This window comes from Cellulosimicrobium sp. MI9406, from assembly GCF_040595865.1.
GTDB classification, from domain to species: Bacteria; Actinomycetota; Actinomycetes; order Actinomycetales; family Cellulomonadaceae; genus Cellulosimicrobium; species Cellulosimicrobium funkei.
In genome coordinates, this window is record NZ_JALIZI010000001.1 from 1 (window position 1) to 112,521 (window position 112,521).

At 75.3% G+C, this 112,521-nt stretch carries 107 protein-coding genes, 1 pseudogene and 1 riboswitch (1 of these 109 only partly in view); of the genes and pseudogenes, 53 read left to right on the forward strand and 55 right to left on the reverse strand.

From position 1 onward, the window contains the following. Positions 1–1,114 (reverse strand): sigma-70 family RNA polymerase sigma factor (locus MT994_RS00005; RefSeq protein WP_354804543.1); only part of this gene is annotated, 1,114 nt, incomplete at its 3' end. Between the two features lie 193 nt (positions 1,115–1,307). On the opposite strand from MT994_RS00005, the gene MT994_RS00010 reads away from it, so the two are divergent. Then, positions 1,308–2,105, forward strand: coding sequence for a hypothetical protein (locus tag MT994_RS00010; protein ID WP_240949665.1), 798 nt, complete (start codon positions 1,308–1,310; stop codon positions 2,103–2,105). 107 nt (positions 2,106–2,212) lie between these two features. Here the strand turns inward: MT994_RS00010 and MT994_RS00015 are convergent, their stop codons facing one another. From MT994_RS00015 to MT994_RS00055, 9 genes are all read right to left on the reverse strand, one after another. Further along, a complete protein-coding gene (locus tag MT994_RS00015; protein WP_021482763.1) occupies positions 2,213–2,521 on the reverse strand; it encodes a DUF1540 domain-containing protein in 309 nt (102 codons plus the stop codon). Positions 2,522–2,679: 158 nt separating this feature from the next. Next, complete coding sequence (locus MT994_RS00020; RefSeq protein WP_083711619.1) at positions 2,680–3,213, reverse strand: helix-turn-helix transcriptional regulator; 534 nt, start codon at positions 3,211–3,213, stop codon at positions 2,680–2,682. An 11-nt stretch (positions 3,214–3,224) separates the two neighbouring features. Beyond that, positions 3,225–4,214, reverse strand: coding sequence for a DnaJ C-terminal domain-containing protein (locus MT994_RS00025; RefSeq protein ID WP_354804545.1), 990 nt, complete (start codon positions 4,212–4,214; stop codon positions 3,225–3,227). A gap of 153 nt (positions 4,215–4,367) precedes the next feature. After that, a complete protein-coding gene (grpE, locus tag MT994_RS00030; protein WP_051028412.1) occupies positions 4,368–5,030 on the reverse strand; it encodes a nucleotide exchange factor GrpE in 663 nt (220 codons plus the stop codon). Next, positions 5,027–6,910, reverse strand: a complete 1,884-nt coding sequence (gene dnaK, locus MT994_RS00035) for a molecular chaperone DnaK (RefSeq protein WP_021479837.1) — start codon at positions 6,908–6,910, stop codon at positions 5,027–5,029. Before dnaK ends, grpE begins: the two co-directional genes overlap by 4 nt. 157 nt (positions 6,911–7,067) lie before the next feature. Beyond that, on the reverse strand, positions 7,068–8,462 hold the full coding sequence (locus tag MT994_RS00040; RefSeq protein ID WP_354804546.1) for an alanine--tRNA ligase-related protein: 1,395 nt from the start codon (positions 8,460–8,462) through the stop codon (positions 7,068–7,070). Between the two features lie 178 nt (positions 8,463–8,640). Then, the gene (locus MT994_RS00045) at positions 8,641–9,594 is read right to left on the reverse strand and encodes a cold shock domain-containing protein (RefSeq protein WP_061269305.1); all 954 of its coding nucleotides are present in this window, start codon (positions 9,592–9,594) and stop codon (positions 8,641–8,643) included. A gap of 87 nt (positions 9,595–9,681) precedes the next feature. Continuing rightward, on the reverse strand, positions 9,682–9,936 hold the full coding sequence (locus MT994_RS00050) for a hypothetical protein (RefSeq protein WP_163188950.1): 255 nt from the start codon (positions 9,934–9,936) through the stop codon (positions 9,682–9,684). 98 nt (positions 9,937–10,034) lie between these two features. Next, complete coding sequence (locus tag MT994_RS00055) at positions 10,035–12,146, reverse strand: hypothetical protein (RefSeq protein WP_354804547.1); 2,112 nt, start codon at positions 12,144–12,146, stop codon at positions 10,035–10,037. Positions 12,147–12,339: 193 nt separating this feature from the next. Here MT994_RS00055 and MT994_RS00060 point away from each other — a divergent pair, with 193 nt between their 5' ends. Continuing rightward, positions 12,340–13,596: an APC family permease gene (locus tag MT994_RS00060; protein WP_354804548.1), complete on the forward strand. Its 1,257-nt coding sequence runs from the start codon at positions 12,340–12,342 to the stop codon at positions 13,594–13,596. Between the two features lie 136 nt (positions 13,597–13,732). Here the strand turns inward: MT994_RS00060 and aspA are convergent. The 6 genes and pseudogenes from aspA to MT994_RS00090 form a co-directional block, all read right to left on the reverse strand. Further along, a pseudogene (gene aspA, locus MT994_RS00065) lies at positions 13,733–15,136 on the reverse strand (aspartate ammonia-lyase); the annotation flags it as partial. Between the two features lie 48 nt (positions 15,137–15,184). After that, on the reverse strand, positions 15,185–16,765 hold the full coding sequence (locus MT994_RS00070) for a family 43 glycosylhydrolase (protein WP_354804550.1): 1,581 nt from the start codon (positions 16,763–16,765) through the stop codon (positions 15,185–15,187). Continuing rightward, positions 16,762–19,212 (reverse strand): glycoside hydrolase family 3 N-terminal domain-containing protein, encoded by a 2,451-nt coding sequence (locus MT994_RS00075; RefSeq protein ID WP_354805082.1) that lies wholly within the window; start codon positions 19,210–19,212, stop codon positions 16,762–16,764. The genes MT994_RS00070 and MT994_RS00075 overlap by 4 nt, the downstream gene beginning before the upstream one ends. 169 nt (positions 19,213–19,381) lie before the next feature. Then, positions 19,382–20,275 (reverse strand): carbohydrate ABC transporter permease, encoded by an 894-nt coding sequence (locus MT994_RS00080; RefSeq protein ID WP_354804551.1) that lies wholly within the window; start codon positions 20,273–20,275, stop codon positions 19,382–19,384. Continuing rightward, positions 20,275–21,303: a sugar ABC transporter permease gene (locus MT994_RS00085; protein WP_074803268.1), complete on the reverse strand. Its 1,029-nt coding sequence runs from the start codon at positions 21,301–21,303 to the stop codon at positions 20,275–20,277. Before MT994_RS00085 ends, MT994_RS00080 begins: the two co-directional genes overlap by 1 nt. 8 nt (positions 21,304–21,311) lie before the next feature. Further along, entirely contained in the window at positions 21,312–22,601 is a 1,290-nt protein-coding gene (locus tag MT994_RS00090; protein WP_061269356.1) for an extracellular solute-binding protein, read from the reverse strand. Positions 22,602–22,792: 191 nt separating this feature from the next. On the opposite strand from MT994_RS00090, the gene MT994_RS00095 reads away from it, so the two are divergent. The 3 genes from MT994_RS00095 to MT994_RS00105 all read left to right on the forward strand — a co-directional run bounded on the left by MT994_RS00095 (position 22,793) and on the right by MT994_RS00105 (position 26,250). Continuing rightward, the gene (locus MT994_RS00095) at positions 22,793–23,794 is read left to right on the forward strand and encodes a LacI family DNA-binding transcriptional regulator (protein ID WP_061269357.1); all 1,002 of its coding nucleotides are present in this window, start codon (positions 22,793–22,795) and stop codon (positions 23,792–23,794) included. A 656-nt stretch (positions 23,795–24,450) separates the two neighbouring features. After that, the gene (locus tag MT994_RS00100) at positions 24,451–24,870 is read left to right on the forward strand and encodes a hypothetical protein (RefSeq protein ID WP_034652356.1); all 420 of its coding nucleotides are present in this window, start codon (positions 24,451–24,453) and stop codon (positions 24,868–24,870) included. A gap of 96 nt (positions 24,871–24,966) precedes the next feature. Continuing rightward, entirely contained in the window at positions 24,967–26,250 is a 1,284-nt protein-coding gene (locus MT994_RS00105) for a PrsW family intramembrane metalloprotease (protein ID WP_228485085.1), read from the forward strand. Here MT994_RS00105 and MT994_RS00110 read toward each other — a convergent pair. Next, a complete protein-coding gene (locus tag MT994_RS00110; protein WP_354804554.1) occupies positions 26,210–26,923 on the reverse strand; it encodes a helix-turn-helix transcriptional regulator in 714 nt (237 codons plus the stop codon). The genes MT994_RS00105 and MT994_RS00110 overlap by 41 nt on opposite strands. A gap of 83 nt (positions 26,924–27,006) precedes the next feature. Here MT994_RS00110 and MT994_RS00115 point away from each other — a divergent pair, with 83 nt between their 5' ends. Next, entirely contained in the window at positions 27,007–28,191 is a 1,185-nt protein-coding gene (locus tag MT994_RS00115) for a benzoate/H(+) symporter BenE family transporter (RefSeq protein ID WP_354804555.1), read from the forward strand. 86 nt (positions 28,192–28,277) lie between these two features. Here MT994_RS00115 and MT994_RS00120 read toward each other — a convergent pair whose 3' ends face one another. Both MT994_RS00120 and MT994_RS00125 read right to left on the reverse strand, forming a co-directional pair. Beyond that, positions 28,278–30,617 carry an LLM class flavin-dependent oxidoreductase gene (locus MT994_RS00120; RefSeq protein ID WP_354804556.1) on the reverse strand — a complete coding sequence of 780 codons (2,340 nt, stop codon included), beginning with the start codon at positions 30,615–30,617 and terminating at the stop codon, positions 28,278–28,280. Next, on the reverse strand, positions 30,614–31,561 hold the full coding sequence (locus MT994_RS00125) for an LLM class flavin-dependent oxidoreductase (protein ID WP_354804557.1): 948 nt from the start codon (positions 31,559–31,561) through the stop codon (positions 30,614–30,616). Before MT994_RS00125 ends, MT994_RS00120 begins: the two co-directional genes overlap by 4 nt. 90 nt (positions 31,562–31,651) lie before the next feature. Here MT994_RS00125 and MT994_RS00130 point away from each other — a divergent pair, with 90 nt between their 5' ends. Beyond that, the gene (locus tag MT994_RS00130; protein ID WP_354804558.1) at positions 31,652–32,188 is read left to right on the forward strand and encodes a MarR family winged helix-turn-helix transcriptional regulator; all 537 of its coding nucleotides are present in this window, start codon (positions 31,652–31,654) and stop codon (positions 32,186–32,188) included. Positions 32,189–32,410: 222 nt separating this feature from the next. Here the strand turns inward: MT994_RS00130 and MT994_RS00135 are convergent, their stop codons facing one another. Genes MT994_RS00135 through MT994_RS00145 form a run of 3 tightly spaced genes read right to left on the reverse strand, consistent with a single transcriptional unit; the run spans position 32,411 to position 35,999 of the window. After that, a complete protein-coding gene (locus MT994_RS00135) occupies positions 32,411–33,853 on the reverse strand; it encodes an MFS transporter (protein WP_354804559.1) in 1,443 nt (480 codons plus the stop codon). Further along, positions 33,850–34,788, reverse strand: a complete 939-nt coding sequence (locus tag MT994_RS00140) for a ChbG/HpnK family deacetylase (RefSeq protein WP_051027910.1) — start codon at positions 34,786–34,788, stop codon at positions 33,850–33,852. Before MT994_RS00140 ends, MT994_RS00135 begins: the two co-directional genes overlap by 4 nt. Beyond that, positions 34,785–35,999, reverse strand: a complete 1,215-nt coding sequence (locus MT994_RS00145) for an ROK family transcriptional regulator (RefSeq protein ID WP_354804560.1) — start codon at positions 35,997–35,999, stop codon at positions 34,785–34,787. Before MT994_RS00145 ends, MT994_RS00140 begins: the two co-directional genes overlap by 4 nt. A 142-nt stretch (positions 36,000–36,141) precedes the next feature. On the opposite strand from MT994_RS00145, the gene MT994_RS00150 reads away from it, so the two are divergent. From MT994_RS00150 to MT994_RS00160, 3 genes are all read left to right on the forward strand, one after another. Beyond that, complete coding sequence (locus MT994_RS00150; RefSeq protein ID WP_354804562.1) at positions 36,142–36,723, forward strand: 1-acyl-sn-glycerol-3-phosphate acyltransferase; 582 nt, start codon at positions 36,142–36,144, stop codon at positions 36,721–36,723. Between the two features lie 377 nt (positions 36,724–37,100). Beyond that, complete coding sequence (locus tag MT994_RS00155; RefSeq protein WP_043653453.1) at positions 37,101–37,850, forward strand: lytic polysaccharide monooxygenase; 750 nt, start codon at positions 37,101–37,103, stop codon at positions 37,848–37,850. Positions 37,851–38,091: 241 nt separating this feature from the next. Continuing rightward, the gene (locus MT994_RS00160; protein ID WP_021483737.1) at positions 38,092–38,829 is read left to right on the forward strand and encodes a lytic polysaccharide monooxygenase; all 738 of its coding nucleotides are present in this window, start codon (positions 38,092–38,094) and stop codon (positions 38,827–38,829) included. Positions 38,830–38,969: 140 nt separating this feature from the next. Here the strand turns inward: MT994_RS00160 and MT994_RS00165 are convergent, their stop codons facing one another. Continuing rightward, positions 38,970–39,347 (reverse strand): S4 domain-containing protein, encoded by a 378-nt coding sequence (locus MT994_RS00165; RefSeq protein ID WP_034651673.1) that lies wholly within the window; start codon positions 39,345–39,347, stop codon positions 38,970–38,972. A gap of 171 nt (positions 39,348–39,518) precedes the next feature. Between MT994_RS00165 and MT994_RS00170 the strand changes: the two genes are divergently transcribed. The 3 genes from MT994_RS00170 (at position 39,519) to MT994_RS00180 (ending at position 42,257) form a co-directional block, all read left to right on the forward strand. Next, a complete protein-coding gene (locus MT994_RS00170; protein WP_009865881.1) occupies positions 39,519–39,785 on the forward strand; it encodes a GlsB/YeaQ/YmgE family stress response membrane protein in 267 nt (88 codons plus the stop codon). A 127-nt stretch (positions 39,786–39,912) separates the two neighbouring features. Continuing rightward, on the forward strand, positions 39,913–41,097 hold the full coding sequence (locus MT994_RS00175) for a GNAT family N-acetyltransferase (RefSeq protein ID WP_354804564.1): 1,185 nt from the start codon (positions 39,913–39,915) through the stop codon (positions 41,095–41,097). Then, positions 41,094–42,257 carry a GNAT family N-acetyltransferase gene (locus MT994_RS00180; protein ID WP_354804565.1) on the forward strand — a complete coding sequence of 388 codons (1,164 nt, stop codon included), beginning with the start codon at positions 41,094–41,096 and terminating at the stop codon, positions 42,255–42,257. The genes MT994_RS00175 and MT994_RS00180 overlap by 4 nt, the downstream gene beginning before the upstream one ends. A 27-nt stretch (positions 42,258–42,284) precedes the next feature. On the opposite strand, the gene MT994_RS00185 is transcribed toward MT994_RS00180, so the two are convergent. Then, a complete protein-coding gene (locus tag MT994_RS00185; RefSeq protein ID WP_354804566.1) occupies positions 42,285–42,863 on the reverse strand; it encodes a dienelactone hydrolase family protein in 579 nt (192 codons plus the stop codon). A 210-nt stretch (positions 42,864–43,073) separates the two neighbouring features. Between MT994_RS00185 and pgi the strand changes: the two genes are divergently transcribed. The 7 genes from pgi to MT994_RS00220 all read left to right on the forward strand — a co-directional run bounded on the left by pgi (position 43,074) and on the right by MT994_RS00220 (position 51,107). Beyond that, positions 43,074–44,801 (forward strand): glucose-6-phosphate isomerase, encoded by a 1,728-nt coding sequence (pgi, locus tag MT994_RS00190; protein ID WP_043653468.1) that lies wholly within the window; start codon positions 43,074–43,076, stop codon positions 44,799–44,801. Positions 44,802–45,070: 269 nt separating this feature from the next. Further along, positions 45,071–45,910, forward strand: coding sequence for an STAS domain-containing protein (locus tag MT994_RS00195; RefSeq protein WP_043653447.1), 840 nt, complete (start codon positions 45,071–45,073; stop codon positions 45,908–45,910). Beyond that, complete coding sequence (locus MT994_RS00200; protein ID WP_021483159.1) at positions 45,907–46,311, forward strand: STAS domain-containing protein; 405 nt, start codon at positions 45,907–45,909, stop codon at positions 46,309–46,311. The genes MT994_RS00195 and MT994_RS00200 overlap by 4 nt, the downstream gene beginning before the upstream one ends. Continuing rightward, on the forward strand, positions 46,308–46,730 hold the full coding sequence (locus MT994_RS00205; protein ID WP_206158430.1) for an anti-sigma regulatory factor: 423 nt from the start codon (positions 46,308–46,310) through the stop codon (positions 46,728–46,730). Before MT994_RS00200 ends, MT994_RS00205 begins: the two co-directional genes overlap by 4 nt. Next, the gene (locus tag MT994_RS00210; RefSeq protein ID WP_354804569.1) at positions 46,727–47,767 is read left to right on the forward strand and encodes an ATP-binding SpoIIE family protein phosphatase; all 1,041 of its coding nucleotides are present in this window, start codon (positions 46,727–46,729) and stop codon (positions 47,765–47,767) included. The genes MT994_RS00205 and MT994_RS00210 overlap by 4 nt, the downstream gene beginning before the upstream one ends. After that, positions 47,764–49,500: an ATP-binding protein gene (locus tag MT994_RS00215; RefSeq protein WP_354804571.1), complete on the forward strand. Its 1,737-nt coding sequence runs from the start codon at positions 47,764–47,766 to the stop codon at positions 49,498–49,500. The genes MT994_RS00210 and MT994_RS00215 overlap by 4 nt, the downstream gene beginning before the upstream one ends. Further along, entirely contained in the window at positions 49,497–51,107 is a 1,611-nt protein-coding gene (locus MT994_RS00220; RefSeq protein ID WP_354804573.1) for a SpoIIE family protein phosphatase, read from the forward strand. Before MT994_RS00215 ends, MT994_RS00220 begins: the two co-directional genes overlap by 4 nt. Here the strand turns inward: MT994_RS00220 and MT994_RS00225 are convergent. Together MT994_RS00225 and MT994_RS00230 are read right to left on the reverse strand one after the other, a co-directional pair. Then, a complete protein-coding gene (locus MT994_RS00225; protein WP_354804574.1) occupies positions 51,065–51,685 on the reverse strand; it encodes a dihydrofolate reductase family protein in 621 nt (206 codons plus the stop codon). The genes MT994_RS00220 and MT994_RS00225 overlap by 43 nt on opposite strands. Positions 51,686–51,867: 182 nt before the next feature. Continuing rightward, positions 51,868–52,335, reverse strand: a complete 468-nt coding sequence (locus tag MT994_RS00230; protein WP_354804575.1) for a DUF6069 family protein — start codon at positions 52,333–52,335, stop codon at positions 51,868–51,870. A 222-nt stretch (positions 52,336–52,557) separates the two neighbouring features. Between MT994_RS00230 and MT994_RS00235 the strand changes: the two genes are divergently transcribed. After that, on the forward strand, positions 52,558–53,826 hold the full coding sequence (locus MT994_RS00235; protein WP_354804577.1) for a histidine kinase: 1,269 nt from the start codon (positions 52,558–52,560) through the stop codon (positions 53,824–53,826). Between the two features lie 89 nt (positions 53,827–53,915). Next, positions 53,916–54,548 (forward strand): response regulator transcription factor, encoded by a 633-nt coding sequence (locus tag MT994_RS00240; protein WP_354805083.1) that lies wholly within the window; start codon positions 53,916–53,918, stop codon positions 54,546–54,548. 3 nt (positions 54,549–54,551) lie between these two features. Here the strand turns inward: MT994_RS00240 and MT994_RS00245 are convergent, their stop codons facing one another. The 4 genes from MT994_RS00245 to MT994_RS00260 all read right to left on the reverse strand — a co-directional run bounded on the left by MT994_RS00245 (position 54,552) and on the right by MT994_RS00260 (position 58,916). Next, complete coding sequence (locus MT994_RS00245; protein ID WP_034654055.1) at positions 54,552–54,872, reverse strand: DUF4235 domain-containing protein; 321 nt, start codon at positions 54,870–54,872, stop codon at positions 54,552–54,554. Between the two features lie 69 nt (positions 54,873–54,941). Then, on the reverse strand, positions 54,942–56,045 hold the full coding sequence (locus tag MT994_RS00250; RefSeq protein ID WP_354805085.1) for an ABC transporter ATP-binding protein: 1,104 nt from the start codon (positions 56,043–56,045) through the stop codon (positions 54,942–54,944). Next, the gene (locus MT994_RS00255; RefSeq protein ID WP_354804579.1) at positions 56,042–57,754 is read right to left on the reverse strand and encodes an iron ABC transporter permease; all 1,713 of its coding nucleotides are present in this window, start codon (positions 57,752–57,754) and stop codon (positions 56,042–56,044) included. Before MT994_RS00255 ends, MT994_RS00250 begins: the two co-directional genes overlap by 4 nt. Before the next feature lie 70 nt (positions 57,755–57,824). Further along, complete coding sequence (locus MT994_RS00260; RefSeq protein WP_354804580.1) at positions 57,825–58,916, reverse strand: thiamine ABC transporter substrate-binding protein; 1,092 nt, start codon at positions 58,914–58,916, stop codon at positions 57,825–57,827. 82 nt (positions 58,917–58,998) lie between these two features. Continuing rightward, positions 58,999–59,103, reverse strand: a riboswitch (TPP riboswitch). Positions 59,104–59,412: 309 nt separating this feature from the next. Here MT994_RS00260 and MT994_RS00265 point away from each other — a divergent pair. The 4 genes from MT994_RS00265 (at position 59,413) to MT994_RS00280 (ending at position 64,566) form a co-directional block, all read left to right on the forward strand. Beyond that, entirely contained in the window at positions 59,413–60,183 is a 771-nt protein-coding gene (locus tag MT994_RS00265; protein ID WP_354805086.1) for an ABC transporter ATP-binding protein, read from the forward strand. Continuing rightward, positions 60,180–62,717, forward strand: a complete 2,538-nt coding sequence (locus tag MT994_RS00270) for an ABC transporter permease (protein WP_354804582.1) — start codon at positions 60,180–60,182, stop codon at positions 62,715–62,717. The genes MT994_RS00265 and MT994_RS00270 overlap by 4 nt, the downstream gene beginning before the upstream one ends. A gap of 106 nt (positions 62,718–62,823) precedes the next feature. Then, positions 62,824–63,099: a DUF4235 domain-containing protein gene (locus MT994_RS00275; protein WP_009861813.1), complete on the forward strand. Its 276-nt coding sequence runs from the start codon at positions 62,824–62,826 to the stop codon at positions 63,097–63,099. Positions 63,100–63,156: 57 nt separating this feature from the next. Beyond that, positions 63,157–64,566, forward strand: a complete 1,410-nt coding sequence (locus tag MT994_RS00280) for a hypothetical protein (RefSeq protein WP_354804584.1) — start codon at positions 63,157–63,159, stop codon at positions 64,564–64,566. Positions 64,567–64,591: 25 nt separating this feature from the next. Here the strand turns inward: MT994_RS00280 and MT994_RS00285 are convergent, their stop codons facing one another. From MT994_RS00285 to MT994_RS00300, 4 genes are all read right to left on the reverse strand, one after another. Next, the gene (locus MT994_RS00285; RefSeq protein ID WP_354804585.1) at positions 64,592–65,149 is read right to left on the reverse strand and encodes a hypothetical protein; all 558 of its coding nucleotides are present in this window, start codon (positions 65,147–65,149) and stop codon (positions 64,592–64,594) included. Further along, a complete protein-coding gene (locus MT994_RS00290; protein WP_354804587.1) occupies positions 65,146–65,805 on the reverse strand; it encodes a hypothetical protein in 660 nt (219 codons plus the stop codon). Before MT994_RS00290 ends, MT994_RS00285 begins: the two co-directional genes overlap by 4 nt. Next, entirely contained in the window at positions 65,802–66,500 is a 699-nt protein-coding gene (locus MT994_RS00295) for a hypothetical protein (RefSeq protein WP_354804589.1), read from the reverse strand. Before MT994_RS00295 ends, MT994_RS00290 begins: the two co-directional genes overlap by 4 nt. A 62-nt stretch (positions 66,501–66,562) precedes the next feature. Beyond that, the gene (locus tag MT994_RS00300) at positions 66,563–67,267 is read right to left on the reverse strand and encodes a DUF1361 domain-containing protein (RefSeq protein ID WP_194521334.1); all 705 of its coding nucleotides are present in this window, start codon (positions 67,265–67,267) and stop codon (positions 66,563–66,565) included. 118 nt (positions 67,268–67,385) lie between these two features. Between MT994_RS00300 and MT994_RS00305 the strand changes: the two genes are divergently transcribed. Next, positions 67,386–68,630, forward strand: a complete 1,245-nt coding sequence (locus tag MT994_RS00305; protein WP_354804591.1) for an MFS transporter — start codon at positions 67,386–67,388, stop codon at positions 68,628–68,630. Positions 68,631–69,219: 589 nt separating this feature from the next. On the opposite strand, the gene MT994_RS00310 is transcribed toward MT994_RS00305, so the two are convergent. Then, positions 69,220–69,705, reverse strand: a complete 486-nt coding sequence (locus MT994_RS00310) for a DUF6328 family protein (protein ID WP_354804592.1) — start codon at positions 69,703–69,705, stop codon at positions 69,220–69,222. 93 nt (positions 69,706–69,798) lie between these two features. Between MT994_RS00310 and MT994_RS00315 the strand changes: the two genes are divergently transcribed. Then, entirely contained in the window at positions 69,799–70,530 is a 732-nt protein-coding gene (locus MT994_RS00315) for a PAS and ANTAR domain-containing protein (RefSeq protein WP_354804593.1), read from the forward strand. Positions 70,531–70,540: 10 nt separating this feature from the next. Here MT994_RS00315 and MT994_RS00320 read toward each other — a convergent pair whose 3' ends face one another. The 3 genes from MT994_RS00320 to MT994_RS00330 form a co-directional block, all read right to left on the reverse strand. Next, on the reverse strand, positions 70,541–71,332 hold the full coding sequence (locus tag MT994_RS00320; protein ID WP_354804594.1) for a GAF and ANTAR domain-containing protein: 792 nt from the start codon (positions 71,330–71,332) through the stop codon (positions 70,541–70,543). Between the two features lie 273 nt (positions 71,333–71,605). Next, complete coding sequence (locus MT994_RS00325; protein ID WP_340698201.1) at positions 71,606–72,466, reverse strand: SDR family oxidoreductase; 861 nt, start codon at positions 72,464–72,466, stop codon at positions 71,606–71,608. A 51-nt stretch (positions 72,467–72,517) separates the two neighbouring features. Then, entirely contained in the window at positions 72,518–73,267 is a 750-nt protein-coding gene (locus MT994_RS00330) for a PAS and ANTAR domain-containing protein (RefSeq protein WP_061267802.1), read from the reverse strand. Positions 73,268–73,372: 105 nt separating this feature from the next. On the opposite strand from MT994_RS00330, the gene glp reads away from it, so the two are divergent. Then, entirely contained in the window at positions 73,373–74,701 is a 1,329-nt protein-coding gene (glp, locus tag MT994_RS00335; protein ID WP_354804596.1) for a gephyrin-like molybdotransferase Glp, read from the forward strand. Positions 74,702–74,719: 18 nt separating this feature from the next. Here the strand turns inward: glp and MT994_RS00340 are convergent, their stop codons facing one another. Then, positions 74,720–75,391, reverse strand: coding sequence for an AIM24 family protein (locus MT994_RS00340; RefSeq protein WP_021483456.1), 672 nt, complete (start codon positions 75,389–75,391; stop codon positions 74,720–74,722). A gap of 97 nt (positions 75,392–75,488) precedes the next feature. On the opposite strand from MT994_RS00340, the gene moaC reads away from it, so the two are divergent. The 4 genes from moaC to MT994_RS00360 are packed head-to-tail and all read left to right on the forward strand — an operon-like array spanning position 75,489 to position 77,217. Beyond that, positions 75,489–75,959, forward strand: coding sequence for a cyclic pyranopterin monophosphate synthase MoaC (moaC, locus tag MT994_RS00345; RefSeq protein WP_021483455.1), 471 nt, complete (start codon positions 75,489–75,491; stop codon positions 75,957–75,959). Beyond that, positions 75,956–76,687 (forward strand): NTP transferase domain-containing protein, encoded by a 732-nt coding sequence (locus MT994_RS00350; protein ID WP_354804597.1) that lies wholly within the window; start codon positions 75,956–75,958, stop codon positions 76,685–76,687. The genes moaC and MT994_RS00350 overlap by 4 nt, the downstream gene beginning before the upstream one ends. Then, positions 76,684–76,977 (forward strand): DUF6457 domain-containing protein, encoded by a 294-nt coding sequence (locus MT994_RS00355; RefSeq protein ID WP_194521339.1) that lies wholly within the window; start codon positions 76,684–76,686, stop codon positions 76,975–76,977. The genes MT994_RS00350 and MT994_RS00355 overlap by 4 nt, the downstream gene beginning before the upstream one ends. A gap of 3 nt (positions 76,978–76,980) precedes the next feature. After that, complete coding sequence (locus tag MT994_RS00360; protein WP_085387228.1) at positions 76,981–77,217, forward strand: MoaD/ThiS family protein; 237 nt, start codon at positions 76,981–76,983, stop codon at positions 77,215–77,217. A 107-nt stretch (positions 77,218–77,324) separates the two neighbouring features. On the opposite strand, the gene MT994_RS00365 is transcribed toward MT994_RS00360, so the two are convergent. Continuing rightward, positions 77,325–77,834: a MogA/MoaB family molybdenum cofactor biosynthesis protein gene (locus MT994_RS00365; protein WP_354804598.1), complete on the reverse strand. Its 510-nt coding sequence runs from the start codon at positions 77,832–77,834 to the stop codon at positions 77,325–77,327. A gap of 225 nt (positions 77,835–78,059) precedes the next feature. On the opposite strand from MT994_RS00365, the gene MT994_RS00370 reads away from it, so the two are divergent. From MT994_RS00370 to MT994_RS00390, 5 genes are all read left to right on the forward strand, one after another. Then, positions 78,060–81,989 carry a nitrate reductase subunit alpha gene (locus tag MT994_RS00370; protein WP_354804599.1) on the forward strand — a complete coding sequence of 1,310 codons (3,930 nt, stop codon included), beginning with the start codon at positions 78,060–78,062 and terminating at the stop codon, positions 81,987–81,989. A gap of 55 nt (positions 81,990–82,044) precedes the next feature. Next, the gene (gene narH, locus MT994_RS00375) at positions 82,045–83,913 is read left to right on the forward strand and encodes a nitrate reductase subunit beta (protein WP_228485092.1); all 1,869 of its coding nucleotides are present in this window, start codon (positions 82,045–82,047) and stop codon (positions 83,911–83,913) included. Next, complete coding sequence (gene narJ, locus MT994_RS00380) at positions 83,910–84,665, forward strand: nitrate reductase molybdenum cofactor assembly chaperone (RefSeq protein ID WP_354804600.1); 756 nt, start codon at positions 83,910–83,912, stop codon at positions 84,663–84,665. Before narH ends, narJ begins: the two co-directional genes overlap by 4 nt. Positions 84,666–84,670: 5 nt before the next feature. Beyond that, positions 84,671–85,420, forward strand: a complete 750-nt coding sequence (narI, locus tag MT994_RS00385) for a respiratory nitrate reductase subunit gamma (protein ID WP_076404640.1) — start codon at positions 84,671–84,673, stop codon at positions 85,418–85,420. A gap of 153 nt (positions 85,421–85,573) precedes the next feature. After that, positions 85,574–86,149, forward strand: a complete 576-nt coding sequence (locus tag MT994_RS00390; protein ID WP_211932770.1) for a DoxX family membrane protein — start codon at positions 85,574–85,576, stop codon at positions 86,147–86,149. Positions 86,150–86,265: 116 nt separating this feature from the next. Here MT994_RS00390 and MT994_RS00395 read toward each other — a convergent pair whose 3' ends face one another. Continuing rightward, positions 86,266–86,754 carry a GNAT family N-acetyltransferase gene (locus tag MT994_RS00395; RefSeq protein ID WP_043652481.1) on the reverse strand — a complete coding sequence of 163 codons (489 nt, stop codon included), beginning with the start codon at positions 86,752–86,754 and terminating at the stop codon, positions 86,266–86,268. Positions 86,755–87,108: 354 nt separating this feature from the next. Between MT994_RS00395 and MT994_RS00400 the strand changes: the two genes are divergently transcribed. Then, positions 87,109–87,441, forward strand: coding sequence for an STAS domain-containing protein (locus MT994_RS00400; RefSeq protein ID WP_114553882.1), 333 nt, complete (start codon positions 87,109–87,111; stop codon positions 87,439–87,441). A 167-nt stretch (positions 87,442–87,608) separates the two neighbouring features. Here the strand turns inward: MT994_RS00400 and MT994_RS00405 are convergent, their stop codons facing one another. The 4 genes from MT994_RS00405 to MT994_RS00420 form a co-directional block, all read right to left on the reverse strand. Further along, positions 87,609–87,782 carry a hypothetical protein gene (locus MT994_RS00405; RefSeq protein WP_354804603.1) on the reverse strand — a complete coding sequence of 58 codons (174 nt, stop codon included), beginning with the start codon at positions 87,780–87,782 and terminating at the stop codon, positions 87,609–87,611. A 15-nt stretch (positions 87,783–87,797) separates the two neighbouring features. After that, positions 87,798–88,151, reverse strand: a complete 354-nt coding sequence (locus MT994_RS00410; RefSeq protein WP_082774471.1) for a lipopolysaccharide assembly protein LapA domain-containing protein — start codon at positions 88,149–88,151, stop codon at positions 87,798–87,800. Between the two features lie 125 nt (positions 88,152–88,276). Then, the gene (locus MT994_RS00415; RefSeq protein WP_206158434.1) at positions 88,277–89,374 is read right to left on the reverse strand and encodes an acyl-CoA desaturase; all 1,098 of its coding nucleotides are present in this window, start codon (positions 89,372–89,374) and stop codon (positions 88,277–88,279) included. After that, positions 89,358–89,810, reverse strand: coding sequence for a hypothetical protein (locus MT994_RS00420; protein WP_051027704.1), 453 nt, complete (start codon positions 89,808–89,810; stop codon positions 89,358–89,360). The genes MT994_RS00415 and MT994_RS00420 overlap by 17 nt, the downstream gene beginning before the upstream one ends. Positions 89,811–90,123: 313 nt before the next feature. Between MT994_RS00420 and MT994_RS00425 the strand changes: the two genes are divergently transcribed. From MT994_RS00425 to MT994_RS00440, 4 genes are all read left to right on the forward strand, one after another. Then, on the forward strand, positions 90,124–90,429 hold the full coding sequence (locus MT994_RS00425) for a DUF6221 family protein (RefSeq protein ID WP_043652489.1): 306 nt from the start codon (positions 90,124–90,126) through the stop codon (positions 90,427–90,429). Positions 90,430–90,942: 513 nt separating this feature from the next. Next, the gene (locus tag MT994_RS00430; RefSeq protein ID WP_074803402.1) at positions 90,943–91,347 is read left to right on the forward strand and encodes a helix-turn-helix transcriptional regulator; all 405 of its coding nucleotides are present in this window, start codon (positions 90,943–90,945) and stop codon (positions 91,345–91,347) included. Beyond that, positions 91,344–92,195 (forward strand): molybdate ABC transporter substrate-binding protein, encoded by an 852-nt coding sequence (gene modA / locus MT994_RS00435; RefSeq protein ID WP_354804606.1) that lies wholly within the window; start codon positions 91,344–91,346, stop codon positions 92,193–92,195. The genes MT994_RS00430 and modA overlap by 4 nt, the downstream gene beginning before the upstream one ends. A gap of 25 nt (positions 92,196–92,220) precedes the next feature. Continuing rightward, positions 92,221–94,401, forward strand: coding sequence for an ABC transporter permease (locus tag MT994_RS00440; protein ID WP_354804608.1), 2,181 nt, complete (start codon positions 92,221–92,223; stop codon positions 94,399–94,401). Positions 94,402–94,468: 67 nt separating this feature from the next. On the opposite strand, the gene MT994_RS00445 is transcribed toward MT994_RS00440, so the two are convergent. Next, positions 94,469–95,173, reverse strand: a complete 705-nt coding sequence (locus tag MT994_RS00445) for an FCD domain-containing protein (RefSeq protein WP_128957716.1) — start codon at positions 95,171–95,173, stop codon at positions 94,469–94,471. 167 nt (positions 95,174–95,340) lie between these two features. Here MT994_RS00445 and MT994_RS00450 point away from each other — a divergent pair, with 167 nt between their 5' ends. Both MT994_RS00450 and MT994_RS00455 read left to right on the forward strand, forming a co-directional pair. Next, positions 95,341–95,931: a gluconokinase gene (locus MT994_RS00450; RefSeq protein WP_021482091.1), complete on the forward strand. Its 591-nt coding sequence runs from the start codon at positions 95,341–95,343 to the stop codon at positions 95,929–95,931. After that, positions 95,928–97,343: a gluconate:H+ symporter gene (locus tag MT994_RS00455; protein WP_228485100.1), complete on the forward strand. Its 1,416-nt coding sequence runs from the start codon at positions 95,928–95,930 to the stop codon at positions 97,341–97,343. Before MT994_RS00450 ends, MT994_RS00455 begins: the two co-directional genes overlap by 4 nt. 72 nt (positions 97,344–97,415) lie before the next feature. On the opposite strand, the gene MT994_RS00460 is transcribed toward MT994_RS00455, so the two are convergent. The 3 genes from MT994_RS00460 to MT994_RS00470 all read right to left on the reverse strand — a co-directional run bounded on the left by MT994_RS00460 (position 97,416) and on the right by MT994_RS00470 (position 101,616). Next, entirely contained in the window at positions 97,416–99,092 is a 1,677-nt protein-coding gene (locus MT994_RS00460) for a hypothetical protein (RefSeq protein ID WP_354804609.1), read from the reverse strand. A gap of 87 nt (positions 99,093–99,179) precedes the next feature. Continuing rightward, positions 99,180–100,343 (reverse strand): hypothetical protein, encoded by a 1,164-nt coding sequence (locus MT994_RS00465; RefSeq protein ID WP_354804610.1) that lies wholly within the window; start codon positions 100,341–100,343, stop codon positions 99,180–99,182. Between the two features lie 106 nt (positions 100,344–100,449). Then, positions 100,450–101,616 carry a VIT1/CCC1 family protein gene (locus MT994_RS00470; RefSeq protein WP_354804611.1) on the reverse strand — a complete coding sequence of 389 codons (1,167 nt, stop codon included), beginning with the start codon at positions 101,614–101,616 and terminating at the stop codon, positions 100,450–100,452. Positions 101,617–101,783: 167 nt separating this feature from the next. On the opposite strand from MT994_RS00470, the gene MT994_RS00475 reads away from it, so the two are divergent. After that, complete coding sequence (locus tag MT994_RS00475) at positions 101,784–102,164, forward strand: FKBP-type peptidyl-prolyl cis-trans isomerase (RefSeq protein ID WP_043659735.1); 381 nt, start codon at positions 101,784–101,786, stop codon at positions 102,162–102,164. A gap of 171 nt (positions 102,165–102,335) precedes the next feature. Here the strand turns inward: MT994_RS00475 and MT994_RS00480 are convergent, their stop codons facing one another. Continuing rightward, a complete protein-coding gene (locus MT994_RS00480; RefSeq protein ID WP_144679781.1) occupies positions 102,336–103,082 on the reverse strand; it encodes a DedA family protein in 747 nt (248 codons plus the stop codon). Positions 103,083–103,366: 284 nt separating this feature from the next. Between MT994_RS00480 and MT994_RS00485 the strand changes: the two genes are divergently transcribed. Next, positions 103,367–103,954: a ribonuclease H gene (locus MT994_RS00485; protein WP_076404413.1), complete on the forward strand. Its 588-nt coding sequence runs from the start codon at positions 103,367–103,369 to the stop codon at positions 103,952–103,954. A 156-nt stretch (positions 103,955–104,110) separates the two neighbouring features. Then, positions 104,111–105,121 (forward strand): DNA-3-methyladenine glycosylase 2 family protein, encoded by a 1,011-nt coding sequence (locus tag MT994_RS00490; RefSeq protein WP_354804613.1) that lies wholly within the window; start codon positions 104,111–104,113, stop codon positions 105,119–105,121. Positions 105,122–105,199: 78 nt separating this feature from the next. On the opposite strand, the gene MT994_RS00495 is transcribed toward MT994_RS00490, so the two are convergent. The 3 genes from MT994_RS00495 to MT994_RS00505 form a co-directional block, all read right to left on the reverse strand. Next, the gene (locus MT994_RS00495; protein ID WP_021483013.1) at positions 105,200–105,379 is read right to left on the reverse strand and encodes a hypothetical protein; all 180 of its coding nucleotides are present in this window, start codon (positions 105,377–105,379) and stop codon (positions 105,200–105,202) included. 162 nt (positions 105,380–105,541) lie between these two features. Then, positions 105,542–106,240, reverse strand: a complete 699-nt coding sequence (locus MT994_RS00500) for a DsbA family oxidoreductase (RefSeq protein ID WP_021483014.1) — start codon at positions 106,238–106,240, stop codon at positions 105,542–105,544. A 48-nt stretch (positions 106,241–106,288) separates the two neighbouring features. Beyond that, a complete protein-coding gene (locus MT994_RS00505; protein WP_354804615.1) occupies positions 106,289–106,915 on the reverse strand; it encodes a DinB family protein in 627 nt (208 codons plus the stop codon). Positions 106,916–107,350: 435 nt separating this feature from the next. On the opposite strand from MT994_RS00505, the gene MT994_RS00510 reads away from it, so the two are divergent. Both MT994_RS00510 and MT994_RS00515 read left to right on the forward strand, forming a co-directional pair. Beyond that, positions 107,351–107,998 (forward strand): histidine phosphatase family protein, encoded by a 648-nt coding sequence (locus MT994_RS00510; protein WP_354804617.1) that lies wholly within the window; start codon positions 107,351–107,353, stop codon positions 107,996–107,998. A 22-nt stretch (positions 107,999–108,020) separates the two neighbouring features. Beyond that, positions 108,021–108,578 carry a PH domain-containing protein gene (locus tag MT994_RS00515; protein ID WP_043659328.1) on the forward strand — a complete coding sequence of 186 codons (558 nt, stop codon included), beginning with the start codon at positions 108,021–108,023 and terminating at the stop codon, positions 108,576–108,578. 3 nt (positions 108,579–108,581) lie between these two features. Here MT994_RS00515 and MT994_RS00520 read toward each other — a convergent pair whose 3' ends face one another. Both MT994_RS00520 and MT994_RS00525 read right to left on the reverse strand, forming a co-directional pair. Beyond that, positions 108,582–109,322, reverse strand: coding sequence for an MOSC domain-containing protein (locus tag MT994_RS00520; protein WP_194227338.1), 741 nt, complete (start codon positions 109,320–109,322; stop codon positions 108,582–108,584). 33 nt (positions 109,323–109,355) lie between these two features. Continuing rightward, on the reverse strand, positions 109,356–110,897 hold the full coding sequence (locus tag MT994_RS00525; protein WP_354804618.1) for an FGGY family carbohydrate kinase: 1,542 nt from the start codon (positions 110,895–110,897) through the stop codon (positions 109,356–109,358). Between the two features lie 37 nt (positions 110,898–110,934). Here MT994_RS00525 and MT994_RS00530 point away from each other — a divergent pair, with 37 nt between their 5' ends. The 3 genes from MT994_RS00530 to MT994_RS00540 all read left to right on the forward strand — a co-directional run. Then, positions 110,935–111,567, forward strand: coding sequence for a class I SAM-dependent methyltransferase (locus tag MT994_RS00530; RefSeq protein WP_354804619.1), 633 nt, complete (start codon positions 110,935–110,937; stop codon positions 111,565–111,567). Positions 111,568–111,570: 3 nt separating this feature from the next. Next, positions 111,571–111,858 (forward strand): hypothetical protein, encoded by a 288-nt coding sequence (locus MT994_RS00535; protein WP_086149870.1) that lies wholly within the window; start codon positions 111,571–111,573, stop codon positions 111,856–111,858. 129 nt (positions 111,859–111,987) lie between these two features. Continuing rightward, on the forward strand, positions 111,988–112,521 hold the beginning of the coding sequence (locus MT994_RS00540; protein ID WP_354804621.1) for an amino acid permease. It continues 963 nt past the right edge of the window; the window shows 534 of its 1,497 coding nt (coding positions 1–534); it begins with the start codon at positions 111,988–111,990; the stop codon falls past the right edge of the window.

Here is a 112,521-nt window from a genome sequence, read left to right on the forward strand (position 1 = left end):
GTCGGGCCGAGCCGGAGCTCGGCGACCCGGCGCCCCCCCCCCGGCCGGCGCGCGCGCCCGCGCCGGCGCCACCGCCGACGCCCGCACCAGCCCCGGCCCCGGTCGCCGCACCGGACCCACCCGCCGCGCCGGACCCGCCGGCAGCACTTGAACCGCCCGCCGCGCCGGACCCACCGGCGCTCGACCCTCCGGCGCTCGACCCGCCAGCGCTCGACCCGCCAGCGCCGCCCGACCCACCGGCGCCCGAGCCGCTCGCCGTCCCGCTGCCCGACGCGCCCTGGAGCGCGGCCGCGAGCCCGCCGGCGACCGCCGCGCCGCCCGTGGTGGGCAGCGCCGTCCCGACGAGACCGAGCGCGCCCACGCCGAGCACGAGCGGGGCGATGACGGCGCGCATGCCGTGGGAGACGTCGCCCAGCTCGAGCACGAGCCCGCGGCAGTCGTCGCAGCCCTCGAGGTGCGACTCGACGCGCGCCGTCTCGCGCTTGGCGAGCCCCCCGCGCACGTACGACCCGAGGAGCGCGTTGACCGTGCGGCACTCCTCGGCGGGCACGGACGTGAGGTGCTGCTGGAGGTACGCCTGGCGCAGCCCCTCGCGGGCGCGGTACGCGAGCGCGGAGACGCCGTTCGCGGTGAGGCCCAGCAGCGGGGCGATCTCGGCCGGGGACAGGTTCTCGACCTCGGTGTACCAGAGCACGGCACGCCACCGCTCCGGCAGGTCCTGGTAGGCGCGCGTGACCGTCGAGCGCTCGAAGCCCTCGAGGGTCGGGTCCTCCGTCGAGGCCATCGGGCCGAACGCGGACTCGAACGTGCGCTCGTCGTCGGTCGGCTGCGTGCGTCGGGCCCCGCTGACGAGGTCGTACGACAGACGGCGCACGACCGTGAAGAGGTAGGCGCGGAACGTGACGTCCGGGCCGCCGCCGTTCTGCAGCACGGAGAGCGTGCGGGCGAACGCGTCGGACACGACGTCGTCGGCGTCGGCGCTCGACCGGACGTACTGGCGCGCGACCGTGCGCGCGGCGCTGGCGTGCCGCTCGTAGAGCACGCCGTAGGCGCTCGTGTCCCCTGCACGTACGGCGGTGATGAGCTCGGCGTCGCTGAACGCCTCGCTGTCCACCCGTTGTGCCTGCGTCATCGTCACCCGCCCCGGAGACCGCCCCGAACCGAGGCTACGGTGGCCATAGTAGACGCCCGTCCATCTCACGGGCAGAGGGTTCCCGCCACCGGAACGGGAACGACGACGCTTTCAGGCTTTCGTCCCCTTTCACCCGGGACGTGAGGTCCTGGAAACTCCTCGCGGTTCCCGCGTCATGGACGGCTCGCCCGCACGTCTCATCTACATGGACCACCTCCAGGGGTACGCCGTGCCCGCGACCGACGCCGTGCGCGAGCGGTGGCGGCGCGCGAGCGCCGACAGCGTCTGGCTACGGCCGGGCGACTGGTACCACCCTGCCGTCGACGCGCTCGTCGAGGCGTTGTGCGAGGAGCGGGACGCGACGCCCGCCGCCGAGCGGCTCGGCCGCGTCCGCGCGGAGGCCGGAGTCGGGATCGGCGAGGCCATCGACGACGTCGTCTGCCTGTACCGCGCCCACGACCGCGAGCCGGTCGTCGACCTGGTCCGCGGCGTGGCGGTCGGCTGGTCCGAGGGGTACGAGGCCAGCCCCGTGGCACCGGAGGTCCTCGACCCGGAGTCCGGTCTCGCGACGACCCAGTACCTGGTGCACCGGCTCCGCGAGACGTACGGCGCGGCCGAGCGCGCGGGTCTGGACGCGACCCAGACCCACGGGCTGCTCGTCGTCGACGTCGCGCTCGACGACCTCACGGGGTGGCAGCGGTTCGCGCGCTCGGCGGCGATGGGCCGCGCGCTCACCCACACGTTCGGCGAGGGCCACCCCATGGCCTCGATCGGCAACGGGCTCTTCGTCGTGCTCGGCGAGCGGGACGCGGACGACGCCATGGTGCGCACCGTGCTCCGCCACAACATCGAGCGCACCGGTCTCGCGCTGGGCGTCACGGCGATCCTGCGCCGGCCGCCGCGCGTCTGGCTCGAACCCCTCCCCCGCACCCACACGGCGGCCGTCCAGCTCCTCGACACGCTCCAGCGCTGACACGACGACGCCCCGTCCCACGCGGGCGAGCGCGTGGTCCGGGGCGTCCGGGGGCGTCTGCGGCCGGCAGGTGACCGACCGCCCGCGAGCGAGGCGGCGACCGCGCGTCAGCGCGGCGTGAAGGTGAGGCAGTCGGCGCGGTCCTCGCCGGACGCGCCCGCCCCGACGCGGATCGACGGCGCGGAGCACTCGAGCGAGGCGTTGTGGACGCACTCCGTGCGCTGGCAGGCCCCGACGTGCGCGAGCACCTTCTCCAGCCCGCCCTTCGTACCCAGCGGGATGAACGTGGCGCACTCGGCGTCGCCCGTGTGACCGGCGATCGTCACGGCGCCCGCGTGGCACCCGTGGTCGTGGTTGTAGCCGCAGCCGTCGATGGAACACTCGACGACCTGGGGCATCTCCGTGAGGCTGCTCATCGCGATCTCCTGTCTCCGAGGACCCGCCGTGGGTCGGTCTCCGCGTTCCACGGTATTCCCGGAATTCCTCGGTGTATAGCAAGGAAGGCCTTGCTAAGAAATGCAGGAATGCGCAGCAATTAGCGCACGGCATTCTTGCGGAATTGCCGCGTCGCAGGTCAGTTGTCGGTGCCGTCGGCCCGGGGCCGCCAGATGACGAGCGCGCGCGCCTCGCCGTGCTCCACGAGCGTCTCGCGCAGCGCCTCCTCGACCCCGCGCCGCACGCTGCGCCCACGCGGCACGACGACGACGTCGCCGCTCGCCGCGGCGGCGAACACGCGGCCGCCCGGCTCGACGCGCGCCGAGAGCGCCTCGATGCGCCGCTCGAGCCGCTCGACCTGGGACTCGAGGGCGAGGATCCGCTGGATGCCCGCGAGGTTGATGCCCTCGTCGTGGCTGAGGCGCTGCACCTCGAGCAGCTTCGCGACGTCGCGCAGCGAGTACCGCCGCCCCCGGCCCGCGGTGCGGCGGGGCACCACGAGGCCGAGGCGGTCGTACTGGCGCAGCGTCTGCGGGTGCATGCCCGCGAGCGCGGCGGCCTGCGAGATGACGAGGACGGGCGCGTCCTGGTCGACGTCGCTCGCGGGAGCGCGCCCGACGCCGCCCGCGTCCCCACCGATCGAGAGATGATGAGTTTCCTGCTGGGGCATCATGGTCGCCCCCCTCACTCCGCGGCCTGGCGGACCAGGTCGGCGCGCACGTCCTGGCCGGCGGTCTCGGCGGCGAACGTCTCGACGGCCTCGCGCGCGGCCTTCGAGAGCTTCTGCGGCACGGCGACCTGGACCGTGACGAGCAGGTCGCCGGTCGACTTCGCGGTCTTCACGCCGCGGCCGCGGACGCGCAGCGTGCGCCCCGAGGGCGTGCCGGCCGGCACCTTGACCTTGACGGTCGAGCCGTCGAGCGTCGGCACGGCGATGGTGGCGCCGAGCGCGGCCTCGGGGAACGTCACCGGGACCGTGATCCGCAGGTTGTTCCCGTCGAGCGAGAACACCGGGTGCGGGGTGACGTGCACGGTGACGACGAGGTCGCCGTCGGGCCCGCCGGCCGTGCCGGGGCGGCCCTTGCCGCGCAGCCGGATCTTCTGGCCGTCGCGGACGCCCGGCGGGATGCGCGTCGTGACCGTGCGGCCGTCGACGGTGAACGTCACGGTGGACCCCTCGACCGCCTGCCGGAACGGCAGGGTCGTGGCCGCCGCGAGGTCGGCGCCCGCGCGGGGCCGGGGGCCGCCGAACTGCTGGGCCGCCCCGCCGCCGAACATCGAGCCGAGGATGTCCTCGAACCCGCCCGCGCCCTGGCCGCCGGTCGAGTAGCGGACCCGTGTCCCGCCCGGGCCCCCGCCGCCGAACATGCCGCCGAAGACGTCCTCGAAGCCCGCTCCCCCGGCACCGCCGGGGCCCGCGGAGAAGCGCGCGCCCCCGCCCGCCATCGCCCGGATCGCGTCGTACTGCTCGCGCTCCTTGGGGTCCGACAGCACGGCGTACGCCTCGCCGATCTCCTTGAACTTGGCCTCGGCGCTCGCGTCACCCTGGTTCTGGTCGGGGTGGTACTTGCGGGCGAGCTTGCGGTAGGCCTTCTTGATCGCGGCGTCGTCGGCGTCCTTGGGGACGCCGAGCGCGGCGTAGAAGTCCTTCTCCATCCAGTCCTGTCCGGTCACGGCGCCTCCCTCCTGTCGGTGGTCGTGGTCCTGGTCCTTCGTTCCGTGGCTGCTGCCGGTGGGTCTGCTGGTGGTGATCCTCGCGTGCCCGACGGCGGAGCGCACCTCCGCGCGGGAGGTGCACCCGCGCCGTCGGGCACGAGGAAGGGGTGGCTACTGCGGGCCGACGACCGAGACGCGCGCGGCGCGCACGACCCGCTCCCCGATCCGGTAGCCCGGCTCGATGACGAGGTTCACCGTGGTGGCGGTGGCCTCGGGGTCGGGCTGGTGCATGAGCGCCTCGTGGACGGTGGGGTCGAACTCGTCCCCGACCGCGCCGTAGCGCTCGATCCCGAACTTCTCGAGCGACGCGTCGAGCTTGTCGGCGATGGCCGCGAACGGCCCCGTCAGCTCGCCGTGCTGCCGCGCGCGGTCGATGTCGTCGAGGACCGGCAGGAGCGCGGTGAGCACGTCCTCGATCCCCTTCGTGCGCGCGGCCTCCTGGTCGCGCAGCGACCGGTTGCGGTAGTTCGTGAAGCTGGCCCGCTCGCGCTGGAGCGCGTCGAGGTGCTCCGCGGCCTCGGCCTTCGCCGCGAGGACCGCGGCGTCGACCCCGGCCTCGTCGGACGGCTCGAAGTCGAGGCCCGCGAGCGGGTCCGTCTCCGCGTCATCGCCCGCGGAGCCGCCGGCCTCGCCCTCGGGGCGGGGCCGACCGCTCTCCGGGTCGACCTTGCGCTTGTCCGTGAACTGGAAGGGCTTGTCGTCGGAGCCCTGGCCGGGCTCGCGCCCGGCCTGCTCCTCGGGGCCCTGCGGGTCGGTCGGTCCGTCGGCCGTCACTTGCGCTCGTCCTCCTCGTCCACGATCTCGGCGTCGACGACGTCCTCGTCCGGGGCGGACGTCGCGCCCGCCGCGGCGGTGGCGTCGTCCTGCGCGGCGCCGGGGTTGCCGGCGGCCTGCTCCTGCTCGGCCGAGGCGTAGAGCGCCTGGCCGATCTTCTGCGAGGACGCGACGAGCTTCTCGTGCGCGGTCTTCACGGCGTCGGCGTCCTCGCCCTCGAGCGCGGACTTGACCGACGCGATGTCGGCCTCGACCTCGGTGACGACGTCGGCCGGGAGCTTCTCCTTGTTCTCGGAGACGAGCTTCTCGGTCGAGTAGACGAACGCCTCGGCCTGGTTGCGGGTCTCCGCGTCCTCGCGACGCTTCTTGTCCTCGGCCGCGTGCTCCTCGGCCTCCTTGACCATGCGGTCGATGTCCTCCTTGGGCAGCGCCGAGCCACCCGTGATGGTCATCTTCTGCTCCTTGCCGGTGCCGCGGTCCTTGGCGCCGACGTGGACGATGCCGTTCGCGTCGATGTCGAAGGTGACCTCGATCTGCGGCACGCCGCGCGGGGCCGGCGCGATGCCGGTCAGCTCGAACGTGCCGAGCGGCTTGTTGTCGCGCGCGAACTCGCGCTCGCCCTGGAACACCTGGATGAGCACCGACGGCTGGTTGTCCTCGGCCGTCGAGAAGATCTCGCTGCGCTTGGTCGGGATGGCCGTGTTCCGCTCGATGAGCTTGGTCATCACACCGCCCTTGGTCTCGATGCCGAGGGACAGCGGGGTCACGTCGATGAGCAGGACGTCCTTGCGGTCACCGGAGATGACGCCGGCCTGCAGGGCCGCGCCGACGGCGACGACCTCGTCCGGGTTGACGCCCTTGTTCGGCTCCTTGCCGCCCGTGAGCTCCTTGACGACGTCGGTCACGGCCGGCATGCGGGTGGAGCCACCCACGAGCACGACGTGGTCGATGTCGGAGACGGAGACGCCCGCGTCGGAGATGACCTTGTGGAACGGGGCCTTCGTCCGGTCGAGGAGGTCCTGCGTCATCTGCTGGAACTGGGCGCGCGTGAGCTTCTCGTCCAGGTGGATCGGGCCGTTCTCGCTCATCGAGAGGTACTGCATCGAGATGGTGGTGCTCGTCGCGGACGAGAGCTCCTTCTTCGCCTGCTCGGCGGCCTCGCGCAGACGCTGGAGCGCGATCTTGTCCTTCGACAGGTCGACGCCCGAGCTGTTCTTCACCTGCTTGATGAGGTGCTCGACGATGCGATTGTCCCAGTCGTCGCCACCGAGGCGGTTGTCGCCCGAGGTCGCGCGGACCTGGATCGTGGAGAAGTCGTCCTCGTCCTTGCCGACCTCGAGGAGCGAGACGTCGAACGTGCCGCCGCCCAGGTCGAAGACGAGGATGAGCTCGTCCTCCTTGCCCTTCTCCAGGCCGTAGGCGAGCGCGGCCGCGGTGGGCTCGTTGACGATGCGGGTCACGTTGAGGCCCGCGATCTGCCCGGCGTCCTTGGTCGCCTGGCGCTCGGCGTCGTTGAAGTACGCCGGGACGGTGACGACCGCGTCCGTGACGGGCTCGCCCAGGTACTCCTCGGCGTCGCGCTTGAGCTTGCCCAGGATGCGCGCGGAGATCTCCTGCGCGGTGTACTTCTTGTCGTCGATCTCCACCGACCAGTCGGTGCCCATGTGGCGCTTCACCGAGCTGATGGTGCGGTCGACGTTCGTGACCGCCTGGCGCTTGGCGACCTCGCCGACGAGGACCTCGCCGGTCTTGGAGAAGGCGACCACCGACGGCGTCGTGCGCGACCCCTCGGCGTTCGCGATGACCGTGGGCTCTCCGCCCTCGAGGACGGCGACCACCGAGTTGGTGGTGCCGAGGTCGATCCCGACTGCTCGTGCCATGTGTGTGCCTCCGTCGTTCTGGGTGCCCGACGGCGCTGCTGCGCCTCGGCACACCGGGTTGAGTCTGCTTCACTCAAGGTAGATCCGTGGTCGGTGCTCGCGCAACCTCACCTGGGTCAACTTGAGTCCATCAGGCTCAACCTTCACGCGACCCGCACTATTCCCCGCTCGCGGCCGCCCGGGACCGCGCCTGCTGGCGCGCGCGCTGCTCCGCGTAGCCCTCCTGCCAGTCGGCGGCGAGAGCCATGTCGCGGCGGCGGACCTCGTCGACCGCCAGCTCGACGGGGAAGCCCCAGGTGTCGGCGAGCACGAACAGGTGGTCGCCCGTGACGGTCGTGCCCCGGAGCCTGTCGAGCTCTCGGAGCCCCCGGTGCACCGTGCGTCGGAAGCGCGACTCCTCGTCCCGCAGCACGCCGCTCAGCTCCTCGTGCTGCTCGACCAGGTTCGGGTAGGCGTCGCGGTAGGACTCGGCCACGACGGCGACGAGGGCGTCGACGAACCGGTCCTCCAGCCCGAGACGGAGCGCGTGCACCACGGCCCGGCGCACGAGCCGCCGCAGCACGTACCCGTGCGCCTTGTTGCTCGGCCGCACGCCGTCGGCGGCGAGGAACGTCGCGGCGCGCACGTGATCCGCGATCACACGGAACGGGCGCGGGTCGTCCTCGTAGGTGCGACCGCTCAGGTCCTCGAGCCGGTCGACCAGGGGGCGCAGCAGGCTCACGTCGAACACGTCGGGGGTCGCCGTCGCGGCGGCGGCGATGCGCTCCAGCCCGCCCCCGAAGTCGATGCTCGGCTCGTCGAGGAGGACGAAGCCCTCGCTCGTGCGGCGGTAGCGCATGAACACCTGGTTGCCGATCTCGACGAACCGTCCTCCCTTGCTCGCCGGGTGGGGTTCCCCGGTCGACGGGTCGTGGAGCTCCGGTCCGAGGTCGTAGAAGACCTCCGAGTCCGGCCCGCAGGGGTCGCCCACGGGCGTTCCCTCCAGGCCGCCGCCCCGGCTCCACCAGTTCTCCTCGGCGTCGTAGAGGAAGACCCGGCCGCCGCGCATGCCGTCGCGGTCCCCGTCCGCGCGGGACCCCACGTCCACGACCGACGCCTCGATGCCGTGCTCGGCGAACACCGTGACCCAGGCCTGGGCCGCCGCGTCGTCCCGGGGGATCCCGTGCTCCGCCGACCCGCGGAAGCACGTGACGTAGAGGCGCGCGAGGTCGACGCCGACGAGCGCGAGGAAGTCGGCGAACCACCGGACCTGCCGCTCGACGTCGGCCGACCGCAGGCTCCAGTTGCCCAGCATCTCGAAGAAGGTCGTGTGCCGTCGGTCGCCGACCTCGTCGATGTCCTGCGACCGCAGGCACGGCTGCGAGTCGGCCAGGAGGCGCCCGGCGGTGTGCGGGCGCACGCCGAGCAGGTAGGGCATCAGCGGCTGCATGCCCGCGCCCGTGAACAGGGTCGTCGGGTCCTCGCGCAGGACCAGGGGCGCTCGCTCGATCACGGCGTGCCCCCGGGCGGCGAAGAAGGCGAGGTAGGCCGAGCGGATCTCCTGGGCGTCCATCCGTCGACCCTAGGGACCGACGCCACCGACTTCCAGGGCAATCCCCGCAGCCCCCGGCGAGGACGACCGCGCCCCGCCGCGGTGGGGGGCACCGGGGCGGGGCGGGCAGGGTGGCGCGGGGCGGCGGGTGGGGCACACCGGGGCGGGGCGGCTCGACGGGAGCCGCGCCGCCCCTCGCTCAGATGAGCTCGACGCCGTCGGCCTGCGGCCCGCGGTCGCTCTGCCGGATCTTGAACCGGACCCGGTCCCCCTCCTCGAGTTCCTCCCCGCCGCGCACGACCGACACGTGCACGAACAGGTCCTCGCCGCCGGCGTCGGGCGTGATGAAGCCGAAGCCGCGGTCCGCGTCGTAGCGCGCGACCGTGCCCTCGCCGCCGCGCACGCGACCGCCGGACGCCGGACGACCGCGGTCCGAGCCCGGACGGCCTCGGTCCGAGCCCGGTCGGCCGCGGTCCGGACCCGGGCGCCCGGAGCCGCCCACGAGCTGCACGTTCCGGGCGTTCGGCCCCTTGTCGCCCTCGACGACGTCGTACGTCACGCGCGCACCCTCGGCGAGCTCGGTGAGCCCGCGGCCCAGGGCGCTGACGTGCACGAAGACGTCGTCTCCGCCGCCGTCGGGAGCGACGAAGCCGAAGCCCTTGACGTCGTCGTACCAGGACACGGTGCCGTCGGCGCCGTCCGCCGCGGGCTGCGCGGCCTGCGCGCCGAGCGGCAGCAGGTGGTCCGCCTGCGGGCCCTTCTCGCCCTCGACGACGAGGAACGCCACGCGCTGCCCCTCCGTGACGACGCCGCCCCCGACGATGGCCGAGCTGTGCAGGAAGATCTCGTCGCTGCGCCCGTCGGGCGTGACGAAGCCGTAGCCCTTGGCCGGCTCGTACCAGACGACGGTGCCGAGCACGCCCACGGGCGCGTCGGCGGCGCGGTCGCCCGTCACGCGGACGCGCCGCGCCTGCGGGCCGCGGTCGCCGGTGCCCATCTCGAACTCGACGACCTGCCCCTCGCGGAGCTGCTTCGGGCCGTCGTCACCGACGATCTCGGACGCGTGCACGAACAGGTCCTCGGCCTCGTTCCCGAGGTCGATGAAGCCGAACCCTCGGTCGGCGTCGAACCATCGGACTGTTCCCTGGGGCACCTAGGACTCCTTGCATCGACAGACAGTGCTGCTCCTAGTGTCCCCGACGACGCCGCGCCCCGGCGCCGCGGGACCGCTCGGCAGACGTCAGCGGCCGGTGCCCGACGCGCCGGCGCCCGGCTCCGTGCCCGGGTCGTCGACGTCGTCGCCGCTCCAGCTCCGCTCGTCGCCGGGGTCGACGTCGGTGGGGACCTCGGGGTCCTTCGGCAGCGAGTCGTTGGCGAGCGCGGGGAACGCGCCCGCGGTGCCGATGTCCGGCTCGCCGCGGACCGGTTCCTGCTCGTCCCGCCGGTCCTGCTCGTCGCCGGTGCCCCGGCGGTCCTGCGGCTGCGACGCGGTCATGAGCGGGCCCTCCTGGTCTCCGGCCCGGCCGCCTGGTCGACCGGGCGCACTCCCTCGACCGTACGTCGCCCCGCCGGGCTCACCACCCGGGCCGCGGGCTACGGCGCCGCGGCGGGGACGGCGGGCTTCCCCTCGTCCGCCGGGTCGTCCGTCCCGTCGACCACCGAGTCCTGCCCGACCACCGAGTCCTGCTCGACCGCCGAGTCCTGCTCGACCGCCGGGTCCGCGTCCGGCGCGGCGGGCGCGGCGGCGGCCGCCGCACGACGGCGGCGCACCACGAGCACGACCGCACCCGCGAGCGCCGCGACGACGAGCAGCACGGCACCGATCCCGACCCACGGCGCGACGGCGGCGCGCGACGACGCGTCGTCGGCCGCGGCGTCGGCCTCGTCGAGGCGGCCGGCGTCGAGCGCGGCGCGTGCCTCGGCGGTCGAGCCGTCGACGTCCAGCAGGAGGCGGCCGAGGTCGGCGAACGGCCCGCCGCCGGTGCTCGCGGCGACGGCGTCGCCGACCGTCCCGACGACCTCGACCGTGCGCGGCAGCACGGTCGCGAGCGCGGCGTACTCCTCGGCGGTGCGGGCGCTCTCGTACTGCGTGCGCACGGCGGCCGGGTCGGGCAGGCCTGCGTCGTCGGCGGCCTGCTGGACCTGGCCGGCGGCCGCGGCGGCGTCGGGCCCGATCGCCTCCCGGGCCGCGTCGGCGTCCGCGAACGCCCAGTCCGTCATCGCGGTGCGCAGCCCCGCGGGCGGCAGCCACGCGCCGTCGGCCGCGTCGAGGGCGACGTAGGCCTCCCTGGCCGGGCCCCGCGCGTCGAGCAGGGCGGTCTCGTCGGCGTCGGCGACCCACGTGCGGTAGGCCGCCTGGGCGTCGGCGACCTCGCCGCGCACCTCGACGAGGTCGAGGAAGCGACGCCCGTCGGTCAGGCCCGGACGGCCCGGCTCGCCGGGGGCGTCGTAGGCGCTCTCCCCCGCGTACGCGGCGGCGACGAGCGACCCGAGCGTCTCGTCGTCGAGCCCGCCGACGAGCGCGGAGACGGCCGTCCACGCGGCGGCGTACGCGTACTCCTCGGTGGCGTCGGCGCCGTCCTGCACGTCGACGTCCGCCCAGGCGACGAGCGGGAGCGCCTCGGCCGCGTCGCGCGCGGGGGCCGGGAACGTCTCGGTCGGGCCGCCCGTCTGCGCCGCGACGCGCTCCCCCACGACCTCGGCCAGGCCCTCGGACACCCACCGGTCCGCGAACCGGTCCCCGGCGAGCCACGCGTGCGAGAGCTCGTGGAAGAGCAGCCCGGCGTCGAGGTCCTCGGGGATGACGATCTCGCCGGACCCGCGGTCGAACCACGCGTACCCCAGCACCTCGGGCGACACGTCCTCGCGGATGCGCTCGAGGTTCCCCGGCCACGGCATCCCGACGACGCGCTCGAGCGCGGGCAGCCCGGCGGCGACCTGCTCCGCGACGAAGGCGCTCCACTCGGCGTCGCCCGGGAAGCTCTCGAGCACGAGCTCCGTCCCCGCGGCGTCGACCGTCGTCGTGTCGACCTGCGCCGGGTCCCGGAGGGAGACGAACGACCACGTGCCGAGGTCGTCGGTGCTCTCCGTCGCGCGGTGCGTCCGGGTCGTGCCCTCGAGGACCGGGGTGAACCCGTCCCACGTGCTGTCGAAGTCCATCGACGTCGGGGTGACGATCTCGACGGTCACCTGGCCCGGATCCCCGGCGGCGCTGACGGCGAACGTCGCGTACCCGGGCCCGACGCGCGTGTACCCCTCCGAGCGGATCGGCTCGCCCGGGATCGTGTAGGCCCACTCCACGGTCCGCTCGCGCCCGTAGTTGAGGGGCGAGAACGAGACCCGCGCGGCGCTCGTGGCCGGGTCCTCCGTCGGCTCCAGCGTGACGGGGAGGGTGGCGCCGCCGCTCGTCGCGGTGACGTCCGTCGCGCCCGCCGGCACGGGGATGCCGTAGGCGTCCCAGTAGTAGAAGTACTGGCCGCTGTCGGGCTGCTCGTTGCGCAGCGTCGTCGTCACCCGGACCCGGACCGGGCCGGTGCCGTCCACCTCGTAGCGGACGTGCGACGTCTCCGACAGCCCGTCGTCCGGGTCCGCGCTCGCGACCCCCGGCGCCCCCACCACGACCGCGCCCGCGAGCACCCCCACGAGCACCGCGCGCGACGCCGTCCGCCCCGCGCGCCGCCCGTCGCCGGACCCTCCTGAGACCACCCCTGCACCGCCGTCCTCGCCGAAGCGCACAGCCCGTCGCCCCCCGCTCGTCGGGACCGGTCGACGACGACCGGAACGGGACACCGGCGGGAACTGTACCGGCTCCCGGGGACGCTCCGGACCACGCCCCGGGGCGGGTGGCGGGGCCGCCGTCGGACACCTCGTGGACACCTGGTCCTGGCACGCTGTGCGGGTGACCACCGCACCCGGCCAGCCGTCGCTCGCCCGCCGCCTCGGCACGACGGACGCCGTCGTCGTCGGGCTCGCGTCCATGGTCGGCGCGGGCGTGTTCTCGGCGTTCGCCCCGGCGGCGGCCGCGGCGGGGACGGGCCTGCTCGTCGGCCTCGCGCTGGCCGCCGTCGTGGCGTACGCGAACGCGACGTCGTCGGCCCAGCTCGCCGCGCAGCACCCGACGTCCGGCGGCACGTACGTGTACGGGCGCGAGCACCTGGGCCCGTGGTGGGGCTACGTCGCGGGGTGGGGCTTCGTCGTCGGGAAGACGGCGAGCTGCGCCGCCATGGCGCTCGTCCTCGCCGCGTACGCCGCACCGCCCGGGTGGGAGCGTCCCGTCGCCGCCGCGGCGGTCGTCGTGCTCACCGCGGTCGGCTACCGCGGCGTGACGCGCACGGCCCGCCTCGCGCGCGGGATCGTCGCGGTCGCGCTGCTCGCGATCGCGACGGCGGTCGTCGCGAGCCTCGCGGGGACGACGCCGCGGTGGTTCGCCGTCCTCGACGCCGACGGCGCGCACGGCGGCTGGTACGGCGTCCTCCAGGCCGCCGGGCTGCTGTTCTTCGCGTTCGCCGGGTACGCGCGCGTCGCGACGCTCGGGGAGGAGGTACGCGACCCGCGCCGCACCGTCCCGCGCGCGGTCCTCGTGTCGCTCGGGACGGTCGTCGTGCTCTACGCCGTCGTGGCGGTCACGCTCCTCGCCGTGCTCGGGCCCGCGCGGCTCGCCGCGTCCGCCGCGCCGCTCGCCGACGCCGTCGCGGCCGGGTCGTGGGCGTGGGCTGCACCGGTCGTGAGCGTCGGCGCGGTCGCCGCGAGCGCCGGCGCGCTCCTCGCCCTCCTGGCCGGGGTGAGCCGCACGGGGCTCGCGATGGCCCGCACCGGCGACCTGCCGGGCTGGTTCGCCGCGGTGCACCCCGTGCACCGGGTGCCGCACCGCGCAGAGCTCGCGGTCGGGGCGGCGGTCGTGCTGCTCGTGCTCACGACGGACCTGCGCGGCGCGATCGGGTTCTCGTCGTTCGGGGTGCTCGTCTACTACCTCGTCGCGAACCTCTCGGCGCTGCGCCAGACCGCGCCGCACCGCCTCTACCCGCGCGTCCTCCCCGTGCTCGGCGCGCTCGGGTGCGTCGCGCTCGTCGTCACGCTGCCCGTCCCGAGCGTGGTCGCGGGGGTCGTCGTGCTCGCGGTCGGCGTCGCGCTCCGGGCCGTGCGCGTCCGGTCGTAGCCGCGGGTCAGGACGCCTCGGGCTCGGGCTCCGGGGGCGCGCCCGTGGCGTCGTCGGACTCGACGACGCGTGACGACTCGCCCTCCTCACCCGCGGGCGGCAGGCCGCGCTCGTCGGGCGCGTAGTAGCGGCCGGTGTAGCGGGGGCGCAGGAAGTTCTCGGTCGTGAGCACGGCGTCGACCTCGTCGGCCGTGAGCAGGCCGCGCGCGACCACGACGTCGCGCACGGAGGCCCCGGTCCGGGCGGCCTCCGCGCCCACGAGGTCGCCGTTGCGGTGGCCGATGATCTCGTTGAGGTACGTGACGATGCCGATGGAGTCGAGCACGTGGCGGCGGCAGACCTCGACGTTCGCCGTGATGCCCGTGACGCACTTGGTGCGCAGCGCGACGCACGCGTTGGTCAGCAGGTGCAGCGACTCGAACATCGACTGCGCGAGCCCGGGCTCCATGACGTTGAGCTGGAGCTGTCCGGCCTCGGCGGCGTGCGTGATCGTCACGTCGTTGCCCATGACCTTGAAGCAGACCTGGTTGACGACCTCGGGGATGACGGGGTTCACCTTGGCGGGCATGATCGACGACCCGGCCTGGAGCTCGGGCAGGTTGATCTCGCCGAGGCCCGCGCGCGGCCCCGACGACAGCAGGCGCAGGTCGTTGCAGATCTTCGACAGCTTGGCTGCGAGCCGCTTGAGAGCGGAGTGGACGGCGAGGTAGGCGCCGTTGTCGTAGGTCGCCTCGACGAGGTTCTCGGCCGGGACGGTGTGCAGTCCGCTCACCTCGGCGAGGCGTCGCGTCGCGACCTTCGGGTAGCCGGGCGGGGTGTTGAGCCCGGTGCCGATCGCGGTCGCGCCGAGGTTGACCTCGAGCAGCAGCTCGCCCGCGACCTCGAGCCGGCGGATCTCCTCCCCGACGTTCACGGCGAACCCGGCGAACTCCTGGCCGAGGCTCATGGGGACCGCGTCCTGGAGCTGGGTGCGCCCCATCTTCAGGACGTCCGCGAACTCGGACGCCTTCTCGTCGAACGCGCGCTCGAGCCGCCGCACCTCGTCCTGGAGCCGCGCGACGAGCTCGTGGACCGCGAGGCGGAAACCCGTGGGGTAGGCGTCGTTCGTGGACTGCGAGCGGTTGACGTGGTCGTTGGGGTTGATGACGTCGTAGCGGCCCTTCTCGAACCCGGCGAGCTCGAGCGCGAGGTTCGCGACGACCTCGTTGGTGTTCATGTTGACGCTCGTCCCGGCCCCGCCCTGGAACACGTCGACCGGGAACTGGTCGAGGCACCGCCCGTGGCGCAGGATCTCGTCGCACGCGGCGACGATCGCGTCGGCGACGTCGCGCTGGATGGTGCGCAGCTCACGGTTCGCGAGCGCCGACGCCTTCTTGACCATCACCATGCCGCGCACCATCTCGGGGACGTCGCTCACCGTCGTCCCCGAGATGCGGAAGTTCTCCATGGCGCGGACCGTGTGGACGCCGTAGTAGGCGTCCGCCGGGACCTCCTTCGGTCCCAGCAGGTCCACCTCGGTGCGTGTCCGTTCGCTCGACATGCCCCGACCGTAGCCCGGCCGCACGCTCCCGCACGCCCGGGCGACGCGTCAGGCCACCGGCTCGTACACGAAGCGCTCGACGCGCACGACGGACGCGCTCGGGCGGCCCTCGCTCGTCGCGTGCACGCCGAGCCAGAGCCCGAGGAACCCGCCCGCGGCGGCGCTGTCGAGCGTGCGCCCGTCGACCGTCGCGACGTCCACGACCGGCCCGTCGGCGGGCCCGGCGACGAGCCCGTAGTCCTGCCCGCGCACGCGCAGCCCGACGACGACCGGCTCCCCGGGGGCGGCGGTCACCGTCGTCTCCCCGACCACCGCGTCCGTGCCGCCGCGCCGGTGCACGGCGACGACGCGTCGCTCGTCGCCCGGGCCGCCGTCGACGAGGAGCCGCACGTGGTCGTCCTCGGACTGGCGCACGACGACGCCCGCGCGCTCCCCCGCCGCGGCCGGGACCTGCACGGTGACCGTCACGTCGACGTCGCGGTGCTGCTGGCGCACGCCGAGGAACGCGGGCGTGCCCGGCTCGGCGAGCGTCGTCGGGCGCACCGGGAGGTCCCAGCCCTCGCCCGCCGGGGTCGCGACGTCGCGCGGCAGGGCGCGCACCGCCGTCCAGCGCGGGTCGTCGGGGCGGACGACGCCGCTCGCCCCGCCCTGGACCGCCGTCCGGGGCGCCGGGCTCGCGAACGGGACCTCGACGGCGTCGGGCACGCGGCCCTCGCCGGGCGCGAGGACGGGCCAGCCGTCCTCCCACACGACGGGGACGAGGAACGTCTCGCGGCCGAGCGGGTAGTGGTAGCCGCCGTAGACGCGCATCGCGAGCAGGACGGCCCACCACGAGCCGTCGGGCGCCTCGACGAGGTCGGCGTGGCCCACGCCGACGACGTCCACCCCGCGCCCGAGGTGCCGGTGCGTCAGGACGGGGTTGGCCTTGTTGCCCTCGTACGGCCCCGTGACCGACGACGCGCGCGCGACGGACACCGCGTGGTGGAAGTCCGTCCCGCCCTCGGCCGCGAGCAGGTAGTACGTGCCGTCGACCTTGTACAGGTGCGGCCCCTCGGCCCAGACGGCGCCGCGCACGGCCCCCGTCCACACGACGTGCTCGGGGCCCACGAGCGTGCACGTCGCGGGGTCGAGCTCGCGCACCCACACCTCGGTCTGGTGGAACCACTCCGGCTCGGGCGCGAGACGCGTGCCGTGCAGCCAGACGCGGCCGTCGTCGTCGAAGAAGATCGACGGGTCGATCCCCGCGACCCGCTCGCCGTCCTCGTCGCGCAGCCACACCGGGTCGGACCACGGCCCGGCCGGGTCGGTCGCCGTCATGACGAAGTTGCCGCCGCGGGTGTCGTCGTCCGGGTCCACGAGCGTGCACACGAGCCAGAACGTGCCGTCGTGGTGGCGCAGCGTCGGGGCGAACAGGCCGCCAGACGACCGGATGCCGTCGTAGTCGAGCTGCCCCGACCGGTCGACGACGTCCCCCACGTGCTCCCACGTCGCGAGGTCGCGGCTGCGCAGCACCGGCAGGCCGGGCAGGTACTCGAACGTCGAGGTGACGAGGTAGAAGTCGTCGCCGACGCGGCACACCGACGGGTCGGGGTTGCACCCGGGCAGCACCGGGTTCTGGACGCGCGTCATGCGCGCTCCCCCGCCTCGACGCGCGCGGACACCTCGACGGCGACGAGCCGCTCGTCCGCGGCCGTGACCTCGTGCAGGGGACCCGTGACGGCGATCGTCGCGCGCGCGGTCGCCGCGCCCGGCACCACGTGCCTCGCGGTCGGCGCGGACTCGTTGACGATCGCGCCGCCGGTCGTCGACCCGAGGTCGCCCGCTCCGGGGGCGGAGTCGACGGCCGCCGCGTGCGCGCCGACCCAGACCTCGACGTCGCCCGGCTCGACCACGCGCACGAGGCGGCGGTCGGAGAACGCGAGGCGCGTCGTCGGGACGCGGAACGTCACGCGGCGCGACTCGCCCGGAGCGAGGTCGACGCGCGCGTACCCGAGGAGCTGCGCGACGGGCCGCGGCACGGAGCCCACGACGTCGCGCGCGTACAGCTGCACGACGTCCGCCCCGGCCACCGCGCCCGTGTTGGTCACGGTGACCGCGGCGCGGAACGTCCCGCCCGCCGCCACGGCCGCGTCGACCTCGAGGTCCGCGTACGCGAACCGCGTGTACGACAGCCCGAACCCGAACGGCCGCACCGGCGTCGGGTCGGTGGACGTCACGTCGGACGGCCCGCCGAGCACCGGGTGGAGGTAGGAGTAGGGCTGCGCGCCGCCCGCGCGGGGCAGCGACACGGGCAGGCGGCCCGAGGGGTTCACCGCGCCGACGAGCACGTCCGCGACGGCGCGCCCGCCCTCCTCCCCGGGGAAGAAGCCCTGCACGACGGCGGCCGGGACGCCGCCGCGCGACGACCCCGCGTCGAGGGCCCAGCCGATCGCGTAGGGGCGGCCGGTGAGCAGCACGAGCACGACCGGCGTGCCCGTCGCGACGACCTCCTCGACGAGCCGTCGCTGCACCCCCGGCAGCTCGAGCGACTCGACGTCGTTGCCCTCGCCGACGGTGCCGCGCCCGAACAGCCCGGCCTCGTCGCCCACGACGACGACCGCGACGTCCGCGTCCCGCGCGGCGTCGACCGCGGCCGGGATCTCCGTGACGTCGTCGCCCTCGACCGCGCACCCGCGCACGTACGTGACGTCGGTGCCCGCCCCGGCGAGCGCGTCGCGCAGCGACTCGAGCACCGTCGGCAGCTCGATGCCCGCCGGGGTGCCCGGGTGGTGCGCGAGCACGTGGTTGACGAACGAGTAGCAGCCCATGAGCGCCTCGGCCGAGTCGGCGTCCGGCCCGACCACGGCGACGCGCCGCGGGGCGGCCGGCGCGCCGTCGGCCCCGGGCCGCACGAGCGGGAGCACGCCGTCGTTCGCGAGCAGCACGAGCGACTCCTGCGCGAGGCGGCGCGCGGTCGCGCGCTGGCGCGGGGTGTCGAGGTCGACGGCGGTCGGCGGCTCGTCGGCGTAGGCGCCGGGGTCGAGCAGGCCGAGCTCCTCCTTCTGGGTGAGCAGGCGCAGCACGGCGCGGTCGACCCACGCCTCGTCGAGCGCCCCAGACCGCACTCGCTCGGCGAGCGGCGCGAGGTAGGCGTCGCCCGTCGGCAGCTCGACGTCCAGGCCGGCCCGGAGCGCCTGCGCCGCCGCCTCCCCGCGGTCGGCCGCCACGCGGTGCATCACCTCGAGGAACGCGACGCCGAAGTAGTCGGCGACGACGACGCCGTCGAACCCCCAGCGCTCGCGCAGCACCTCGGTGAGGTGCTCGGTGCTGGCGTGCAGCGGCACGCCGTCGACGTCGACGTACGACGCCATGACGGACCGGGCACCGCCGTCGCGCACCGCCATCTCGAACGGCGGGAGGTAGACGTCGGCGAGCTCGCGCGGCCCCGCGCTGACGGGCGCGTGGTTGCGCCCCGCGTGGGAGCCCGAGTACCCGACGAAGTGCTTGAGCGTCGCGTGCACGCCCGCGTCCTGGAGGCCGCGCACGTACGCCGTGCCGACCGTGCCCACGAGGTACGGGTCCTCGCCGACGCACTCGTCGACGCGGCCCCAGCGCGGGTCGCGCACGACGTCGAGCACGGGCGCGAGGCCCTGGTGGACGCCGAGCGTGCGCATCGACTCCCCCACCTCGCGCGCCATCTCCTCGACGAGGTCCGGGTCGAACGACGCGCCCCACGCGAGCGGCGTCGGGTACGTCGCGGCCTGCCACGCGGCGAGACCCGTGAGGCACTCCTCGTGCACGATCGCCGGGATCCCCAGCCGGGTCCCGGTCCGCAGCCGCCGCTGCTCCGCCCACAGCCACGCCGCCCGCTCCGCCGGGTCGACGGGGCGCGTGCCGTACACGCGCGTGTAGTGCCCGATCCCGTGCTGCGTGATCTCCGCGAGCCGGCCGCCGTCGGCCTGGCCGGCCGTCATCTCCGACTGCATCGGGGCGACGGTGCCGTTCTGGTCGAGCCAGTAGCCGACGAGCTGCGCGAGCTTCTCGTCGAGGGTCATGCGCGCGTGGAGCGCGCGCACGCGCTCGGAGACCGTGGGCATCTGCGGGGGTGCGGGGCGCGGGGTCGGCGCGGGGTCGGCGCCCGGGTTCGGGCTGCCGAGGGGTGCCGTCGGGACGGCAGGGACGACGTCGGTCACGGGACCGTTCTCCTTCGGTGGTGGCCCCGTCCCGCGCGCGGCGCGGGACGGGGCAGGGTGCGGACGGGCGTGGTCAGCCCTTCACGGCGCCGGTGAGGCCCCCGACGATGCGCCGCTCGAACAGCGAGAAGAAGACGAGCGCGGGGATCATCGACAGGGAGGTGAAGGCGAGCACGCGGGCGGTGTCCACGGAGTACTGCGACGCGAACGCCTGCACGCCCAGCGGGAGCGTGTACGACGTCTCGTCGTTGAGGATGAAGAGCGGGAGCATGTAGCTGTTCCAGCTCGCGACGAACGCGAGGATCCCCACGGTGATGACGCCCGGCAGGGACAGCGGCACGACCATCCGGAAGAAGAAGCCGAGGCGGCTCGCGCCGTCGATCGACGCGGCCTCCTCGATCTCGCGCGGGATGGCGCGCAGGAACGGCACGAGGATGATGACGGTCGTCGGGAGGGCGAACGCGATCTGCGGGAGCACGAGGCCGCCCACGGAGTTCATCAGCCCGAGCGAGCGGATCATGATGTACAGCGGCGTGATCGCGACCGTCATGGGGAACATCAGGCCCGCCGCGAACAGCGCGTAGAGCGCCCCGCGCCCCACGAACGAGTAGCGGGCGATGACGTAGCTCGCCATGAGGCCGAGCACCACGACGCCGAGCGTCGTGAGGAGCGCCGCGACGAGCGAGTTCCCGAGCTGCTGCCAGAACAGCGAGCTCGACAGGACCTCGACGTAGTTGACGACCTGCCACGGGTCGGGCAGGCCCGACGGGTCGGCCGTGATCTGCGCGTTGGTGCGGAACCCGCCGACGACGATGTACGCGATCGGCGCGAGGCACACGCCCACGAGCAGCCACGCGACCACGTAGGTCAGCGGACCGCCCCGGCCGATGCCGGAGCTGCGGGGCTCCTTCGGGGTCTTGACGCCGGCGGGACGCTCGGGCGCGGGTACGGCGGTGACGGTGGCCATCACTTCTTCCCTTCCGTGATCGCGCCCTCGGTGTCACGGCGCAGGACGTACCGCTGGTACACGAGCGCCACCGCGAGGGAGATGAGGAACAGCACGACCGCGACCGCGCTGCCGTACCCGTAGTTCCCCGCGTTGCGGCCGTTCGCGACCATGTACGTCGCCATGGTCGACGTGCCGGCCGTCGAGGCCACGTACTGGCCCCAGATGATGTAGACGAGGTCGAACAGCTGGAGCGAGCCGATGATCGACAGGAACGCCCAGATGCGGACCGTCGGGCCCAGCAGCGGGAGCGTGACGTAGCGCTGCGCCTTCCAGTACGACGCGCCGTCGATCGCGGCGGCCTCGCCCAGCTCGTCGGGGATGCCCTGGAGGCCCGCGAGGAAGAGGATCACGGCGAAGCCGATGTACTTCCACGTGATGATGAGCAGCAGGGTCCAGATCGCGACGTCGGGGTCGGCGAGCCAGTCGACCGCGAGGAACCCGAGGCCGATCTTCTCCAGCAGGTCGTTCACGGCGCCGGTCGTCGAGAGCATGAGGCTGAACCCCGTGCCGACGATCACCTCGGACACCACGTACGGCACGAACACCAGCACGCGGACCACCGAGCGGCCGCGCATGCGCCGGTTGAGCATGAGCGCGACGACCACCGCGACCGGGCCCTGGAGCACGAGCGACATGAGCACGATGAACCCGTTGTGCCGCAGCGCCGCGAGGAACTCGGGGTCCCGGAAGATCGTGAGGTAGTTCTCGAACCCCACGAAGTCCGTCGGCGGGCCGAAGCCCTTCCACTTGAAGAACCCGTAGTACGCCGCCATCAGCACGGGCACGATGACGAACGTGAGGAAGACGACGAGCGCCGGCCCGGCGAGCACCGCGATCTCGGCTCGCTGGCCCCAGCGGCCGCGGCGCGGGCGGCGGGCCCGCGCCGCGGCGGCCGGGGGCGGCCCCGCCACGGCGCCGGCGCCGCCCCCGGCCCGGTCCTCGGGCGTCGTCGTGCTCGGCGAGGTCTCGCCCTGGGACACGGTCATGGCTCCGGTTACTCCTTGGCCGCTGCGGCGTTCGTCGTGTCGACGATGTCCTGCGGCGTGCCCTTGCCGGCGAGCAGGTTGACCACGGAGGTGTTGAGCGCGTTGCCGACGTTCTGCCCGAACAGCGTGTCCAGCCACACGGTGACGTACGGCGCCTCGTTGTAGGCCTCGAGGATCGAGACGAGCGCGGGCTCCGTCACGACGCCCTGCGCCTCCTTGCTCGCGGGCAGGGTGTGGAACGCGGTGGCGTACGCCTCCTGCGACTCCTTCGACATGATGAAGTTGAGGAACTCCGCGCACTCGGCGGGAGCCTGGGCCGAGCAGGAGAACCCGTCGACGCCGCCCATCATGGCGCCGGGCTCGCCGTCACCGCCCTCGACGGCCGGGAACGGGAACCACTGCAGGTCCGCGAGCGGCTTCTCGTCCGGCGTGAGCGACGCGATGACGCCGGGGTTCCACGCGCCCATGAGCTCCATCGCGGCCTGGTGGTTGGCGATCAGGCCCGCGGACGAGCCCGCGCCCTGCTGCGCGGAGGTCGTGAGGTAGCCCTGGTTGAAGGGCTCCGTCTCGGCGAACGCCTGGAGGTCCTCGCCGGCCTTGAGCCAGCACGGGTCGTCGAAGCTGCGCTCGCTCGCCGCCGTGTTGATGGTGTCCTGCGAGCACTCGCGCAGCGCGAAGAAGTAGTACCAGTGCGCGGCCGGCCACGCGTCCTTCGCGCCGAGCGCGATCGGCGCGACGCCCGCGGTCTTGAGCTGGTCGACGACGCCCTCGAGCTCGCTGATCGTCGTCGGGTTCGCCGTCACGCCGGCCTGCGAGAACAGGTCCTCGCTGTAGTAGACGCCGCCCGGGAGGATCGAGACCGGCATCCCGTAGACCTTGCCGTCGACCGTGAAGGCGCTGAGCGCCGCGTCGCCCACGGCCTCGCGCGTGGTGTCGTCGATCGCGTCGGTGAGGTCCATCGCCTGGCCTGCCTCCACGACGTCGGCCAGCTTGCCGCCGCCGCGGGCCATGAAGATGTCGGGCGCGTCGCCCGAGTTGAGGGCCGTCTGGAGCTTGCCGTCCATGTCCTCGTTCTGGATGGCCTGGATCTCGATCGTGACGCCGGGGTTCGCCTCCTCGAACGCCGCGACCGTCTCCTCCCAGTAGGCCTTGCCCTCACCGGTCGTGGAGTTGTGCCAGAAGGTCATCGAGACCGAGCCGTCGTCCGAGCCGGAGTCGCCTCCGCCTCCGCAGGCCGTGAGCACGAGCGTGCCCGCCAGGGCGACGGCGGTCGCCGTCAGGAGCTTCCGAGACTTCATCGTTCCGTCCTCTTCGTCGAGTCGCACCGGGGCGCACGCTGCCTCGAGCGCGCCGGGCCGCCACCGCTGTGGGGCCGCCGGTAGCGACTCTGGCAGGCGCGACCGGGTCGTGTCAATCGATATCGATAACGTTTTACACACGACGTGGCGCGGGCCTCCGGACGCCCTCGCCAGGGGCTACTGTCATCCCCATGCGCTCCACGGGAAGAGTCACGATCGGCGACGTCGCGCGCACCGCCGGCGTCTCCGTCGCGACCGTCTCCAAGGTGATCAACGGTCGCTACGGCGTCGCGCCCGAGACCTCCCGCCACGTCCAGCAGGTCATCGACGACCTCGGGTACGAGTCGTCGATCGTCGCGAGGAGCCTGCGGAGCAGCAAGACCAACGTCATCGGGATCCTCGTCGCCGAGTTCGAGCCGTTCTCGACCGAGCTGCTCAAGGGCATCTCCGAGGCCGTCGACGGGACCGGGTACGAGCTCCTCGCCTACTCCGGCGGCCTGCGCCGCGACGACCGCGTCGGCTGGGAGCAGCGCTCCCTGTCCCGCCTCGGTGGCACCCTCATCGACGGCGCCATCCTCGTCACGCCCACCGTCGTCGCGCGCGGCAGCTCGATCCCCGTCGTCGCCGTCGACCCGCACCGCGGCCCGTCCGACCCCCCGACCGTCGACTCCGACAACCTCGCCGGCGGCCGCACCGCGACGCAGCACCTCCTCGACCTCGGCCACCGCCGCATCGGCTTCCTCGCGGGCCGCCCCGACCTCGAGTCCGCGCGCCTGCGCGAGCAGGGGTACCGCGAGGCGCTCGCCGACGCGGGCATCGCCTTCGACCCCGACCTCGTGCGCGTCGGCGGCTACCGCCCCGACCTCGCGGACTCCCCCGCGCACGAGCTCCTCTCGCTCCCCGAGCGACCCACCGCGATCTTCGCCGCCAACGACCTCTCCGCGATCCGCACCATGGAGGTCGCCGCCGAGCTCGGCCTGCGCGTGCCCGACGACGTCTCCGTCATCGGCTTCGACAACGTGCCCGAGTCCGCGCTCACCACCCCGCCCCTGACGACCGTCGACCAGCCCATCCACCGCATGGGCACCGAGGCTCTGCGCCTCATCGTCGACCTCGTCGAGGGCCGGACGCGCGAGCCCCACGTCCGCCTCCCCACGACCCTCGTCGTCCGCGGCACCACCCGCGCCGTCTGACCCATCGGCCCGCAGGACGGCGCCGCCGTCGCGGGCCAGAGCCGTGGCCCCGCGAGGTAGAGCCGAGGTCGCGCGAGGTAGAGCCCTGGTCGGCCGAGGTAGAGCCGAGGTCCCGCCGAGGTAGATCCGTGGTCCCACGGGGTAGAGCCCTGGTCGGCCGAGGTAGAGCCGCGGTGCCTCGGCGTAGAGCCGAGGTCACGCCCGACGCCGCGGGCTCGCCGCGGGCGTCCAGGCTGACCGTGCCCGACGTCGGGGGCACCCGGGGCGGGCCAGGTCGCCCGTCGGGACCGGGGGCGGGCCGACCAGGCCATCCCGGCAGCCCGAGCAGGCGGTTCCGGCGCGTCCGTCGGCCAGGACGCGCCCGATCCACCTGCTCGGCACGACGGCGGTCGGTCCGCACCCGGCGACCGTGGCGCCGCCGCGGGAGGTCGCCCGCGCGGTTCCCGCCTGCGAGAACACGAAAGGCGGGGCGACCCCCGCCGTCGGCCCGGCGACCAGGGCTCTACCTCGCGGGACCACGGCTCTACCTCGCGGGACGACGGCCCTGCCCCGCGAAGCCAAGGCCCTACCTCGGCGGGGCGGCGGTGTTGGAATCCTGGGGGCCTCGGCGCCGTTATGTCACCAGTACCACTGTCGACAGACCTTGAGGAGGTCAGGTGGCCCGCCTCGCACGCCGCGTCCAGGTCGAGAACGACTTCGGCGAGATCATGCACTACGACCGTCACACCGGCGGCGGCTTCGTGTCGCCCCACGCCCGCGTCCCCGAGTCCGTGCCCGTCGGGTGGGGCACCTACGTCGAGAAGGGCGCCGTGGTGGGCCACGGCTGCCGGCTCGGCGACGGCACCTGGATCGACCGGGACGTCGTCCTCGGCCGCGACGTCCGCGTCGGCGACAACGTCCGCATCGCCCCCGAGGCGCGCGTCGGCGACCGTGCCCGGGTGGGCAGCGGCGCGCGCGTCGGACGCCGGGTGCTCGTGGAGGCCGGCGCCGTCGTCCCGCCGGACGAGATCGTGCCCGACGACGCGACCGTCCGCCGCCGGGGCGGCCTGCGCTCCGGGTACGACGTCGCGGCGTAGCCCACCCCCGTCCGCCGCGCGGCGCGACCGCCCCCGCGCGGCGCGCCGGGCGGACGCCTTCCCGCGTCGCCCGCCGGGTGCGTAGCCTTACCGCCCGTGACCTTCCCGCCGCACGGCCCGGCCGTCCCCCCGCCCCAGCAGCCGCCGCACCCGCTGGGTCCGGCGGGAGCCGCCGTCCCGCTCGACCCGCGCGCCGTGCTCGAGGGCCGACCGCCGGGCCGCGCGCGCGTCGGCGTCATCGTGACGATCGCCGTCGCGAGCCTGTGCCTGCTCGTGGGCCTCGTGCTCGCGGCGCTGTCCGGGGTGGGCACGTTCACGGTCGGGCTGCTGCTCGCGCTCGTGCCGCTGGGCATCTGGGTGCCGGTCGTGCTCGCGCTCGACCGCCTCGAGCCCGAGCCGCCGAGCGCGCTCGTCGTCGCGTTCCTGTGGGGCGCGGGGATCGCGACGCTCGTCGCGGGGATCCTCAACACGCTCGGCCTGGAGCTGCTCACCGCGCCGCTGTTCGGCGAGGAGGTCGGCTGGTACGTCGTCGCGTCGTTCGGGGCGCCGTTCGTGGAGGAGATCCTCAAGGGCGCGGTGCTGTTCGGGATGCTCTGGTTCCGGCGCCACGAGATCGACGGCTGGACCGACGGCGTGATCTACGCCGCGATGGTCGCCCTCGGGTTCGCGGCGGTCGAGAACGTCACGTACTTCATCATGGCCGCGCAGGACGGCACGCTCGGCCCGACGTTCGTGCTGCGCGCGATCGTCACCCCCCTCCTGCACCCGCTGTGCACGGCGCTCACGGGCCTCGGCGTCGCGAGCGCGGCCACGAGCCCGCCCGGGCCGCGCCGCGTGCTCGCGCCGCTCGGCGGTCTCGCCGCGGCCATCGCCCTGCACATGCTGTGGAACGCCTCGACCGGCTTCGGCCCGCTCGCGCTCGGGGTCGCGTACCTCGCCGGGCTCGGGGTGCTGGTCACGCTGGTCGTCCTGCTCGTCCGGGACCGACGCCGCACGGTCGCGACGATCCAGCGCCAGCTCGTGCCGTACGTCCCGACGGGCCTGGTCACGCCCGCCGACCTCGCGATGCTGTCGACGCTCGCCGCGCGCCGCCAGGCGCGCGACTGGGCGCGCCGCACCGGTGGCGCGGGGGCCGCGCACGCGATGCGCGACTACCAGCAGGCGGCGACGGAGCTCGCGCTGCTCCACGACCGGGTCGAGCGCGGCGCCGTCGAGGCGTGGCGCGTCGAGGGGCAGCGGCGCGCGCTGCTGCAGCTCATGCTCACGGCGCGCCAGGCGTTCCTCGTGCGGGCCCCGCAGCCGCCGCCGGCCCCGTGGTCGCCGGGCGCGCCGTCGGGGTTCACGTCCGGCGCGTGGGCGCCGGGACCGGGCCTGCGGTAGCGGGCCGCTCGCCGCGTCGCGGGGGCGTGCGGATGACGAGCACCGCGTCGACGGGCGCCCCGTCGAGCGCCCGGTAGGAGTGCTCGGCGTCCGACACCCAGCGCAGCTCGTCGCCCACGGTCACCACGGCCTCCGCGCCGCGGCGCCCCGCGCGCACGCGACCGGCCGTCACGAGCAGGTGCTCGACGACGCCCGGCCCGTGCGGCGGCGACGTGCGGTCCGCGGAGGGCTCGAGGTGCAGGTGGTAGACCTCGACGGCGGTGCCGTCGGGCAGGTGGTGGGCGTCGAGGAGGCGGGCCCGGACGCCCTCGGACGACACCTCCGAGCCCGGTCGCTCGGCGAGGAGCGTCGCGAGCGGGACGCCGAGCGCCCCGGCGAGCGCGTAGAGCGTCGCGAGCGTGGGGTTGCGCGCGCCGTGCTCGATCTCGGAGAGCGAGCCCTTCCCGACGCCCGCCGCCGCCGCGAGCGCCGACAGCGACAGCCCACGCTCGGCCCGCAGCGCCCGGATCTGGGCGGCGACCGCGGCGAGCGTCTCGTCCCCGCGGCGGTCCGACGGCGCGGGGGCACCACCGCCGCCCGGGCCGTCGTCCGGCCCTGTGCTCGCCCCCGCGCTCGCTCCTGCGCCCGTTCCTGTGCCCGCTCTCGCGCTCGCCTGCGCTCCCCCGTCGCTCACGCGCGGCAGCCTACCGGCCGTGACCCAGGCCACTCTGGTAGCGTTCCGCAAACAGAACGGCTCGGCACGTCCGCTGGAGCAGCATGGAACCCGACCCGGAGCGCCTGCGCCCCGTCCTCGCCGGGCTCGTCACGGCCCTCGTCGGCTTCACGAGCTCGTTCGCCGTCGTGCTCGCCGGCCTGCGCGCCGTCGGCGCCACGCCCGACCAGGCCGCGTCCGGGCTCCTCGCCCTGTGCGTGACGCAGGCCGTCGGCATCCTCTGGCTGACGACGCGCCACCGCACCCCGCTCACGCTCGCCTGGTCCACGCCCGGGGCCGCGCTGCTCGTCAGCACGGGCGCGGTCGCGGGCGGCTGGCCCGCCGCGGTCGGCGCGTTCTGCGTCGTCGGCGGGCTCGTGCTGCTCACCGCGCTCTGGCCGCGCCTCGGCGACCTCGTCGCCGCGATCCCCACCCCGATCGCCCAGGCGATGCTCGCGGGCGTGCTGCTCACGCTGTGCCTCGCGCCCGTCCGCGCGTTCGTCACGACGCCGTTGCCCGTCGCGCCCGTCGTGCTCACGTGGCTCGTGCTGCTGCGGGTCGCGCCGCGCTGGGCCGCGCCGGCGGCGCTCGCGGTCACGCTGGCGATCGTCGGGTACGAGGCCGTGGGGAGCGGCACCCTTGCCTGGGCCGACGCCGTCCCCCGCCTCGACCTCACCGTCCCGACGCTGTCGTGGCAGGCGGTCGTCGGGCTCGCCGCGCCGCTCTACGTCGTGACGATGGCGTCGCAGAACGTCCCCGGCGTCGCGGTGATGGCCTCGTTCGGCTACCGCGTGCCGTGGCGCGAGACCATGACCGTCACCGGCCTCGCGACGCTCGCGGGCGCCACCGCGGGCGGGCACGCGATCAACCTCGCGGCGATCTCCGCCGCGCTCGCCGCGGGCCCCGAGGCGCACCCCGACCCCCGACGGCGCTGGGTCGCCGCCCACACCGCGGGCTGGGCCTACCTCGTGCTCGCCGTCGGCTCGGCCGGCCTCGCCGCGCTGGTCGCGGCCGCACCCGACGGGCTCGTCGAGGCGGCCGCCGGGCTCGCGCTCGTCGCGACGCTCGGCGCCGCCGTCGCGGGCGCGGTCGCCGAGCCGCGGGGCCGCGAGGCGGCCGTCGTGACGTTCCTCGTCGCCGCGAGCGGGACGGTCGTCGCGGGCATCGGCGCTGCCTTCTGGGCCGTGCTCGCGGGCCTCGCCGTCCACGCGGTCCTCACGCTGCGCCGTCGGGCGCCCACCCCGGGGTAGAGCCCCGGTAGCCCCAGGTAGAGGCGTGGTAGCGCGAGGTAGAGGCGTGGTCGTTGACCACGCCTCTACCTCGGCGGACCGGGGCTCTACCTCGGCGGGACGACGGCGGGCGCGGGCTCGTCCGTCGGGTGCGGCCCGAGGACGGGCAGGTTGTCGCGGAAGACGTTCGTCGGGTCCACGCGGCGCTTGACCTCGCGCAGCCGCTCCAGGGTCGCGGGCGGGAACGCGTCCGTCACGCGCTCGGTGCGCAGGTCGGTGTCGAAGCTGAGGTACATCCCGTCGAACACGTCGGCGAGCGCGTCCCAGCGCGCGTCGAGACGAGACCGGCTCGCCCCCATCGCGACGACCGAGAAGTTCGCGGACCGGTGCGCGTACGCCGTCGCGTCGGCGGGCACGTCCGACGCCGCACCGCCCGTCGAGCGGATCTGGAAGAAGTACGTGTCCCCGCTCGCGACGAGGCCCGCGAGACGCGCCGACGCCTCGGGCGTGAGGTGCTCCAGCAGCCCGGACCGCGACACGGGCTCGCCCTGCCCCCCGTGCGGGCCGGGCGGGGGCGCCGAGACGACGGCGTCGTACGGCACGATCTGCGCCGTCGCCCGGGCGAGCAGCGGGGAGATCGCCGCGAACGGCTGGAGCCGCGCGAGGACGGTTTCCGGGTCGTCGGAGTCGACCATCGTCATGGACTGCGCGACGAGGGGCTGCCCCGGCCGCGGCCGCCCCACGATGAGGAAGCTCGTCGTGTCCCGCGGCGAGGCCTCCACCGTGGCACCCCAGCGCTCGAGGAACCTGGCGAGGTCCGACGCGTCGTGCACCATCTGCGCGAACCCCACCGCCGACACCTCGTCCGCGACGAGCTCGAACGACGTGACGATCCCGACCTGCGCCCCGGCGCCGCGCACGGCCCAGAACAGGTCCGTGTTCTCGTCGTCGCTCGCGCGCACGACCGAGCCGTCCGCGAGGACGACCTCGACCGCGCGCACGTGGTCGATCGTCAGGCCGTGGGCCCGGCCGAGGAAGCCGATGCCGCCCGCGGTCGCGAGACCGCCCACCCCGACGCCGCCGGAGTCGCCCGACGTGATCGCCCAGCCGCGCGGCGCGAGCGCCGCCGCGACGCCGCCCCACCGCGCGCCGGGGCCGACGCGCACGAGGCGCGCGGCGTCGTCGAGCACCTCCACCTGGTCGAGCGCGGCGAGGTCGAGGACGATGCCGCCGTCGTTCGTCGAGCGCCCGCTGATCCCGTGCCCGCCCGAGCGGACGGACAGCGGCACCCGGCGCGTCACCGGCTGGGCGCGCGCGAAGGCGAGCGCCTCGACGACCTCCGCGGTGTCGCGCGGGCGCAGCACGAGGCCCGGCGAGCCGCCGCGAAGGTAGTTCGAGCGCACGCCCGCGTACGCGGCGTCGCCCGGCTCGACGGCGCGCTCCACGAGCGAGGCGGGGACGTCGTCGTAGGCGATGCCGTCACGACGCGCGGCCCGCACGGCGAGCGGCACGACGCGCGACGTGTCGGTGCCCCGCTCCGCGCGCGCGGCGTCGACGGCGTCGCGCAGCGCGGGCGCGACCTCGTCCGCGAACCGGCGGGTGGTGCGCTCGTCGTCGGTCGCGAGGATCAGCGTGGAGACGCCCTCGTCGAGGACGAGCGGCAGGAGCCGCTCGACCCAGGCTGCGGGCGGGCCGGAGAGGTCGGGGGCGCCCCCGAGGCCGGACGCCTCCGGGACCGCGTCGAACGTGCCCGACACGTTGAGCAGCCGCGTCACCTCGCGCGGGTCGCGCCCGACGGCGGCCGCCGCCTCGTCGATGCGCGCGTTGCCCGCGCGCAGCCCGTCGAGGCCCACGCGGCCCAGCGACGGGAGCCAGCCGTCGGCCTTCTCCCCCACCAGGCGCAGCATCCGCGGGCCGAGCGCGCCCAGCCACAGCGGGATGCGGCGCGTGGTGCCCGGGCCGGGCGTCGCGCCGTCGAGCCGGTGGTGCCGGCCGGGGACGAACAGCTCGCCATCGCCGTCCTCGCCCCAGATCGCCCGGATGACCTCGATCGCCTCGGCGAGCGCGTCGACGGACTCCCCCGGCGTGAGCCGGCGCGTGCCCATCGCCTCCATCGCGTCCCAGAAGGCCCCCGCCCCGAGGGCGAGCTCGACGCGCCCGTCGGAGAGCAGGTCGAGGCTCGCCGCCGCGCGCGCCAGGACGGCAGGCGGGCGCATCGGGACGTTGACGACGTCGGGCGCGACGTGGATGCGCTCCGTCGCAGACGCGACGTACGACAGCAGCGTCCACGTGTCGAGGAAGCGCGGCTGGTACGGGTGATCCTGGAACGTCACGAGGTCGTAGCCGGCGTCCTCCGCGACGCGGGCGAGCCCGACCGTCGCCTCCGGGTCCTGCGCCGACGGCGTGACGAACGTGCCGAACCGGAGCGGGTGGCCGTAGTCGGTCATGCGTTGGCCCCGCCGTCGGCCGGTGCGACCGGTGCCGGGCCGTCGGTCGTGCCGCGCGCCGCCGCGACGAGCTCGCGCGCCGCGGGCGCGACCTCCTGGCCCACGACGGCGAGCGTCGTCGGGTCGTCCCCGCCGACGATCCACGTGGACACGCCGTGCTCGAACGTCACCTCGGCGACCTGCTCGGCCCACTGCCGGGGCGACCCCTGGAGGAACCCGGCGCCGCCGTCGGCGGTGAACCGGCCGCCGACGTTGAGCAGGCGGCGCACCGCGCTCGGGTCGCGGCCCGCCTCCTGGGCGGCGGCGTCGATCGTCGCGTTGCCCTGCGCGAGCGCCTCGAAGCTCTGCAGGTACGCGAGCGACGGCAGCCAGCCGTCGGCCTGCGCGCCGACGAGGCGCAGCATGCGGGGCTTGAGGGCCCCGACCCAGATCTCGACGTCGTGCGCGGGGGCGGGGCCCCGCTTGGCGCCGTCGACGTGGTGGTACGAGCCGCCCACCTCCAGGCGTTCGCGCGTCGTCGTGTCCCACAGCCCGCGGATGACGTCGATGCCCTCGGAGAGCGCGTCGACGGACTGCCCCGGCGTGAGGCGCTCGCCGCCCATCGCGACGATCGGGTCCCAGAACCCGCCCGCGCCCAGGCCGAGCTCGACGCGCCCGCCCGACAGCCGGTCGAGGCTCGCGACGGCGCGCGCCAGCACGGCCGGCGGGCGCAGCGGCAGGTTGAGCACGTTGCCCGCGAGGCGGATGCGCTCGGTGCGCGCCGCGACCCACGACAGCAGGGTCCAGGTGTCGAGGAACGCCGCCTGGTACGGGTGGTCCTGGAAGGTCACGAGGTCCAGGCCGACCTCCTCGGACAGCTGCGCGAGCGCGACCGCCTGCTGGGGCGCCGCGGCGGTGGGCGTGACGAAGGACCCGAAGCGCAGGTCGTGGCCGTAGTCGGGCATGGCTCCTCGCGATCTCAAGATACGTTGTTGAGCAGAACATATCGAGAACAGATAGGTGGTGCAACCGCATTCCCGCGGTACCCTGAGCGGATGAGCACGAGCGCGACGACCGCCGCACCCACCGGCCCGGCCGAGCTCCCCGGCCGCCTCGAGGACCTCGGCTGGCACCTCGGCGTCCTGCTGCGCGCCTACCGCGCGACCGTCGAGCAGGCGCTCGACGACGTCCCGCACGGCACGCGCGGCTACCAGGTCCTCGTGACCGTGGCGCAGGGCGACCACCCCACGCAGCTTGCGCTCGCCGAGCACCACGGCATCGACCGCACCGTCATGACGTATCTCGTCGACGACCTCGTCGCGTCCGGCCTCGTCGAGCGACAGCAGAACCCCGCGGACCGGCGCGCGCGCCGCGTCGTCGCGACGCCCGAGGGCCGCCGTCGTCTCGCCGGGTGGGCCGCCGCCGTGCACGACGCCGAGGAGGACCTCCTCGACATGCTCTCGCCCGACGAGCGCGGCACGTTCCGCACCCTCATGCGCCGCGTCGCGTGCGACCTCCGCGACATCGACGCCAGCACCGACCCGTGCGCCGTCGCCGAGCACACCCTCGGCACCACCACCCCGCCCAGGTAGAGGCGGGGCCCGCCGAGGTAGAGCCAGGGTCAGCCGAGGTAGAGCCGTGGTGCGCCGCGCGCGCAACCACGGCTCTACCTCGGCTGGCCACGGCTCTACCTCGCGCGCGACCACGGCTCTACCTCGCGCGACCGGGGCTCTACCTCGCGCAACCACGGCTCTACCTCGCGTGACCGCGGCTCTACCTCGCGTGACCGGGGCTCTACCTCGCGGGGGCGAGGACTACCTCGGGAGGGGGTCCGCGGCGGTCGGTGACGCGTCGGCGTCGGCGAGGGCGGCGTCGGTGCCCTCGGGGTCCCGGCCGCGCAGCGGGTAGAGCCAGAAGCACACGAAGGCCAGGGCGGCGATGAGGACGGGGACGCCACCGAGCAGGAGGCGCACGCCCGTCGCGACGCTCTCCGGCTGCACGACGTCGCCCGTTCCCTCGACGTACCCGCTCGCGGAGAGCACGGCCGCGACGAGGACGGCCTGCACGATCACGGACCCGCGCACGACGAACCCGTTGGCCCCGAAGTACATGCCCTCGCGGCGCAGGCCGGTGCGGCGCTCGTCGTCGTCGATGACCTGCGCGAGCGCGACCTCGAGCACCTGCATGAGCCCGGCCACGCCCACGCCGACGGCCAGGCCCGCGAGCGCGGCGCCCAGCACGGTGGTCGGCACGAGGTAGAGGCACGTCGCGAGCCCGTACACGGCGACGACCCACAGCATCGTGGAGCGCGGGCCGATGCGGCGCACGACCCACGACCACCCGACGATCGCCGGGATGGCGGCGACGAAGATCGGCGCGAGGAGGAACGTCGCGTCGGCCTCCGCCCCGCCGAGCACGTAGCGCACGTAGAACGGCACGGCGGCGAGCACGATCGCGGTGGTGCTCTGCAGCAGCAGCGACCCGAGCACGTAGGTGACGAACGCCCGGTTCGCGAACGTGTAGCGCAGCTGGGCGCCGAGCCCGACGGCGGCCTCGCGCTCGCGCACCGCCGCGACGTCGACGGGGCGCTCGACCATGCCGGCGAGGGACCACGCGAAGAACGCGAGACTCACGACGGCGAGGAGCAGCGCCATCCACGTCCACCCGAGCGTCCCGTACAGCAGCGGGGCGCCGGCGGTGCCGAGGATCATGCCGACGAGGCCGAAGATCTGGCGCGGCGCGTTCCCGCGGGCGCGCTCCGCCGTCGTGCGGAAGATCTCGGGGAACAACGCCGAGACGTTGAGCACGACGACGACGTACGCGACGTCGTACACGGCCACGACGACGAGGAACCACACGACGAGCCCGGTGGGGCTCAGCGCGGGCGGCGTCCACACGAGCGCGAACGCGACGACGAGCGGCACGACGCCCAGCCCGATCCACGGCACGCGACGGCCCCAGCGGGTGCGTCGCCGGTCGGAGGCCGCGCCGACGAGCGGGTTGAGCACCGCGTTGAGGACGCCGTGCGCGACCATCGCGCCCGCGACCCAGCCGGCGGGCACGCCGAGGTGGTCGACGTAGAAGTAGACGACGAACGCGGAGAACGTCTGGAGCAGCAGGTTCGCGGGGAACGCGGACGCGCCGTAGGCGACGGTCTGCGCGCGCGTGGCCGCGCCGACGAGGCGGCGGTCGCGCACGCGGGCGAGCAGCCCCCCGCTCGGCACCGTGCCCGACGGCGTCCCGGACGGCGCGCTCATCGCTCGCCCCGCTGGACCGCGCGCAGGTCGCGCCAGCCGACGCGGACGAGGCCCTCCTCGGCGACCACGGCCGCGACGGCCGGGTCAGCGAGGAGGCGGTGCTCGAACCCGCGCTTCGGCGCGGCGTAGTCGGCGACGTCGCCGAGCTCGTCGTCGTCGAGCATGGGGTGCAGGTAGATCTCGGTGACGCCGGCCGGCACGCGGCGCAGCAGGTCGAGGAAGCCGTCGCGGACGTCCTCGTAGCCCTCCGCGTCGTCCGTGCCCTCGCCCGCGAGCTCGAACGGGTGCGTCCACAGGCGGTCGACGAGCACGACGCCGAGCGCGTCGGCCGCCGCGGTCGCCTCGTCGAGGAGCGGCTGGAAGTCGCCGGGCGGCAGGAGCATCCCGTCGGTCGTGCGCGGCAGGCGGAACGGCAGCCCGTGCCGGGCCGCTAGCTCGAACACCTGCGGCAGGAACGAGCGTCCCGTCTCGAGCCCGTAGACCGAGCCCATGTGGTTGTCCAGGTGCGAGACGTCGACCCCGGCGGCGAGCGCGGCGTCGAGCTGCGCCGCGAGCTCGGCCGCGACGTCCTCGGCGCGTGCCTGCTGCTCGACGGCGCGGACGTCGCGCGGGAAGTACCCCGCAGCGTCGACGAGCGACGTCCCGGCACCCGTGAGGGGCCGCCACCGGTAGCGCGTCCACTCGCTCGTGAGCACGAGGTGGACGCCGACGTCGACGGGGTGGGCCGCGGCGAACGCGAGCGCGTCCGGCGCCCAGCCGCACGGCACCATGACGGTCGCGGAGTCGAGGTGCCCCGCGAGGAGCAGCTCCGAGATCGCGCGGTTCGCGGCCCGGCACATGCCGTAGTCGTCGGCGTTGAGGATCACGGCGCGCGCGTCGTCCGCGAGGCCCAGCCGGGACACCAGGTCCGACGGCGGGCCGCCCGGCTCGGTCACGACGCGGCCTCCGCGCGCTCGTCGCCGGCGTCCTCGCCCTCGACCGGCGCGGAGTGGGCCGCGGCGGCGCGGAACACCTCGTCGCGCAGCGCGTCGCTCGCGGACCGGGCCGCACCCACGACGACGGCGTCGCTCGTGAGCTCGGACGGGACGACCCGCACGGGCAGCACGGCCAGCTTCTCGCCGAGGAACCGCTGCACGCGCTCGGCGATCGGCGGGCGTGCGGCGTGGTTGGTGAGCACGAAGAGCTCCGGCTCGACGACGAGCGCGACCGCCGCCGCCACGACGCCGATGCGCTCCGCGACCTCGTCGAGCACGTCGCACGACGCGCCGTCGCCGTGCTCGGCGCGGTCCACGAGGTCCTTGACGGCGATGTCGTCCGGGAGGCCGTTCTCCTTCGCGATGGCCGCGATCGACGACGCCCCGAGCGTCTCCGAGCCGAGCGACCGGCCGGGGTGCGGGAGGAAGGACACCTCGCCCGCGCCGCCCGCCGCGCCGCGGTGCAGGCGACCGTCGAGGACGAGTCCGGCCCCGAAGCCGTCGCCGAGCCCCAGCACGACGAAGGTCCGGACCCCCGCCGCGACGCCGTCGCGCTGCTCCGCGAGCGCCGCGAGGTTGAGGTCGTTCTCGAGCGTCACCGGGCAGCCGAGCGCGTCGACGAGCGCGTCGTGGAGGTCCGTGCCGCCCTTCTCGAAGCCCGGCACCCGGCGGATCGTCGCGTGGTCCGGGCTGACGATCGACGGCACCGCCGCGACGGCGCGCGTCACCTCGACGCGCGCGCCCTCGGGCAGCCGGGCCTCGACGTCGGTCACGCACGCGCGGGCCAGCTCGGCGGCGGCGCGGGCGCGCGCCGTCGGGGTCGGCCTGACGTCGCGCCGCTCGGCGCGGGCACGGATCGCTCCCGTGACGTCGACGAGCGCGACCCGCACGCGGTCGCGCGCGACGTCGATCCCCAGCCCGAACGCGTAGTCCGGGTCGACCCGGTACAGCGTCGCGGCCGGGCCGCGACGGTCCCGGTCGAGCCCTGCCTCCGTGACGACGCCCGTCGCCTCGAGCGCGCGCAGGGTCTGCGCGACGGTCGTCTTCGACAGGCCGGTCGCCGCGACGACGTCGGGCCGGGCGACCTGCGCGCCGGTGCCGAGCACGTCGAGCACGGCGCGCGCGTTGAGGGTGCGCAGGAGGGCGGGGGTTCCGGCGGGAGTGGTGTCCATCTGGTCTCCGTCGAGCAGTGGGTGGTCGAGCAGACATGTCCGGGCCGAGCAGGTAGGGCGGGAAGTTCCCTACCCGCCGGAGACTAACCGCGCTGCCTGTGGTTGTCGACGGCGGCCCCTCGCTCCCACCCTGTACCGTGACGTGGTGATCCGCCGAGCCCTCGCCCGCGCCTTCTGGGCGACCAGCCGGTGGCGGCTGCGCTCGCAGCCGTACGACACGAGCCGGCCCACGCTCCTCGTCGGCGCCCCGCACACGTCGAACTGGGACTTCGTGCTCATGCTCGCGATCGCGTGGAGCACCGGCATCCACGTGCGCTGGCTGGGCAAGCACACGCTGTTCGCCGGTCCCGCGGGCCCGGTCATGCGCGCGCTGGGCGGCATCCCCGTCGACCGGCGCGACCCGAGCCGGGTCGTGGCGGACGTCGTCGGCCGCCTCCAGGCGAGCGAGGTCTTCTCGCTCGTCGTCACGCCCGAGGGCACGCGCGGCGCCGGGTCGTACTGGAAGTCGGGCTTCTACCGGATCGCGCGCGAGGCGCACCTGCCGGTCACGCTCGGCTACGTGGACCGCACCACGATGACGACGGGCCTCGGCCCGACGATCGACCTCACCGGTGACGTCCGCGCCGACATGGACGTCGTGCGCGCGTTCTACGCCGACAAGTCCGGCCTCCGGCCCGCGCTGCGCACCGAGCCGCGGCTGCGCGAGGAGGACGCGCCCGCCTGACGGGCCGCGACCCCGGCACGCGCTCTCGCACGCGCCCCCATGCCGGGTCCGTGGGGCGTCCAGCACCCTCGTTCTCGGACGCTCGTCCAGGTCGGGCCACCGTCTCGTCCGGCGTCCCGGCGCCCTACGTAGTCCCCACACTTTTCACCCGCCGGACGGATGCCCGAGGCACCTCGCGAGGGGGTCCCGCACCCCGGTCCAGCCGCACGAAGACGCCCTCCGCAGGACGTCGCGTACGGGACATCCCGTACTCCGGAGCGGCCCTGCGTAGGCGTTGGAGCCTCGTCCTCCACCTGCTTACGGTCCCCCTCGTCACGGTCGACGGTGCGGGCTCCGCACGACGTCGGCCCTCCCCGACCTAGGAAGCGAGTCCCCCGATGAAGCGACTCCGCGCGGCGCTCCTCGCCGCCGTCGTGGGCGCGACCGCGATCATCGCCCCGATCGCGATCGCCCCCAGCGCCTCGGCGCACGGCTGGATCACCTCTCCCCCCAGCCGGCAGGACAACTGCGCGAAGGGCACCACGTCCTTCGACTGCGGTTCCATCAAGTACGAGCCGCAGTCCGTCGAGGCCCCCAAGGGCTCGATGAAGTGCTCCGGCGGCAGCGGCTACGCGATCCTCGACGACGCGAGCAAGCCCTGGCCCCGCACGACCACGGGCCGCGACGTGACGTTCCAGTGGAACCTCACGGCAAACCACGCCACGAGCGTGTGGGAGTACTTCGTCGACGGCCAGCTCTTCGCGACGTTCGACGGCGGCGGCGTCCAGCCCCCCAAGAACATCTCGCACACCCTCAAGGGCCTGCCGCTCGGCAACCACACGATCCTCGCGCGCTGGAACGTGTCGAACACGGTCAACGCGTTCTACAACTGCGTCGACCTGACCGTCACGGCCGACGGCACCAACCCCGGCGGCGGCACGCCCGAGCCGGGCACCCCGGGCGGCGGCACCCCCGGCGGCGGCACGCCGGGCACCTGCGCGGACCCGGCGTGGGCCGCGACGTCGACCTACACGGGCGGCGCGAAGGTCTCCTACGCGGGCAACGTGTACGAGGCGAAGTGGTGGACGCAGAACAACGTCCCGGGCTCCGAGGCATGGGGTCCGTGGAAGCTGATCGGCGCCTGCTGACCTGCTGAACCCCGCGACGGCGGGTGGTCTCGTCCGACGGGCGGGACCACCCGCCGTCGTGCGTCGCCGACCCGGCGACGAGGGCGCGCCCGGCGCGCGTACGCGGAAGCACGTACGGGCTTTGCCCAATTGTCCGGCTCTCCGCCCGTTTCGTAGCGTCGAGGTGCCCGATCCGAGAAGCGGCCCGCGAGGAAGCGCGCCGCAGGACCCATGCACCACCGGATGGAGAGCGAGACATCTCATGCGAAGACTGAGAGCGGTACTCCTGGCAGCCGTCGTCGGCGCGGTCGCGATCATCGCGCCCGTGGCCGTCGCGCCGAGCGCGAGCGCCCACGGCTGGATCACGTCGCCGCCGAGCCGGCAGGACCACTGCGCGAAGGGCACGACGTCCTTCGACTGCGGCTCGATCAAGTACGAGCCCCAGTCCGTCGAGGCGCCCAAGGGCTCGATGCAGTGTTCGGGCGGCAGCGGCTTCAGCATCCTCGACGACTCGAGCAAGCCCTGGCCCCGCACGCAGACCGGCACGTCGGTCACGTTCCAGTGGAAGCTCACCGCGGCGCACAACACGAGCACGTGGGAGTACTTCGTCGACGGCGTGCTGTTCAAGACGTTCAACCAGAACGGCGCGCAGCCGCCCAGCAACATCTCCCACACCCTGACGGGCCTGCCCGAGGGCAACCACACGATCCTCGCGCGCTGGAACGTGTCGAACACGGTCAACGCGTTCTACAACTGCGTCGACCTGAAGATCGGCAGCGGCGGGACCGACCCGGGCAACCCCGGGAACCCCGGCAACCCCGGGAACCCGGGCAACCCCGGCACGTGCACGGCTCCCGCCTGGTCGGCGAGCGCCGCCTACGTCGGCGGGGCGAACGTCTCCTACTCCGGCCGCAACTACCAGGCCAAGTGGTGGACGACGGGCGAGAACCCGTCGCAGAGCGGCCAGTGGGGCGTCTGGAAGGACCTCGGAGCCTGCTGACCTGTTGATCCCGGGAGCGATCCCGACAGCACTGCCGACGGCCGGCGGACGCGTGCTCGCACGCGACCGTCGGCCGTCCTGCGCGTCGGGCGTGCGGGGCCGCACGGGGCGCGGTCGCGCGGGTCGGCGGCAGCCCGAGGTCAGCCCCGGCCCCGCAGCCGGTCGAGGTCGCGGCGCTCGCGCTTCGTGGGGCGCCCGGCACCGCGGTCGCGGACCGCGACACGCACGGTGAGCTCACGCGGCGGCGGGGGTGGGCTCTGGTCGTCGACGGCCGTCGCGGCGAGGGTCGCGGACACCCGCTTCACGAGCACCTTCTCGACGACGAGGATCCGCTCGACCGGACCGCCCCGCACGACGACGCGGTCCTTGACCTTCACGCTCGTCGCGGGCTTCGCGCGCTCGCCGTTGACGCGCACGTGCCCCGCCTTCACGGCGGCCGTCGCCTGCGAGCGGCTCTTGAACACGCGGACGGCCCACAGCCAGCTGTCGACGCGCGCGCTCGTCGCCTCGGTCGTCACCACCCTCCGAGCCTACGAGACCGCGCAGGGCGCGGCGCCGGCGGGGTCGCCGCACCCCGGCAGACCGCCGTCGGCGTGCGAGGTCCGGGCGCCCGTGCCACGGTGGTGTCAGGCCATTCGGGGCAAGAGTCCTTTTGGCCGGATCTGTCCCTACGGGAAACGGAGCGTGACATGGGCATCATCGGCTGGATCCTCATCGGCCTCATCATGGGTGCCATCGCCCGCGCGATCGTGCCGGGCAAGCAGAAGGGCGGCTGGATCGTCACCCTCCTGCTGGGCATCGTGGGCGCCCTGCTCGGCGGCTTCATCGCCTCGGCGGTGTTCGGCACCGACGTCAACGAGGAGTTCTTCGACCTCGGCACGTGGGGCTTCGCGCTCATCGGCTCCATCATCGTGGTGTTCATCTGGTCCTGGTTCACCAACCGCAAGCGCGCCTGACGGCGTCGGCCGCACCGGCGGCCCGCTTCCCCGGACGGCCCGGTCCCCTCAGGGGGACCGGGCCGTCCGTGCGTCCCCGGGCGTATTGCCGTGGACGCGCCGCCCGTGCGCCGGACACGCTGGACCCATGAGCGCCGTCGCCCCTCCCGTCCCGGACGTCTCCCTCCCGCGCGGGTACGCGCTCGTCGAGGCCCCGCACCCCGCGTCGCTCGACGCTCCCGAGGCGTGGGCCTACCTCGCCGTCGCGGACGTCGGCCGCGAGCACGACCTCGAGGTGCACGGCTACGACGACCTCGCGCTGCCGCCCCGCGAGATCTTCACGGGCATGGCCCACCAGGAGTACTCCACGAAGCGCCGGTTCGTCGTCGTGCGCTCCGCCGCGGCGGCCACGTGGCACGAGCAGGGCGTCCCGCCCGCGGTGGCGGACGTCGTCGCGCACCTCTTCGTGACCCGCCCGGTCACGAGCAACGAGCACCTGGGCGAGGCCTACGCCGTCGTGCGTCCCGCCGAGCGCGGCCGCGGCATCGGGGGCGCGCTGCTCGCGCTCGGCGAGCGCCTGAACCTGGACGCGGGGCGCACCGTGCTCTTCTCGGACACGAACCACGGCGAGGAGCCGCCGCCCGGGCCCGGCGCGCTCGAGGCCACGACGGGCGCGGGCCGGGTCCCCGCGGACGCGCCCGGACCGCGCTTCCTGCGCGCCCACGGGTATGTGCTCGAGCAGGTCGAGCGACACTCGGTGCTCGACCTCCCGGTCGCGCCCGCGGTCCTCGACGCGCACCGCGAGGACGCCCGGGCCGCCGCGGGCGGCGACTACCGCCTGCGCACCTGGACCGACGAGGTCCCGGAGGCCTGGGCCGACCAGGTGGCGGTCCTCTTCACGCGCATGAGCACCGACGCGCCCACGGGCGGCGTCGACTACGGCGAGGACCCGTGGGACGCGCGGCGCGTGCGGACGTGGGTGCAGCAGCAGGCGGAGAACGACGACGCGTTCCTCGTGTGCGCCGCGGAGCACGTGCCGTCGGGCACGCTCGCGGCGTTCACCGTGCTCGTCCACCCGCGCGGCCGCGAGGACTTCGCGATCCAGGAGGACACGCTCGTGCTGCGCGAGCACCGCGGGCGCCGCCTCGGGATGCTCGTCAAGGTCGCCAACCTCGACGCGCTCGCTGCGCAGCGCCCCGGCGCCCGGCGCGTCCACACGTGGAACGCGCAGGAGAACGACCACATGCTCGCGATCAACGTCGCCCTCGGCTTCCGCCCCGCGGGCGTGTGGGCCGCGTGGCAGCGCCGGACGACCCCGGAGGACGCCGAGTGAGCGCAGGACCGACCACCGCCACGACCCGCGACGGGCGCGTGCGCATCGAGCCCGTCCCCGGGCGCCTCGACGCGCCCGACGCGTGGGCCGTCCACGGCACGGTCCGCGTCGGCGACGCGATCGATCGCGCGATCCACGGCCACACCGACCTCGCGCTCGATGCCGCCACGGTCGCGTCCACCGTCGCCAGCGCCGGCTACCGCCGCGTGCTGCGGTGGGTCGCGGTGCTCGACGACGCCCCGCACGGCACGACGCCCCGGCCCGAGGACGTCGTCGGCCGGTCGATGGTGGCGCTCCCGCAGCAGGGCAACACGCACACGGCGCTCGTCTACGTCGGCGTGGACCCGGCGCACCGGCGCCGCGGCGTCGGCACCGCGCTGTGGGAGGCGGCGCTCGACGTCGTGCGCGCCGAGGGGCGGCGCGTGGTCCAGTCCGACTCGTCCTTCGCGCCGGAGCCGCCGCCCGGCCCGGGTGCGATCGAGGCGCCCACGGGCAGCGGGCGCGTCCCGGCGCACGACGACGCCACGACCTTCGCGCTGCACCGCGGCTTCACGCTCGAGCAGGTGATGCGGCACTCCGTGCTCGAGCTCCCGGTGCCGTCGGGCGTGCTCGACCCGCTGCGAGAAGCGGCGACGGCGCGGGCCGTCGGGTACCGCGTGCACGTGTGGACGGACGACGTCCCCGAGGAGTGGCTCGCGCAGCTCGCGGTGCTCGAGACGCGCATGAGCACCGACGCCCCGAGCGGGGGCCTCGACCTCGCGGAGGACCCGTGGGACGCGGAGCGCGTCCGGACCTTCTCCCGGGAGATCCACGACCGGGGCCGCGCCTACGTCGTCGCCGCGGCGGAGGACACGCCGACGGGCACGCTCGCCGCGTTCTCGATGGTCGCGTACCCCCGCGACCGGGCCGAGGTCGTGTTCCAGGAGGACACGCTCGTGCTGCGCGAGCACCGCGGGCGCAGCCTGGGCCTGCTCGTCAAGGTCGCCGTGCTCGACGAGCTGGCGCGCGCCCGGCCGTCGTCGCGCCGTGTGCACACGTGGAACGCCGAGGAGAACCGGCACATGCTCGCGATCAACGTCGCGCTGGGCTTCGCGCCCACGGGCGTCGAGGCGGAGTGGCAGCTCGTCCTCGACGCACCGGACCCCGGCAGCGCGCCCTGACCCCGAGGGCCGCCGCGGCCCGACCGCTCAGCGGATGCCGTCGAGGAAGCGGATCACCCGCTCGGTGACGAGCGCGGCGGCCTCCGGCGCGTACGACGGCAGGCTCGGGTCCGTGAAGAGGTGGCGGTCGCCGGGGTAGACGAACAGCTCGGCGTCGGGCGTGGACTCCACGAGCTCGCGCGCCGCGTCGAGGTCGCCCTCGCCCGCGAACGACGGGTCCGCGTCCATGCCGTGCACCTGGACGGGCACGGCGTCGGGCCAGGCGTCGCCGAACTCGGAGACGGGCACGCACGCCTCGAGCAGCACCGCACCCTTGGCGCCCGGCTGCGTCTGGGCGAGCATCTGGGCCGGGAGGACGCCGAGGGAGACCCCGGCGTACACGACACCGAGGTCGTAGCCGTCCACGGCCCCACGGGCGCGCTCCAGCACGGTCCCGAAACCGAGCTCCTGCACGTGGGCCATGCCCTCGTCGAGGGTCGCGAACGTGCGCCCCTCGAAGAGGTCCGGCGTGTGCACGACGTTCCCCGCGCCGCGCAGCGTCTCCGCGAGCGTCCGCACGCCCTCCGTCAGTCCCTGCACGTGGTGGAACAGCACGACCTCCGCCATGGTCCCTCCTCCGATCGTCGCTCGTGGGCCGTGCGACGGCGTCGCCGCCCGGTGCGCGCCCGACGGCGCACGACCCCCATCGTCGCGCGGCCCGCCCCCACGCGCCCGGGGTCCAGGGACCTGCGACGGCCGTTCGTCAGGCCGCCGGACCATGGACCGCGGGACGGTCGGGGTGGGCGAGGGCCGACGTCGGTCAGTAGTTTGGTGGTCATGACCTCGCAGCCCGTGCCGCCCCCGATCGACCCCACCTCCACGCCGTCCTGGACCGCGCTCACCGTGCACCGCGACACCGTGGAGCCGGACCTGCGCACCTGGTTCGCGGCCGACCCGGACCGCGCGCGCCGCCTCACGCACCAGGCGGCCGACCTCACGGTCGACCTGTCGAAGAACCTCGTCACCGACGAGACGCTCGAGCTGCTCGTGCGCCTCGCCGAGGAGGTCCACCTCGACGACCGCCTCGAGGCGATGTTCACGGGCGAGCACATCAACGTCACGGAGGACCGCGCCGTCCTGCACACCGCCCTGCGCCGGCCGACCCCGCTGGGCGACGACGAGCACCTCGTCGTCGACGGGCAGGACGTCGACGCGGACGTGCACGCCGAGCTCGCGAAGGTCTACGCGTTCGCGGACAAGGTCCGCTCGGGCGAGTGGACGGGCGTCACGGGCGAGCGCGTGCGCACGGTCGTGAACATCGGCATCGGCGGCTCCGACCTCGGACCGGTCATGGCGTACGAGGCGCTGCTGCCGTACAAGCACCAGGACATCGAGGTCCGGTTCGTCTCGAACATCGACCCGACGGACGTCGCGGAGAAGACGGCGGGCCTCGACCCGCGCACCACGCTGTTCATCGTCGCGTCGAAGACGTTCGGCACGCTCGAGACGCTGACCAACGCGCGCCTCGCGCGCGACTGGCTGTGGACGGAGCTCGCGGCGGTCGGCGCGATCGAGGACACGGACGAGTCCCGGCAGGCTGCCGTCGCGCAGCACTTCGTCGCCGTCTCGACGGCGCTCGACAAGGTCGCGGCGTTCGGGATCGACCCGGCGAACGCGTTCGGGTTCTGGGACTGGGTCGGCGGGCGCTACTCCGTCGACTCCGCGATCGGCACGTCGCTCGCGATCGCGATCGGCCCGGACCGGTTCGCCGAGCTGCTCGCGGGCTTCCACGCGATCGACGAGCACGTGCGCCGCACGCCGTTCGAGCGCAACGTCCCCGTCCTCATGGGGCTGCTCAACGTCTGGTACGTCAACTTCCTCGACGCGCACACGCACGCCGTGCTCCCGTACGCGCAGTACCTGCACCGCTTCCCGGCCTACCTCCAGCAGCTCACCATGGAGTCCAACGGCAAGCGCGTGCGCTGGGACGGCTCCCCGGTGACCACCGAGACGGGCGAGATCTTCTGGGGCGAGCCGGGCACGAACGGCCAGCACGCGTTCTACCAGCTCATCCACCAGGGCACCCGCCTCATCCCGGCCGACTTCATCGCGGTCGCGAACCCCGCGCACCCGCTCGTCGACGCGGTGGGCGACGGCGGCGCTGTCCAGCCGGGCGCCGACGTGCACGGCCTGTTCCTCGCGAACTTCTTCGCCCAGACCAAGGCGCTGGCGTTCGGCAAGACGGCGGACGAGGTCCGGGCCGAGGGCACCGCGGAGCACCTCGTGAGCGCCCGCACGTTCCCGGGCAACCGCCCGACGACGTCGATCCTCGCTCCCGCGCTCACGCCGTCGGTCCTGGGCCAGCTCATCGCGCTCTACGAGCACATCACGTTCGTGCAGGGCGTCGTGTGGGGCATCGACAGCTTCGACCAGTGGGGCGTCGAGCTCGGCAAGAAGCTCGCGCTCGAGATCGCGCCGGCCGTCGCGGGCGACGAGGACGCCCTCGCGGCGCAGGACCCGAGCACCGCGGCCCTCATCGACCGTTACCTCGACCTGCGCAGCTAGCCCGCGCCCCGCCCGGGCACGGGGACGACCGTGCTCGGGCGGCTCGCGGGGGGCGGTCGTGCGCACGGGGACGGGCCGAGCGCCTCCACGGACCGCGTCCCGCGGTGTGTCCTCCGCCTCACGGCGGGGACGTGTCGCGAGGTCGTGACGTCGTGCGCGCGACCGCGCGTCCACAGCCGCGCTGCGAGCGCCCGCGCCCTGCGTACACTGGCGGGCGCGCGACCGCCGCGAGCCCGTTCGGCGTCGCTCTCACCGTGGAAGGAACCCCGATGGCCGACGCCGCCACCCCCGAGACTCTCGCTCGGACCCTGATCGAGCACGCGGACGCCGTGCGCAGCGCGTGGCTGGAGGCTGCAGCGAACGAGCTCCACGGCCGCACCTCGCGGGGCGAGCTCGAGCGCGAGCAGGGCGAGATCCTCGACGCGCTCCTCGAGGGCCTGCGCGCCGGCGGCGTGTCGCTCGCCGAGCCGGCGTTCGACCAGCTCCGGGGCATCCTTGCGGACGTGTCGTCCGCACGCGCGCGCCTCGGCTTCACGCCGCGCGAGACCGCGATCGGCGTCTTCGCCCTCAAGGAGGGCCTGTACCGGCTCGACTCCGCGACCGGTGCCGACACGGACGTCACCCCGCTGCTGCGCCTCGTCGACCAGCTCGGGCTCTTCACGTTCGAGACGTTCGCTGCCGCGCGCGAGGCGATCATCGCCGAGCAGGCCGAGCAGCTGCTCGAGCTCTCCACACCCGTGGTCAAGCTCTGGGAGGGCATCGTCGCGGTGCCGCTCGTGGGGACGCTCGACTCCGCGCGCACCCAGGTCGTCATGGAGAAGCTGCTCAACACGCTCGTCGACACGGGCAGCGAGCACGCGATCATCGACATCACGGGCGTGCCCGCGGTGGACACCCAGGTCGCGCAGCACCTGCTCAAGACGGTCGTCGCGGCGCGCCTCATGGGCGCCGAGTGCACGATCAGCGGCATCCGCCCGCAGATCGCGCAGACGATCGTCGCGCTCGGCATCGAGTTCGGCGACATCCGCACGCGCGCGACCCTCGCCGACGCCCTCGTCGACGCGCTGCGCGCGAGCCGCGACACCCGGCAGGCCGGGCTCCCCGCATGACCGACGGCGTCCCCATCCTCAAGATCGGCTCGACGCTCCTCGTCTCGATCCAGATCGACCTCCAGGACGACACGGCGCTGCAGCTCCAGGAGGACCTCGCCCAGCGGATCACCGACACCGGTGCGCGCGGCGTGATCATCGACATCTCCGGGCTGGAGATCGTCGACTCGTTCATCGGCCGCATGCTCGCGTCGGTCGCCGGGATCTCGCACGTGCTGGACGCGACGACGGTCGTCGTGGGCATGCGCCCGGCCGTCGCCATCACCATGGTCGAGCTCGGCCTGTCGCTCGGCGACGTCCGCACCGCGCTGGACGTCGAGCGCGGCCTCGCGCTCCTCGCCCCCGAGGAGCGGTCCGCCGAGGACGTGCTCCTCGCCGCCGCCGAGCGCGAGGAGAGGTGACCACGACCACCCCGCCGCCGACGACCGCGGAGCGCGTGCCGGTCCGCACGGACTCCGACGTCGTCAAGGTGCGCCAGCTCGTGCGGTCGCTCGCGCAGCAGGCACGCCTCTCGCTCGTCGACCAGACGAAGCTCGTGACGGCGGCGAGCGAGCTCGCGCGCAACACCCTCGTGTACGGGGGCGGTGGCGAGGCCGAGGTGCAGCTCGTCACGGAGGGGGCGCGGACGGGCGTCCGCGCCGTCTTCTCGGACGAGGGGCCGGGCATCCCCGACCTCGACCTCGCGCTCACCGACGGCTGGACCAGCGGCGGCGGGCTCGGGCTCGGGCTCTCGGGGTCACGACGCCTCGTCCAGCACTTCGCGATCGACACCGCGCCGGGCGTGGGCACGCGCGTCGAGATCGCGACCTGGTCCCGATGACCTCGGCGGAGCCGGACCGCCCGGACGACCGCCGCACGCTCGTCGAGGACGGGACCTGGTACACCGTGGACCACCCGTCCGCGGTCGGCAGCGTGCGTCGCGGCGCGAGCACCGCCGCGCGGAACCTCGGCCTCGACGACGAGCGCGCGGCGGAGGTCGGCCTCGTCGTCTCCGAGCTCGCGACCAACCAGTGCCGCCACGCCGGGGGTGGCTCGGTGCTCGTCCGCGTGCGGCGCACCGGCGCCGAGGCCGCGCTCGACGTGCTCGCCGTCGACGCCGGGCCCGGTATGCGGGACATCACCGCGGCGATGCGCGACGGCGTCTCGAGCCGCGGCACGCTCGGCATCGGCCTCGGCACCCTCCCCCGCCTCGCGTCGGCGTGGGACGCATGGACGTCGCCCGGGCAGGGGACGGTCATCGCGGCGACGTTCGTCGCGCACGGCGCGACCACCGACCTGGCAGCACCCACGGGCGTGACCCGCCCCATGACCGGGCAGGACGTGTGCGGCGACGCCCTCGCGGTGCGCCACGACGACGGCGTGCCCAGCCTGCTCGTCGCCGACGGGCTCGGCCACGGGCCGCTCGCCGCGGCGGCCTCTGGCGCCGCGGTGCGGGCCTTCCTCGACGCGCCACCCGGGAGCGCGGTCGCGCTCCTCGAGCGCGTGCACGGCGCCCTCGGCGGCACGCGGGGCGCGGCCGTCTCGGTCGTCCAGGCGTCGGGCGGCGTGCTGCGCTGCGCGGGCCTGGGCAACATCGCCGGGACCGTCCACGGGGCGCGCTCGCGCGGGCTCGTCAGCCACCCCGGCATCGCAGGGACGCGCGGCCGGCCGCTGCGCGAGACGACGTACCCCGTCGAGCCGGGCGACGTCGTCGTGCTGCACAGCGACGGGCTGACGGCCCGGTGGTCGCTCGCCGACTCCCCGGGCCTCGCCGTCCGCTCCCCCCTCGTCGTCGCGGGCGTCCTGCTCCGTGACCACGCCGTGCGCCGCGACGACTCGTGCGTGGCGGTGCTGCCGATCCCCCGGGAGGCCGCGTGAGCACCACCCTCCTCATCACCCAGCTGCGCTCGGACTCCGACGTGCTCGCGCTGCGCCGGGCCGGGCGGGAGATCTGCCGCCTGCTCGGCCTCGACACGCAGGACCAGGTGCGCGTCGCGACGGCGCTGTCCGAGATCGGGCGGTCCGCGGTCGGTTCCGGCACGGCCGACGTCGTCGTCGGCGTCCTGCCCGGGCTGCCGCAGGCCACGCTGCGCGCCGAGATCGTCGCGGGGACGCCGTTCCTCGTCGAGGGCGACTCGAGCGACGGCGGCGTCCCGGCCGCCCGACGGCTCGTCCCCGGCCTCCAGGTCGACCCGACGGGCACGCGCGTGCTGCTCACCAAGGCCCTGCCGGCGACCGCGCGCACGGACGAGGCGACGCTCGCGGGCGTGCGCCGGTCCACCGCCGCCGCGCACGTCGCCGACGCGAGCGACGAGGTGCGCGTGCAGAACGCCGAGCTCGTGCGGACGCTCGACGAGCTGACGCGCCAGCAGGACGAGCTCCGGCGCTTCAACGAGGAGCTGGAGGAGACGAACCGTGGCGTCCTCGCGATGTACGACCAGCTCTCGGCGGAGCTCGAGGAGACCAACACCGGCGTCGTCGCGCTGTACGCCGAGCTCGACGAGCGCGGGCGCGAGCTCGCCGCCGCCAACGAGGCGAAGACCCGCTTCCTGCGGAACGTCAGCCACGAGCTGCGCTCGCCCGTGAACTCGATCATCGGCCTCACCTCGCTCCTCACGGACTCCCACCTCGACGCCGACCAGACGCAGCAGGTCGGGTTCCTGCGCGAGAGCGCGACGACGCTGCTCACGCTCGTCGACGAGCTGCTCGACCTGGCGCGCGCCGAGGCGGGCCACGACGACGTCGAGCCCACGCCCGTCGACCTCGGGGCGCTGCTCGACGAGCTGCGCGGCACGACCCTGCCGCTCGTGCGGTCCGGCGTCTTCCTGCGGGTCGCGGCCGAGCCGGGCCTCACGCTCGTCACCGACCGTCGGCTGCTGTCCCGCGTGCTGCGGAACCTGCTGACGAACGCGGTGAAGTTCACGGACGAGGGCGAGGTCGTGCTGCGGGCGGCGGCCGACGGCGACGTCGTGCGGTTCGACGTGCGCGACACGGGTCTCGGGATCCCGGCCGACCAGCTCGAGGCCGTGTTCGAGGAGTTCGTCCAGGTGCCCAACCGCCTCCAGCCGACCGTCCGCGGCACGGGCCTCGGCCTGCCGTACGCCCGCCGCACCTCCGAGGCGCTGGGCGGCACGCTCGTCGCGACGTCGCGCCCGGGCGCCGGGAGCGTGTTCACGCTGCGCCTCCCGTCCCTCTCCGCGGTGCCCGAGGACGCCCCCGCCGCGCGCCCGGAGCCCGAGGAGGCCCCCGGCCGCGACACCCCGCTCGGGCACGTGCTCGTCGTCGACGACGACCGGGCCTACGCGTCGGTCGTCGCCTCGATGCTGCGCGACGCCGCGGCGCGCGTCAGCGTCGCGCACGACGCCACGCACGCGCTCGCCCTCCTGCACGACGGCCCGGCCGACGTCGCGCTCCTCGACGTGTGCCTGCCCGGCACGGACGGCCTCGCGCTGCGGTCGCGGATCCGCGACGTCCACCCGGCCACGGCCGCCGTGCTCATGTCGAGCGCGCCACCGCCGCCTGGCATCGGCGACGTGCCGTTCCTCGCCAAGTCCGAGATCGACCGCGACCGCCTGGTGGCGGCCCTCGGGCGCGAGGTGCGGAGCCGATGAACGCCGACCGCACCGTGCTCGTCGTCGACGACACGCCCGCGCACCGGTACGTCATGGCGAGCTGGCTGCGGCGGGCCGGGTTCGGCGTCGTCGAGGCCGGGACCGGCCGTGACGCGCTCGCGCACGCCACGACCCCGGTCGACGCCGTCGTGCTCGACGTGAACCTGCCGGACCTCTCGGGCCGCGAGGTGTGCCGGATCCTCAAGAGCGACCCCGCGACCGCGCACCTCCCCGTCCTGCACGTCTCCGCGACCGACGTCGACGCCGCCGCCCGCACCGCCGGGCTGGAGGGCGGCGCGGACGCCTACCTGCCCGAGCCGCTCGACCGCGACGAGTTCCTCGCGACGATCAGCGCGCTGTGCCGACGCGTCGACGCCCAGCGTGGCGCCGGGCGCACCGCCCGCCGCCTGGAGGCGCTCACCGACGCGCTCGTCCCCCTGCACGAGGCGCGCTCGCCCGAGGCCGTCGCCGACCACGCCGCCCGGGGCGCGTGCGCCGTCCTCGGTCGCGCCGTGATCTCGATGGTCGTCGCGGACGCCGGGGTCGTGCTGCGCTCCGTCTGCGTCGCGGAGGGCGCCGCGCTCGTGCGCGGTCGCGGCCCGACGGCGGTCCTCCCGCCGACCGGGGCGTCGACCGCCGTGTTCGGCCCGGACGAGGTCCCCCTCCCCTGGCGGCCGCTCTTCGACGAGGCGGGCGTCGGACCGTCGGCGTGGTTCACGCACTGGCTCGTCGACGCGTCAGGGGCGCTCGTGGGCGGCCTGGGGATCGAGGTCGGCGACGAGCCGCTGTCCGACGAGGAGCAGGAGGCCGCTGCCCGCTTCACGGAGGCCGCGACGGTCGCGCTGTCGAACCTGCGCACGTTCACCGAGGAGCACCGGATCGCCCTCGCGCTCCAGCGCGCGCTCCTGCCGTCGGGGCTGCAGGTGAGCGGCGGCGTCGAGGTCGTCGCGCGCTACGAGGCGTCGGACGACCGGCTGGACGTCGGCGGCGACTTCTACGACGCGTTCGACCTGCCGGACGGGCGCGTGGCCGTCGTCATCGGCGACGTCCAGGGGCACTCGCTGCGCGCGGCGACCGTGATGGCGGAGGTGCGGGTCACGCTGCGCGCCTACCTGCGCGAGGGCCACGACGCGGCGTCCGCCCTGGACCTGCTCAACGCGGCGCTGCGCGAGGACCACCCCGAGTTCGCGACCGTGTGCGTGTGCGTGCTCGACCCCCGGACCGGCGCCCTCGAGCTGACGGACGCCGGCCACCTGCCCGCGCTCCTCGTGCGCGCCGACGGCACGGTCGACCGGGCCAAGGCGGGCTCGCGCCTGCTGGGCGTACCCAGCCCGCGGTCCCGCCCCGCGCACCACGACGTGCTCGCCCCCGGCGACCTCCTCGTGCTCGTGACCGACGGTCTCGTCGAGCGCCGCGGGGCGTCCCTCGTGGACGCTCTGGACCGGCTGGCCGAGGTCGCCGGGCGGAGCGCCGGCGCGAGCCCGGCGCTCCTGTGCGAGCGCGTCGTCGCGGCGTTCGACGACCCGGGCCGCGAGGACGACGTCGCGGTGGTCGCCGTCGCGCGTCACGCGTCGCCGGACGGCACCTTGTCCTTGACGTCGTCGTAGCCGACGTCCCCGGGGATCTCGCCCGGGGCGTAGACGAGCCGCACGACGCCCGTGGGGAACGTCTCCGAGCGCAGGAGCGTCAGCGGGTAGACGGGCTCGCCCTCGTCGAACAGCCGCTCGCCGGTACGCGCCGCGACGGGGTGGACGAGCAGGCGCAGCTCGTCGAGCAGCCCGGCCGCGAGGAGCTGGCGGACTACCGAGATCGACCCGGCGACGAGCACCTTGCCGAGTCCCGGCTCCTCCTTGAGGGCGCGGACCGCGTCGACGAGGTCGCCGTCGACCCGCTCGACGTGCCGCCACCCGAGGTCCTGGTCGCCGCGCGTCGCGACGATCTTGCGCAGGTTCCCGAGGCGCGCGGCGAACTCCGCGTCCTCGTCCCCGGCGGTCTCCCGCTCGGGCCATGCCCCGGCGAAGCTGTCGTACGTGACGCGCCCGAGGAGGAGCGCGTCGACGTCCCGGTAGTCCTCGTCCACCGCCGCGGCCATGTGGTCGTCGAAGTAGGGGAAGTGCCACGCCGGGTCGATCTCGGCGACGCCGTCGAGCGAGAGGAACAGGGTGGACACGAGCGTCGCGGTCATGGTGGGCCTTCCGGTCGGGAGGATCGACGAGAAACAGACCGTAGCCGCAGCGGAATCTCATCGTCCCCGGCCGAACACGCCACCAATCCCCCGTCGAACACGGGGTCAGCGACCAGATCCGGCGGATAACGGTCGCCGACCCCGTGTTCGGCGGAGGTGGGGGTGGGGGGTGGGGGCGGGGTTCAGCGGCGGAGGGCCAGGGCCAGGGTCGCCCCCACCGTCAGGTGCTCGACGACGAGCAGGGCCACCGCACCGGGCGTCAGCGCTCCGAGCGGGCCGAGCAGGGAGACGAGCAGCACGACGCCGCACGTCACGAGCCAGGGCCGTCGGCCGCCCGAGCGCAGGCGGCCGAGCAGCGCGCGCACGCCCCACCCGGCGTACCCGACGACGAGCGTCACGGCGACCGCCGCCGCGACGCCGACCGTCTGCGTCCCGGTCGCGGTGCGCACCGCGGGGTCGACGCCGAGCGCCGTCCCGACGACCAGCACGACGGCGGCGACCACCGCCGCGACGGGCGGGACGGCCCAGCGCGGCACGCGCCGCGCCGTCCGCCCGTCCGGCACGGACGCGCGGGGATGGCCTGGGACGTGCGAGGCGCCGCGCGAGGTGGCGTCCGAGGCGCTGCTCGACGTGCTCCGTGTCGTGGACATGACGTTCCTCCTTCGTCGCGCGGCGGAGCCGCGTCTCGTGCGGCCGGGGCCGCGGTCGGCGGGTGCCGACGTCTCCCACGGTCGTGGCCCGAGCGCCCGCCTCGCGTCGGCCGGAGGGCGGCGGCCGGGCCGACCGGCGTCGGGCCTCGACCCTCCTGCCGGACGGCGACCCCCGACCTTGGTCGGTGGTCGGCCGCGCACCGGCCGCCTAGCGTCCGGAGCATGACCACCACCGACTGCCCTCCCCTCGCCGGGCGCCCCGTCCTCGCGACGGCCGCCGCGCGCCGCGACGGCACGCGCTCGCTCGTCCCCGTGTGGGTGGTCGCCCTGGCCTGGCTCGCCGTCGCGGTGCTCACGGCGCTCGCGACCGCCGGGGTCGTCGCGCAGGACGACGCCGGCGCGGGCCCGTGGCTCGACGTCTCCGTCGCGGTCCTCGCCCTCGCGGTGCTGCCCCTGCTGTGGTCGCGGACCCCGCGCGACGCCCCGGTGGTCGGCGCGCTGGTCCTCGCCTCGCTCGCGGCGTACTCGGGTGCCGCGACCCCGGCCTCGACCGTCGCGACCCTGCAGGTCGCGCGCTGGTACCCGCTGCGCACCGCGCTCCCGGTCGCGGTCGCCGGGTTCCTCGGCCACGCCGTGCAGGCCCTGTGGCGGCCGCAGGCGCTGCCGCTCGGCTGGTGGCTCCTGTGCGACCTCGCCGTGCACGCCGCCCTGCTCGGCTGGGGCCAGTACGCGCGGGCGCGCGACCAGCTGCTGTGGTCGCTGCGGGACCGCGCGCGCCGCGCCGAGCGCGAGCAGGAGCGCCGCGTGGCCGAGGCGCGCGTCGCGGAGCGCACCCGGATCGCGCGCGAGATGCACGACACCCTCGCGCACCGGCTCTCGCTCCTCGCCGCCACGGCGGGCGCGCTCGAGTACCGGCCGGACGCCGACCCGGAGCGGCTCGCCCGCGCCGCGGGACTGGTGCGCGCCGGGGTGAGCTCGGCGCTCGACGACCTGCGCGACGTCGTACGGGTGCTGCGCGCCGAGCCCGGGCTCGGCGGGGCCGACGCGCTGTCGCCGCAGCCGACGCTCGACGACGTCGAGCGGCTCGTCGTGGAGGCGCGCGACGCGGGCGGCGACGTGACCTACGAGCGGACGGGGTCCGCCGACGTCCCGCCGACGGTCGCGGTCGCGGCCTTCCGCGTCGCGCAGGAGGGGCTGACGAACGCCCGGCGGCACGCGCCGGGCGGCCCGGTGACGCTCCGGGTCGTCGCCCGGGCGGGCGAGGTCCGGGTCACGGTGTCCGACGGCGGCCCGCGCCGCGTCCCCGTCGGCGCGGGCGGTGACGGCGGTATCGGCCTGGGAGGCGGCGGCGTCGGCGACCGCGCGGGCGGCGGCACCGGCACCGGGCTGGTCGGGCTCCGGGAGCGCGTCGACCTGCTCGGCGGGACCCTCGACGCCGGGGCGCGGGACGCAGGGTTCGTCCTCGACGTCCGGCTACCGTGGGACGCGTGACGGAGCAGGGTGGGCGCGGGGACGTCCCGCGCGGGAGCGACCACCACGACGCCGGAGCTGTCGCCCCGGGCACCGCGCGCACCCGCCTGGTGATCGTCGACGACGACGCGCTGGTCCGCGCCGGGCTGCGCCTCATGCTCGACGGCGCGCACGGCATCGAGGTCGTCGGCGAGGCCGCCGACGGCGTGGAGGTGACGGCCGTGCTCGACGCCCACCCGACCGACGTCGTGCTCATGGACCTGCGCATGCCGCGCGTCGACGGGATCGAGGCCACGCGGCGCGTGCGGGCGCGACGGGACGCGCCGGCCGTCGTCGTGCTCACGACGTTCGACACGGACGAGGAGGTCGTCGGCGCTCTGCACGCCGGGGCGTCCGGCTACCTGCTCAAGGACATGTCGCCCGAGCGGATCGTCGCCGCCGTGCGCGCGGCCGCGACGGGCGAGCCCGTGCTGTCGCCGGAGATCGCGCGGCGTCTCATGACGTCGGTGGCCGACGCGGGCGGCCAGCGCGAGCGGGCCCGGGCCGCGCTCGACGCGCTCACCGGGCGCGAGCGCGACGTCGCGGTCGAGCTCGGCCGCGGCGCGACGAACGCGGACATCGCCGCGCGCCTGTTCCTCAGCGTCCCGACGGTCAAGGCCCACGTGTCGAGCGTGCTGCTCAAGCTCGGGCTGGAGAACCGCACGCAGGTCGCGCTGCTCGTCCACGCCGCGGGCCTCGACTGACCGTCAGTCGCCGGGCCACTCCCCCGTCCAGCGCTCGAACGCGCGCGCCCCGCCGCGGTCGATGAGCGCCTTCACCACCGCGTAGATCGCCCCCTGCAGGAGCGCCGCGAGCACGATCTCCTTGAGCGGGTACTCCGACTGCAGGGGTGTCGGGGCGTCCTTGCGGTGGCCGGGCGAGACCCGCTTGTAGATCTGCTTGAAAACCTGCCCGGCGACGAGCCCGCCCACGACGGAGCTGACGATGCCGACGGGGCGGTACAGGATCTTCGCGGACTTGCTGCCGTTCTTCTCCGGGGGGTGGTCACCGGTCGTCACGTCGTCCATCCCCCGACGCTAGGTCGGCTGCGGCGCTCTCGCTCGTCGCACGGGGCCCCGGGCGGCACGCCCGGGACGTCAGTCCGGCACGACGGCGCACCCGGCCGGGTCGACGACGACCCGCACCCGGTCGCCCGGCTCGACGACCGCCGGGGCGCCCGCGAGCGCGACGAGCCGTGCGGGCGCACCGCCGGAGCGTCCGGGCAGGTCGACGTCGACGGTCACCTCGACCGCGCCGCGGCGGAACACGCTCCCGACGACGGTGGCGCCCCACGCGTCGTCCGACGCCGGTGCGCCCTCGCCCGCGAGCCGCAGGCCGCGCGGACCGACCGCGAGCAGGTTGCCGGGCCCGTGCGGGACGAACGCCTGGTAGCCGAGGAACTCCGCGACGCGGCGCGACCCGGGCGCGCGCCAGAGGTCCTCGGGCGGCGCGACCTGGAGGAGCCGGCCCGCGTCCATGACGGCGACGCGGTCGGCGACGGTGAACGCCTCGTCGTGGTCGTGGGTGACGAAGACGGCCGTCGTGCCGGTGGCGCGCAGGGCCTCGCGCAGGTCGAGCGCGAGGCGCTCGCGCAGCCCCCGGTCGAGCGCGGAGAGGGGCTCGTCGAGCAGGAGCAGCCGGGGGCGGGGCGCGAGCGACCGGGCGAGCGCGACGCGCTGGCGCTCGCCCCCGCTGAGCGTCGCGACCGCGCGCCGCTCGTACCCGGCGAGCCCGACGACGTCGAGCAGCTCGGCCACGCGCGCGTCGCGCTCGGCGCGCGGCAGCCCCGCGATCCCGTAGGCGACGTTGCCCGCGACGTCACGGTGCGGGAAGAGCTGGCCCTCCTGGAACATGAGCCCGAACCCGCGGCGGTGCACGGGGACGCCCGTGAGGTCGCGGCCGTCCCACGCCACGGATCCCGCGGCGACCGGCTCGAGCCCCGCGACGGCGCGCAGCAGGCTCGACTTGCCGCAGCCGCTCGGCCCGAGCAGGGCGAGCACCTCGCCAGGCGCGACGTCGATCGTGACGCCCGCGACCGCCGTCGTGCCGGGGTCCGTGCGCGCTCCCCCGGCGCCGCGCCCGCCGTACCGCACGACGACGTCGCGCACCGCGAGCCCGGCGGCCTCCCCGGTGCCGGGGCCGGGGCGCGACGGCTCCGGCGCGCCCGCGCGCGCGGGGGCGGGGTCGGTCTGCACCATCAGAACTCTCCTCCGGGTCGGTCGCCGCGCAACCGCTCGGCGAGCAGCATCACGGTCGCGGTGAGCAGCGCGAGCACGACGCTCGCCGCGAGCGCCATGCCGTAGTTCTCGGCGCCCGGGCGCCCGATGAGCCGGAAGATCACGACCGGCAGGGTCGCGCTGTCCGGACGGGCGAGGAACGACGTCGCGCCGAACTCCCCGAGCGAGACGGCGAAGGCGAACCCGACGGCGAGGCCGAGCGAGCGCGCGGCGATCGGGCCGTCGACCGTGCGGAACACGCGTCCCGGCGCGGCGCCGAGGGTCGCGGCGGCCTCACGCAGGCGCGGGTCGATGGCGCGCAGCGTCGGCAGGACCGTGCGCACGACGAGCGGGGTCGCGACGACCGCCTGCGCGATCGGCACGAGGAGCCCCGACGTGCGCAGGTCGACGTCGAGGCCGAGCGGCCGGTCGAGCGTGACGAGGAAGCCGAAGCCGACCGTCACCGCGGAGACCCCGAGCGGGAGCATGAACACCGAGTCGAGCACCGAGATCGCGCGCCGCCCGCCGCGCGAGCGCGGGCGCCGGGACACGACGAGCGCCACGAGGCCCCCGATCACGACGGCGAGCACGGTCGCGAGCGCGGCGGTGCGCAGCGAGTTGCCCGCCGCCTCCCACACGGTGACGGACAGCGCGTTGCGCCCGCCCGTGGTGCCGAGGTTCGCGTAGTTGTCGAGGCCCCAGCCGCCGCCCGGGACGCGGAACGAACGCACGACGAGCGTGCCGAGCGGCAGCCCGACGAGCACGACCACCACGGCCGCGGTGAGCGCCGCGGGCGCGAGGTCGCCCGTCGGGCGGCCGTCGCGCCACAGGCGCAGCGGGTGGGCGGACGACGCCGACGACGACAGGTTGAGGGCGCGCTCGCGCCGGGCCCGCGTGCGGTTCGCGACCGTGAGCGCCGCCGCGACGACCACGAGCTGCACGACCGACAGCACCGCCGCGGTGCGCAGGTCGAGGAACTGCGTGGTCTGGATCCAGATCTCCGTCTCGATCGTCCCGTAGCGGATGCCGCCGAGCACGAGCACGACGCCGAACGCCGTCGCGCAGAAGAGGAAGACGATCGACGCGGCGCTCGCGATCGCGGGCGTGAGCGCCGGGAGCGTCACGGTGCGGAACGCGCGCCACGGCGTCGCGCCGAGGGCGCGCGCCGCCTGCTCGGCGCGCGGGTCGAGGTGCTCCCAGAGGCCGCCGACCGTGCGCACCACCACGGAGTAGTTGAAGAACACGAGCGCGACGACGATCGCGGCGAACGTCTCGTCGAGCCGCAGGAACCCGAGCGGGCCGCCCTGCACGAGCAACGACCGGAACGCGACGCCGACGACGACGGTCGGGAGCACGAACGGCACCGTGACGAGCGCGCGCACGACCCGGCGCCCGGGGAACCGGCACCGGTACAGCACGTACGCGCCGGGCACGCCGAGCAGCAGCGACAGCGCCGTGCCGAGCACGGCCTGCCAGAGCGTGAGGCCGACGATCCGCCACGTGCGGGGCTCGGAGAAGACCTCCGCGAACCCCGAGAGGTCGAGGCCGCCGTCGTCCCCGACGAACCCGCGCGCCACGAGCGTGACGACCGGCCACGCGAAGAACACCCCGAGGAACGCGAGCGGCACCGCCGCCGCCAGACCCCACAGCACCCCGCGCCCGACGCCGCCCCGCCAGACCTCCCGACCCCTCACCACGGCTCTCCCCCGCGCGACCACGGCTCTCCCTCGCGAGGTAGAGCCGTGGTCGCTCGGGGACCGGGGGTCAGTCGACGACCGTCGCCGTCCATGCCTTGATCCACTCGTCGCGGTGCGCCGCGACGTCGGCGGGCGCGACCTCGAAGGGTTCGTCGGCGAGCGGCGCGAACTCGGCCCAGCCGTCGGGCAGCGTGACGGAGTCGTCGGCGGGGTACATGTACATCTGGTCGGCGACGTCGGCCTGGAACGTCTCGCTCACGAGGAAGTCGAGGAGCTGCTGCGCGCCCTCGGGGTTCTTCGCGTTCGCGAGCACGCCCGCGTACTCGACCTGGCGGAAGCACGTGTCGAGCAGCGCGCCCGTGGTCGACGCGGAGCCGTCCTCGGTGAGCGTGAACGCGGGCGACGTCGAGTACGACAGCACGAGCGGGCGCGGCCCCGCGCCCTCCGAGCCGGAGAAGTCGACGTAGTACGCGTCGGACCAGCCGTCGACGACCTTCACGCCGTTGGCGCGCAGGTCCGCCCAGTAGTCCTCCCAGCCGTCCTCGCCGAACGCCCCGACGGTCGCGAGGAGGAACGCGAGGCCCGGCGACGACGTCGCGGGGTTGGTCACGACGAGGAGGTCCCGGTACTCCGGCTTCGCCAGGTCCTCGAGCGTCACGGGCTCGGGGATCCCCGCGTCCGCGAACCACGCGTGGTCCACGTTGACGCACACGTCCCCGAGGTCGACGGCGGTGAGCTCGCCGCCGTCCCCGACCGCGTACGACGCGGCGGACTCCGAGACGTCGGCGGGCGTGTACGGCTCGAGGACGCCCTCGTCGATCGCGCGCGACGCGAAGGTGTTGTCGATCCCGAACACGATGTCGCCGAGGGGCGAGTCCTTCGTGAGGATCAGCTGGTTGACCAGCGCGCCGCCGTCGCCGGGCGCGACCTGCTCGACGGTGAGCCCGCTCTCCTCCTCGAACGCGGCGAGCACGTCGTCGCTCACCGCGAAGGAGTCGTGGGTCACCAGGGTGACCGTGCCCCCGCTGCCCGACGACGCGTCGTCGCCCCCGGCGCCGTCACCCCCCGAGCAGGCCGCGAGGGCGAGGAGCGCGAGCGTCGCGCCCACGCCGGTCGCGAGGGCCCGGCCGCGGCGGGCGACGGTGGTCGTGTGCTGCATGTGTCCTCCCTGGACGTTCAGGAGGGGTCCACCGGCCCGACCAGCCGTGCGCCGGGTGGGCGCGACGGACCGCGCGAGCAGGTGATCGAGAATCCCGACTTCCTCCACCGGTGCTAACCGGATCAGGTTCGAGGGTCTGCGGTGGTCCGCACTCTCAGCTCCTCCAGGAGCTCCCCTGTCGTTCACCGCGAGCCTACACCGGCCCCTCACCCGGAGAGTCCCCTGAGAGAACCCTGAGCGCCGGCGCCCGCGGACCAGGGACGGTTCGGGGCCTGTCCCCGATGCCGCGGGCACGCGCGCCGCGGGAGGGTCGGTACGGCCGCCGGGAGCCCCGGCGGCCACCACAGGACGACGCCGCCCGGCGAGCCACGACGCTCCCGCGCAGCGGCACGACGAGAGGACGGACGAGGACGTGACGACGACAGGCGCGGCACGGCGGAGCACCCCGCACGAGGTCCCGCCCGCTGAGGGCGCTGAGGGCGCTGCGCGACCCGCGATCGCGACCGCGCGCGGGCTGGTGAAGACGTACGGGCGCGGCGAGGCCGCGGTGCGTGCGCTCGACGGCGTGGACGTCGACCTCGAGCGGGGGCGCCTGACCGCGATCATGGGCCCGTCCGGCTCGGGCAAGTCGACACTCATGCACTGCCTCGCGGGGCTCGACTCCCCCACGGCGGGGACCGTCGTCGTCGACGGCGAGACGGTCTCCGCGATGAGCGAGCGGCGCCTGACGCGCCTGCGGCGCACGCGCCTGGGGTTCGTCTTCCAGTCGTTCAACCTCGTGCCGACGCTCACGGCGGAGGAGAACATCGTCCTGCCGCTCGCGATCGCCCGGCGGCCCGTCGACCGGGAGTGGTTCGACCGCGTCGTCGACGCCGTGGGCCTGCGCCCCCGGCTGGGGCACCGGCCCGCCGAGCTGTCGGGCGGGCAGCAGCAGCGGGTCGCGTGCGCGCGGGCGCTGGTGTCGCGGCCCGCGATCGTGCTCGCGGACGAGCCGACGGGGAACCTCGACTCGCGCGCCGCCGCGGAGGTCCTGGGCTTCCTGCGCGCGTCCGTGGACGACCTCGGTCAGTCCGTCGCGATGGTCACGCACGACCCGACCGCCGCGTCGTACGCCCACCGGGTGCTCTTCCTCGCGGACGGCCGCCTCGTGACCGAGCTCCACGACCCCACGCCGCAGGCGGTCCTCGACACGCTGGGCTCCCTCACCCCCGCCGGGCCGTCCCCGGCGCACGCCACCCCGGCAGCGACGACGGCGGCCGCCCGATGATGGGCCGGATCGCGCTGCGCGGCGTGCGCGCGCACGGCGCGCAGCTCGTCCTCTCGGTCCTCGCCGTGACGATCGGCGTCGCGTTCGTGACCGGCACGTTCGCGCTGCGCGCGATGCTCGCGACCACGTTCGACGGCATCGTCGCCTCGTCGGTCCAGGCGGACGCGTACGTGCGCGGCGCGTCGTCGGCCGGGGACGCGCTGATGTCGACGTCGGCCCAGGTCGGCGGTGCGCGCAGCCTCGTCCCGGCGGACCTGGCGCGCGACCTCGGCGCGCGCGACGACGTCGCGCTCGCGCTCCCGGAGGTGAGCGGTCCCGCGGTGCTCGTGGGCGCGGACGGGACCGCGGTCCTCGGCAGCCAGGCGCCGAGCATCGGCGTCGCCTACGACCCCCGCGACCCCGGCCCGCAGGTGGTCGACGGCCGCGCACCCCGCGACGGCAACGAGGTCGCGCTCGAGTCGGCGACGCTCGCGGCGTCGGGCCTCGCGGTGGGCGGCACGACCGACGTCGTGCTCGGCGACGCCGTGCGGCCCGTGCGCGTGGTCGGCGAGGTCTCGCTGTCCGCGCCGATGGCGGGCGCGACGATCGTCCTGCTCGACGCCGGGACCGCCGCCGCGACGTACGCGCCCGACGGCCTCGTCCCGTCGGTCGCGCTGTACGCGGCCGACGGTGTCTCCCCCGAGGCGCTGCGCGACGCCGTCGCGACCGCGCTCCCGGCGGGCGCCGAGGCGCTGACGGGGGCGGAGCTGCGCGCCGAGACGAGCGAGGCGATCACCGACCAGCTCGGGTTCGTGTCGACGTTCCTGCTGGTGTTCGCGGCGCTCGCGCTGTTCGTCGGCACGTTCATCATCACCACCACGTTCTCGATGCACGTCCGACGCCGCACCCGCGAGCTCGCGCTCCTGCGCGCGGTGGGCGCGTCGCCCGCGCAGGTGTTCGGCTCCGTGGTGGGGCAGGCGGCGGTCGTCGGGGCGGTCGGCGCGCTGCTCGGCGTCGGGGCCGGGTTCGGCCTCGCGGAGCTCGCCCGCAGCGGGTTCGGCGCCGTCGGCATGGAGCTCTCCGGCACGCTGCCCGTCACGACCACGGGGGTCGTCGTCCCGCTCGTGGTCGGCGTCGTCGTGTCGGTGCTCGCCGCTGCCCTGCCCGCCCGGCACGCCGCGCTCGTGCGCCCGGTGGAGGCGATGCGCGCCGACGTCGTCCGGCCCGCCGGGACGGGGCGGGCCCGTGCCGCCGCCGGGACCCTCGCGCTGCTCGCGGGCGTGGGGCTCGTCGTCGCGGCGGCCGTGGTCGGCAGCGGGGGCGCGCCCCTCCTCGGCCTGGGCGCGGCCGGCGTCGTCGCGGGCGTGCTCCTCCTCGCCCCGCTCGCGGTCGGCCCGGTGCTGACCGTCCTCGCCGCGCCGTTCGTCGCGCTGGTCCGCCCGCTCGGCGGTCTCGCGCGCGGCAACGTCACGCGCCAGCCGCGGCGGACCGCGGCGACCGCGGGCGCGCTCGTCGTCGGGATGGCGCTCGTCTCGACGACGTCCGTCCTCGCGCTGTCCACCCGCGTCTCCGTGCAGGACATCGTCGACCAGGAGACCGCGGCCGACCTCGTCGTCCGCTCGGCGATGCCGTACCTCCCCGACGGGGTCGCGGGCGACGTCCGCGCCGTGCCCGGCGTCGCGGCCGTCGACGTCACGACGTACGGGCAGGTCGTCGTCGACGGCGAGCCGCAGCTCGTCGTCGGGTTCCCCGCCGAGGGCTTCGGGCGCTCCGTGCGCACGACCGCGACCGAGGGCGACCTCGCCGCGTACGCGCGGGGCGAGGCCGCCGTCATGGCGGACGCGCTCGACGAGCACGGCTGGGCCCTGGGCGACGTCCTGACGCTCGCCGACCCGGCACGGCCCGACCTCCCGGCCCGGGAGGTGCGCATCGGCGCGGTGGTCGACTCGCACGCGTTCTCCGTCGACCTGCTCCTGCCGCCCGACGTGGCGGCCGCGGTCGGCGCGACGACGACGGAGATGCTGTTCCTCGACACCGAGCCCGGCGCGGACCTCGCGGCCGTCCGCGCCGGGGTGACCGACGCCGTCGCGCCGTACGTCGTGGCGTCCGTGCTCGACGCCGACGAGTTCGCCGCGGACGTCGCCGGCCAGGTCGAGTCGGTCCTCGCGATCGTCTACGCCCTGCTGGGGCTCTCCGTCCTCGTCGCCGTGCTGGGCATCGTCAACACGCTCGCGCTGTCCGTCGCGGAGCGGACGCGCGAGATCGGGCTGCTGCGGGCCGTCGGGCTCGGGCGGGCCCAGCTCGCGACGACGATCGTCATCGAGTCCGTGCTCGTCGCGGTGTTCGGCACGGCCGTCGGGCTCGCCGTGGGGACCGGCCTCGCCGCCGCGCTCCCGTCGGTGCTCGCGGACCAGGGTTTCACGACCCTCGCCGTGCCGTGGACCCAGCTCGGCGCCATGCTCGTGCTCGCGGGCGTCGTGGGCGTCGTCGCCGCGGTGTGGCCCGCGGTGCGCGCCGCGCGCCTGCCCGTCCTGGACGCGGTGAGCCACGACTGAGCCGGGTGCGCGCGCCGGGCGACGCGTGGGCGGCGACTTCGCACTACGGTGGTCGTGCGAGCACGCCCGGCGCCGCCCGGCGCCCCGACCGACGGAGGAACCCCTCGTGGCCGACACGAACGAGAACGAGCAGACCCTGGCCCTCAAGGTCGGGACCGTCGCCCTGACCTTCGCCGCGGGCTGGGCCGCGCAGAAGCTCGTCACGTTCGTCTGGGCCAAGGTCACCGGGCACGACGCCCCGAAGGACCTCGACGACGAGGAGGTCGGCGTCGTCCAGGCCGTGACCTTCGCCGCCGTCGCCGCGGGCGTCGGCGTCCTCGCCCGCCGCTTCGCGGGCAAGGAGGCGAAGCGCGTCGTCGCCCGCCTCGCGTCGCGCGCCTGACGCTCGGCCCGCCCCGTCCGCGCGAGGGAAGCCGGGCCGCCCGGTAGCCTGGCGCGCGTGACCGCCCCGCCGGCGAGCCCGACGCCCCCTCAGGACTCGATCCTGCGCGCCGGCCTGCGCGTCCTCGCCGACGCCGGCCGGCTCCTGGCCCGGCACTGGCCTGCGCTCGTCGCGGTCACCGTCCTCGCGCAGGTGCTGCACGAGCTCGCGCTGCGGGCCGCGCTCGCCGTCGCGCCGTCGTCCGGGGTGCTCGGCCTGCTCGTGCTGTGCTTCTCGCCGCTCGCGACGGTCGTCGGGATCGTCGTCATGCTGCACGTCCTGCGCCGGGAGCCGCGCACCGAGCGCGACCGGCTCGAGGTCCGGGCGCTGCTCGGCTCGATCGCCTCGGTCCTCGTGCCCTACCTCGTCATCTACGAGTTCTACGGCGGGCTGTCGTCCGACTGGCAGGCGTACATCGACTCCGCCGCGCTCGACCACGCGTTCGCGGCGGGCGCAGGGATCGAGACCGCCAGCCCCGTCCCCGAGGGCTTCGGGCTCACCGTCGTGCTCGTCGTCGCGGGCGCGCTGCTCGCCCGCACCCTGCTGGAACGGCTCGCGCGGCGCCTCGACCGCAGCGTCTCCGCACGCGACGGCGACGCCCGGCACAACGCCCGCTCCGCCGCGGTGCGCATCGCCGCGGGCTACTGCGAGGTCGTGTGGATCGTCGTCGGCGCGTTCACCGTCACGGCCCTCGTCGGGCGCGTGCGCGAGTGGTGGTCGACGCGCGTCGTCGTCGTCGAGGTGACGACCTGGTGGGACGGCGTGGTCGCGCGCGTGGACGCGCTCAAGCCGCTCGTCGACGCCGTGGGCCCGACGACGTCCCTCCTCGTCGCCGGCGTCGTCACGGGGCTCGTGGTGCCGCTCGCGTGGCTCACGCTCGGGACGATCGTGTACGGCGTGGAGGCGATCGACGTCGTCGACCCCGCGCACGCGGTGCCGGGCGACGGCGGCGCGACCGGCCGCACGGCCCGCGCCGTCGACAGGTTCAACCGGACGCTCGGCGAGAGCGGCGCCCAGCGCGCCTGGGCGCTCATGCTCGACCCGGGCCGGCGGTTCGGCGGCCTGGTCGGCGCTCTCGGGATGCTGTGGCGCAGCCGCTGGGGCGCGGTGCTGCTCTTCTGCGTCGCGTTCGCGCTCCTCACGCTCGCCGAGCAGGTCGTGCTCACCGCCGCGCAGGCGGTCGTCGGCCAGCCGGGGATCGTCGCGTGGCGCGCGCTCGTCGGCCCGCTGGAGACGGTCGCGACCGTCGTCGTGCAGGTGCTCACGACCGTCCTGCTCGCCGCCGCGGCCGACGCGCTCCTCGCGAGCCTGGGCCTGCCGTCCGCGCTGCGCACGCGGCGTGCGGCGCGGCGGGCCGGGGAGCCGGACACCGGCGCCGGCACCGGGGCGCCGAGCACGCCCACCGCGGTCGGCGCGGCCTCAGCCTGACGCGGCACCCGGCCGGGCGCGGCGGTCAGCCGACGTCTGCGACGGGGAGCGACCAGTACGCGGGCAGGAGGCTCGGCTCGACGAGACGCACCTCGGCGGGCTCGGCGTCGTCCGGGGTCAGGAAGTGCTGCGTGCTCCGGCTGGAGACGGCGCCCGTGCAGACCGGCGCCTCGGGGTACGGCATGCCGGGGAGCGCCGCGGCGCCCGCCGCGTACTCCCGGCCGGCCGTGTCCCGGAGCAGCACCGCGCACGACGAGAAGGTCTCCTCCGCGCCCTCCGGGGCGGGCGGCGCGTCGGAGCGCAGCGACACGTCGGCCGCCCAGAGCGTGTAGCCGTCGGGCACCTCGATCCGGCCGCCGTACCCGTCGTCGAGCCCGTCGACCGCCTCGACACCCACCAGCCGGGCCCGCACGTCACCGACCTGGGCCCAGCCGTCGGCGTCCGGCGCGTGCGCGACGCGCGGCTCGCCCGACCACCAGGCCTGCACGTCGTCCGACCGCCAGGTCAGCCAGCCCAGGGCGCCGAGCGCCACGACCAGCACGGGCAGCCACCAGCGGTTGGTCCGCCACCAGCCGGCGCTCATGCGTCCCACCCACCCGGGACGAGCGCGGGCCGCACCGTCTCCAGGGAGTCCCCCGCGGCGGGCGGCGCGACGCGGCCGAGGTCGACCTCGGCGATCGCCTGGGGACGGTCGAGGTCCGCGTCCTGGTGCTCCGTGAGCACGCGCAGCACGAGGTCGCCCTCGAGCGCCCGTGCGGGCACCTCGACGGCGACGGTCCCCGCCTCCGGGACGTCCGGGTCCGCGAACGTGCTGAGGACCTGGTTGCCCACGCGGCGCGACGCCTCGTGGTCCCGCCCGGCGGCGTCGCGCAGCTCGACCACCTCGACGCTCGCCTCGCCCGTCGTCCCGGACACCGCGAGGTCCACGACGACCCAGACGCCGTCGGTCGTCAGCGGGCCGGATCCGTCGTCAAGCGTCGTGCCGGTGCGGACGTCGTCGACCCGCACGCGCACCGGACCGGCGGTCACGACCTCGCCCACGGTGCCGCGCGACGTCGTCGGCGTGAGCGTGGGCCACCACGTGTCGACGCGCGACACCGCGGCCCCCGCCCCCACGGCGAGGACGAGCAGCACGACGGTCACGGCCCGGCCGGTCCACCGCGGGCGCCCGTCCGATGCGCCCGGCCCGTCCGGCGCCTCGGGCCCGTCCGGCGCCACGGCGGTCGCTTCCTCGGTCACCAGCCGTCCTCCGTCTCGGGCGGGTCCATGATCTCCGGCGGGACGGCCCCCGCCGGGACGTCCACGAGCGTGACCGCGCCCGTCTCGGCCCACCGCCGGCCACCGCCGACCGTCATGTCGCGGTACCGGAACGTCGGGACGGTCACGGTCAGCGGCTCGTCGGGCGTGCTCACCGCGCCGCTCTCCCCCGGCACCGACACGGGCCACAGGAGCGCGACGTCGTCGGCGAGGCCCGGCGAGAGCACGGGGTACGACGACGCGTCGCGCACGAGGAGCGTGGGGTCCGGGCGGTCCGGCTCCGCGTCGCCCGCGAGCGCCAGGCCGCCAGGCAGCTCGTCGGGGAGCGTCACGGCGGTGCGGTCGAGCCGGCGCGACTCGCGGTCCGTGTCGAGCGCGCCGACGACCACGACGAGCCACGCGTCCGCCCCGGAGTCCTCGAGCGCCGAGACCTGCACGGCGTCCGTCACGGACCACGAGCGCACGGTGAGGTCGAAGGGCCCCGTGGCGACCGGCTCCCCCGCGGCGGCCCGGACCGGCCCCGCGTCGGCGGCGTCGTGCCGGGCGAGGCCGCCGGCCGCCGTCGTGCCGACGACGGCCCCCAGGACGACGGCGAGCGCCACGCGGCGCGGCCACGTGCCCACGACGGCGCGGAGCAGCGGCACGCCCCGGGCGGCCTTCGGCGCGGTCGACGTCACGGCGCGCATCCTACGGGGCCGTCACGGGCCGTCACGGGCCGTCGCCGGAACCGCACGGGCCGTCAGGCCCCGCGCACGAGGAGCGTCGTGACCGGCCCCATGACGATCGCGTACATGACGGCGAAGAACAGCGTGTGCAGGAGCACGAAGAGCAGCGCGTCCAGCACGGCGCCGCGGGCCCGGAAGTGGCGCACGAGCTTGCGCACGAACTGGACCGGGTGGGCGAGGTCCCAGCTGTTGAACCGCACGTACCGGCCGAGGTAGATCCCGACGGAGACGAGCGCCAGCACGACGAGCACGACGACCCACGACACGGGACGACGGAACGGGGCGTCGTCGTCCGGGTAGAGCACGATCGCGAGCAGCGCCTGCGCGAGGAACACGTTGACGAGCGTGTTCATCACCCCGGACAGGGCGAGCGTCAGCACGGCCACGATGTCGTACCAGAGCGGGACCTGCTCGCCCTCCTGCCGGTGGCTGTAGTTCAGCTCGGTGACGAGGTAGCCCGCGTTCGGCAGGAGCAGCAGCCAGACGCCGAACCCGACGACGGCGCACGTCACGACCGCCCACGACGGGGCGCCGCCCGCGATGAGCACGGCGTCGACGAGGACGACGAGCCCGAGCACGATCACCGGAGCGATCGAGAGCCCGATGTTGAGGAGCATCGGCCGGTACACGCGCGTGCGGTACAGCGGCGCGCGCAGCACCACGAGGGCGAGCGCGTACACGTTGAGCAGGGCCACGCCCCCGAAGAGCCAGTCGAGCACGACCCCACGGTACGGGGGGTTCCCCGCGCGCGGCGCGGGGAGCGTCGTTAGCGTGGAGGTGCTCGACGCAACGATCTCCCCCGTGCCCGACGACGGGCACCTCCCCCCAGGAGTCGCCATGGCGCAGCAGGACGCGGGCAGGGCCGCCGGACCCGCCGCGACGACGACGTCGACGTCCACCTCCCCGACGCTCATGCTCGTCCTCGCGACCATCGGCTTCGCGGTGAACTTCTGGGCCTGGGCGCTCATCAGCCCGCTCGGCGCGGCGTACGGGCAGCAGTACGACCTCACCGACGTGCAGGTGTCCGTGCTGGTGGCCGTCCCGGTCGTCGTCGGGTCGCTCGGCCGCATCCCCGTGGGGGCACTCACGGACCGCTACGGCGCCCGCATCATGTTCCCCCTGGTCAGCGCCCTGACGATCCTGCCCGTGCTGTTCGTCGGGCTCGTCGCGGACAGCTTCGCCTGGTTGATCGTCGGCGGGTTCTTCCTCGGTCTCGGCGGCACCGCGTTCGCCGTCGGGGTGCCGTTCGTCAACGCGTGGTACCCGCCCGCGCGGCGCGGCACCGCCGTCGGGATCTTCGGCATGGGCATGGGCGGCACCGCGATCTCCGCGTTCACCACCGTCCGCATCCGCGACGCGTGGGGCGACGCCGCCCCGTTCCTCCTCGTCGCCGCCGTCCTCGCGGTGTTCGCCGTCGTGTCGTGGCTGCTGCTGCGCGTCCCGCCCGGCCGGGCGACCGCCCCCGCCGGCGGGTTCTGGTCCCGCACCTGGGCGACGTTCCGCCTCCCCGCCACGCTGCAGCTCTCCTGGCTGTACGCCGTCGGGTTCGGCGGGTTCGTCGCGTTCTCCGTCTACCTGCCGACGTTCCTCGTCAACGCGTACGACCTCACCGCGTCCGACGCCGCGGCCCGCACCGCCGGGTTCGTCGTGCTCGCCGTCGTCATGCGGCCCGTCGGGGGCGCGCTGTCCGACCGGTTCGGCGGCGTGCCGGTGTCCGTCGCGTGCTTCGCCGTCGTCACAGCGCTCGCCGCGGTGGTCGCGTTCCAGCCGTCGCTCGTGCCGGTCGGGACGATCGCGTTCCTCGGCCTCGCCGCCGCGCTCGGTGCGTCGTCGGGCGCCACGTTCGCCCTCGTCTCGAAGGTCGCACCGGTCGAGAAGGTCGGCGCGGTCACGGGCCTCGTCGGCGCGGCGGGCGGACTCGGCGGGTTCATCCCGCCGCTGCTCATGGGCGCCGTCTACCAGCTCGAGGGCACCTACGGCCTGGGCTTCGGGCTGCTCGCCCTGACCGCCCTGCTGACCCTGCTGTTCACCCTCGGCCCCGTCCGCCGCGGTGTCCAGGCCCGCGCCGTCGCGTCCTCCTGAGCCTCCCGGGAGAAGCCCCGCGCTCGCGAGGTAGAGCCGTGGTCACGCGAGGTAGAGCCGTGGTCATGCGAGGTAGAGCCGGGGTCACGCGAGGTAGAGCCGTGGTCATGCCCGACGGCGCGTGGTCGCCCCGGGTGGGCGGGGTGGGCGGTGGTGCCGCGTCTACCATCCGCCGCTCGTTCCTCGCGGCTCCCGCCAGGCCCGCCACGACGCGGCACCACCACCCACCCCGCCCAGCGTCGTCACACCTCTGTCTCCCCAGCCCGAGCGACTGCCCGCGGTGTCAGGTGCGCTCGCACCGCACGGCCCACCGGGTCACCGCGGTCGCGCCGGAACTCGGTGGCGAGCAGGTGATCTGGGCTCGTCCTGGTCGGCTGACGGGCCACAATCACCTGCTCGCCGGAGGCCGCGGCCCATGGTGGACAGTGGGTGTCGCTCGACCCTCCGGCCCGGCGCAGGGCGGCCGGGGGGGGTGGTGCCCGGATCCACCACGGTCTTCGCCATTGACCACGGCACTACTTCGCGTGACCACAGCTCTACCTCGGCGAACCACGGCTCCACCTCGCGCGGGGGCGGTTCGATCGCGAGGTCAGTCCGACGCCGCGGTGCCGCGGGCGACGAGGCGCGGGAGGACGAACCAGAGGCCGACGAGCAGCACGAGCGCGCAGCCGCTCGACCACAGGGCGGCGGCGCGGTTCACGACGACGTCGAACACGAGCAGCACGGTCCCCGTGACGACGAACGCGAGGACGAGCACGCCGAACCGCGCGATCCGGTCGCTCAGGGTCACGAGCGTCGTCTTGCGGTGCCGGCGGAAGAGCGTGCGGTGCAGGCTCACGGGCGTCACGAACAGGCCGGTCGACAGCACGGCCAGCGCGACGAGCGCGAGGTAGACGTCGGTCTGGAAGGTGTCGAGGTCTCCGAAGCGCTGCTGGAACGGCAGCGTGAGGAGGAACCCCGTGAGGATCTGCACGCCCATCTGCATGACGCGCAGCTCCTGGAGGAGCTCCGCCCAGTTCCGGTCGGACCGTTCCTCGGCCGACTCGTCCCGCCCGTCGCTGACCTGGGTGGTCACGGTTTCCTCCCTCGCGCCGACGCTGGGATAATCTTCAGTCTGCTGGGGTCAGGAATCGGCTCCGTCCTGCTCGATCTCCGGGGACCCCCATCGATGGACGCTGCCCTGCCCGCCGACGCCACCGAGCCCGACGACGTCGTCCCGCCCGCTCTCGCCGACCTCCTCGCCGCCCTCGGCCCGGGTGACCCCCAGCCGGTCGGCCGCTTCCGCGTGGACATCGCCACCGACACGTGGTGGTGGTCCGACGAGGTGTACGAGATGCACGGTTTCGCGCCGGGCGAGGTCGTGCCGACGACCGCCCTCGTCCTGTCGCACAAGCACCCCGAGGACCGGGAGCGCGTCGCGAGCGAGCTCGCGCAGGCCGCGCGGACCGGGGAGCCGTTCGGGTCCATGCACCGCATCGTGGACGCGACGGGCGCTACTCGCACGCTCGCCGTCGCCGCACAGGGGAAGAACCCGGGCGCCGAGCTGCCCTGGGCGCACGTGGTGGGCTACTTCGTCGACCTGACGACGGCGCACGCCGAGGCCGCGCGGCGTGAGGCGACCGCGTCGATCCGGGCCGCGGACGCGTCGCGCTCGGTGATCGAGCAGGCCAAGGGCGTGCTCATGGCGGCGCTGCGCACGGGACCCGACGACGCGTTCGAGGTGCTGCGCCGGCGCTCGAACGACGTGAACGTCCCCGTCCGCGAGCTCGCCCGCCGCCTCGTGGAGGGCGTGGTCGACGGCGTCGAGACCGCCGGGCCGCTGCTCGACGAGTCGGTCCGACGCCGGGTCGACGCGCTGCTCGAGGCGCCGTGCGCCGACGAGCCGGCCACCGGCGGCTGAGCGCCGGGCCTCAGTTCCCCGCGGGCGCGCCGACGCCGGGGATGCGCCGCGTCTCGACGATCTCGCGGGCGACGTCGACGAGCTTGATGTTCGCGTCCTGGGACACGCGGCTCATCACGGCGAACGCGCGGCCGGGCGTCAGGGAGTACCGCTCCATGATGATGCCCTGCGCCTGCCCGATGAGCGTGCGGGTCTGGACGGCGGACTGCAGCTGCTCCTCGGTCCGCGCGGCCGAGATGGCCGCGGCGGCGACGGCCGCGAACGTCGAGGCGAGGTGGTGGGAGTCCGGGCCGAACGCGTTCCGCGAGCCGGAGTACATGTTGAGCGCGCCGTGCGCGTTCTCCGACGTGTAGAGCTGGACGCACAGCATGGAGCCGACGCCGAGCTCGCCCGCCGCGCGCGGCGCCCAGCGGGGCCAGCGCGGGTCCGCCGCGACGTCCCCGGACTCCACGAGCGCGTGCTCGCGGATGGCGTCGAGGCACGGTCCCTCGTCGAGCTCGTACTGGAGCGCATCGCCGCGCGCCACGAGCGGGCCCGAGACGGAAGCGCTCTCGATGCGGCGGCGGGTCACGAGCGAGATGCCCGCCTCGTCGCACCCGTCGACCATCGCGACGGCGAGCTCGACGACCCGGTCGAGGGTCTGCTGCAGCGTGGGCTCGTCGGCCAGCGCGCGGGCGGCGTCCGCCACGAGGCCCGCCACCGTCGCCTCCTCCGCCATCAGGTCGACGACGGGGACCTCGGTCAGCGGCGCTCCGGACCCTCCCGGGGTCGGCTCGCCGCTCGTTCCGCGATCGGTGCTCATGGGTGCTCTCCTTGTCTCCGCGGCAAGCCTACGTCGCGGAGAACCGGGGCACGTCGTGTCGGAGGCCCCGCCCGGGCGTCACCGGGGCGGGGCGGGGGCGGCGGCCGTCTCGCCCGCACAAGGCGTGGCGGCTGGTGACCCTCTCACGGGCGCCGTCGCTCTCGCGACGGACCCGCCCCCGGGCGGGCGCGGACGCCCACCCTCCGACCCTTCCCGAGCGAGACGCGGCCCTCGGCCGAACCGTCCGCGGCTCCCCCGGCGAGGAAGTGCCCGTCAGAACACGGGCTTGCCTCCCGTGACACCGAGCACGGTGCCGGACACGTAGCTCGCGTCCGTCGGGGAGGCGAGGAAGACGAACGCCGGAGCGACCTCCGCGGGCTGGCCCGCGCGCCCCAGCGGGGTGTCCTTCCCGAACTGCTCGATCTTCTCCTCGGGCTGGGTGGCCGGCTGGAGCGGCGTCCAGATCGGACCCGGCGCGACGGCGTTCACGCGGATGCCGCGCGGGCCGAGCTCGGCCGCGAGGTTCACCGTGAGGTTGTTGATCGCCGCCTTCGTCGACGCGTAGTCGAGCAGGGACGTCGACGGCTGGAACGCCTGGATCGACGAGTTGTTGACGATCGCCGCGCCCTCGCCCAGGTGCTCGAGCGCCGACTGCGTGATCCACAGCAGCGCGTAGAGGTTCGTCTTGAGCACCCGGTCGATCTCGTCGGTGGTGACGTCCTCGATCGACTCGCGCCGCGCCATCTGGAAGCCGGCGTTGTTGACGAGCACGTCGAGCCCGCCGAGCTCGGCCGCGGCGCGTCCGGGCAGGGCCCGTGCCGTCGCCTCGTCGGTGACGTCGCCGGGCAGGAGGGCGCACGTGCGGCCCGCCTCGCGGACCCAGCGGGCCGTCTCCTCGGCGTCCTCCTGCTCTTCCGGCAGGTAGCCGATGGCGACGTCGGCGCCCTCGCGCGCGAACGCGATGGCGACGGCGCGGCCGATGCCCGAGTCGCCGCCCGTGATCAGCGCCCGACGGCCCTCGAGCCGCCCGGTGCCGCGGTAGGACTGCTCGCCGTGGTCGGGCACCGGATCCATGCGTCCGGTGAGGCCCGGGGGTTCCTGCTGCTGGGCCGGGAAGGTGGTCTCGTCGGTCATGTCGTTCCTCCTTCTCGTGTGGGGTTCTCGTCGTGCGCGGGGCCGTCCGGCTCAGGAGCGGGCCGGCTCCCGACGACGCGCGAGCTGCGCCTCGTGGGCGCGGGGCCGCGCGACCGGACGGACGGCGGCGAACGCGCCCGCGACCGTCGCCTCGGCCGTCGGGCCGACCCCGCCGGCCTTGCTCAGCGCGCGCATGACCTGCGCGGCCGTCTCCTGGACGGGGACGCCGGCCTCGCCGGCCGCCTCCGCGAGAAGCTGGCCCGCTGCGACGTCGTCGACGCCGTGCACGGCCATGAGCACGCCCTTGACCTGCTCGACGGCGGCCTGCGCGACGAACGCGCGCGTGACGGCGCGCTGCGACTCACGCTCCAGCGCCTCCTTGTGCGTCGGGGTGACGTCGACGACGTACCCCGCGATCTCGACGACGCGACCGCGCGCGTCCCGTCGGCCCTGTCCCGTCACGACGACGGACCGGGCCTTGCCGTGCCCGTCGACGATCCGGTGGGCGCACGAGAACGGGCGACCGGAACGGATCGCCTCCGTGGCGGCGCGCACCACGCGGGCGCGGTCGTCCGGGTGCTTGCGCGAGCGCAGCGCGTCGAGGCTGGGCTGGACGTCCCCCGGCGCCCAGCCGTGCATGGTGTACACCTCGTCCGACCACCACCACGTCCCGGTGCCGAGCTCGACGCGGTACTGCCCCACGAGGAGGTGCGTGCCCACGGCAAGCACCTCCGCGAGCGCTGCGGGGCGCACGGGCGCCGTCTGGTCGGGGCTGAGGGTGGTCACGGGGATCGAGGCCATGTCGTCCTCCCAAGGTTCGGGGGGCTTCGGGCCGCTTCATGACTCCGGTGCCCAACGTAGCCCACCCTCCCGAGGTCGGCACCCGGGCTCGGCTACGGTGCGGGCATGACGCGCGACCCGAGTCGGACGATCGTCCAGCACACCGCGGACGCGCTCGCGCTCGTCCGCCCGACGCCGCCTGCGGACACCCCGCTCGAGGACGCCGTGGGCGCCGTCCTGGCCGCCGACGTCGTGTCCGTCCTGGACGCCCCCGCGTTCGACGCGTCCGCGATGGACGGGTACGCGGTGCGCGCGCAGGACGTGGCGGGGGCGACGCCGTCGGCGCCCGTGGTGCTGCGCGTCGTGGGCGACGTCGCGGCCGGGGACGCGGGTCCGGCCGGGCTCGACCTCGGCCTGGGACCGGGCGAGGCGGTCCGGATCATGACGGGCGCGCCCGTGCCGCCCGGGGCGGACGCCGTCGTGCCCGTCGAGCGCACGTCGACCGGTCGCTTCACGCCGGGCGCGGCCGGGAGCGGGCCGACGACGGTCGCGGTCCACGACGCGTCGCGCACCCACGTGCGGCCCCGCGGGGAGGACGTGCGGCGCGGCGACGTCGTCGTCGGGGCGGGCACCGTGCTCACCGCGCGGCACGTCTCGGTCGCGGCGTCCGCGGGGCACGCGGCCGTGCCCGTCCACCGCGCGCCGCGCGTCGCGGTGCTCTCCACGGGCAGCGAGCTCGTGGCCCCGGGCACCACGCCGGGGCCGGGGCGGATCCCGGACTCCAACTCGGTCCTGCTCGCCGCGTCGGCGCGGGCCGCGGGCGCGCGCGTGGTCCGGCGCGGGGCCGTGGGCGACTCCGCGGCGGCGCTCGTCGCGACGCTGGACGGGCTCCTCGACACGTTCGACGGCGCCCCGCCCGACCTGCTCGTCAGCACCGGCGGGGTGAGCGCGGGCGCGTTCGACGTCGTGCGCGAGGTGCTCGACCCGGCGACGCGCGCGGGCACGCCGTGGCAGGACGCGGTCACCGACACCCGGCTCGTCGCGGTCGGCATGCAGCCCGGCCGCCCGCAGGGCCTCGCGCGCTGGCGAGGCGTGCCGTGGCTCGCGCTCCCGGGGAACCCGGTGAGCGCGTACGTCTCGTTCGAGCTGTTCGTGCGGCCCGTCGTCGACCGGCTGCGCGGCGTGCCCGCCCCGGGTCGCGCGCTCGTCCGGCGTGTCGCCGCCGCGGGGTGGTCCTCGCCGGCCGGGCGCGAGCAGCTCGTCCTCGTGCGCCACACCGAGCCCGACGGCGCGCGCGTCGTCCCCGCGGGCCGTCGCCCCGAGGAGGACGCGACGGCGCGCGGCTCCGGCTCGCACCGCCTGAGCGCGCTCGCGCACGCCGACGCGCTCGCCGTCGTCGGGGCCGACGTCACGGCCGTGGCGCCGGGCGACCCCGTGCAGGTGCTGCTGCTCTGACCCCGAGGCGGGCCTCGGTCACTTCGCCGGGGGCGGCGGGTGGCCCTCCGACGCCTGCACGACGACGAACCCGCGCCCCGAGAGCGCGAGCTGGTACGCCTCGCCGGAGCCGCGCCCGATCGCGGCCCCGAGCTTCGCCGTCTTGCGGATCGAGGACTGCAGCGACGTCGACCACAGCACCGCGGCCTGCATGTCGACGAAGGTGGGGACGTCCACGTCGAGCACGACGGGCGTGCCGAACGCGGTGACGGCCAGCGCCCCGGTCCCGGTGAACGTCGTGTTGAACAGGCCGCCGCTGAGCATCGACGCGCCTTCGACCCGGTTGATGTCCCACGCGAGCGAGCTCTCGAACGCGAGCACGTTCGCGCCGTTGACCGTCACGCCCTCGTCCTCCAGGTGGAGCACGAAGACCTGGTCCGCGTCCTGCGCGAGGAACACGTCGCCGCTGCCCGAGACCTTCATGAGCGACATGCCCTCGCCCGTGAACGCCTTCTTGAACATCTTGCCGAGACCGCCGCTGCCCTCGTACGCGAAGTCGACGTCGCCCTGGTAGGCGACCATCGAGCCCTGCTTCGCGAAGAAGAACCCGCCCGTGCCGCGGAGGTCCACCTTGAGCATGCGGTCGTTCTGGAGCTGGAAGCTGCCGGGCTCGACGGAGCGCTCGGCGTGGTCGAGGAGTGAGCTGCGCATGGGTCGATCCTCGCGGTCGCGGGCCGCGAGCGCACCCGAGCCCGCGACCGACCCCGAGCGTGGCGCCGCGCGCTGCGCCGCGTGCGAGAGTGGCGGCATGAGCTTCACGCACCTCGACGAGCGCGGGCACGCGCGCATGGTCGACGTCACCGCCAAGCAGCCGACCGTCCGCTCCGCGACGGCGACCGGGACCGTGCGGTGCTCCCCCGACATCGTCGCCGCGCTGCGCGACGGGACCGTCCCCAAGGGCGACGTGCTCGCCGTCGCGCGCGTCGCCGGGATCGCGGCCGCCAAGCGGACGGCCGAGCTCCTGCCGCTCGCGCACGTCATCGGGGTCCACGGGGCCGTCGTCGACCTCGTCGTGGGCGACCACGGCGTCGACGTCACCGCGACCGTCCGGACCGCGGACCGCACGGGCGTCGAGATGGAGGCCCTGACGGCCGTCGCCGTCGCGGGCCTCGCGGTCGTCGACATGGTCAAGGGCCTCGACAAGTCCGTCGAGCTCACGGACGTCCGCCTCGTCGCCAAGACCGGCGGCAAGTCCGGCGACTGGCACCGCGAGCCGTGACGGCCCAGCCCGACGACGGGTCGGCACCCGACGGGCCGGGTCGGCACCTCGAGCTGCCGATCCCCGCACGGGGTGCCGAACCGTCCCTCGCGTTCGACGCCGTCGTGCTGGCCGGGGGCCGGGCGGAGCGGCTCGGGACGCCCAAGCCCGGGCTCGTCGTCGGGGGTCGGCCGCTGCTGGAGCACGCACTTGCGGCGACGGCGGGCGCGGCGCGGACGGTCGTCGTCGGGCCGGACGAGCTCGCCGCCCCGGGGCGCTACGTCCGCACGCGGGAGGACCCGCCGTTCGGGGGGCCCGTCGCCGGGATCGCGGCCGGGCTCGCCGCCCTGCCCGACGACGGCCGCGCGCCCTGGGTGCTCGTGCTCGCGTGCGACGTCCCGCGGGCCGCGGAGGCGGTGCCCGCGCTGCTCGCCGCCGCACGCCGCCGGAGCGGCGAGGTCGCCGTGCACGCGGTGCGCGACGGACGGGAGCAGTGGCTCGTCGGCCTGTACGAGCGCGCGGCGCTCGACGCCGCGCTCGCCGCGCTGCCGACCGTGCACGGCGCGTCGGTGCGGCGCCTGCTCGCCGGGCTGTCCGCGATCGGCGTGCCCGACGACACGGGCGCCACCGACGACGTGGACACGTGGGAGGATGCCCGCGAGCAGGAGCGCCGCCTGGCCGCAGGCGCGCCCGCGGTGCCCGGCGCCCCGCCCGCCGGCACCCCCGACGACGGCAGGAGGCCACGATGACGAACCTCGAACGCTGGGTCGACGCGCTCGCGCAGGACCTCGGCGTCGACCCGGAGGTCGTCGACATCGGCGCGGTCCTCGACCTCGCGCGCGACGCCGCGCACGGCATCGAGCGCCCCGCCGCGCCCCTCACCACGTTCGTCGCGGGCTACGTCGCCGGGCTCGCCGCGCACGACGGTTCGGGCCGCAGCGTGCAGGACGTGCTCGACCGGGCGACCGAGCTCGCGCTCGCGTGGACGCCCGAGCCCGAGCTGCCCGGCACCGCGGCCCCGGCCGAGACGCAGGACTGAGAGATGGCGACCGTCCGCTACTTCGCCGGCGCGCGCGACGCCGCCGGCACCGAGTCCGAGACCGTCGACGCGACGACGGTCGGCGAGCTGCACGCCGCGGTCGTCGCGCGGCACGCGGCGCTCGCCGACGTGCTCCCGCGCTGCTCGCTCCTCGTGGGAGGCGTCCGCGCGGCGGACGACGACACCCGGATCGCCGAGGACGAGACGGTCGACGTCCTCCCCCCGTTCGCCGGCGGCTGACTGACCCACCCCGCTGCCCCGCCCCGTGCCGAGCAGGCGATCCTGGCTCGTCAGGGCCCCAGGACCCGCCACGACCGCCTGGTCGGCCCGCCCCGACGGCCTGGTCGTCAGTGGTCGCCGCCGTCGAGCTGGGCGAGGACGTGCGGCAGGAGCGGCTCCAGGACGGCCCAGCCGTCGCGCACCCCGCCCGTCGAGCCGGGGAGGTTGACCACGAGCGCGCGCCCGTGCGGGCCGGGCGCGACCCCCGCGACGCCGCGCGACAGCACCGCCGCGGGGACGTGCTCCGCGCCGCGCCGACGCAGCTCCTCCGCGATGCCCGGGATCTCCTGCGCCAGCACCTCGCGGGTGCCCTCGGGCGTGAGGTCGCGCGGCCCGACGCCCGTCCCCCCGGTCGTGAGCACGACGCGCGCTCCCCCGGCCACCGCCCGGGCGACCGCGTCGCGGACGGGGGCGACGCCGTCGGGCACGAGGTCGGTGACGACCACCCAGCCCGCCGCCGCGAGCAGCCCCACGAGGAGCGGTCCCGAGCGGTCCTCCGCCTCGCCGCGCGAGCAGCGGTCGGACACGGTGACGACGACGACGGTCGCGTCCGCGGGCCGTCCGGTGGGTGCGGTCATGGCGCCACGGTAGCGAGCCCGGCCCGGCCCGGCAGGGACGGGACCACGGCGCGCGCTCACCGCGCGCGATCCGGGCGACCTGGGCATAGTGGCTGTGGACCGACCGCCGCACCTGCTCGCCCAGGAGGCTCGTATGTCGTACCTGTCCGTGCCGTCGTCGCCGCCGGCGCGCCGCCCCTGGTGGTGCCCGGTGGTCCCCGCCGCCCCGGGGGGCGGGAGCGCCGCATGACGACGACGTCGGAGGGCCCGGTCGAGGACGCGCTGCTGCGGCTCGGCAAGCACCTCAAACGCGGGACGGTGTCCGACGACCTGCGGCAGGTGTTCCTCACGGGCGGCCGCCAGGGCGACGTGTTCTACCGTGACCGCTGGTCCCACGACAAGGTCGTGCGCTCGACCCACGGCGTGAACTGCACCGGGTCGTGCTCGTGGAAGGTGTACGTCAAGGACGGCATCATCACGTGGGAGACCCAGCAGACCGACTACCCCTCCGTGGGGCCGGACTCGCCCGAGTACGAGCCGCGCGGCTGCCCCCGCGGCGCCGCGTTCTCCTGGTACACCTACTCCCCCACGCGCGTGCGCTACCCCTACGTGCGCGGCGCGCTGCTCGACGCCTACCGCGCGGCCCGCGCCGCCACGGGCGACCCGGTGCTCGCGTGGCGCAAGGTCACGACGGACCCCACCACCGCCCGCGCCTACAAGGCGGCGCGCGGCAAGGGCGGCCTCGTGCGCGCCACGTGGGACGAGGCGGCGGAGATCGTCGCCGCGGCGCACGTGCACACGATCGCGGCGTACGGGCCCGACCGCATCGCGGGGTTCTCCCCGATCCCCGCCATGTCGATGGTCTCCCACGGGGTGGGCGCGCGGTTCGTCCAGATGCTCGGCGGCACCATGCTGTCGTTCTACGACTGGTACGCCGACCTGCCCGTCGCGTCCCCGCAGGTCTTCGGCGACCAGACCGACGTCCCGGAGTCCGCGGACTGGTGGAACTCGACGTACTGCATCATGTGGGGCTCGAACGTCCCCGTGACCCGCACGCCCGACGCCCACTTCATGACCGAGGCGCGCTACCGCGGCCAGAAGGTGATCGTTGTGTCGCCCGACTACGCGGACAACACGAAGTTCGCCGACGAGTGGCTCGCCCCGCACCCGGGCACGGACGGCGCGCTCGCCCAGGCCATGGGCCACGTGATCCTCACGGAGCACTACGCGCAGCGCCGCACCCCGCAGTTCGCGGAGTACGCGGCCCGCTTCACGGACCTCCCCCACCTCGTCGTGCTCGAGGAGCACGACGACGGCTCGGGCACGACGTACGTGCCCGGGAAGTTCCTCACCGCGGCGGACCTGCCCGACGGCGTCGGGCGCCCCGGCGACGACGGCGCCGGCTCGGCGAACGCGCGCTTCAAGACCGTCGTGCTCGACGCGGACGGCACCCCGCGCGTCCCGCACGGGAGCCTCGGCCACCGCTACGGCGAGGCCGACGCCGGGCGGTGGAACCTCGACCTCGGCGACATCGACCCGCTGCTCTCGGTCGCCGACCCGCACGGCGTCTTCTGGGGCTCCCCCCAGACGCCTCCCAGCCGCGACACCGTCCCCGAGCGCCCGCTGTCGCCCGACCAGGGCTCTACCCCGGCCGACCAGGGCTCTACCCCGGCGGACCCGGGCTCTCCCTCGGCCGACCACTCGTACGAGACGGTCGCCGTCGGGCTGCCGCGGTTCGACCTCGACCCGGCCCCGGGCGACGACGCGGGCGCGCACCTGGGCGGTGCGGGCGTCGTCGTGCGTGGCGTGCCGGCGCGTCGCGTCGGCGGGCGGCTCGTCACGACGGTGCTCGACCTGCTGCTCGCGCAGTACGGCGTGAACCGGCCGGAGCTCGGCCTGCCGGGCGAGTGGCCCGCGGGCTACGACGACGACGCGACGCCCGCGACCCCGGCGTGGCAGGAGCGGTTCACGGGCGTCCCGGCCGCGGCAGCCGCACGCATCGGGCGCGAGTTCGCGCAGAACGCGCTCGACTCGGGCGGGCGCTCGATGATCATCATGGGCGCGGGCACGAACCACTGGTTCCACTCGGACACGATCTACCGCGCGATGCTCGCGCTGACCACCCTCACGGGCTGCCAGGGCGTGAACGGCGGCGGGTGGGCGCACTACGTGGGGCAGGAGAAGTGCCGTCCCGTCACGGGGTGGGCACAGTACGCGGGCGGCCTCGACTGGTCGCGCCCCCCGCGCCAGATGATCGGCACCGCGTTCTGGTACCTCGCGACCGACCAGTGGCGCTACGACGGCCTGCCCGCGGACGCGCTCGCGTCGCCGCTCGCCCGGGGCCAGTTCTCCGGGCGCACGACGGCGGACACGCTGGTCGAGTCCGCGCAGCGCGGCTGGATGCCGAGCTACCCGACGTTCGACCGCAACCCGCTCGACCTGGTGGACGAGGCCCGCGCGGCGGGCAAGGAGCCGGCGCAGCACGTCGTCGACGAGCTCAAGGCCGGGACCCTCCGGTTCGCGTGCGAGGACCCCGACGACCCGGCGAACTTCCCGCGCGTCGTCACGGTGTGGCGCGCGAACATCCTCGGGTCGTCGGGCAAGGGCAACGAGTACTTCCTCCAGCACCTCCTGGGGACGGACGCCGCGGTCAACGCCGCGGAGTCCGGTCCCGAGCGGCGCCCGCGGTCGATGACGTGGCGCGAGGAGGCGCCGCGGGGCAAGCTCGACCTGCTCGTCACGCTCGACTTCCGGATGACGTCGACGACGCTGTTCTCGGACGTCGTGCTCCCCGCCGCGACCTGGTACGAGAAGCACGACCTGTCCTCGACGGACATGCACCCGTTCGTGCACTCGTTCAACCCGGCGATCGACCCGCCGTGGCAGACGCGCACGGACTTCGACATCTTCCACACCGTCGCGGCGAAGGTCTCCGAGCTCGCGGTGACGCACCTCGGGGTGCGGGAGGACCTCGTCGCCGCCCCGCTCGCGCACGACACCCCGGACGAGATGGCCGTCCCGCACGGCGCGCTCACCGACTCGGGGCAGCCCGTGACCGAGCGCGAGCTCGTGCCGGGCGTGACGATGCCGAAGCTCGTGGTCGTCGAGCGCGACTACCCGGCGTTCGCCGCGCGCATGGCCGCGCTCGGCCCCCTCACCGAGAAGGCGGGCATGGCGACCAAGGGCGTGCAGTTCTCGCCCGGGCCGGAGGTCGCGGACCTCGGCCGGCGCAACGGCCTCGTGCCCGACGGCCCCGCCGCCGGACGTCCGCGCCTCGACCGCGACACGCACGCGTGCGAGATGATCCTCGCCCTCTCGGGCACGACGAACGGTCGCCTCGCCGTGCAGGGGTTCGAGCACGTCGAGCGCCGCACGGGCACGCCCCTGGCGGACCTCGCCCGCGACGAGCAGGGCAAGCGCGTGACGTTCCCGGACGTCCAGTCCCGCCCGACGCCGGTCATCACCTCGCCCGAGTGGTCGGGCTCGGAGCACGGCGGGCGCCGGTACTCGGCGTTCGTCGTCAACGTGGAGCGGCTCAAGCCGTGGCACACCCTCACGGGTCGGCAGCACTTCTACCTCGACCACGACTGGATGATCGAGCTCGGCGAGCACCTGCCGGTCTTCCGGCCGCCGCTCGACATGCACCGGCTGTTCGGCGACTCGCCCGTCGTGGGCGACACCTCGCCGTCGGGCTACCCGGGGTCCGCCGGGCACGCGGAGGTCGCGGTGCGATACCTGACCCCGCACAACAAGTGGGCGATCCACTCGGAGTACCAGGACAACCTCTTCATGCTGTCGCTGTCGCGCGGCGGCCCCGGCATCTGGATGAGCCCGGCCGACGCGGCCAAGATCGGCGTCGCGGACAACGAGTGGATCGAGGCGTACAACCGCAACGGCGTCGTGGTGGCGCGCGCGATCGTCAGCCACCGGATGCCCGAGGGCACGGTCTACATGTTCCACGCGACCGACCGCACGATCGACGTCCCGCTCGCCGAGACGTCGGGCCTGCGCGGCGGCATCCACAACTCGCTCACGCGCATCCTGCTCAAGCCGACGCACCTCGCGGGCGGGTACGCCCAGCTCTCGTACGCGTTCAACTACCTCGGGCCGACGGGGAACCAGCGGGACGAGATGACGGTCGTCCGGCGCCGGAGCCAGGAGGTGCGGTACTCGTGACGCGGACGGGCGCAGCAGGCGGCCTCGGGCCGGCCGGCCGGGAGGGGGTGGGGTCGTGCGCGTGATGGCGCAGATGTCGATGGTCATGAACCTCGACAAGTGCATCGGGTGCCACACGTGCTCGGTGACGTGCAAGCAGGCGTGGACGAACCGCACCGGCGTGGAGTACGTGTGGTTCAACAACGTCGAGACGCGTCCCGGGCTCGGGTACCCGCGCACCTACCAGGACCAGGAGCGCTGGCAGGGCGGCTGGGTCAGGACGAAGAAGGGCCGGCTCAAGCTCCGCGCCGGGGGCCGCCTGAAGAAGCTCGCGACGATCTTCTCCAACCCGAAGCTCCCCTCGATCCACGACTACTACGAGCCGTGGACCTACGAGTACGACATGCTGCTCTCGTCGCCGCAGGGGCAGCACACGCCCGTCGCCCGGCCGAAGTCGCTGCTCACGGGCGGTGACATCAACATCTCCTGGTCCGCGAACTGGGACGACGACCTCGGCGGCTCGACCGCGACCATGCAGGACGACCCCGTGCTCCAGCACATGTCGGAGCACGTCGCCACCGAGCTCGACAAGACGTTCATGTTCTACCTGCCGCGCATCTGCGAGCACTGCCTCAACCCGGCGTGCGTCGCCTCGTGCCCCTCGGGCGCCATGTACAAGCGGGCCGAGGACGGCATCGTGCTGGTCGACCAGGACCAGTGCCGGGGCTGGCGCATGTGCGTCACCGGGTGCCCGTACAAGAAGGTCTACTTCAACCACAAGACCGGCAAGGCCGAGAAGTGCACGCTCTGCTACCCGCGCATCGAGGTCGGCCTGCCGACCGTGTGCTCCGAGACCTGCGTCGGACGCCTGCGCTACCTCGGCCTCGTCCTCTACGACGCCGACAAGGTCACCGAGGCCGCGAGCGTCGAGGACGAGCACGAGCTCCTCGCCTCGCAGCGCGCCGTCTTCCTCGACCCGAACGACCCGGAGGTCGTGGCCGCCGCACGTGCCGAGGGCATCCCCGACGACTGGATCACGGCCGCCCAGCGCTCGCCGATCTGGGACCTGATCTCGCGCTACGAGGTCGCGCTGCCCCTGCACCCCGAGTACCGCACGCTGCCGATGGTCTGGTACATCCCGCCGCTGTCCCCCGTCGTCGACGTCGTCGCCGCCTCCGGGAACGACGGCGAGGACGGGCGCACGCTGTTCGCCGCGATCTCGAAGATGCGCATCCCGCTCGAGTACCTCGCGGGGCTGTTCACGGCGGGCGACACCGCCCCGGTGGAGCGCGTGCTGCGGCGTCTGGCCGCCATGCGGTCGTACATGCGCGACATCAACCTCGGCCGGGAGGCCGACGAGCGGACCGCGGCCGCGGTCGGCATGACCGGTGGCCAGGTCGAGGAGATGTACCGCCTGCTCGCCGTCGCGAAGTACGAGGACCGGTACGTCATCCCGACCGCGCACACCGAGATCGCGCGCGAGCTCGACGAGCTGTCCTGTTCCCTCGACTACGACGGCGGCCCCGGCATGGGCGGCATGGGCCTCACGGGCGGCGGCCCGTTCGGCGAGACGTCGGGGAGCCCGGTGCCGGTCGCGGTCGAGAACTTCCACGTGCTCCAGGCGCGGCAGACGGCGGACTCGCCCTACGGGCCGTCGACCCCCGGCCGCGTCAACCTCCTCAACTGGGACGGGAACGGGCGACCGCCCGGCCTCTTCCCGCCGGGCGAGGGGCCCGAGCCGGGCGACGTGTCGGGCGCACCCGGCGGCGTCACGCCGGGCGGCCCGGGCTCGCTGCCGGGCGGGCGCCAGGACGCCCGGCACGACACGATCCCCGGCCCCCCGGCACCCGGTGGACCGGGGCCCGGCGGTCCGGCGGGTGGCCCGGCGGGCGGCCCCGCGCCCGGGAGCGGTCCCGGCGTCGAGCCCGACGGGGGCACCCGATGAGGGCGCGCTCCCTGCTCCCGACCCCCGCGCTGCGGCCCGGGGCACGACCTCGGGGGCCGCAGCCCGACCACCTGGCCCCCGTGGCGACGTCGGCCGCCCAGCGCCGGACGGCCCACATGGCCGCGTCGCTGCTGCTCGCCTACCCGGACGAGGACGTGCTCGCCGCGGTCGACGCCGTCCGCGCGTCCGCCCCGGGCCTGCCCGGCCCCGTCCGCGAGCGCCTGGAGGACTTCTGCGACGTGCTCACGACGCCGGGCGGGCCGGGCCTGCGCGAGCTCCAGGCGCGGTACGTCGCGACGTTCGACCTCAAGCGGAAGTGCTCGATGTACCTCTCGTACTACGCGGCGGGCGACACCCGCCGGCGCGGGACGGCGCTCGTCGCGTTCGTCGAGGCGTACCGCGCGGCCGGGTGGGAGGTCACGGGCTCGGAGCTCCCCGACTACCTGCCGACGGTGCTCGAGTTCTCGGCCCGGACCACGGGCGACGACGCGACGATCGCGGCCGGTCTGCTCGCGTCCCACCGCGACGGCATCGAGGTGCTGCGCACGGCGCTCGAGAGCGCGCGCAGCCCCTGGACCGGGGTCGTCGAGGCCGTGTGCCTCACGCTGCCGCCGCTCGACGAGCGCACGCAGCAGCGGTACGTCGAGCTCGTGACGGCGGGGCCGCCCGCCGAGCTCGTGGGCATGGAGCCCTTCGCGCTCGAGCCGTACGGCACGGGCGCCCCCGACCGGACGGGAGGTGCGGTGCGATGAGCGGGGTGAGCACCGGAGAGGTCCTGCTGTGGGTCGTGTTCCCGTACGTGACGTTCGCGGTGTTCGTCGTGGGCTCGATCTGGCGGTACCGGTACGACAAGTTCGGGTGGACGACGCGGTCCAGCGAGCTCTACGAGAAGCGGCTGCTGCGGCTCGGCTCGCCGCTCTTCCACTTCGGCCTGCTGTTCGTGATCCTCGGGCACCTGATGGGGCTCGTGATCCCGGAGTCGTGGACGGAGGCGGTGGGGATCCAGGAGGTCGCGTACCACTTCGTCGCGACGTACATGGGGTCGGTCGCGGCCGTCGTGCTCGTCGCGGGCCTGCTCATCCTCATCTACCGCCGCCGCACGTCCGGGCCCGTCTTCCGCGCGACGACGCGCATGGACAAGACGATGTACGTGTTCCTCGCGGCGTCGATCCTGCTCGGGTCGTGGGCCACGGTGCAGACGCAGCTCCTCGCCGACGGGCTCGGGTACGACTACCGCCAGACCATCTCGCCGTGGTTCCGCTCGCTCTGGTACCTCCAGCCGCAGCCGGAGCTCATGGCGGGCGTGCCCGCGGCGTTCCAGCTCCACATCGTCGCGGCGAACCTGCTGTTCATCCTGTGGCCGTTCACGCGGCTCGTGCACGCGTTCTCCGCCCCGGTGCCGTACCTGTTCCGCCCGTACGTCGTGTACCGCTCGCGCGACGCGTCGGTCGCCGCGCGCGCCCCGCGCCCGGGCTGGGACCCCTCGGAGCGCCCGCGCTCGCGCTGACCCCGAAGGCCTGGTCCGGCCGGTCCGGGTGGCCCGGGTCGACGCCCGCCGGCGGGTGAATTCGGCCCGACGTCGTCCACACGACGCCCCGCGACGCCCTCCCTCCCGGGGCGGTCAACCCCGACCGCGACCGTCCCTGGAAGAGGTTCCCGCATGTCCACCACCGCCCCGACGACCGCCGGTCGTCCCCGCGCCACCCGCCCGTCCGCGCCGTCGGCGGCACACGCCACGCCCGCCCGCCGCCGTCGCGCCGCCCTCGTGCCCGCACGTCTCGCGGGCCGGGCGGACGCCGCCGTCGCCGCGACCGCGCGCGTCCTCACCCGCTGGTCCGTGCCCGCCCTGCGCGTCGCCCTCGGCCTCGTGTTCCTCGGCTTCGGCGTCCTCAAGTTCTTCCCCGGCGCGAGCCCGGCGGAGACGATCGCCGCCCGGACCGTCGAGACGCTCACGCTCGGCCTCGTGGGCGGGACCACGGCCGTGGTGCTCACCGCGGTCCTGGAGACGTTCATCGGCCTGACGCTCCTCACCGGCCGACTGCTCCGCGCGGGCCTGCTCGCGCTCGCCGTCGCGCTGGCCGGGATCCTCTCGCCGATCGTGCTGTTCGCCGGCGAGCTGTTCGGCCACGGCATGACCCTGATGGGCCAGTACGTGCTCAAGGACCTCGTCCTCGTGGCCGGCGCGGCCGTCGTCGCCGCCGTCGCGCTAGGTGCCCGCCTGCGCCTCGACGCATGACGCGTGGCGCTCCCCCGCCACCGCACGGTCGCGAGGTAGAGCCCCCGGTCGCGACGTAGAGCGCGGCGGGCTCTACCTCGCGACCGGAGGTTCTACCCCGGTGCAGGGCGGCCGCGTCAGGCGAGCGAGAGCGTCAGGTAGGTGCTGTTCGGGTCGTCGGTGTAGTCGGCGAACGGCTCGCACGGCACGAACCCGTGGCGCGCGTAGAGCCGTCGCGCCGCCGCGAAGTAGTCCTCGGTGCCCGTCTCCAGGCTCACGCGGTCCAGGCCGCGGTCGCGTGCGGCGTCGAGCAGGTGCGCGAGGACCGTGGCGGCGACGCCCCGGCCTCGCGCGGCCGCCGTCGTGCGCATGGACTTGAGCTCACCGAGCGTCGCGTCGTGCTGCTTGAGCGCGCCGCACCCGAGGAGGCCGCCGTCCGCGGACCGCGCGGTGACGAACGTGATGTCCGGTGCACGCAGGCGCTCGACGTCGAGCGCGTGCACGCTCTCGGGCGGCGACGTCGCGTGCATGTCGTCCAGGTGCTCCTGGAGCAGCGCCAGCACGTCGGGGGTCGTCGGGTCCTCCACGACGACGCGGACGTCGTCCCGGGTGGTCGTCTCGCTCACGCGCCGAGCGTGCCACACCCGGCGCAGGAGACGTTCCGCGCGTCCGGGTCGGGCGCCGTGGGCGGCGTCGGAGCGGGAGACGGGTTCGTGGTGGCTGGCGAGCCGTCTGCGATCATGGGCCGCGCGTCGTGAGGCGGCGGCGCGGGCGTTCGAGGGCTCGCCGTCGTCGATGGGCGTCGGGCGTACCCGCACCGCCACGGTGCCTCGAGTCGGAGCTCGATCGGGCGACCGAGGCGCGGCACGGACGACGGCTGCCGAGCCTGGTCACCGACCACCGCCGGAGCGGCGAGTGTGAGAGGTTGGAAGCCGACGGCGTTCCCGCGTCGGCCGGCCTCAACGGAAAAAGGCACCCGCATGGCTCACGAGAGCGACCCGGCCACCTATCCCCCCGTCCCGTTGCACGGAGGCCTGCGATCCAGCCCCGACTCGTGGGAGCTGTGGGGCGAGATCGACCACGCCGTCGTCGAGTCCGCGCAACCTCGCCCGAGCCCGGCCCATGGGGCGCTGCACATCGATGCCTCGCGCGTCACGTTCCTGGACTCCGCCGGTGTCAGCCTCCTCCTGCTCGCCGCCAGCGCCCCTCTGCGGCCGATCATCCTGGGCTGCAGCGACTACGCCCGAGACGTGCTCGAGCTCGCAGGAGCGTCGGACCTCTTCGTGTGGAGCACCACGCGACCCTCCGCGTAGCCGATCGACCAGGCCACGCCCGACCAACGGTCAGACGTGACAACGGCACGTCCCGCGATCCTGCTCCGACTGACGACCGACGTCCTCCATCGGGAGTTCAGGTACCAGGCGGTGCGTCGAGCTCGCGGTCACCGAGGTGGTGGCCGGGTGGCTCCCCCACGCTGGTTCTATGCGGCGACGGCCGTGTCGAGGCGCGCGCGTGCGGCGACGTAGAGGACGAGATCGACGGGCGCCCCCTGGTCGACGACCGAGACGACGTCTTCCATCTCGCGCTGAGAGGCGTCGATCTCGCCGACGAGGTCGGCGGGTCGGTGGGTCGAGATCTCCCGGTCGTCGGTCATCGGTGCGCCGCGGTGCTAGACCTGGTGTGCGAGGCGTCGGCGGAGCTGGTGGATGCGCAGGGTGCCGACGACGAGGGCGACGATCCCGACGCCGATGCCTGCGATGAGCAGTGCCAGGGCGAGCGGGACGGAGCCTTGCCAGCCGAGGAACGAGACGACCACGAGCTGCGTGTTCTGGAGCATGAACACGATGAGTGCGACCAGGACGAGGGCGGCGACGCACAGGCCGACCCACGTGGCCCCCGTACGGGTGCGGGGAGTTCTTGTCGGGTTGCCCGACGTGCGGGACACGCGTGAGTCAGGACGGCTGCCTGACACGCCGGCGGTGGGCTGTCCGTTCGTGGCGGAGCTGAGCGGGGTGGTGGCCATGGTGGCCTCCTTGCGGTTCCGGGCCCGCGCACCTCAGACGGGGCACGTTCGCCGCGGATGACTCGACCCTACGCCCTCGACCTGGGAACGAACCTGGGAGCGGCTGTACGCGCGGCCCGGTGTCCCTAGCGGCCGAGGCTGGCGGCCAGGGGGCAGGAGAACGGTTCGCGGGCGCGTCCGGGGACGTCGTTGAGGTACTGGACGACGATCCGGTAGGAGGTGAAGAACCCGACCTCGGTGTAGGTCACGCCGAGCTGGGAGCAGTACTCGCGCACGAGGGGCTGGACGCGCTTGAGGTTCGGTCGGGGCATGCTCGGGAACAGGTGGTGCTCGACCTGGCGGTTGAGGCCGCCCATGAAGAAGTCGACGACCGGGCCGCCGCGGATGTTGCGGGACATGAGGACCTGGCGGCGCAGGAAGTCGACGTCCGCGGTCGCCGGGACGATCGGCATGCCCTTGTGGTTCGGGGCGAACGCGCCGCCGAGCAGGATGCCGAAGACCGCGAGCTGCACGGCGAGGAACGCCGCCGCGAGGGTCGGGGGGAGCAGGAAGCCGAGCACCACCAGGTAGAGGACGAGCCGCCCGAGCAGGACCGGGACCTCCACGCCACGGTGCGGCACGGGCCGACGGCCGAGCACCCGGCGCACGCTCGCGACGTGCAGGTTGAGGCCCTCCAGGGCGAGCAGGGGGAAGAAGTACCAGCCCTGGCGACGTGCCAGCCACCCTCGCCAGCCGTGACGGCTCGCGATGACGGCGGGCGTGAACGCGATCACGCCCGGTGAGATGTCAGGGTCGTGGCCCTCCTGGTTCGGGGCGGCGTGGTGGGCGTCGTGCTTCGTCGTCCACCAGGCGTGGCTGAGCCCGACGAGCGCGTTCGCGAGGATGCGAGCGGTCCAGTCGTTCCAGGCCCGCGACCGGAACACCTGCCGGTGGGAGCTGTCGTGGCCCAGGAACGCGAGCTGGGCGAGCACGAGAGCGAGCACCACGGCCAGCAGGAGCTGCCACCAGGAGTCACCCACCAGGACGATCCCCGCCCAGACGGCACCGAACGCGGCGACCGTCAGGACCAGCCGGGTCCAGTAGTAGCCGTACCGCCGACGCAGCAGCCCGGACTCGCGCACGATCTTCGCCAGCACCGAGTAGTCGCGAGCCGTCGCCCGCGCCGCAGGCAGCGCGCGGACCGTCAGGATCTGGGGCGTCGGCGCCTCACTCGAAGCGGACACGGTCGGCCTCGGCCTTCACGCTCGCGGCACGCACCGCCTCGGCCTCGCGCCAGGCCTCGAGCTCGTCCGCCCGCCTGGTCCGTTCCGTCGCGATCGCCTCCTGGGTGTCCCGAATCACCGTCGCGATCTCGTGGGCGAGCCCGCCGGAGAGCATGGCGAGGTTCGTGTTCTCGATGAGCAGGCGCCGGTCCTCCACCCGCAGCCTGACCCCCGCATAGCCGTGATCGGCGAGCAACGTCGTGACGGCGGGCAGCTCGAGCAACGCTTGCTCCGGGCCCGACACGCGGCGGGAGAACACGGCGGTCACGGTGTAGAGGGGGGGCTCCGCGTCGGTGCCGAGCTCGCGCGGCAGCGCAGTGTCCAGGACGCCCCGCAGCTGCAGTGCGGTGTCCTGCACCCGGCCGAAGGACGTGGCAGGAGGAGTGGTGGTGCTCATGGTGACGTCCGATGCTCGGAACCGGCGGGCCGGCTCGCATCCGCTGCCGTCGCGGCAGTCGGTGAGGCGTCAGACGCCCCACTCAAGGAGATCGGTGCGTCCTCCAGGTCGGGTTCATAACCCCCGTCGTCGTCCCACCGCGCGCCCGAGGTGTCCTCGTCCGGGGCATCCATCTCGCCCGGCGTCCGAGAGCCTTCTCGATCGGCGTCGCGTGGGCCGATCCGGCGATCAACCACACTTCGACACTACACCTGGACGGGTTGCTCGCTGTGTCCACGAGAGACTGTCCAGCCGTCGGTGGGAGGATGAGCAGATGGCCTTGACGGAGTTCCTCCTCGCTCGGATCGACGAGGACGAAGCAGCGTGCGCGACCCTCGAGGACGGGCCAGGACCTCCAGCGCCGTGGTCATGCTCACGCATCCTGACGGAGTGCGCGATGAAACGACGCATCATCACCCTCGCCTACGAGGCCACGGGGTACGACATGACCGCCGACCTGGAGCGCGACACCGACGAGCGCGCCCAGAGCGGCATCGCCTTCGTCGGTGACCGCATCCTGCGAGCACTCGCCACGCCCTACGCCGAGCACCCGGACTTCGACCCCACCTGGCGCACCTGATGACTCGCCTCACCAGGTGTGGCGAGCGGGCCACGGAGGGCGCATCGTGAGAGACGCGTCCACGTGTCGCGGGGAATGCCGGTCGTGAAGCAGCCCGCTGCCGGCGGACCTCCCGGGCCACGACGGCGTAGTGCAACCATCAGGGTCGCGAAGACTGCGCCGAGAACGTGAGCCGCCATGAGCGTCATCGAGAAGTGGATCGCCGTGGACTGTCCGGGCTGCGGTGGCCCAGCCCGTGCCCGCGTCCTGCACATCATCGCCTGGGGCTCGATCCCCGGCTCCCGCGTCCCGCACCGAGTCAGCATCCTGTGCCCGCTTCACTGTCCGATCACTCGCGACGAAGCGGCATCGGCCGTACCCGTGTGCCCCGAGTGCCAGGTGCACGTCGCCTAGACCCGCTCCAGGGGCGTGCTCGGGGAAGCGGGAAGACTGCACATCCCTAGCCGGGCCGCGAAGCCCAGCACCATACCTCGTCGGGTGACACTCCGCAGATGCGGGTCTAGGGTCGCCTTCATGCCGCACTTTCGGATCCGCGAGGCCGCGAGTCTGCTCGGGGTCAGCGACGACACCGTCCGCCGCTGGGTCGACGCCGGGGACCTCGCCGCGAGCGCCGACGACGCCGGGCGCAAGGTGGTCGACGGCGCGGAGCTCGCGCGCTTCGCCGTCGCGCAGTCGCACCCGACGCCCGACCCCTCGGGCGTCGCCCGCTCGGCGCGCAACCGGTTCGTGGGGATCGTGACGGACGTCGTGAGCGACACCGTCATGTCCCAGGTCGAGATGCTCTGCGGCGGCCAGCGCGTCGTGTCGCTCATGAGCACGGAGGCCGTGCGCGAGCTGCGGCTCGAGCCCGGCAGCCTCGCCGTCGCGGTGGTCAAGGCGACGACCGTCATCGTCGAGACCCCCGGAGGAGCCGCGTGAGCGCGGCCGCCCGCACGACGACCCGCCGCCCCGCCCGGGGCCCTCTCGTGGCGCTCGGGGCGGCGGCCCTGGTCGCCGGCCTCGCCGCGTGCGCCACGGACGCGGGGACCGACGACGGCGCCGCCCCGGACGCCGCGCGCACGACGGCCGCGGACCGCACCCTCACCGTGCTCGCCGCGGCCTCGCTGCGCGACGTGTTCACCGACCTCGCGACGGACTTCGAGGACGAGCACGACGGCGTGACCGTCGCCCTGTCGTTCGCCGGGTCGTCCGACCTGGGCGACCAGATCCTCGCCGGCGCGCCGGCCGACGTCTTCGCGTCCGCGGACGAGCGCTCCATGACGCGCGTCGTGGACGCGGGGGACGCCGCCGACCCCGTCGCGTTCGCGACGAACACGCTGACGATCGTCACGCCGCCCGGCAACCCCGCGGGTGTCGAGACGTTCGCCGACCTCGCGCGGGACGACGTCAAGGTCGTCGTGTGCGCGCCGCAGGTGCCGTGCGGCAGCGCGACCGACACCGTCGCCGAGGCCGCGGGCGTGACCGTCCACCGCGTGAGCGAGGAGGCCAGCGTCACCGACGTGCTCGGCAAGGTGACGGCGGACGAGGCCGACGCGGGGCTCGTCTACGTCACCGACGCGGCGCTCGCGGGCGACGACGTCGAGGTCGTGGACGTGCCCGAGACGGGCGCCGCGCTCAACGTCTACCCGATCGCGCTCGTCGCGGCGGGCGAGGAGTCCGGCCCGGAGCAGGTCGCGCTCGCGCAGGCGTGGGTGGACCTCGTGACCGGCGACGCCGGGCAGGCCGCGCTCGCCGCCGCGGGGTTCGGCGCGCCGGACGCGCCGTGACCCGCGCGACTCCTGGCAGGCCCTGATGCGCGGCCTGCCCCGCTGGGTCCTCGTCCCCGCGCTGCTGGGCGCGCTGTTCGTCGTCGTGCCCGTGGCGGCGATGGTCGGGCGCGTGGAGCTCACGCCGGGGCCGGACGGGACCGGCGGCTTCTGGGCGCTCGTGACCTCTCCGGCGGCTCTCGACGCGCTCGGCCTGTCGCTGCGCACGGCGCTCGCCGCGACGGCGTGCTGCGTGGTGCTCGGCGCGCCCATGGCTCTCGTCCTCGCGCGCACCACGTTCCCCGGGCAGCGCGTCGCGCGCGCCCTCGTGCTCCTGCCGCTCGTGCTGCCGCCCGTCGTGGGCGGCATCGCGCTGCTGCACACGTTCGGGCGCCGGGGCCTCATCGGCCGGCACCTCGAGGTGCTGGGGATCGAGGTCGCGTTCACGACGACGGCCGTCGTGCTGGCGCAGACGTTCGTCGCGCTGCCGTTCCTCGTGCTCAGCCTGGAGGGTGCGCTGCGCAGCCAGGACACGCGCCTGGAGGACGTCGCCGCGACGCTCGGCGCGCGACCCACGACCGTCCTGCGGCGGGTCACGCTCCCCCGCGTCCTGCCGGGCCTGCTGTCGGGCGCCGTGCTCGCGTTCGCGCGCGCCCTCGGCGAGTTCGGGGCGACCCTGACGTTCGCGGGCGCGCTCCAGGGCGTCACGCAGACCCTGCCGCTCGAGATCTACCTCCAGCGCAGCGCGGACCCGGACAGCGCGGTCGCGCTGTCGTTCGTGCTCGTCGTGGTCGCGGTCCTCATCACCGCCGTCGTCCACGGGCCCGGCGTGCTCGGGGGCCCCGGCACCCGCCCGCGGCGAGGCGCCCGGGGCTCGGAGCCCGACGGCGGCCCGCGCCCCCGCGCCGTCGTCTCCGCTCCCCGGCAGGCCGACCCGCCGGCCGACCGGGCCGCGGCAGCCGTCGGGGCTGCGGCCGGGACGCCCCCCGCCGCGCTGACCGTGCGCGCGGTCGTGCCGGAGCGGGGGCTCGACGTGGACCTCACCGTCGCGGCGGGCGAGGTCGTGGCGGTGCTCGGCGAGAACGGGGCGGGCAAGTCCACGCTCGTGCAGGTCGTCGCGGGCCTGCTCACACCCGGCGAGGCCCCCGGTGCGCGCGTCACCGTCGGGCACGACGACGTCTCGCGCCTCCCGCCGCGCCGTCGTCACCTCGCGTGGCTGAGCCAGCGCCCACTGCTGTTCGAGCACCTGTCGGTCGAGGACGACGTCGCGTTCGGCCTCCGGTCCCGGGGCGTGCCCCGCGCTCGTGCCCGGGGGGAGGCCCGGGACGCGCTCGCCCGCGTCGGCGCGGCGGACCTCGCGCGACGTCGCTCGACCGACCTGTCGGGCGGGCAGGCGCAGCGCGTCGCGATCGCCCGGGCGCTCGTGACCGACCCGCGCGTGCTCCTGCTCGACGAGCCGCTCGCGTCGCTCGACGTCGGCGTCGCGCAGCACGTCCGGACCGTGCTGCACCACGCGCAGCGCGAGCACCCGCGCACGACCCTGCTCGTGACCCACGACCTGCTCGACGTGCTGCTCCTCGCGGACCGCGTCGTCGTGCTGGAGGGCGGCCGGGTCGTCGAGGACGGCCCGGTCGACGCGGTGCTCACGCGGCCGCGGTCCCGGTTCGCCGCGCGCCTCGCGGGCGTCAACCTGCTCGCGGGGAGCGTCGCGCACGTCGCCGTCCCGGAGCCGGCGCGGACGGCGGGCGGTGGTGCGTCGGAGACAGCGGGCGGGACCGCAGACGGGACGGACCTGGTCGAGGTCGCGGCGGACGCCCCGGGCGCGGAGACCATCGCGCGCGAGGTGACCGTCGCCGTCGACGGCGCGGAGGTCCGCGTGCACGGGACGGCGGACGAGCCGCTCGCGGTCGGGGGCGGCGCCGTGGCGGTGTTCGAGCCGCGCGCGGTCGCCGTGCACCGCACCACGCCCGAGGGCAGCCCGCGCAACGCGTACCGGGTCGTCGTGACGAGCGTCGAGCCGCACGGGCCGCTCCTGCGCGTGTGGGGACGCGCGGTGGACGACGACCCGGGCGACCCGACCGCGGGGGCGACGACCGCCGTCGGGCACGACGCGCCGCGCCTCGCCGCGGACCTCACGCCGCGCGCGGTCGCCGAGCTCGGTCTGGTGCCGGGCGAGCGCGTCTGGTTCGTCGTCAAGGCGGCCGAGGTCCGCGTGCACCCGCGCTGAGCCCGCGGGACCCGCCGGCCCCGACGGGACCGGGGCGTGCCGCTCAGGCGGGGCCGGGGCGTGCCGCTCAGGCGGGGGCGGGCGGGACGCCGTCGAGCGCGGTGCGGACCTCGCCGACGATCGCGGCCATCGCGGCCTCGGCGGCCTCCGGGTCGCCGTCCGCGACCGCGCGCGCGACCGCCTCGTGCTGGTCGAGGGCCTCGGGGACGGGCGAGGCGGGCATGAGGCCCAGGTGCGTCCGGCCGCTGAGGACGGCCGCGACGACCCCCGCGAGCGCGCCGAACATCTCGTTGCCGCTCGCGCGGAGCAGGATCTCGTGGAACCGGACGTCGAGCGCGAGGAACTCCTCGAGGTCGCCCGCCTCCCCGAGCAGGCGCATGCGCCCGGCGGCGGCGACGAGCTCGGCGCGCTCGGCGGGCGTGGCGTGGAGCGCGGCCCCGGCGGCGGCGAGCGGCTCGACGGCGTGCCGCAGCTCGGTGAGCGTGCGGAGCTGCGGGTCGCGGCCGGGGCCCTCGAGCCGCCAGCGGATGACGCGCGGGTCGAGCACGTTCCAGTCCTCGATGCCGAGCACGACGATCCCCACGCGGCGCCTCGACCGCACGAGCCCGAGCCCTTCGAGGAGCCGCATGACCTCGCGCGCGACGGTGCGCGACACCCCGAACTCGGAGCCGATCGACTCCAGGGTCAGCGGCGTTCCCGCGGGGACGTCGCCGCTGGTGATGCGACGTCCGAGCGAGTCGAGCACGGTGGTGTGCAGGACCGTCGTCGCCATGTCTCGCAGCCTAGTGGCGGCCAATGGTGCTATCAATCACTTGCCAAAGGTGCTACCAATACCCCACAGTGGAGGCCGAGGACGACCACGACGGTCGCCACCGGGACGGCCGGGGCCGCCGCGCCCCGACCCGACCGGACGCCCCCACCCGACACGGAAGTCGACACATGGACACCGACGTCAGCTCCACCGACCGGCCCGACGACACCGGGCACCACCCCCTGCCCCAGCACCTCGTCGTCATGGGCGTCGCCGGCTCGGGCAAGACCACCGTCGCGACGCTGCTCGCGCAGCGCCTCGGCACCGAGTACGCGGAGGCCGACCGCTTCCACCCGCAGGCCAACATCGACAAGATGAGCGCCGGGACGCCGCTCACCGACGACGACCGGTGGCCCTGGCTCGAGGCGATCCGCGACTGGCTGAGCAGCGAGGCGGAGTCCGGCCGGTCCGGCGTCGTCACGTGCTCCGCGCTCAAGCGCACCTACCGCGACCTGCTGCGCACGGCCCGCGGCGAGGTGTGCTTCGTGCACCTCGACGGCACCCCCGAGCTCCTCGCCGAGCGCATGCAGCACCGCAGCGGGCACTTCATGCCCACGTCGCTCCTGCCGTCGCAGCTCGCCACGCTCGAGCCCCTGGCCGACGACGAGCCCGGCTTCACCGTCGACGTGACCCTCGCGCCCGACGAGATCGCGAACCTCGTCCTGGAGCGCCGCGCCGACTGCGCCGCACCCGCGCACGGGACGGAGGCGCGCCCGTGATCGCCGCCCTCGCCCAGCACGCCCCCGCCCTCGCGACCGTCGCGCGGGCCGCGGAGGACACCCCCGCCACCGACGCCGGCACCACCCAGCTGATCCTGGCGGCCGTCGTCGGCATCGCGACGATCGTCGTGCTCATCGTGTGGCTCAAGCTGCACCCGTTCCTCGCGCTGATGATCGGCTCGGCCGTGCTCGCGGTCGTCGCGGGCATCGACTTCGTCGACGCGTTCACCAGCTTCTCGGCCGGGCTCGGCTCGACGGTCGCCGGGGTCGGCGTGCTCATCGCGCTCGGCGCGATCATCGGCAAGCTGCTCATCGACTCCGGGGGCGCCGACCAGATCGTCGACACGATCCTCGGCAAGACCTCGACGCAGCGCCTGCCGTGGGCTATGGCGCTCATCGCCTTCGTCATCGGCATCCCGCTGTTCTTCGAGGTCGGCGTCGTCCTCCTCGTCCCCGTCGTCATGCTCGTCGCGAAGCGCGTGCGCACCAACCCGATCCTCGTCGGCATCCCGGCGCTCGCCGGGCTGTCCGCGCTGCACGGGCTCGTGCCGCCGCACCCCGGCCCGCTGCTCGCGATCGACGCGCTCGGAGCCGACCTCGGCCTCACGCTCGGCCTCGGCCTGCTCGTCGCGATCCCCACCGTCATCGTCTCCGGGCCCCTGCTCGCCAAGCCCCTCGCCCGCTGGGTCCCGCTCCCGCCGCCCACGTCCGTGCTCGGCATCACCGAGCGCGACGAGGACGCCCCGCGCCCGAGCTTCGCGGTGTCCGTCGGCGTCGTCCTGCTGCCGGTGATCCTCATGCTGGCCCGGACCCTCGTCGAGGTCACCGGCTCGATCGACACCGGCTGGGGCCGCGTCTTCGAGTTCATCGGCACGCCGCTCGTCGCGCTGCTCATCACCGCGCTCACCTCGCTCGTCGTGCTGGGCTCCGCGCTCGGCCGCACCCGCGACCAGGTGAGCAAGCTCGTCGACTCGTCGTTCGCGCCGATCGCCGGCATCCTCCTCATCGTCGGCGCCGGCGGCGGCTTCAAGCAGACGCTCGTCGACTCGGGCGTCGGCGACGTCGTCGCGAAGGGCATCTCGGACGCGAACATCACGCCCCTGCTCGCGGGCTGGATCGTCGCCGTCCTCATCCGCGTCGCCACCGGCTCCGCGACCGTCGCGACCATCACCGCCGCGGGCATCATGGCGCCGATCGCGGCCGATCTCCCCCCGACGCACGCGGCGCTGCTCGTGCTCTCCATCGGGGCCGGATCGGTGTTCCTCTCCCACGTCAACGACGCCGGCTTCTGGCTCGTCAAGGAGTACTTCGGCATGACGGTCGGGCAGACGTTCAAGACGTGGTCCCTCATGGAGTGCGTCCTGTCCGTCGTGGCGCTCGTCGTCGTCCTGCTCCTGGGGCTCGTCGTCTAGCGACCGGCGTCTCCGCAGCACGGCGAGGACCGCCCGGGCGCACGGCCCGGGCGGTCCTGCCGTCTCCGGACGTCAGCTCCGGTCGGTGAAGACCGGGGTGTAGGCGTCCGGGTCCGCGACCCAGGACTTCCGGCGGAAGCGCTGGAGCGACAGACCGAGCAGCGTCAGCAGCCCGGCCATCACGAGCAGACCGAGGTCACCGCCCGCGCCCGTCGTGGCGAGGGCGGTCGGGCCCGACGCCGTGACGGCGCCGGACGCGGCGGTCACCGCACCGGTCGCGGCACCGGCCGAGGTGCCCGTCCCCGTGCTCACCGGGTTGAGCACCGGGGTCACCGTGCCGCCGGTCGTCCCCGGGTCCACCGGACCCGTCGGGTCCGTCGGGTCCGTCGGGTCCGTCGGGTCCGTGGGGTCCGTCGGGTCGGTCGGGTCGGTCGGGTCCGTCGGCACGACGGCGGACGTCGGGCACCCCGCCGAGGCGTCGCCCAGGAGTCCCACACCCACGCCGCAGACCGTGACGGGCACGGTCACCGGCAGGTCGACGTCCAGGTCGGGCAGCGCCCCGAGGACGCCGTCCTCACCGAGCACGCCGTCCAGCACGCCGCCGTCGCCCAGCAGCCCGTCCTCGCCCAGCACGCCGTCGAGCAGACCGTCACCCGACGAGCCGCCGAGCAGGTCGTCCACGAGGCCGTCCTCGCCGAGCACGCCGTCCAGCAGGCCGTCGCCCTCACCGAGCAGACCGCCCCCGAGGAGGCCGTCGCCCAGCAGGTCGTCGACGAGGCCGTCCTCGCCGAGGACGCCGTCGAGCAGGCCCGAGCCGTCGGTGCCGGTCGAGCCGGTCCCGTCGCCCGAACCCTCGCCGGCCGTCCCGCCGCCGACCGTGGCGTCACCGCCCACTCCGACGGCGACACCCGACACGTCCACCGGGATGGTCACCGGCACGTCGAGGTCCACGCTGGACGCCTCCTTGCCGGTCGAGCCGTCGGCGCCACCACCGGCCGCGGGAGCCGACGGCTGCGCCGGGGCCGGCGTCACCGCCGCGTCGCCCAGGACACCGGCAGCGACTCCCGACACGTTCACCGGGACCGTCACCGGCACGTCGACGTCCACCCCGGACGCCTCCTCGCCGGTCGAGCCCTCGGCACCACCACCGGTCGCCGGAGCCGACGGCTGCGCCGCCGGAGCCGGGGCCACCGTGGCGTCCCCCAGGACGCCCGCAGCGATGCCCGACACGTCCACCGGGACCGTCACCGGCACGTCGAGGTCGACGTCCGCCGGGTCCGCCCCCGTGGCGGGAGCAGGCTCCGGCGCGGGAGCAGGCTCCGGCGCGGGCGCCGGGTCGGCCGCCGGCGCCTGGGTCACCGCGGCGTCACCCAGGACACCGGCAGCGACCCCGGACACGTCCACCGGGATCGTCACCGGCACGTCGACGTCCACGTCCGCGGGAGCCGCCGGGGCGGGCTCCGGCGCGGGCGCGGGCGCGGGTGCCGGTGCCGGCTCGGACGTGACGGCGGCGTCGCCCAGGGCGCCCACCGCGACGTCGGACACGGTCACGGGGACGTGCACGGGCACGTCGACCGCGACGTCGGGCAGGACCTCGGTCACCTGGCTCAGCGGAGCCTCGACCGACACGTCCAGTCCGAGATCGCCGAGGAGGTCGCCCTCGGCTGCGTGGGCCGCTCCGGCCCCGACGACCACGAGGCCGCCTGTGACGAGCGCTGTGCGCAGCGCGCGCCGGACGAAGGTGTGCATGATCGTTTCTCTTTCCTGCTCAGAAGTGGCTGGCGCACGACGGCGCCGGGTCGCGTGTGCCGCGCTCGGGGCGCGACGCGAGCCACGTCAGGCAGGAGAGACGGGGACCTCGAAGAAGGTCGAGGGGTGCTTCGACCGCGCGTCGTCCACGACGGCGGTCCAGGAGGAGAGCGCGGGGGCGTCGGCACCGCTGCCGACCGCCGCGAGCTCGCCGCCCGCCCCGGCGCGCTGCGCGCTGCCGGAGGGCGAGGGAGTGGTGCCGGGGCCGCCGTCGGAGGGGACGCCCCCGGGGCCGGTCGGCCCGTCGGAGGGCAGCGCCGAGCCCGGCGGCGCGCCGTTCGGTGCGACGTCGACCGCCGCCGTCCGGGCGCGCGCGTCCCTCGCGGCGACATCCTCGGGGCCGTCGCGGCCCGTCATGGTGGCGCTGGCTGCGGCGGCCGCCGGTGCGGGCAAGAGCGAGGGGACGGCGGTCGCCGACGGCGCGGCCACGACGCCGCCCGGGTCGACCGCGCCCGGCGTCGACGGGAAGCCGACCGGCGGGTCGTCCGTGCCCGGGGTGTCCGTGCCGGGGGTCGCGGGGAGCAGCGGCGCCACCGGGTCCAGCGGAGCGAGCGGGCCCGTGATCGGGCCGAGCACCGGGTCGGTCACGGGGGCCAGGACGTCGAGGACCGGCGTCAGCGCCTCCAGGACCGGGGTCACCGGGTCGAGCGCGGGCGAGACCGTCTCGAGCACAGGGTTCACCACGGGGGCGACCGCCTCGACGACGGGCGTCGCGGCCGGCACGACGGCGTCGAGCACCGGCGTGGTGACGGGCGCGACGGCGTCGGTCACCGGCTGCACGACGGGCGCCACCGGCTCGACGACCTGCTCGACCACGGGAGCGACCGGCTGGACGACCTGCTCGACCACCGGGGCGACGGGCCGCGCGACCTCCTCGACCACCGGGGCGGCGGGGGTGACGACCTTCTCCACGACCGGGGCGACGGGCTGGACCACGGGGGCGACGACGTCGCGCACGACGGGCTTGACCACGTCCTGGACGACCGGGTCGACGACGGTCTGCACCGTCGACGTCACGGGCGAGAGGGCTTTGCCGAGCCCGAGCGGGTCGTCCGCGGCGGACGCGCCGCCCGCGGTCGCGACGGCGAACGCGAGGCCGGCACCGAGACCGCCGCCGGCGACGAGCGCGCGCACGAGCCAGCGACGGGCGGCCGGTGCGCGCCTGCCCTGCGCGTCGTGAGTCGCGTCCATCGTGTGCCCCGTGGGTCGTCGGTGCAGCGAAGGGGCGGGCCGTCGGGCCCGTCCGAGGTCACGGTAGGCACGGGAGTGTGACGCTCACCACTCGACGCGCCGGATTTCACCCGACGGTTGCCCCGAACACCAGGCCGAGCGCGTACGTGGCCGCGGCCGCGCCGAACCCGATGGCGATCTGGCGCAAGGCCCGCGTGAGCGGGGACGTCCCCGAGAGCAGGCCCACCGTCGCGCCGGTCGCGAGCAGCGCGATCCCGACGAGGAGCGCCGCGACCCCGACCGCGAGGAAGCCCGTCATCCCGAGGAGGTACGGCACGACCGGGATGAGCGCACCCGACGCGAAGAAGAGGAACGACGAGACCGCCGCCCCCATCGCGGTCCCGTGCGTCTCGTGCTCGTCGATGCCGGGCGGCGGCGCGATCACGGTCTGCTGGGTGTACGTGGCGAGGACGTCGGCCGCGTGCTCCTCCGCCTCGGCGGGCGCCATGCCGCGCGCCCGGTAGACGAGCGCGAGCTCGTTCGCGTCCACGTCGAGGTCGGGCAGCGCCGCCGATGCCTGCGGGCTCGGCGTCGACGCGTCGAGCAGCTCGCGCTGCGAGCGCACGGACACGTACTCCCCCGCACCCATCGAGAGGGCCCCCGCGAGCAGGCCCGCGAGGCCCGAGAGGAGCACCGTGCTGTTCGACGCCCCCGACGCGCCGATGCCGAGGATCAGCGCGAGGTTCGACACGAGGCCGTCGTTCGCGCCGAACACCGCCGCGCGGAACGTCCCGGACATGCGGTTGCGCCCGCGCGTCGCGAGGCCGCGCACGACCTCCTCGTGGATCCGCTCGTCGGCGGCCATCCGGGGTGTCGCGTCGGCATCGGTCGCGTACGTCGAGCGCGCCTCGGCCCGCTGCGCGAGCGCGAGCACGAACACGCCGCCGAAGCGCCGCGCGAGCCACCCGAGCGTGCGGGTGCGCCAGTCGCCGCGCAGCGGCCGTCCCGCGTCCTCGCCGAGCAGGTCGAGCCAGTGCTGCTCGTGGCGGCGCTCGGCCTCCGCGAGCGCCAGCAGGATGTCCCGCTCCTCGCCCGTCCGGCGGCTCGCGAGGTCCCGGTACACCGCGGCCTCGGCGCGCTCGTCGGCGAGGAAGCGGCGCCACCGCCGCACCTCCTGCGGGGAGGGCCGGTGCCCGACGGCGGTCGGCGGCACCGCGGTCGACGGCACCTCGGGTGCGCCCGGGCGCGCGGGGTCGGCGGGCACGCCGGAGGGCGGCTCAGGTGTGGTGGGCATGCCTCCATGATGGCGATTTTCGGGCTCGCGGTGTTGCGCGTCGCCGAACGGCCCGTGCGGGGCGCCCCCGACCGGGGTTGCGGACGACCCCAACCTCGACCCCGCGCCGGACCGCCGTCGGCTCCGCACGCCGGACCGGGCGCCCGTCGCCGTGGTTGGATCGGAGCATGACCACTGGAGAGAACGGACTGTCCCGTCCCGAGGTCGACGCCCCGGAGGGTCCCGCGCCCACCGAGCTCGTCGTCGAGGACATCACCGTGGGCGACGGCCCCGAGGCCACGCCCGGCGCGACCGTGAACGTGCACTACCTCGGCGTCGAGTACGAGACGGGCGAGGAGTTCGACGCGTCGTGGAACCGCGGCGAGTCGATCAACTTCCCGCTGCGCAGCCTCATCGCGGGCTGGCAGCAGGGCATCCCGGGCATGAAGGTCGGCGGGCGCCGCAAGCTCGTGGTGCCGCCGGAGCTCGCGTACGGCCCGGCGGGCGGCGGGCACCGCCTGTCCGGCAAGACGCTGATCTTCGTCATCGACCTGCTCGGCGTGTCCTGACCGACGCGTCCCGAGAGCGTGCGGAGGGCCCCGGTCGTCGACCGGGGCCCTCGTGCGTCCCGGCCCTCCCGGGGCGTCTCGAGCGTCGCGGGACGGGTCGACCGGCACAGGGCGGGTCGGGTCGGGGCGGGGCGGGGCAGGTCGGCCGTCCCGGGTCGGGTCTGGCGGGCCCTAGCTCCCGGCGCCGGGGCACGGGACGAGGGCGGGGTCCGTCTCCTCGGGCGCGCCGCCCGGCACCGCGAGCGCCGCGACGGCTGCCGGAACGGGGACCGGGCCGGTCGCCAAGGCGAGGGCCCGTTCGCGCCGCGCCGCGCGGAGCCGGACGACGGTGTCGACGAGGACGCCCAGCAGGATGCCCCCGACGACGCCCACCACGACGGCGAGCAGCGGGCTGTCGCCGACCCACGCGGCGGCGAGCGTCCCGATGACCACGGAGTACGTCGCCCACGTCACGGAGGCGACGGCGGACAACGCCATGAACCGGCGCCGCGAGAACCCGACCGCGCCCGCGGTCACGTTGACGGCCGTGCGCCCGACGGGGACGAACCGCGCCCCGAGCACGACGGACGCGCCGCGCCGGTCGAGGGACCGCGTGGCCCACTCGACCGCGCGCCGCCCGCGCGCGCCCCGCAGGGCGGGCAGGGCGCGGGTGCCGAGCGCGCGCCCCAGGGCGTAGGCGAGCTGGTCGCCGCACCAGGCGCCGAGCGCGGCGACCGCGAGCACGATCCCCCACGCGACCCCGCCGCCCGACTGGGCCGCGACGGCGAGCATGACGATCACCGTCTCGCCCGGGATCGGCGGGAAGAACCCGTCGCCGGCGGTCGTCGCGAAGAGCACGGGGAGCGCCCACGCCGAGTCCACGAGCGCGAGCAACCACGACTCGACCTGTCCCCACAGCTCCACGACCCACGCGACCATGCGTCCCAGCCTCGACGGCGCCGCCCCGCCGCACCATGGGGTATCCCCCCGGTTCTCCCCTGAGGCGACCCCGAGCGACGACGTCGGACCGGGACCGCCGGGGTTCCCGGACGCCGTCCCGGGACGCCCCGGAACGGCCCGCGCGGGGTGGGCCGCGCGCCTCCCGGAGGGGCGTCGTCGGACACGTGCACCACGACCCTCCCGGGCGGGGGACAATGGCGCCGACGCATTCGCCTCCCCGCGCCGCAGCCGGCGGGCGGGATCGTCCGTGATCGAGGAGCGCTGTGATCACTGTCAGCACCGACGGCTCGTGCCTGAGCAACCCGGGCGGAGCCATCGGGTGGGCGTGGATCAACCACGACGGCACGTTCGACTCCGGCGGCGCCGTGAGCGGGACCAACCAGGTCGCCGAGCTCACCGCGCTGCTCCAGGCGGTGCGCGCCCACCCGGGCGCGGAGCCGCTGCTCATCGAGTCCGACTCGCAGTACGCGATCAAGTGCGCGTCCGAGTGGGTGGTCGCCTGGAAGCGCAAGGGGTGGCGGACGGCGGGCGGCCAGCCCGTGAAGAACCTCGAGCTCGTCCAGGCGATCGACCGGGTCATCGCCGAGCGCGCGGGACCCGTCCGGTTCCGCTGGGTGCGCGGCCACGTGGGCGACCCGTTCAACGAGCGCGCGGACCAGCTCGCGGGCCTCGCCGCCCAGGACTGGGCCGCGGGCCGCGGGGACCTCGACGGCACGCTCGTGCCCGAGCTCGGCGACCCGACCCGGTCACCGGGCCGCGTGCCGGCACCGGCCGCCGCTGACCGTGGTGCACCCGCGCCCCGGCAGGCCGCACCCGAGCCGGCGTGGGACATGGACACCCTCTTCGACTGACCCCTCCCGCCGAGCACGACCCTGCTCCGGGTCGAGCACGACCTTGCTGTCGCGATCGGGCTGATACCGCCAGCAACGTCGTGCTCGACGGCCGGGCGGTGAGGAGCGGTGAGGGCGGCGGGGTCGGGCGTCGGCGGCGGGTGCGACCATGGACGGGTGACCGTCCTGCCGAGCACGGGCCGCGCGCCCGCCGAGCGCACGGTCGGCGACCTCGCGCAGCCCGGGCCGACGGCGCAGCCCGGCGCGCCGCTCGCGCGTCGCTTCCGGTCGGGGCGGCCGCTCGACCTGCACCTCACGCTCGACCGGCTCGCGCGCGGTCCGTACGACCCGACGTTCCGCCGCACGCCGTCCGGCGACGTGTGGCGCACGACCCGCGCGGAGACCGGGCCCGCGGCGTACCGGCTGGTGCAGACCGGGCCGTGCGACGTCGTCGGGCACGCGTGGGGGCCGGGCGCCGCGGAGGTGCTCGACGACCTGCCCCGCCTGCTCGGCGAGAACGACGACGACACGGGCTTCGCCCCGCCCGCGGTGCTGCGCGACGCCCACCGCCGCAGCCCCGGCCTGCGGATCCCGCGCACGGGGCGCGTGCTGGAGGCCCTCGTGCCGGCGATCCTCGAGCAGCGCGTGCAGTCCGTCGCGGCGTGGCGCTCGTGGAGCTGGCTCCTGCGTCGGCACGGCGAGCGCGCCCCGGGGCCCGCGGGCGACGCCGGGATGCTCGTCGTGCCCGACGCGGCCACCTGGGCGCGCGTCCCCACGTGGGACTGGCACCGCGCGAACGTCGACCCGGGCCGCGCGCGGACGGTCGTCGCGGCGGCGCGCGTCGCCCGACGCCTCGAGGAGTGCGACCGCCTGCGCGACGTCCAGGGCGCTCCGGCCGCGCACGCGCGGCTGCAGGCCGTGCCCGGCGTGGGCGTGTGGACGGCGGCCGAGGTCGCGCAGCGGGCGCTGGGCGACCCGGACGCCGTGTCCGTGGGCGACTACCACCTGGCGAAGGCGGTGGGGTGGGCGCTCGTGGGCGAGCGCGTCGACGACGAGCGCATGCTCGAGCTGCTCGCGCCGTACGCGCCGCACCGCTACCGCGTGGTGCGGCTCCTCGAGGTCTCCGGCCGGGCGCAGGCCCCGCGGCGCGGCCCGCGCCTGTCGATCCAGGACCACCGCCGCAACTGACCGGCCCCCGCCCCTCGCCGAGTACGGGAAAGAGCCGCCGGAACGAGGCGTTCCGGCGACTCTCTCAGGCACTCACGGTTACTCGGGGAGCGCGCACGACCCGTCGACGCACACCGCGGCGTCGTCGGCGCCCACGAGCGTGAGGCCCGGCGCGGGCTCACGGTGCGGGGCGGCGGCGTCCGCGGCGCTCACGGTCATGAGCGTCGTGCGGCGCGGGTTCGCGATGGAGTGGTAGAGGTTCGTGGTCGTGTCCGTCATCTGAGGCCTCCTCGTGGGATTCACGGGCGCCGGTGCACGTGTGGGCCGGCGTCGGTGCGGGCTGCGTCCAGTCTGGGTGATACCGAGTCGCAGTTCCACCGCACCGGGTGTGAGATGCGTCGCTTCCACGTCGCATCCCGACGTCGTCCGGGACGCCGCGGCTCAGGCCGCGTCACGCTCTGCGACGGCCTGCTGCAGCACCTGGACGAACACCGCCGGGTCCTGCGCACCCGAGACGCCGTACCGCCCGTCGACCACGAAGAACGGCACGCCGTTGATCCCGTAGGCGCGCGCCTGGTCGATGTCGGCCTGGACGTCGTCGGCCCAGCGCCCGTCCTCGAGCGCCGCGACGACCTCGGCGCGGTCGAGCCCGACCTCCGCCGCGAGGTCCGCGAGCTCCTCGACGCGGCCGACGTGACGACCCTCCTCGAAGTACGCCTTGAGCAGCCGCTCCTTCATCTCGACCTGCTTGCCGTGCGCCTTCGCGTGGTGCAGCAGCTCGTGGGCCGTGAGCGTCTTGGTGTGCTGGAGCGCGTCGAAGTCGTAGCGCAGCCCCTCGGCCGCGGCGAGCTGCGTCATCTGCCCGAGCATCTGCTCGACCTGGGCGCGCGGCATGCCCTTGTGCCCGGCGAGGAAGTCCACCTCGGTGCCGTCGAAGTCGACGGGCGTGTCGGGCGCGAGCTCGAACGAGTGGTACTCGATGTCGACCTGCGGCCCGTCACCCGACTCCGCGAGGCGGCCGAGCGCCGTCTCGAGGCGTCGCTTGCCGACGTAGCACCAGGGGCACGCGACGTCGGACCAGATGTCGATCTTCACCGTGGGGGCGGCGGCGTCCGTGGGCGCGGGGCTGTTCGTGGTCATGTGACGCTTCAACCATCTGGGCGGCCGCGCGATTCCCGCGGCGGGCGGTCAGTCGGTGCCGTGCGTCGCGCAGTACAGGTCCTGGAGCACCATGATCTCGGCCCCGTGGTGCACGAGCTCGCGGTTCATGTGCGCGACGAGGTGGGCGAACGGTGCCTGCGCGTCGATCTCCGTCGCCTGGCCGAGCCCGACCGTGAACGCTCCGTCCTCGGGCAGGCCGTCGACGCCCGCGCGCCACCGCTCGACCTCGTGCCGCAGCCCGTCGACGGCGGGCCCGACCTCCCCCGAGAAGGTCACCGCGTCTCGGCGCCGCTCGTGCGGCCCGAACGTCCACTCCCAGCGCTCGAAGAACGCCTCGGTGAGGTGCGCGACGAGCCACGCCACCGTGCGCGGCTGCGGCGAGTCCGGGCCCTCCGGCCACTCCATCACCCACTCGCCCGCACCGAGCGTGCGCGGCGTGCGCTCCGACCCCCGCCGCACGACCCGCAGCGCGTCCGGGCCCGGCTCCCACTCGAGCTCCGCCTGCGTCAGCGTCGCGAGCCGGTCGCTCAGCTCGAGCCACGAGAAGCCGAGCTGTCCCCGCACGACGGCGAGCGCCGTCGGCACCGTGAGGATCGACCAGTCGAACTCCGGGCTGCCGTACGCGGTCCGCCCGTCCGCCGTCTCGTGCACCATCGCGGTTCCTCCCCCGGACCGGCGCGTCGGCGTCCCGCCGCGGCGCGGTCGCCGACGTCCTCGTCCGCGCGGTCGTCCCGACCGCGCGTCCGGCCACCCTGCCGGGCCCCGCCAGACGTGTCAACGGGGGCCGCACCCACGGACCGCACCGCCGCGGCGCTGCGCGAGAATGGGGAGGCCCGCCCGTCCCCCAGGCCCGGAGTCCTCGTGCGCGTCCGCCCCCGTACCGTCCTGCTCGTCGCGACCGGGTTCGCCGTCGTCCTGCTCGGCGCGCTCGTCGTCTTCCTCGCGGTCAACGGTCTCGACGGCATCCCCGACTGACCCGACTGCGCCCGCCGGTCGAGGCCCCGGCACCGCCCGGCAGGGCCGTCGCCGCGCGCCGTCCGCGCGCCGGGGTGATCCTGCTGAGGAACCCCCGCGCAGGAAGGCCGCCCCGTGACCCCGACCGCCCCCTCCCCCGACCCGCAGCTCGTCCTCGTCCGCCACGGCGAGACGGAGTGGAGCGCGAGCGGGCGCCACACGGGCCGCTCGGACGTCCCGCTCACCGTGGCCGGCGAGCAGCAGGCCGTCGCGGCCGGCGTGTGGCTCCAGGCGTGGGCCGACCACCGGGGGCGGCGCCCCGCCGTCGTGCTCACGAGCCCCCGGGAGCGGGCGCGCCGCACCGCCGACCTCGCGGGCTTCCCCGCCGCCACGACCGACGACGACCTCGCCGAGTGGGACTACGGGCCCGTCGAGGGGCGCACGTCGGTCGCGGTCGGGGAGCAGCTCGGGCGCGAGTGGCTGCTCTTCCGCGACGGCGTGAACGTCCTCGCGGCGCCGGACGGGCACCGCGGCGAGGAGCTCGACCAGGTGGCGGCGCGGGCCGCCCGGGTGCTCGGGCGCGTCGAGCCGACGCTCCAGGACGGCGACGACGTGGTGCTGTTCGCGCACGGCCACCTGCTCCGCGTCCTCGCGACGGTCTGGCTCGGGCTCGACCCGGCCCTGGGCGCGCGGTTCGAGCTCGGCACCGCGGCGATCTGCCTCCTCGGCTACGGGCACGGGCTGCGCACGGTCGAGGGCTGGAACCTGGCCGCGCAGGGGTAGCGCGGGTGGCACGATGCTGCCCATGGGACTGAGCGAGAAGCACCTCACCGAGGGCGAGCACGTCGTCATGGAGCTCAAGGAGCACGCCAAGGCGCTGTTCTGGCCGTTCGTGCTGCTGCTCGTGCTGGTCGCCGCCGTCGTGGTCACGGTCCTGCTCGTGCCGAACGACGTCGTCCGGTGGGTCGTGGCGGGTCTCGCGCTGGTCGCGGCGGTGGTCTGGGTGTTCGTGCCGTGGCTGCGCTGGCGCACCACGGAGTACACGGTGACGAACAAGCGCATCGCCATGCGCTCGGGGATCATCACGCGCACCGGCCGCGACATCCCGCTCTACCGGATCAACGACGTCAACTACGAGAAGGGCCCGATCGACCGGATCTTCGGCTGCGGCACCCTCGTCATCTCGGACGCGACCGACAAGCCCGGCCTGAACCTCCACGACGTGCCGGACGTCGAGAACGTCCAGGTGCGCCTGCACGACCTGCTCTTCACCGCCGACGACGGCTCCGACGACGGCGAGTGGCCGCCGAACGAGCCGCCCCGCGGCCGTCGCGGCCCCCGCATCCCGCGCGCGGAGCGCTGACGCTCAGTCCTCGATCCGGCGTCCGGCCGCGATCTCGGCGCGGGCGCGCAGCTCGTCCGTGAGCGTGACGTCGCCCTCGAGGTGGGCGGCGAGGAGGCGGCGCGCGAGCCCGGCCGCGCGCTCGGGGTCCGCGCCGCGACCGTTCCAGGCGCCGAACCAGTCGGCGAGCGTCACCCCGTGCTCGGGCCGGTAGCAGACCGTCACCGCGTCGCCCGCGCGCAGCTCGCCGTGCTGCACGACGCGCAGGTACGCGCCGGTGCGGTTCGCGACCGTGAAGCGCTTGACCCACCGGTCCTCGCCGAGGCGGCGCGCGAACGTCGAGCAGGGCGTGCGCGGCTGGGTGACCTCGAGGAGCGCGGTGCCCACGGCCCACCGCTCGCCGACGACGGCCTCCGTGACCGGGATGCCCTCCACGCGCAGGTTCTCGCCGAACAGGCCCGGCGGGACGTCGCGACCGAGCTCGCCGGCCCACCAGTCCGCGTCGTCCTGCCCGTACGCGTACACCGCCTGCTCCTCGCCGCCGTGGTTCGCGCGGTCGGCCTGCAGGTCCGCGTAGAGCCCGAGCCGGCGCACCTTCACCGGTCCGGCGACGGGGCGCTTGTCGATCGCCGTGACGCCGACGGGCCCCGCGTCCGGCAGGAGGGCGTGCACGCGGCACACCGCGAGGATCTCGCCCGTGGGGGCGCTGGAGGCGAGGTCCGTGACGGGTGCGGTCCCGGTGGTCACGGCGGCTGCGGTGGACATCCCTCGATTCTCGCAGGGTCGGCCCCGGGTGCGTCACGCGAGGGCCGCGGCGGCCTCCCGCCAGCGCGCGAGGTGCCCGACGACGTCCGCCCGGCCCGGGCCCGGGAGCTCCGGCTCGTCCGTGGCGACGACCGGCTCGACCGGGTCGGCCGTGCCGCGCGCGGCGAGCAGCGCCGCGCCGACCGCGGTCGCGCTGCGGAGCCCGACGCGGTGGACGGGCCGGCCGAGCGCGTCGGCGAGGAGCCGGCGCACGAGCGGGTCGCGCGACCCGCCGCCCGTCACGACCACCGCACCCGTCACGACCACCGCACCCGGCTCGCCCTCCGGACGGCTCACGGGCGGTCCCGCGACGGGCGCCACGGCCGAGGCCGCCGGCGCCGGGTCGAGCAGGTCGACCGCCGCCGCGACCGCGAACACCATGCCCTCGACGGCGGCGCGCACGAGCTCGGGCCGCCCCGTGTCCTCGCGCAGCCCGGTCCACGCCCCGCGTGCGCCGGGACCGGCGACCCCGCCACGCTCCCCGGTGAGGAACGGCAGGAACGTCACGCCGCCCGCGCCGTCGGGCACGGTCCGCGCGAGCGCGAGGCCGTCGGACCAGCCCAGCCCGAGGACCCGCAGCGCCCAGCCGAGCGCGAGGCCCGCGTTCTGCACCGCCGCGAGGCGGTACCACCGCGCGGCGGGGCCGGCGCCGGTGTCCGCGAAGGTGTGCACGAGGGGGTCGAGCACGGGCTCGGGGCGGTCGAGCGCGGCCATGACCTGCGCCCCCGTGCCGAGGTTGACGTGCAGCCCGGGCGCCCCGACGGCGAGCCGCGCGGCCGGGGTGTCCCCGCCGCCCACCACGACGGGCACCGCGCTCCCGCTCGCCGGGAACCACCGCGCGAGCCGGGCGGTCGTCCCGGCCACGGCGTCCGACGGCGCCACGCCCGGCAGGAGCCGGGCCGGCAGGTCGAGGTGCGCGACGACGTCGGCCGCCCAGGCGTCGCGGGGCACGTCCCACAGGAGCGTGCCCGCGGCGTCGGACCGGTCGGTCGTGGCGACGGGGAGGACGGGGTCGTCGACGAGCCACGCGCGCACGACGTCCTTGGGCAGCAGCAGGTGCGCCGCGCGGTCGAGCGTCGCGGGGTCGTGCGCGGCGAACCAGTCGAGCACGGGCCCGGTCATCCCGGGCACGAGGGGGTTGGCGAGCGGGGCACGCACGGCGTCGGGCAGCGCGCGCCAGCGGTCGATCCGGTCGGCCGCGCGCGCGTCCGTCCACAGGACGGCTGGCACGACGGCGCCCCCCGCCGCGTCCACGAGCACCGCGGCGTGCATCTGGCCGGCGACGCCGACCGCGCGCACCGCGACCTCGCCGAGCCCGGCCGCGCGGGCGGCGAGGTCGTCGAGGGCGGCGCCGAGCGCCGTCGTCCAGGTCGCCGGGGCCGACTCCGCGCGGCCGGGGCGCGGGTGCTCGACGTCGTACGCCGCCTCGGCCTCCGCGACGACCGACCCGTCCCGTCCGAGCAGGACGAGCTTGAGCCCGCTCGTCCCGAGGTCGATGCCGAGGGTGGTGCCGAGGGTGGTGGGGACCAAGGTCACGGGACCGACTCTCCCACGCCCGGGTAGCGTCGGCGGCATGAGCGCCACCCGTCCCTCGCGCTGGGAGCAGAAGACCGCCGCCGACCCCTCGCACTCCACCTGGTACGTCGAACGCTTCCGGGCCATGGCCGCCCGGGGCGCCGACCTCGCGGGCGAGGCCCGCCTCGTGGACGCCATGCTGCCGCGCGGCTCCCGGGTCCTCGACGCGGGCTGCGGGCCGGGGCGCGTGGGCGCCGAGCTGTTCGCGCGCGGGCACGCCGTCGTGGGCGTCGACGTGGACCCCGTCCTGATCGACGCCGCGCGGACCGACCACCCGGGACCCGACTGGCGCGTGGGCGACCTCGCGGAGCTCGACCTGCCCGCGGAGGGCGTCACCGAGCCGTTCGACCTCGTCGTGTGCGCGGGCAACGTCGTGACGTTCCTCGCGCCGGGCACCGAGGTGGAGGTGCTGCGCCGCTTCCGTGCCCACCTCGCGCCCGGCGGTCGCGCCGTCGTGGGCTTCGGCACCGGTCGCGGGTACCCGCCCGAGCAGTTCCTCGCCGACGCCACGGACGCCGGGCTGCATCTCGACCTGGCGCTCGCGACGTGGGACCTGCGCCCCTGGACCCCGGACGCCGACTTCCTCGTGGCCGTGCTCAGCGACGCGGCGGCCCGGACCGGCGTGGCCTGAGCCGTGCCGTCCTACCGCGTGACCCTCGCCGTCGGCCTCCTGCACCCGGGCGCCGACCCCGAGGCCGTGCTGCCGGCAGCCGCCGACGCGGCGCGCGCCCTCACGACCGTCGAGGCGTACGACGTCGGCGTCGTCCGCGGCGAGGCGCGCGTCACCGTGCGCTTCCTCGCCGACACGGACGCGTCCGCGCACGGCGTCGCGGACGCCGTGGAGGCGGGCGTGCGGGCCCACGCGGCGACGTCGGGCGGGCGCCTGACCCGCCGCTGGGGAGCGCGCTGGCACCCCGCCTGAGCAGCGGCCGACGACGCGCGACGGCCTCCCGCCGGACCCGCCGGGTCCGAGGGGGTACGGTCGCCGCGCGACCGGGTCCGGGGGCCGGTTCAATGGACGGGGCTGACCCCGACGCCGGGAGGCGCACCCGTGACCACCAGGACCGGCCTGTTCCGCCGCAAGTCCGTGGAGGACTCGCTCGCGGCCGTCGACGACCCCGAGCGCTCGCTCAAGCGCGAGCTCACCGCGTGGGACCTCGCGGTGCTCGGCGTCGCCGTCGCGGTGGGCGCCGGCATCTTCTCCGTCGGCGCGACGGCCGCGGCCAACTACGCCGGCCCGAGCGTCATCGTCTCGTTCGTCATCGCCTCGATCGTCTGCGCGCTCGCCGTCATGTGCTACGCCGAGTTCGCGTCCGCGCTGCCCGTCGCCGGGTCCGCCTACACGTTCTCCTACGCGACCATGGGCGAGCTCGTCGCGTGGATCATCGGCTGGGACCTCATCCTCGAGATGCTGCTCGCGTCCGCGGTCATCGCGAAGTTCTGGGGCGTGTACCTCGGCGACGCGTTCGGGCTGTTCGGCATCGACCTCCCCCTGACGATCCCCCTCGGCCCGGTCGACCTCGAGTGGGGCCCGGTCTTCATCGTCGCGGTGTTCACCGCGCTCCTCGCGCTCGGCACGAAGCTG

Excerpts from the sequence above, each read along its gene's own strand:
- MT994_RS00010 (WP_240949665.1), top strand. The coding sequence starts at position 1,308 with ATGGACGGCTCGCCCGCACGTCTCATCTACATGGACCACCTCCAGGGG.
- MT994_RS00015 (WP_021482763.1), bottom strand. The coding sequence starts at position 2,521 with ATGAGCAGCCTCACGGAGATGCCCCAGGTCGTCGAGTGTTCCATCGAC.
- MT994_RS00020 (WP_083711619.1), bottom strand. The coding sequence starts at position 3,213 with ATGATGCCCCAGCAGGAAACTCATCATCTCTCGATCGGTGGGGACGCG.
- dnaK (WP_021479837.1), bottom strand. The coding sequence starts at position 6,910 with ATGGCACGAGCAGTCGGGATCGACCTCGGCACCACCAACTCGGTGGTC.
- MT994_RS00040 (WP_354804546.1), bottom strand. The coding sequence starts at position 8,462 with ATGGACGCCCAGGAGATCCGCTCGGCCTACCTCGCCTTCTTCGCCGCC.
- MT994_RS00050 (WP_163188950.1), bottom strand. The coding sequence starts at position 9,936 with ATGACCGCGTCGCAGCCGCAGGACCGCCGGGGCACCGGCGACGAGCAG.
- MT994_RS00070 (WP_354804550.1), bottom strand. The coding sequence starts at position 16,765 with ATGACGCGCGTCCAGAACCCGGTGCTGCCCGGGTGCAACCCCGACCCG.
- MT994_RS00075 (WP_354805082.1), bottom strand. The coding sequence starts at position 19,212 with ATGCCCACGGTCTCCGAGCGCGTGCGCGCGCTCCACGCGCGCATGACC.
- MT994_RS00080 (WP_354804551.1), bottom strand. The coding sequence starts at position 20,275 with ATGGCCACCGTCACCGCCGTACCCGCGCCCGAGCGTCCCGCCGGCGTC.
- MT994_RS00085 (WP_074803268.1), bottom strand. The coding sequence starts at position 21,303 with ATGACCGTGTCCCAGGGCGAGACCTCGCCGAGCACGACGACGCCCGAG.
- MT994_RS00090 (WP_061269356.1), bottom strand. The coding sequence starts at position 22,601 with ATGAAGTCTCGGAAGCTCCTGACGGCGACCGCCGTCGCCCTGGCGGGC.
- MT994_RS00095 (WP_061269357.1), top strand. The coding sequence starts at position 22,793 with ATGCGCTCCACGGGAAGAGTCACGATCGGCGACGTCGCGCGCACCGCC.
- MT994_RS00115 (WP_354804555.1), top strand. The coding sequence starts at position 27,007 with ATGGAACCCGACCCGGAGCGCCTGCGCCCCGTCCTCGCCGGGCTCGTC.
- MT994_RS00120 (WP_354804556.1), bottom strand. The coding sequence starts at position 30,617 with ATGACCGACTACGGCCACCCGCTCCGGTTCGGCACGTTCGTCACGCCG.
- MT994_RS00125 (WP_354804557.1), bottom strand. The coding sequence starts at position 31,561 with ATGCCCGACTACGGCCACGACCTGCGCTTCGGGTCCTTCGTCACGCCC.
- MT994_RS00130 (WP_354804558.1), top strand. The coding sequence starts at position 31,652 with ATGAGCACGAGCGCGACGACCGCCGCACCCACCGGCCCGGCCGAGCTC.
- MT994_RS00135 (WP_354804559.1), bottom strand. The coding sequence starts at position 33,853 with ATGAGCGCGCCGTCCGGGACGCCGTCGGGCACGGTGCCGAGCGGGGGG.
- MT994_RS00145 (WP_354804560.1), bottom strand. The coding sequence starts at position 35,999 with ATGGACACCACTCCCGCCGGAACCCCCGCCCTCCTGCGCACCCTCAAC.
- MT994_RS00155 (WP_043653453.1), top strand. The coding sequence starts at position 37,101 with ATGAAGCGACTCCGCGCGGCGCTCCTCGCCGCCGTCGTGGGCGCGACC.
- MT994_RS00160 (WP_021483737.1), top strand. The coding sequence starts at position 38,092 with ATGCGAAGACTGAGAGCGGTACTCCTGGCAGCCGTCGTCGGCGCGGTC.
- MT994_RS00170 (WP_009865881.1), top strand. The coding sequence starts at position 39,519 with ATGGGCATCATCGGCTGGATCCTCATCGGCCTCATCATGGGTGCCATC.
- MT994_RS00175 (WP_354804564.1), top strand. The coding sequence starts at position 39,913 with ATGAGCGCCGTCGCCCCTCCCGTCCCGGACGTCTCCCTCCCGCGCGGG.
- MT994_RS00185 (WP_354804566.1), bottom strand. The coding sequence starts at position 42,863 with ATGGCGGAGGTCGTGCTGTTCCACCACGTGCAGGGACTGACGGAGGGC.
- pgi (WP_043653468.1), top strand. The coding sequence starts at position 43,074 with ATGACCTCGCAGCCCGTGCCGCCCCCGATCGACCCCACCTCCACGCCG.
- MT994_RS00195 (WP_043653447.1), top strand. The coding sequence starts at position 45,071 with ATGGCCGACGCCGCCACCCCCGAGACTCTCGCTCGGACCCTGATCGAG.
- MT994_RS00200 (WP_021483159.1), top strand. The coding sequence starts at position 45,907 with ATGACCGACGGCGTCCCCATCCTCAAGATCGGCTCGACGCTCCTCGTC.
- MT994_RS00210 (WP_354804569.1), top strand. The coding sequence starts at position 46,727 with ATGACCTCGGCGGAGCCGGACCGCCCGGACGACCGCCGCACGCTCGTC.
- MT994_RS00220 (WP_354804573.1), top strand. The coding sequence starts at position 49,497 with ATGAACGCCGACCGCACCGTGCTCGTCGTCGACGACACGCCCGCGCAC.
- MT994_RS00225 (WP_354804574.1), bottom strand. The coding sequence starts at position 51,685 with ATGACCGCGACGCTCGTGTCCACCCTGTTCCTCTCGCTCGACGGCGTC.
- MT994_RS00230 (WP_354804575.1), bottom strand. The coding sequence starts at position 52,335 with ATGTCCACGACACGGAGCACGTCGAGCAGCGCCTCGGACGCCACCTCG.
- MT994_RS00235 (WP_354804577.1), top strand. The coding sequence starts at position 52,558 with ATGACCACCACCGACTGCCCTCCCCTCGCCGGGCGCCCCGTCCTCGCG.
- MT994_RS00245 (WP_034654055.1), bottom strand. The coding sequence starts at position 54,872 with ATGGACGACGTGACGACCGGTGACCACCCCCCGGAGAAGAACGGCAGC.
- MT994_RS00260 (WP_354804580.1), bottom strand. The coding sequence starts at position 58,916 with ATGCAGCACACGACCACCGTCGCCCGCCGCGGCCGGGCCCTCGCGACC.
- MT994_RS00270 (WP_354804582.1), top strand. The coding sequence starts at position 60,180 with ATGATGGGCCGGATCGCGCTGCGCGGCGTGCGCGCGCACGGCGCGCAG.
- MT994_RS00285 (WP_354804585.1), bottom strand. The coding sequence starts at position 65,149 with ATGAGCGCCGGCTGGTGGCGGACCAACCGCTGGTGGCTGCCCGTGCTG.
- MT994_RS00305 (WP_354804591.1), top strand. The coding sequence starts at position 67,386 with ATGGCGCAGCAGGACGCGGGCAGGGCCGCCGGACCCGCCGCGACGACG.
- MT994_RS00315 (WP_354804593.1), top strand. The coding sequence starts at position 69,799 with ATGGACGCTGCCCTGCCCGCCGACGCCACCGAGCCCGACGACGTCGTC.
- MT994_RS00320 (WP_354804594.1), bottom strand. The coding sequence starts at position 71,332 with ATGAGCACCGATCGCGGAACGAGCGGCGAGCCGACCCCGGGAGGGTCC.
- MT994_RS00325 (WP_340698201.1), bottom strand. The coding sequence starts at position 72,466 with ATGACCGACGAGACCACCTTCCCGGCCCAGCAGCAGGAACCCCCGGGC.
- MT994_RS00330 (WP_061267802.1), bottom strand. The coding sequence starts at position 73,267 with ATGGCCTCGATCCCCGTGACCACCCTCAGCCCCGACCAGACGGCGCCC.
- glp (WP_354804596.1), top strand. The coding sequence starts at position 73,373 with ATGACGCGCGACCCGAGTCGGACGATCGTCCAGCACACCGCGGACGCG.
- MT994_RS00340 (WP_021483456.1), bottom strand. The coding sequence starts at position 75,391 with ATGCGCAGCTCACTCCTCGACCACGCCGAGCGCTCCGTCGAGCCCGGC.
- moaC (WP_021483455.1), top strand. The coding sequence starts at position 75,489 with ATGAGCTTCACGCACCTCGACGAGCGCGGGCACGCGCGCATGGTCGAC.
- MT994_RS00355 (WP_194521339.1), top strand. The coding sequence starts at position 76,684 with ATGACGAACCTCGAACGCTGGGTCGACGCGCTCGCGCAGGACCTCGGC.
- MT994_RS00360 (WP_085387228.1), top strand. The coding sequence starts at position 76,981 with ATGGCGACCGTCCGCTACTTCGCCGGCGCGCGCGACGCCGCCGGCACC.
- MT994_RS00365 (WP_354804598.1), bottom strand. The coding sequence starts at position 77,834 with ATGACCGCACCCACCGGACGGCCCGCGGACGCGACCGTCGTCGTCGTC.
- MT994_RS00370 (WP_354804599.1), top strand. The coding sequence starts at position 78,060 with ATGACGACGACGTCGGAGGGCCCGGTCGAGGACGCGCTGCTGCGGCTC.
- narJ (WP_354804600.1), top strand. The coding sequence starts at position 83,910 with ATGAGGGCGCGCTCCCTGCTCCCGACCCCCGCGCTGCGGCCCGGGGCA.
- MT994_RS00390 (WP_211932770.1), top strand. The coding sequence starts at position 85,574 with ATGTCCACCACCGCCCCGACGACCGCCGGTCGTCCCCGCGCCACCCGC.
- MT994_RS00400 (WP_114553882.1), top strand. The coding sequence starts at position 87,109 with ATGGCTCACGAGAGCGACCCGGCCACCTATCCCCCCGTCCCGTTGCAC.
- MT994_RS00405 (WP_354804603.1), bottom strand. The coding sequence starts at position 87,782 with ATGACCGACGACCGGGAGATCTCGACCCACCGACCCGCCGACCTCGTC.
- MT994_RS00410 (WP_082774471.1), bottom strand. The coding sequence starts at position 88,151 with ATGGCCACCACCCCGCTCAGCTCCGCCACGAACGGACAGCCCACCGCC.
- MT994_RS00420 (WP_051027704.1), bottom strand. The coding sequence starts at position 89,810 with ATGAGCACCACCACTCCTCCTGCCACGTCCTTCGGCCGGGTGCAGGAC.
- MT994_RS00425 (WP_043652489.1), top strand. The coding sequence starts at position 90,124 with ATGGCCTTGACGGAGTTCCTCCTCGCTCGGATCGACGAGGACGAAGCA.
- MT994_RS00430 (WP_074803402.1), top strand. The coding sequence starts at position 90,943 with ATGCCGCACTTTCGGATCCGCGAGGCCGCGAGTCTGCTCGGGGTCAGC.
- MT994_RS00440 (WP_354804608.1), top strand. The coding sequence starts at position 92,221 with ATGCGCGGCCTGCCCCGCTGGGTCCTCGTCCCCGCGCTGCTGGGCGCG.
- MT994_RS00445 (WP_128957716.1), bottom strand. The coding sequence starts at position 95,173 with ATGGCGACGACGGTCCTGCACACCACCGTGCTCGACTCGCTCGGACGT.
- MT994_RS00450 (WP_021482091.1), top strand. The coding sequence starts at position 95,341 with ATGGACACCGACGTCAGCTCCACCGACCGGCCCGACGACACCGGGCAC.
- MT994_RS00460 (WP_354804609.1), bottom strand. The coding sequence starts at position 99,092 with ATGCACACCTTCGTCCGGCGCGCGCTGCGCACAGCGCTCGTCACAGGC.
- MT994_RS00465 (WP_354804610.1), bottom strand. The coding sequence starts at position 100,343 with ATGGACGCGACTCACGACGCGCAGGGCAGGCGCGCACCGGCCGCCCGT.
- MT994_RS00470 (WP_354804611.1), bottom strand. The coding sequence starts at position 101,616 with ATGCCCACCACACCTGAGCCGCCCTCCGGCGTGCCCGCCGACCCCGCG.
- MT994_RS00475 (WP_043659735.1), top strand. The coding sequence starts at position 101,784 with ATGACCACTGGAGAGAACGGACTGTCCCGTCCCGAGGTCGACGCCCCG.
- MT994_RS00480 (WP_144679781.1), bottom strand. The coding sequence starts at position 103,082 with ATGGTCGCGTGGGTCGTGGAGCTGTGGGGACAGGTCGAGTCGTGGTTG.
- MT994_RS00495 (WP_021483013.1), bottom strand. The coding sequence starts at position 105,379 with ATGACGGACACGACCACGAACCTCTACCACTCCATCGCGAACCCGCGC.
- MT994_RS00500 (WP_021483014.1), bottom strand. The coding sequence starts at position 106,240 with ATGACCACGAACAGCCCCGCGCCCACGGACGCCGCCGCCCCCACGGTG.
- MT994_RS00505 (WP_354804615.1), bottom strand. The coding sequence starts at position 106,915 with ATGGTGCACGAGACGGCGGACGGGCGGACCGCGTACGGCAGCCCGGAG.
- MT994_RS00515 (WP_043659328.1), top strand. The coding sequence starts at position 108,021 with ATGGGACTGAGCGAGAAGCACCTCACCGAGGGCGAGCACGTCGTCATG.
- MT994_RS00520 (WP_194227338.1), bottom strand. The coding sequence starts at position 109,322 with ATGTCCACCGCAGCCGCCGTGACCACCGGGACCGCACCCGTCACGGAC.
- MT994_RS00530 (WP_354804619.1), top strand. The coding sequence starts at position 110,935 with ATGAGCGCCACCCGTCCCTCGCGCTGGGAGCAGAAGACCGCCGCCGAC.